Source organism: Kribbella speibonae (genome assembly GCF_004331375.1).
In the GTDB taxonomy this organism is placed as follows: Bacteria; Actinomycetota; Actinomycetes; order Propionibacteriales; family Kribbellaceae; genus Kribbella; species Kribbella sindirgiensis.
The window spans coordinates 973,132-1,087,152 of record NZ_SJKC01000002.1 but is presented as its reverse complement, the minus strand read 5'-3'; the positions used below and the strand labels follow the sequence as shown (position 1 = coordinate 1,087,152).

Below are 114,021 nucleotides of genomic sequence, written 5' to 3'. Positions count from 1 at the left end.
CAGCCACCACAGCAACATCAGCGCGGACGTCACGACGTAGAAGCCGTGCAGGATCCAGATCGGTCCCGGCGGCAGGTGCACCACGTAGATGCAGTGGACGGCGTTGCCGACGTTGGCCAGGACCAGGTTGGCCGGGCTGTACGACGCGAGGTCGCGGGTCCGGATCGCCCGGACCACCATCGGCAGGGCGCTCGACGCGAAGAGGATGGTGGACATCGTCCCCGCGAGAAGAGCAACGCTTGCGCCAGTCATGTCACTGACGCTAGGTCTCCCGGCCCGCCGCCCGCGTCGGACGGAATGCGCAACTCGCCAAGCCTGCGGCTACGACGTTTCTCGTACGTCGGTATGCCGCCGGATCCACGGCGCCAGCGCGAAGACGGCGAACGCGACCACGATCGTCACGACCGCGAGGCCGCCGAAGTACGCCGTGTCGGACGCGTCCTCGGTCGCCTGCACGAGCTGGGCGGTGATCGCCTGACCCGCGGCCGGAGCGAGGAACCACAGCGCCATCATCTGGCTCAGGAACGCCCGCGGCGCCAGGACCGTCGTCGCGGCCAGGCCGACGGGGGAGAGGAACAGCTCGCCGAGCGTCTGGATCACGTACACGCCGACCAGCCAGAGCGGTGACGCGAGGTTGTCCCCGGCAACCGACGAGGCGAGCGCCATCACCGCGAACGAGATACCGGCCAGCAGCAGACCGGTCGCGAACTTCTGCCCGATCGACGGCCCGCGGTCGCCGAGCCGGATCCAGATCACCGCGAACACCGGCGCCAGCACGACGATCGAGAACGGGTTGACGGACTGGAAGAACTCCGGCGAGATCTCGATCCCGAACAGGTCCAGCTGCGTCCGGCTCGCCGCGAACGTCGTCAGCGTGGTCGCGGCCTGCTCGAACAGCATGAAGAACAGCATCGCCGCGACGAACAACGGGATGTACGCCCGGACCCGCTGCCGTTCGGCCGGCGTGACCAGCGGGCTCCGCAGCAGCATCACGAAGTACGCGATCGGCGCCAGGAAGCACACGTACGAGATCGCGTCCACGACCGGCCGCGGGCCGACGCCGCCGGATCGCCAGGCCGACCAGGCGAACACCACCGCGAGCAGCGCGAAGACCGCGGCCGAGACCTTGATCATCGTCGGCCGGTCGGCGGCGGTCAGTGGGTTCGGCGGGGTGTCGCCGCGGCCGTGCAGGGTCCGCCGGCCCAGCAGGTACGCCACCAGTGCCAGCGTCATACCGACCGCGGCTGCCGCGAACGCGACGTGGAACCCGAACTCGCGGCGCAGGAACCCGACCACGAACGGCGCCGAGAACGACCCGATGTTGATCCCCATGTAGAAGATCGAGAACGCCGAGTCCCGCCGCGTGTCACCCGGCTCGTAGAGCGTGCCGACCATCGTCGACACGTTCGGCTTCAGCAGCCCGGTGCCGAGGGCAACCAGCGCGATCCCGGCGTACGCCGGACCGTTCGACGGCAGCGCGAGACACAGGTGGCCGGCGACGATCACGCTCCCGCCGTACAGGACGGTGCGACGGGCGCCGAACACGCGGTCCGCGAACCAGCCGCCGAGCACGGAGAGCAGGTACACCGAGGCGCCGTAGATCGACACCACGGCCTGCCCGAGCGACTCACCCAGCCCGAGCCCGTGCGCCTGGTCGGTCAGGTACAGCAACAGGATCGCGCGCATCCCGTAGTAGCTGAACCGCTCCCACAACTCGGTCGTGAACAGCGTCATCAACCCACGCGGATGCCCGAAGAAGGTCTTCTCAGCCTGTTGCAGTTCCGACACGCTCGACTACTCCCCGTCGTCGACAGCACTCAGCGCCGACCGTAGCAAACCGGGATCAAAGCAACGGGCCGCCCACCCCGGTGGGGTGAGCGGCCCGTGGGGACCGGATCAGGCTCCGGCGCCCTCCTGCTTCACGCCGGCGACCGCGGTCGGGTCGTCGATGCGGTACTTGCGGGCCGCCTCGGCGGCGACCTCCGGCTTCACGTCGCCGCGCTTGGCCAGGATCTCCAGCGTGGCGACGACGATCGACTCGGCGTCCACCTGGAAGTGCCGCCGCGCCGCGGCCCGGGTGTCGGCCAGACCCCAGCCGTCGGTCCCGAGCGACGTGTAGTCGTTCGGCACCCAGCGGGAGATCTGGTCCTGCACCGCGCGCATGAAGTCGCTGACGGCAACGACCGGGCCCTTCGTGTCCTTCAGCTGCTCAGTCACGAACGGCACCTGCTCCGGCTCCTCCGGGTGCAGCAGGTTGTGCTGCTCGGCGGCGACGGCGTCGCGGCGCAGTTCGTTCCACGAGGTCACGGACCAGATGTCCGCGGCCACCGAGTACTCCTCGGCGAGGATCTGCTGGGCCTTCCGCACCCACGGCAGCGCGACACCGGACCCGAGCAGCTGCACCCGCGGTACGTCGTCACCCTCGGCGGTCTGGTACTCGTCGAAGCGGTACATGCCCTTGAGCAGCCCCGCGACGTCGAGGTTCTCCGGCTCGGCGGGCTGCGCCACCGGCTCGTTGTACACCGTGAGGTAGTAGAAGACGTCCTCGCCGAACGGCTTGTCCTTGTCCAGGCCGTAGCCGTACATCCGGCGCAGACCGTCCTTCACGATGTACGCGACCTCGTAGGCGAAGCCCGGGTCGTAGTGCACCGCCGCCGGGTTGGTGGAGGCGAGCAGCGGCGAGTGACCGTCCGCGTGCTGCAGTCCTTCACCGGTCAGCGTCGTACGGCCGGCCGTCGCACCGACCAGGAAGCCCCGGCCGAGCTGGTCGCCGAACGCCCAGAGCGAGTCACCGGTCCGCTGGAACCCGAACATCGAGTAGAAGATGTAGAACGGGATCATCGGCTCGCCGTGCGTCGCGTACGCCGTACCGGCCGCGATCATCGAACCCATCGCGCCGGCCTCGCTGATGCCCTCGTGCAGCAGCTGACCCTGCTGGGACTCCTTCCACGACAGCAGCAGTGCGCGGTCGACGGCCTCGTAGTTCTGCCCGTGCGGGTTGTAGATCTTGGCCGTCGGGAACATCGAGTCCATACCGAACGTGCGGTACTCGTCCGGGGCGATCGGGACGATCCGGTCGCCGATCTCCGGGTCCTTCATCAGGTCGCGGAACAGCCGGACCAGCGCCATCGTGGTCGCGACCGGGGAGTTGTTGCCCTTGGCCAGCGGCTTGTAGACGTCGTCACCAGGCAGCTTGAGCGAGGTCTTCGGCGCCACCCGCCGCTGCGGCAGCGAACCGCCGAGCTGCGTGCGCCGCTCCATCATGTACTGGTACTCCGGCGAGTCGGTGCCGGGGTGGAAGTACGGCGGGTTGTAGGCGTCCTCGAGCGCGGAGTCGTCGATCGGCAGGTACAGCCGATCCCGGAACGCCTTCAGGTCGTCCGAGGTCAGCTTCTTCATCTGGTGGGTCGCGTTCCGGCCCTCCAGCGCCTCGATCGTCCAGCCCTTGATCGTCTGGGCCAGGATCACGGTCGGCTGCCCGACGTGCTCGGTCGCGCTCTTGAACGCGGCGTACACCTTGCGGTAGTCGTGACCGCCGCGGGGCAGCTTGCGCAGGTCCTCGTCGGACAGGTTGCTGACCATCTGCTGCAGCCGCTGGTCGCCGCCGAAGAAGTTGTTCCGGATGTACTCACCGGACTCGACCGAGAAGGTCTGGAACTGACCGTCCGGCGTGGTGTTCATCTTGTTCACCAGCGCGCCGTCGTGGTCCTGGGCCAGCAGGTTGTCCCACTCGCGGCCCCAGATCACCTTGATCACGTTCCAGCCGGCGCCGCGGAAGAACGCCTCCAGCTCCTGGATGACCTTGCCGTTGCCGCGGACCGGTCCGTCCAGCTGCTGCAGGTTGCAGTTGATCACGAAGGTGAGGTTGTCCAGCTCCTCGCGCGCGGCCAGGCCGATCGCGCCGAGCGACTCCGGCTCACCCATCTCGCCGTCACCGAGGAACGCCCAGACGTGCTGCTGGCTGGTGTCCTTGATACCGCGGTGGTGCAGGTACCGGTTGAAGCGCGCCTGGTAGATCGAGTTCAGCGCGGCCAGACCCATCGAGACGGTCGGGAACTCCCAGAAGTCCGGCATCAGCCGCGGGTGCGGGTACGACGACAGGCCCTTGTGCGGGCCGCGCGAGACCTCCTGGCGGAAGCCGTCCAGGTCGTCCGTCGTCAGCCGGCCCTCGAGGAAGGCGCGTGCGTACATCCCGGGGGAGGCGTGACCCTGGATGAAGATCTGGTCGCCGCCGCCGGGGTGGTCCTTCCCGCGGAAGAAGTGGTTGAAGCCGACCTCGTACAGGCTGGCGGCCGACTGGTAGGTGGCGATGTGACCGCCGACCTCCAGGCCCTTGCGGTTGGCCTTGCTCACCATCACCGCGGCGTTCCACCGGATGAAGGCCCGGATCCGCCGCTCGATGTGCTCGTCACCGGGGAACCAGGGCTCACGCTCGGGCGGGATCGAGTTGATGTAGTCGGTGCTCCGCAGCGCGGGCACCCCGACCTGTCGCTCCCGGGCGCGCTCGATCAGCTTGAGCATCAGGTAGCGCGCTCGCGCCTTGCCCCGTTCGTCCAGGACCGCGTCGAGCGATTCGACCCACTCCCGTGTCTCGTCGGGGTCGATGTCGGGGAGCTGGGTGGGCATCCCCTCGGTGATGATGGCTGGTGGTTCGTGTCCGGAAGCCACGTTGTCCTGCCGTTCTCTCTGGTTGTCTTCACCGCAATCCTGTCACCTGTTCGGTATGCGTTCTACTTCGCCTTCCCTTCCGGCCCGATTCCGGCTGCCCGGACCAGATCTGAGCGGACACGCCTCGTACCCGCCACGCGCATACCGGACACGTCACGGACCCCTGGTGCATACTTGCGCGACGCGGTACGACACGATGGACTATCGCTGAGCAGCAGGCTACTGACACCTACCCCCGGGTAAGCGGGGACCACGGAGGAGGACACGTGAGCGCGACCGCGGACCACGCGGACGGCAAGAGCGGAGTGCCGAACATGGCCTCCCGGCTCGGCCTGGAGGCCGGCTGGGTCGTCCAGGAGATCGGGTACGACGATGACTGCGACGACGAGTTCCGCGATGCGATCCGGGAAGTCACCGGCGAAGCCTTCGTCGACGAGGACACCGACGAAGTCGTCGACGTCGTCCTGCTCTGGTTCCGTGAGGACGACGGCGACCTGGTCGACGCGTTCTTCGACATCCTGACCGACCTCAAGGCCGGTGGCGTGGTGTGGCTGCTGACCCCGAAGGTCGGCCGCGACGGCTACGTCGAGACCAGTGACATCACCGAGGCCGCGCCGGTCGCGGGCCTGGCGACGACCAGCACCCTGAGCGTGACCGACGACTGGTCGGCCACCAAGTTGGTGGTTCCCAAGTCCGGCCGCCGGGGGTGAGCCTCCCGGCTGTCGGCAGCCGGGCCCCCGACTTCGAGACCCAGAACCAGTACGGCGAACCGGTCCGGCTGAGCGACTTCGCCGGCCGGCGGGACGTCGTACTGGTCTTCTATCCGTACGCCTTCAGCCAGGTCTGCACCAGCGAACTGACCGAGCTGCGGGACCGCCCGGCGCTGCTGGCCGCCGCCGAGTTCCTGGCGATCTCCTGCGACCCGATGTTCACCCTCCGCGCCTACGCCGACGCGCGGGAGCTGAACTTCGGCCTGCTGACCGATTTCTGGCCGCACGGCGCCATCGCCTCGTCGTACGGCGTCTTCGACGCGGACCGCGGCTGCGCCCTCCGCGGCACCTTCGTGATCGACCGCACCGGGATCGTGCGCTGGTCCGTCGTGAACCCGATCCCGACCGCCCGGAACCCCGACGACTACGCCGAGGCCCTGGCAAGTCTGGGCACAGATCTCAGGTAGACTCCTCCGGTCGTTTGATCCGGGCGAATAGCTCAGCGGTAGAGCGCTTCCCTTACAAGGAAGATGTCGGGGGTTCGATCCCCTCTTCGCCCACCTCAGTTGAAGACCGCGTCGACCAGTCGCTGCAAAGCAGGCGGGAAGACCTGGAGCAGGTCGATCTCGGCGTCGCCCATGGTGATCGCGGCGGTCAGCGTCTTGCTGCCGTCGGCCGAGCTGTACATCAGGGCGCCGTACCCGCCCGGGGCGCTGCCGTTGTGGTGGTAGATGGTCTCGGTGCCGGTGTCCTGCGCGAACAGGCCGAGGGCGTAGTTGAGCGGTCCGCTCAACGGTTGCGGCGTACGCATCTCGGTCAGTAGCTCGGCAGGCAGCAGCTTGCCGCTCTGCAGCGCGGACATGAACTTGTGCAGGTCCTCGGTGGTCGACAGCATGCTGCCCGCGGCGAACAGCAGGGATGGGTTCTGCTCTGTGACGTCGACGACCTTCCACTCCTCGCCGTCCTGGTAGCGGAAGTACCCGTGCGAGTGCGGTCCCGGGATGTCGGTGCGGTCGCCGGGCTCGACGGTGCCCGTCAGGCCGAGCGGCTTCACGATCCGGCTGTCCAGTTCCTCGACGAGCGTCCGGCCGGTGATCGCCTCGATCAGCAGCGCGGCGACCGTGTAGTTGGTGTTCGCGTAGCTCCACTCGGCGCCCGGCTCGAAGCGCGCCGGCTTGGCCAGCGCGAACGCGACCAGCTCGTCCGGCGTATAGCCCTGCAGCCGGTGGTCCGCCCAGTCCTTACCGGTCGCCGGGAGCCCTGCGACCACGGTGCCGTCTGGGAAGTATTCGCCGGTGTAGTTGAACAGGCCGCTGGTGTGGTCGAGCAGCATCCGCACCGTGATCCGCGGGTCCAGTTCGAACCGCGGCAGGTGGCCGGCCACCGCGCCGTCCAGCTCCAGCTTGCCCTCGGCCACCAGTTGCAGGACGACGGTCGAGACGAACGTCTTGGTGACGCTTCCGACCCGGAACTGGCCGCCCGCCGGCGGCTGCTCGGTGCTGCCGAGTTCGCGGATGCCGGCGGTGCCGACCCACTCGCCATGCTCGTCGTGCACCCGCAGTTCGAGACCGCCGAACCCGGCGTCGACGAACTCCTGGGTGGCCTTCTGCAGTTCCGGACGATCCTGGATCGACATGCTTCGTGCTCCTCGTTCGAGTGCTGTGGTTGATGTCCACCACGCTCTACGGGAGCCCTGACACGGCACCGCCATCGCGCTGACGCGCTGTGGTCGTGACCGGCTTTCGTACGGGGCGTATCGGAACCCGCGGTCACTCGTTGGAACCATGTCGGTGGTCAGTGGTTTCGCACGGGAATTCTTAACCATCGGCTGGTGAGAACGGACTCCTCCAGGGCGGGTCGCGGCTGGTAGGGTTCACGGCTGTCGGTCGGCGTGATGACGCACCGGGTGTACCCGGTCACGGCATCGTTCCGGCAGGCGGAGAACGGGGCTGCTGTCGGTGTGAAGTGAGGCGGGTCTGCCCAGAACCCGCCCCGTCGAGTTGGGGAGGCACGTGTCCGTGGGTCGCCAACCGGCCGAGCGCCCCGTCGTACCCGCGACCGTGGACGGCACCCCTGGGCGATCGGCGGCTCCGCTGGTGGTGGCATCGGCGTGAGAAGTGGTGCGGACCGGCCGGCGATCTCCACCGGGCCGGCGTTGATGATTCCCGCCGGGTACCCCCGCGACCTGCCGAGCGCGCTGCTCCGCGCCGCTCGCGACTTCGGCGGCGCCGGTGTCGTCGAGATCGGGGCGGACGGCCGCGAGACCAAACTCGACTTCCCGACGCTGCTCGAGCTCGCCGCCCGGATCCTGGCCGGCCTGCGCGCCAACGGCGTACGGGCCGGAGACCCCGCGGTCGTGCACTGCACCGAGCCGGTCGGCTTCTTCGCCGCGTTCTGGGCCTGCACCCTCGGCGGCATCCGCCCGCTGCTGGTCGCGCCGAACCCGGGCGGCGACCGCACCGAGGAAGGCCGCGAACGGCTCCGCCGGATCACCGACCTGCTCGGCTGGACCGTCCTCATCGGCCGCCCCTCCGACCTGCCGAACGATCTCGGCCTCCCGGTCCTCGACCCGGACGCGATGGCCGGCCACGAGCCCACCTCCGACTTCCACCGGCCCGCCGCGGACGACGTCGCCGTACTGATGATGTCCTCGGGCTCCACCGGTACGCCGAAGATCGTGCAGCTCACGCACCGCGGGCTGGTCGAGTTCGCCGCGGGTACGCCGGCGATGCTGCCCGTACGACCGGGGCAGACCACGCTGAACTGGCTGCCGCTGGACCGCAGCGGCGCGTTCCTGCTCTACCACCTGCTGCCCGTGTTCACCGGCTGCACGAACATCCACGTGAACACGGACTGGGTCCTGGCCAACCCGCTGCGCTGGCTCGACCTGATGGAACAACACCGGGTGAACCACTCGTGGTCGCCGAACTTCGGGTACCGGCTCGCGACCGCCGCCGTGGCCGGCGAACCGGACCGGCACTGGGACCTGTCCGCACTGCGCAGCCTGGTCAGCGGCGGTGAGCAGATCACCGTGCCCGTGATGTCGGAGTTCCTGCGGGTGACGAACCGGTTCGGCGTGGTGCCGGAGACGTTCGTGGCGGCGTGGGGGATGACCGAGACGGTCACCGGCATCACGTTCGCGCGTCCCGGTCTGACACCGAACGTGCATCGCGTCCGGATCCCACCGACCGGCGTCGTCGAATGGGTCGACCAGCGGCCGTCGTCCGGGAAGGTCGCGGTCGCGCGCCCCGGGAAGCCGCGGACCGAAGTACCAGGTGTGCTGTCGCTGGTGTCGGTGGGAGCGCCCGCCCCCGGTACGACGGTGCGCATCGTCGCCCCGAACGGCGCCGTACTGCCGGAAGGCCGCATCGGTCAGCTGCAGGTCGCGTCGGCCCGGGTGACGCCCGGGTACCTCGGCAACCTCGACGCGGACCGGTCCGCGTTCCCGATCGGGAACTGGCCCGCGCGCAAGTGGCTCGCGACCGGCGACCAGGGCTTCATCACCGGCGGGCAGGTCGTCATCACCGGCCGGGACAGCGAACGCATCATCATGTCCGGCAAGCTCCACTACGCCCACGACATCGAGTCCGTCGCCACCACCGTCGTCGGTGCCGAACACGGCCTCGTCGCCGCCTGCGGCATCGCCGACGAAGCTACCGGCACCGATCGCCTGGTCGTTTTCTACGCGCTTACCGCGGACTCCGTTCCCGGCATGGACCAAGCGATCCGCAGCCTGATCCAGACCCGCCTAGGTCTGTCGGCGCAGGTCGTCGGCGTCCCGCGCCGCGACTTCCCGACCACCCCCGGCGGCAAGATCCTCCGCCCGTTGCTCAAACAGCGCTGGATCGACGGCACCCTCCTGGAACCCGCAACCACCCACGTAGAACCCGCCGGCGCCACCCCCGCCTCCGGCCCCACCGGCCAAGGCCCCTCCAGCACCCCCGAATCCACCCCGTTCGCCGACGAAGAAGCCGCCGAACGCACCACCGAACTCCCAGTAGTCCGCCTGGCCTGGAAACGAGAACTCCAACAATCCATCCCCACCCCACCCCAACGCCCCACCCTAGGCACCCCACCACCCCCCACCCCCGAGCGCGCGTCCACGGCACCAACTCCTGAACCCACCGCGACTGCAGCCGAGCCCGCGCCGACCGCGCCAACCTCTGAGCGTGCGTCCACCACGACCGCACCCGAGCCCACCGGGACAGCACCCGAGGCCCGCACCGCACCGGCATCAGAGCAAGCCACGGCCGCAACGGCACCCATGCCGCCTGCCTCCGCGACAGCACCTGCGCTTGGTCCCACAGCCCCGCCCCCGCCAGGTCCCACGGCCTACTCGCCACCCGCCACGGCACCCACGGCACCCACGGCACCCACGGCACCCACGGCACCCACGGCACCCACGGCACCCACGGCACCCACGGCACCAAGCGTCGAACAGAAGCCCGCCAATGCGCAGTCCGACCCCACGGACCAGCAGCACGACGCCGCGACCACCGACGTACCGCCCGCCGACGAGGCCCAGCACACGACCGACGAGTCCGAAGCCGACGAACAGTCGAACGAGGCTGCGACTGCGGACGCCCAGGTACCGGATGAAGACCAGCCCCCGTCCGCGGAGGAGGTGCCCACCGAACTGGAGGACACCGCCAACCGCTCCGAGCCCGACCAGTCGAGCGAGGCTGCGGACGCCGACGTACTGGACGATGCAGCCGACCGGTCTGAGGCGGAGCAGTCCGACGACGTGCACGAAGAGCAGACGCCGTCCGCGGCCGAGGTGTCCGGTGAACTGAAGGATGCGGCTGACGGCTCCGAGGCGGAGCAGTCGAACGACGCCGCGGGCACCGACGTACTGGACGAGGACCAAACGCCGTCCGCGGACGAGGTGTCCGGTGAGCTGGAGGATGCGGCTGACGGCTCCGAGGCGGAGCAGTCGAACGAGACTGCGGATGCCGACGTACTGGCCGAAGAGCAGACCTCGTCCGCGGACGAGGATTTCGGTGAGCTGGAGGATGCAGCCGACCAGTCTGAGTCGGAGCAGTCGGACGACGCCGAGGCGGTCGGCGCCGACGTACTGGACGAAGAGCAGGCGCCGTCCGCGGCGGAGGTGTCCGCAGAACTAGAGGACACCGCCGAGCGGTTCGGGGCCGTTGAGGAGTCGTACGACGGTACGACCGGCGCTGAGGTGCCGGTCGAGAATCAGACGCCTTCCACGGCCGAGGACTCGGCTGAGCAGGAGGATGCGGCCGACCGATCCGAGGCGGAGCAGTCCGACGACGCTGAGGCTGTCGGTGCCGACGTACCGGTCGAAGAGCAGGCGCCGTCCGCGGAGGAAGTGTCCGCCGAGCTGGAGCACACCGCCGACCGCTCCGAGGACGAGCTGTCGGACGACGCTGAGGCCGCCGTCGTCGAGGAGTCGGCCGACGACCAGACGCCGTCTGCGGACGAGGACGCCGGCGAACTGGAGGATGCTGCCGACCGGTCTGAGTCGGAGCAGTCGGACGAGGCTGCGGTTGCTGATGCCGACGTACTGGAGGAAGAGCAGACGCCGTCTGTTGCCGAGCTCGAGAACACCGCCGAGCAGTCCGGGGCCGTCGAGGAGTCGTACGACGGTGCGACCGGCGACGACGTACTGGAAGAGGACCAGGCCACGTCTGCGGAGGACTCCGGCGAACGGGAGGAGACCGTCGGCGAGTCTGAGGCCGCTCAGTCCGATGACGCTGAGACTGCCGGTGCCGACGTACCGGTTGAAGACCAGACGCCGTCCGCTGACGAGGACTCTGCTGAGCTGGAGGATGCTGCCGAACGGTCTGAGGCAGAGCAGTCGGACGAGGCTGCGGTTGCTGACGCCGACGTATTGGACGAAGAGCAGCCGCCGTCTGTTGCCGAGGTGTCTGCCGAGGACACCACCGAGCTGGCCGGGGCCGTCGAGGAGTCGTACGACGCTGCGACCGGTGCCGACGTACCGGACGAGGACGAGGCGCCGTCCGCGGAGGAGTCGGGCGAGCGGGAGGATGCCGCCGATCGGTCTGAGGCGGAGCAGGCTGGCGACGTTGCGGTCGTGAGTGCCGAGGTGCAGGTCGAAGAGCCGTCCGCGGATGGCGCGGTGGACGCGCGGGGCGCGGTCTTCGTGGTGGACGCGAGTGGGGCTGCGGAGGCGGTGGGCCTTGCGCAGATGGTTGGTGCGGGTGCGGGTGCGGGTGCGGGTGCGGGTGCGTCGGGCGATGGGGCCGGCGAGGGCGCGGCGGATGAGGTTGCGGCGCACTCGGAGGATGCGGACGTTGAAACCGCGGACGTAGATGCGGACGTAGATGCTGCGGACGAGGACGACGTTGCCGCGGACGAGGAGGCGGGAGCTGACGTCTCGACGGTGGGGGAGGTTGACGAGGTCGAGGCGGATGCCGAACGGGTGTCTGCGGAGGCCGGCGACGAGGCTGCTATCGCCGTAGACGGGTCGGGTTCCGTCGGGGGCGGTGGGGTTGTTCGTGTAGAGGGTTCGGCTTCAGGGGTTGCCTCGGTTGTGGGTCGGGTTGTGGAGCCGGTGGCTGTTGTGGGGGTGGCTGGGCGGTTTCCGGGGGCTGAGGGGGTTGAGCAGTTCTGGGAGAATTTGGTGGGGGGTGTGGAGAGCCTTCGGCGGGAGGCGGGGGACGGGGTTGTCGCGGTCAGTGGTGTGTTGGAGCATGTCGAGTCGTTCGATGCGAAGTTCTTCGGGTTGAGCGATCGTGAAGCCGAGTTGATGGATCCGGCGCAGCGGTTGTTCCTCGAGGTTTGTCATCAGGCGCTGGAGCACGGCGGGTACGCCGGTACGACGAACCGGGTCGGTGTGTTCGCGGGCTCGGGCATGAACCTGTACAACCGTCAGCACCAGTCCCGCGACTCGATCGCCACCCGGGTCGCGTACCGCCTCGGCCTGACGGGCCCCGCGATCGGCGTGCAGTCGGCCTCCTCGTCGTCGCTCGTCGCGGTGCATCTGGCCTGCCAGGCGCTCCGGTCCGGTGACGCGGACCTCGCGCTGGCCGGCGCCGCCGCCGTACAGGTGCCGCAGGCAACGACCTACCACCCGACGCCGAACTCGATCCTGTCGCCGAGCGGTCAGATCCGCGCGTTCGCGTCCGACGCCGACGGCACGGTCGGCGGGAACGGTGTCGCCGCCGTACTCCTGAAGCGGCTCGACCAGGCGCTGACCGACGGCGACACGGTGTACGCCGTGATTCGCGGTACGGCGGTCAGCAACGAGGACGTGCCGGCCGGGAACCAGGCCGAGTTGATCGAGCGCGCGCTCGACCGTGCCGGGTTCGACGCCGACTCGCTGAGCTACATCGAGGCGCATGGGATCGGCAGCCCGGCCGCGGATGCCGCCGAGGTGAAGGCGCTGACAACCGCGCTGCGCCGGCACACCGACAAGGTCGGGTTCTGCACGCTCGGATCGGTGAAGCCGAACATCGGCCACCTGGACAGCGCGGCCGGGATGGCCGGGCTGATCAAGACGATCCTGATGCTGCAGCACCGGATGCTGGTGCCGACCATCAACGTCACCGAGCCGAACCCGGAGCTCGCTCTCGACGGCAGCCCCTTCGTGATCGGCACCGAGGTGCGCGAGTGGACTGTGCCGCTGCTGTCCGGCGGTACGACGCTCCGCGCCGGCGTCAGCGCCCTCGACCCGGCCGGCACGAACGCGCACGTGATCCTCGAGGAGGCGCCGCGTCAGATCCGCCGCGGTGACGACGGCCCCGTCGTACTGCCTGTGTCCGCGCCGGACCCGGACGCCCTCGCCGACCTCGTGGAGATGTACCGCTCCGACCTGGGCCACGGCACCGGCCACCGCCTCATCGACCTCGCCGGTACGGCGGCGCTCGGCCGGCCGGCGCACCGGCACCGGATCGCGGTCGCCGGCAGTACTGAGGGCGAACTCGTCACCGCTCTGGGTGCCGCCCAGCCGACCGAGGTACCGCGCGGCGGACCCGGCCCGCTCGGCTACGCGTTCACCGGACAGGGCGCCGCTCGGCGCGGAATGGCCGCCGGCCTGGCCGCTCGCTTCCCGGTGTTCCGCTCGGTCCTGGACGAGTGCGACCGCGTCTATCACGAAGAGACCGGCGGCAGCCTCCTCGAACTGCTCCTCACTCCGGCCGGTACGGCGGAAGGTGTGTGGCCGACTGAGACCGCGCAGCCCGCACTGTTCGCGTTCGAGCTCGCACTGGCCCGCCTCTGGCAGTCGTTCGGTGTTCAGCCCGCGCTGGTCGTCGGGCACAGCGTCGGTGAGTACGCCGCTCTGTGTGTCGCGGGCGCTCTCTCGCTGGCGGACGGCGTACGCCTCACCGCGAAGCGTGGCGAACTCATGCAGCGGGGCACGGTTCCCGGCGCGATGGTCGCGGTCCGCGCCGACGCCGACCGGGTCCGCGAGATCGCCCGGAGCGCCGGCGTGGAGGTTGCTGCAGGCAACGGTCCGCAGTCGTTCGTGCTGACCGGGTCCGAGGTGATCGTCGGGCAGCTGGCCGCGCAACTCGATCAGCTGCAGGTTGCGTGGCAGCGGCTGGACGTGGACCGCGCGTTCCACAGTTCGTTGGTGGATCCAATACTGGCTGACTTCGCGGAGATCGTCCGCGAGATCACGCTGAAGCCGCTGCGGACGCCGATGGTGTCGAGCTGGTCGGGTGATCTGCTCGAGTCCGGGACCGTGCTCGACAGCGACTACCTGGTCGGTCAGTTGCGGCAGCCGGTGCTGTTCGGTGACGCGGTCGAGGCGGTGACGGCGGCCGGTTGCCGCCGGTTCCTGGAGCTCGGGCCGGACGCCGTACTGAGTCCCGCGGGTCGCCGGATCGCGCCGAACAGCACGTGGATCCCGGCGCAGCGCCTCGGTCAGGACCCGGTGCTCGCGACGATGAACGGCCTGGCCGAGCTGTACGAGCAGGGCACCGAGATCGCGTGGGCGAAGGTGTACGCGGACGGCGGGCGGGTCCCGTTGCCGACGTACCCGTTCCGCCGGGTGCACCACCCGGTCGACCCGTCGGTGACAGTGCTGGCGGGTCCGGGTACGGCGGTTGCCGGGGACAACAATGCGCCGCGGCTGAACGCGTTCGAGCGGGCCGCGCGCGCACAGGCCGTGGTGTTCGAGCCTCCGTCGAGCGCCGCGGTGAAGCGGATCCCGCTGGATCCGCCGGAACCGGTGCCGAGCGCGCAGGTCGAGCCGGTGGACGAGCAGGCGGAGGAGTCCGAGCGGTCCCCGTTCGCGTTGCCGGACGAGACGCATCAGATCGACGCGGACTACCTGGCCCAGGCCGGGTCGCTGTCCGGTGACGAGATGTCCGCGGAACGGTACCGCGAGTCGCTGGACGTCGTACTCGACCTGACCTGCGAGGTGCACAACCTCGACCCGTACGACCTGACCGTCGACCACACGTTCGCCGAGCTCGGGGCGACGCCGGCGTCGATGGCGCCGGTGATCGACGAGCTCAAGAGCCGGTTCGAGGCCGAACTGGCGCCGGACGACCTGTTCCTGACGTACAACACACCGCACAAGGTCGCGACCGCGGTGGCGATGCAGACGGTTGAGCCGGTTGAGCCTGTCGAGCCGCAGGTCGTCGAGTCTGTCGCCGAGGAGGTGGCGGCGGAGGAGCCGGCGCCGGATGCGCGGACGGCGTTGGCCGTTCTCGGATCGGGGCTTGCGGAACTGGCGGCGAAGGTCGACGAGGCGGCGGCCGCGACCAGCGAGGCGGAACTGCCCGGGAGCGGGATGGCGGCGCTGATGTCGCAGCAGCTCCGCGTCGCCGGGCAGCTCGTCGACGGCGTCACCAAGCTCATGCGCGAACAACTCGCCCTCCTCGGCGAACCGACCGCGCAAACACCCGAGCCGACAGCCGAGGCCGAACAGACAGACGAGCCGGTAGCAGAAGAACAGGTAGTCGAAGAGCAGACCGTCCCAGTCCGCGTGCTGACCGCGGAGTCCCGTCGTACGGCGGAGTCGCCGGCCGACCGGCAACGCCGTGACTTCACCTACTGGACCGAGGTCCTCGCCGGCGCCGAACCGTTGGTCCTCCCCGCGGATCGGGCCCGCGCAGCCGGCGACGACGCGGTGGCGTCGGTCGAGCACGAACTGGGCAAGGACCTCAGCGAAGCGGTGCTCACCTACAGCCGGGACCGCAAGCTCAGCCCGGTAATGACGATGCTCGCCGCCACCGCGACCGTGCTCGGCCGGTTCGCCGCGCAGGACGACGTGACCATCGGCTCGGCGCTGCTCCGCTCGAAGAAGAGCCGCCCGCTCCCGCTGCGGATCGACCTCTCCGGCGAACCCGATCTCGGCGAGCTGACGGAACGGATCCGCGACATCACCGCGGGCGCGTCCGACCACGCCGGCACCGACCTGAAGATCCTCGAACGCGACCCGCTGTTCCAGATCCAGGTCGAGTTCGAGGAGGCGGACGACGACGACCTGCCGCCGAGCGTCGACCTGCGGTTCCGCCTGATCCAGCACCCGACCGGCGTCACCTGTACGGCGGACTACCGCTCCGGCCTGTTCGAGCAGCCGACGATCGAGCGCCTGCTCGACTACCTGGCCGAGGTGTTGCGCAGGGCAACGACCACGCCGGAGCTCCGCCTGCCCGAGCTGGTCCTCCCGATCGAGTCCGACCTCGAGGCGCTCCGGGCACTCGAGTCCGACGCCGGCGCGAACGGGCCGATCGGCCGGGTACGCCGGGACGCGGTCGTCGCCGGTGAACTCAGCGGACTGCACACCCTGTTCGAGCAACAGGTCGCGCGGACGCCGGACGCGATCGCGCTGATCCAGGAAGGCCGCGAGCTGACGTACGCCGAACTCGACCGCCGCTCGAACGCGGTCGCGTGGCAACTCGCCGATCTCGGCGTGAAGCCGGGCCAGCTGGTCGCCGTCCGCGTTGCCCGCGGCACCGAGATGGTCGTCGCGGTGCTGGCGGTCCTCAAGTCCGGTGCGGCGTACCTGCCGCTGGACCCCGGCGTGCCGGAGTCCCGGTGGGCGTTCATGGTGCAGGACGCGGCGGCGGTCGCGCTCGTCGGTGACGACGCGGCGCTGGCCGATCGCCTCAACCTTCGACTCGTTCCGGTGGCAGGCGGCGACGGCGATACGCGGGCGAAGCAGGCGCCGCCGGTGCGGGCCGCGGCCGATGACGTTGCGTACTGCATCTACACGTCCGGCTCTAGCGGCAACCCGAAGGGCGTCGTGGTCCCGCACCGCGGTCCGGTGAACCTGGTCCGGCACTACCTGCGGACCCGGAGATCGCTGCGGACGCTGCAGTGGACGTCGTTCGGCTTCGACGTCCACGTCCAGGAGATGTTCACGACGCTGGCGTCGGGCGCGGCGCTGGTGCTGATCGGCGAGGACGACCGGTACGACCCGGACGCGGTCGTGGCGGCGCTGCGTGACCACGGCGTGCAGCGCTTGTTCATGGCGTTCAGCCCGCTGACCGCGCTGCTGGCGACGATGCGCCGGCTGCCGGAGCTGCCCGAGTTGCGGGAGATCGTCGCGGGCGGCGAGGCGATGGTGCTGACGCACAAGGTGCGGGACTTCCTCGACGCGCATCCGCAGTGCCGGCTGTTCAACGAGTACGGTCCGACCGAGGCGTCGATCGTGACCACGATCCACGCGGTCGACCCGGCCGAGGACCGGCCGTCGATCGGGCGGCCCATCGACGGTGTCGCCGTACGGCTGCTGGACGCCGCGCTGCGGCCCGTGCCGGTCGGTGCGGTCGGCGAGATCCACCTCGGCGGCGCCGCGGTTGCCCAGGGCTACATCGGGCGGCCGGAGGAGACCGAGCGCGCGTTCGTCGCGGATCCGGGACACCCGGGCGCGCGGCTGTACCGCAGCCGGGACCTCGGCCGCTGGCGCGCCGACGGCACCTTGGAGTACCTCGGCCGCGCGGACGACCAGGTGAAGATCCGGGGCCATCGGGTCGAGCCCGGCGAGACGGAGCACGTGCTGGCGGACCAGCCTGGCGTCGTCGACGCGGTCGTGGTGGCCTGTTCGGACCCGGGCGGTGACACCTGCCTGATCGGGTACGTCGTGCTCGAGGACAGCGATCCCGCCGTACTGGCACGGCTGATGCTTGACCTGGGCAAGGAACTGCCGATCTACCTGGTGCCGGCGGACCTGATCCCGATCGAGGAGCTGCCGCTCGACGACAACGGCCGGCTGGACCGCTCCCGGCTGCCCGAGCCGGAGTGGCTGAAACCCTAGGTACGCCCTAGCGGGGTCCGGGCCAGGGCATCGGCTCTGCAACGAGGACGGTGGGCAAGTCGGTGGCAGCCCTCCCAAACAGCCACCGTCCGCCGTACGCGATGCAGAACCCGCGTTCGATCCCATCCCTCCACAGGATCGATCACGGTGAAGCAGTCGGACGCTGCCGTTGGCAGACTGGTTCCCGACCCTGAGGTTCACACGGTTGCGGCGGGAGAGTGCCCTCACCCGCCGCTCACGTGTTCCGGTTGACCAAAGCCCCCTCGATCTCCCGGTGGACGCCCGGCCTGAGCCCCCCTCGACCGGTCGTGGATGACGGTGCCCCCACCCCATCCATCCGTTGCATCGCGTGACGAAGGTCCCTCGTTACACGGATCGCGGAGATTCGTAAAAATTGCGCAAAGTTGCGCGGGAGAGGCCTTACCCAACGCGCAAAAGTGTGTGTTCTAGGCGATTACGGGTCAGGCCAGTGCAGCCCAGGCCTGGTGCGCGGCACCGAGCAGGCCCGCATTGTCCAGTTGGGCGGGCACCACGGTGAGGTCCGTGACGAACGGCAGCTGCGCCAGTCGCTTCACCCACGCCTGCACCGGGTCGAACAGCACCGGCCCCGCCTTCGCCACCCCGCCGCCGATCACGACCGCGGTCAGGTCGACGGTCACGGCCGTCGCGACGATTCCCGCGGCCAGCGCCTGCGCTCCGTCGTCGAACGCGGCCAGCGCGAGCTCGTCCCCGGCAGCGGCATCGGCGGCCAGTACTTCGGCATCCACGGTCTCGCCCGTCCGCCAGCCGCCCCGCTGCGCGCGGGCCACCATCCGCGGGCCGCTCGCGTACGCCTCGACACAGCCGAACGAGCCGCACACGCAGGCCTCGCCATCCTGGTCGATCACCACGTGGCCGATGTGCGCCGCATTGCCGGACTGGCCGATCAGCGGCTTGCCGTCGACGACGAGGCCACCGCCGACTCCGGTCGAGACGACGATCCCGAGCAGGGTGTGGGCGTCGCGGCCGGCGCCGCCCCAGAACTCACCGAGCGCGAAACAGTGCCCGTCGAGCCCGAGCGCGACGGGGATGTCGCCGGTCATCGCGCGGACCCGGTCGACGATCGGGAAGTTGCGCCAGCCGGCGATGTTCACCGGGGAGACCAGGCCGTGCTGCTGATCGACCGGTCCGGCCGAGCCGATGCCGACGGCCAGCGGGGCGGCGTCGCCGCTCACCCGCTCGATCAGCTCACCGAGCGCGGCGAACACCTGGTCGGCGTCACCGGACGGGGTAGCGATCCGGTCGCCGGTGAGAATCGTGCCGTCCGCGGACACCAAAGCGGCGGCCATCTTCGTGCCGCCGATGTCGATTCCCAGCACGGTTCCCCGCGCCTTCGCTGTGTCGTCGCTCATCGTCCCCCCGGTCAGGGCGGTCAGGTCGAGAGACAACGTTATCTGTAGTCGGCCCGAACAGACAGGGGTGATCTGTGGTAATCACGGAAAACCCGCAGGAAGGAGCCGGATAACTGCCATGACAACGCTTGACAACGATGCCCCTCAAGCCCTCCCGCAACCTTCCCCGACACCTCCACAACCCACCGCCCCACCACCTCCCGCGCACTCCCACCCACCTCCCCACCCACCTCCCCACCCACCTCCCCACCCACCTCCTCACCCACCGCCCGCCCCACGTCCCACTCGCCGCCGGTCCGGGCGGCTTTGAGCCCCCACCAACCATTTCGCGGCGTTCGAAATGGTTGGTGGGGGCCCAAAGTGCGGAGGTTGGTGGCGCGGTAGGTGCCTGAGAGAGGGGGCGGGGTGGCGGGGTGGGCCGGGTGGGGGAGAGGGTTGGGGGATGAGTGATCAACTGGATCGTGACGCGGCCGGCTCGTTGGTGGTCGGTTTTGCTGGGACTTCGGCGCCGGACGAGCTGCGGCGCGCCGTGGCGGGCGGGCTCGGGGCCGTCATCCTGTTCACCCGCAACGTGGCCGACGCCGAGCAGGTGGCGGCGCTGACGGCGGCCTTGCGGGCCGAGCGTCCGGATCTGATCGTGGCGATCGACCACGAGGGCGGCGAGTTCAGCCACCTCGCGCCGGCGAATCCGTGGCCCCTTGCCTCCCCGCGCCTGCTGGGCGACCTGGACGACGTCGACCTGACCCGCGACGCGGCCCGGGACGCGGCCGCTACCCTGGCCGCGCTCGGGATCGACCTGATGCTGGCCCCGTCGGTCGACGTGAACAGCAACCCGGCGAACCCGATCATCTCCACGCGCTCCTTCGGCCGTACCGCGGACGTCGTCGCGCGGCACGGCGTCGCGTTCGTCGAGGGCGTCCACGCCGCCGGGATCGCGGCCTGCCCGAAGCACTTCCCGGGCCACGGCGACGTCGCGGTCGACTCGCACACCGACCTCCCACGGGTCGACCGCGCCATCGACGAGGTCGCGGCCGTCGAGCTCGCACCGTTCCGAGCGACCATCGCCGCCGGCGCCGACGTCGTGATGAGCGCGCACATCATCTTCTCGGCGTACGACGACCAGCCGGCCACGCTCTCGCACCGGGTACTGACCGGACTGCTGCGCGAGGAGCTCGGCTTCACCGGCGTCATCACCACTGACGCGCTGGAGATGCAGGCGATCACCAAGAACCGCTCGATCGAGGACGCCGCGGTCGCGTCGATCGGCGCCGGCGCGGACCTCGCGATGATCGCGGTCGGTACGGCGGACCCGCAGGCGCTGACCGCCCGTGTGGTCGACGCCGTCCGCACCGGGACGCTCCCCGCCGAGCGGGTCGCGGACGCCGCGGCGCGGGTCCGGGCTCTCGCCACCTCACTCGGTCAGCGCAGCCGGCAGCCGGGTCTCGACGGCGCTCCGATCCGCGACGTCGCCGCGCGGGTGGTGGCTGGGCAGACGTTCCCGGCGTTCGGCGCGACGCCGTACGTCGTCGATCTGACGCAGGGCCTGCACCCGGCCTGGAATCCCTACTTCTCCGGGCTGCCCGAGATCTTCACGCGGGTCGCTCCCGGTGCCGAGGGCGTCGTACTCCGCGGCGAGCACCACCTCACCGACAACGGCGAGCCGCAGGACGACGCGATCGCGAAGGCAGCCAAGGCCGCGCAGGGCCGGCCGCTCGTGATCGCCGTCCAGGACGCCGGTCGCACGCCGTGGATGCGCGAGGCCCTCAACCACCTGGTCCAGGGCCACCCCGACAACGTCTTCGTCCTCTGCACCGGCATCCCCGAGGACCAGTCCCTCGTCCCCGCCGGCACCCCTTCCGCCACCACCTCAGGCCGCAACGTCATCGTCCTGGAAACCATCGCCAAGGCGCTGACCCGCGAAGGCTAGGCCGACGGCAGGTCGACAGGAGGTGTCCGGCCGGACCGGCCGGACGCACGCTCAGCGGGACGGTCGATCCGGCCCAGTGGGCGTATACGTACTGTCGAGCTGCCGGTGACCTCAGTCGGAGCGGCACCCCAGTTCGAGGTCCAGCGCATGCTCCTCGACGTGGTTGAGGGCGTGGCGGACGGCGCCGACCGAGACGATCGCGTCGCCGAGTGAGGAGACGGCGACGCGTGGGGGAGTGCTGGTGTAGTGAGCCAGGTTGGCCTCTAGGTCGGGGAGGAGAGCGGCGGCGGCCTCGGCGACGGCGCCGCCCAGGACCACCAGTTCGGGATTGAACAGGGCGCCGAGCGTCGCGACCACCCGCGCGGTCCGGCCGGCGATGTCCTGAAGGATGCTGAGCGCCACCTTGTCGCCGTCGGCGGCGGCACGGAACACCTGCTCAGCAGTCACCACTCCGTCGGTCGCGAGGCCCCGCAGTGACGTTTCCACGGCCGCGTCCGCGACCGCCGCCGTACCGTTCTCGCGGGCGATCCGCGCGATCCCGTGGGTGTCGCCGACCCCCTCGACCAGCTTGAGGAACACCATCTCGCCGGCGCCGCCGCGGCTGCCGTGCAGCAACCGGCCGGAGTCCATCAGACCCGACCCGAACCGTTCGCCGGCGAGCAGTACGACGAGGTCGTCGACGTTGCGCGCCTCGCCCCGCCAGTGCTCCCCGAGCGTCGCGAGGTTCGCGTCGTTCTCCAGCAGGACCGGCCACCCGTGCAGTTCGGTCAGCCGCTGCGCGAGCCCGGTGTCGAAGCGCCGCCAGAACTCGTCGTCGACGAGGATGTTCCCGTCGCGGTCGACAGGCGCCGCGACCCCCGCGCCGGCGGCGAGGACCTGAGCGTCCGTCACGCCCGCGGACGCGAGCGCCTCGACCACGGTCTCGTGCACGATCTCGGTCCGCTCGCTCGGCGTCGTCACATCGGCGGCCGACCGCCCGGCCTTGGCCACCGTCTCGCCGCGCAGGTCGGAGACCAGCACCGTCGTCTTGGCCGCGCCGATGTCGATGCCGAGCACGTACCCCGCGTGGCTGTTGAACTCGAACCGCCGCGACGGCCGCCCGACCGACGTCCGGCCGGGGTCGAGCTCGACCACCCAGCCCATCGAGATCAGGTCGTTGCAGACCGCGTGCACGGTCGCGCGGGTGAGACCGGTGGCCTCGATCAGGCCGGTTCCTGTCATCACCCGGGCGCGGGTGAGTACGCCGAGTACTTTGCCCGCGTTCACCCGCCGCAGCATCGTCGGCGTGGCCGTGGGCGGCGTTGTCGGTGGTTTCGCCATGAAAAGCCCCTTGACCTCGTCGTCGTACCGACCGCAGAATACATGCAGATTCTAAATTTAGAGCCTATATATAAACGCCGGGTTACCAACAGACTTCCGTGTGAGGCATCAGTGACCACTCCGCAGTCCACCGACCCCGACTGGTGGCGGCAGGCCGTCGTCTACCAGATCTATCCGCGCAGCTTCGCCGATGCCAACGGCGACGGTGTCGGCGACCTGCCCGGCATCATCAGTCGAGTCCCGTACCTGGTGGCGCTGGGCATCGACGCGGTCTGGCTGAGTCCCTTCTACCCGTCCGCGCTGGCCGACGGCGGGTACGACGTGGACGACTACCGCAACGTCGACCCGCGGCTCGGGACCCTGGAGGACTTCGACGAGCTGATCGCGGCGCTGCACGCGGAGAACATCAAGCTGATCGTCGACATCGTCCCGAACCACACGTCCGACCGGCACGAGTGGTTCGTCGAGGCGCTCGAGGCCGCAAAGGGTCACCCGGCCCGGGACCGGTACATCTTCCGCGACGGGGAAGGCAACCAGCCGCCGTCGGATTGGGACTCGGTGTTCGGCGGCTCCGCCTGGGCGCAGACCGACGACGGCCAGTGGTACCTGCACATGTTCGCGGCCGAGCAGCCGGACCTGAACTGGCAGCACCCAGAGGTCCGCGCGGACTTCCTGGACACCCTGAAGTTCTGGTCGGACCGTGGCGTCGACGGCTTCCGCGTCGATGTCGCGCACGCGCTCGTGAAGGACCTGTCCGAGCCGTTCCCGGCGAAGGCCACACTGCCCCGGCAGTCGGAGTCGAACGGTCAGCACCCGCTCTGGGACCAGGATGGCGTGCACGAGATCTACAAGGACTGGCGCAAGCTGCTGAACACCTACGACCCGCCCCGGTCGGCGGTCGCCGAGGCGTTCGTACCGGCTGCTCGCCGGGCCCGGTACGCGAGTGCCGACGGCCTCGGGCAGGCGTTCAACTTCGACCTGCTGCAGGCCGACTTCGAGTACGAGAAGTTCCGCCAGGTGATCGAGGAGAACCTCGCGCTGGCGGCGGAGAACGGCTCGTCGTCGACGTGGGTGTTCTCGAACCACGACGTCGTCCGGCACGCCACCCGCTACGGCCTGCCGAAGAACCCGAAGGGCGGCTGGCAGGACGGTAAGGACTGGCTGCTGAGCAACGGCACCGAGCCGACCGTCGACGTCGCGCTCGGTCTGCGCCGGGCTCGCGCCGCGACCCTGCTGATGCTGGCGTTGCCGGGTTCGGCGTACCTGTACCAGGGCGAAGAGCTCGGTCTGCAGGAGGTCGGCGAGCTGCCGGCCGCGAACCTGCAGGATCCGGCGTACTTCCGCTCGAAGGGTGCGGAGAAGGGCCGTGACGGCTGCCGCGTGCCGCTGCCGTGGACTGTCGGCGGCCTGTCGTTCGGCTTCGGTACGGGCGGGTCGCACCTGCTGCAGCCGAAGTGGTTCGGTGCGTACTCCGTCGAGGCGCAGCAGGACGACGTCGAGTCGACGCTGAGCCTGTACCGCAAGGCTCTCGCCGTACGGCGTGGGCTGCGCACCGGCAGCTCGCTCACCTGGATCGACAACACCGACGACGTTCTGCACTTCGTCCGCTCGGGCGGCTGGCAGAGCGTCACGAACTTCGGTGCGGCACCGGTCGAACTGCCCGACGCGGCGGTCGTGCTGTCCAGCGGCCCACTCGAAGGCGACAAGCTCCCCAGCGCCACGACTGCCTGGCTGATCTAGTACTACCCAAGACCCGCTCCGGTCTAGCCGTCTGCAGACGGCCCTCCCCCCTGTGGCCGGGGCGTTGATGGACGTGGCGGGGGCACCGGGCGGTTGCCCCCGTCACGATCCGTCCCACCTGCGGGCCAAACTGCGGGAATGTCAGGATAAGCGCGTGACGACGCTTGCGGACGTGATCGCGGTTCTCGACCGGCTCTACGACCCGGCCTGGGCGGAATCCTGGGACGCGGTCGGTCTGGTGACCGGCGATCCGGAGCAGGAGGTACGGCGGGTCCTGTTCGCCGTCGATCCGATGCGGGGCGTGATCGACGAGGCGATCGACGGCGGGTTCGATCTGCTCGTCACGCATCACCCGTTGCTGCTGCGCGGCGTGAACAGCGTGGCCGCGAGTACGCCGAAGGGCCGCGTGATCCACGATCTGATCCGCGCCGGTGTCGCGTTGCACGTCTGCCACACCAACGCCGACAACGCGAACCCGGGCGTCAGCGACGCGCTCGCCGCCGCGATCGGGCTGCGCGACACCCGGCCGCTGAAGGCGATGCCGGCCGAGCCGATGGACAAGGTCGTCGTGTTCGTCCCGGTCGCGGAGACCCAGCCGATGCTTGACGCGCTGGCGAAGGCCGGTGCCGGACAGATCGGCGACTACGAGCGGGCCGCGTGGAGCGGCGCCGGCGAGGGAACCTTCCGGCCGCTCGCCGGCGCGAACCCCACGATCGGGTCCGTCGGGGACATCGAGGTCGTGCCGGAGAACCGGATCGAGATGCTGCTGCCGCGCCGCAAGCGCCGCGCGGTCGTCGAGGCTTTGGTCGCGGCGCATTCGTACGAGGAACCGGCGTACGACATCTATGAGGTGGCCGCCCTGCCGAGTGAGCGCGGCGGCGGGCGGGTCGGCGTACTCGCGGAGCCGCTGCCGCTGGCCGAATTCGCGCGGCTCGTCGCGGAGCGCCTGCCGCGGACCGAGCACGGTGTCCGGGTGTCCGGGGATCTCGACCGGACGATCGAGACCGTCGCGGTGGTCGGCGGAGCGGGGGACTCGGAGTTCGACCGGGTCCGCGCGGCCGGCGTCGACGCCTATCTGACCGCCGACCTGCGGCACCATCCCGCTACCGAGGCCCGTGCGTACGGCGATCCGGCGCTGGTCGACGTGGCGCACTGGGCCAGCGAGTGGCCGTGGCTGTCCGATGCCGGTCGCCTCCTGCAGGAAGGACTGGCGGCCCGAGGCAGTACCGTAGACACTCACATCTCAACGCTCTGCACGGACGCATGGACCCTGCGAATCTGAGCGCGCCGCCACGAATTTGAAGGAGCCGACTCTGAACGCCGAGCCCGCCGTCCAACGCCGATTGCTGGACCTGCAGGATCTCGACCTGCAGCTGGATCAGGTCGCGCACAAGCGCGCGTCGTTGCCCGAGCATCAGGCGCTCAAGGAGCTGACCGCCGAGAAGTCCGTGGTCGACCGCGAACTGGTCACCGCCGACACCGAGGTCAGCGACCTGCAGCGTGAGCAGAAGAAGGCCGACAGCGATGTCGAGCAGGTCCGGCAGCGCAAGGCGCGCAACCAGCAGCGGATCGACTCCGGTCAGGTCACGTCGCCGCGCGACCTGGAGAACCTGCAGCACGAGATCGGTTCGCTCGACCGGCGGATCTCCGACCTCGAGGACGCCGAGCTCGAGGTGATGGAGAAGCTCGAGGCCGCGGAGGCGGTGCAGACCGATCTGCGCACCCGGGCCGAGGCGTTCGCCGGCCGGCAGTCGGAGCTGGAGACCACCCGTGACGCCGCGCTCAAGGAGCTCGACGAGCAGCGCGCCGAGCTCGGTGACAAGCGCTCCACGGTCGCGGCCGAGCTGCCGGAGCAGCTGCTCGCGCAGTACCAGCGGCTGCGGGAGCACAACGGCGGGATCGGCGCCGCACCGCTCGTCGGCAAGCGCTGCATGGGCTGCCGGATGGAGCTCGCACCGTCGGACCTGAACACGATCAAGGCTGCCGCACCGGACGCCGTACTGCGCTGTGAAGAGTGCGGACGGATCCTGGTACGGACGTCGGAGAGCGCCGCATGACCTACGACCACGTCATCGTCGAGGCTGATGGTGGATCGCGCGGTAATCCTGGACCGGCGGCGTACGGCGCTTTGGTGCGCGACCCGGTGACGCGGAAGGTGATCGCGCAGCAGGGCCGCACGCTCGGGATCGCGACGAACAACGTCGCGGAGTACTCCGGTCTCGTCGCGGGGCTCGAGCTCGCCGCGGAGTACGCACCGAATGCGTCGATCGAGGTCCGGATGGACTCCAAGCTGGTCATCGAGCAGATGGCCGGCCGCTGGAAGATCAAGCACCCGGACCTGCAGCCGCTGGCGATCAAGGCGCAGGGGCTGGCGCCGTTCGGGACCGAGTGGACCTGGGTGCCGCGGGCGCAGAACTCGGCCGCCGACGCGCTCGCGAACAATGCGCTCGACGGCGTGGACATCCCGCTGACGCCAGGTGACCCGGTGGCGGCACCGGCTCTGGCGAAGGACCCGTCGGATCTCGCGAAGGCGTTGCAGGGCTGGGGTCCGCAGGCCGAGCCGCCGACGCAGCTGATCTTCCTGCGGCACGGCGAGACGCCGCACACCGTGGAGAAGCGGTTCTCCGGATCCGGTGGCGACAACCCGGGGCTGAGCGACACCGGCCGCGCGCAGGCGTTGGCGGCCGCCGAGTATCTGTCGCGGATCGGCGGAGTCGACGCCCTGGTCGTGTCGCCGATGCGCCGTACCCAGGAGACCGCGGCGGCGGTTGCGGACAAGCTCGGGCTCGACCCGATCGTGGACGAGAACTGGCGAGAGGTCGCGTTCGGCGACTGGGACGGGCACACGTTCGCGGAGATCCAGCAGAAGTGGCCGGACGCGATGAACGCCTGGCTGGAGTCGACCGCGGTCGCACCTCCCGGCGGTGAATCGTTCGACACGTGCGCCCGGCGAGCCCGCTCGGCGCGCGACGGTCTGCTGACGCGGTACCCGGGCAAGACGGTCGTCGTGGTCACCCACGTGACGCCGATCAAGCTGATGGTCCGGTCGGTGCTCCAGGCCCCGATGTCCGCGCTGTTCCGGATGGAGTTGCGCCCGGCAACCCTGACCGAGATCCACTGGTATGCCGACGGTCTCGCGTCCTTGCGCTCCTTCAACGTGCAGCCATCGTGAGGGCATGCCTCCCACTCTCACGCCTACTGCGGGGCACTCGGCACGGCACCTCGCCGCACGGGTGCAAAGGCCACGATGCTCCGCATCGAGACCTTCGCCCCCGCACGCCGATGCACCGCACCGAGCACCTCCTCGCGACGGCGTGAGAGTGGGAGGCATGCCCTAGTCTGACCCCATGCCGCTGCAGAGGGTTCGTTTCGCCGAGGCCGTTCCGGAGGTCTTCCGGGCATCGTTGCAGGACATCCGCCGGGAGCAGGAGGTGCCCGCGGAGTTCCCGCCCGAGGTGACGGCCGCGGCGCTGACGGCTGCCCAGAACGCGCGGTTACCGGAACTCGATCGGACCGACCTCGAGTTCGTGACGATCGACCCGCCGGACTCGATGGACCTGGACCAGGCGTTGCACATCGAGCGGACCGGCGACGGGTTCACTGTGTATTACGCGATCGCCGACGTGGCCGCGTTCGTCCAGTCCGGCGATCCGATCGACGCCGAGGCCCGGCGCCGGGGCGAGACGCTGTACGCCCCGGACAAGCGCACCCCGCTGCACCCGCCGGAGCTGTCCGAGGGCGCGGCGTCGTTGCTGCCCGACCAGGTACGTCCCGCCCTGCTGTGGACGATCACCGTCGACGCGACCGGCGAAATGACGGGCGTCACGTGCGAGCGGGCCTTGGTGAAGTCGCGCGCTAAGCTCAACTATGCCGGCGTACAGAAGGATCTGGACGCGGGTACGGCGTCGGAGTCGTTGCAGCTGCTGCGCGAGGTCGGGAAGCTCCGCGAGCAGCGTGAACTGGAACGCGGCGGCGTCAACCTCCCGATCCCGGATCAGGAGATCGTCACCTCCAACCACGGCTGGGGCCTGGAGTTCCGGGCGCCGCTGCCGGTCGAGGGCTGGAACGCGCAGATCTCGCTGCTCACGGGGATGGCGGCCGCGCAGCTGATGACGAAGGGCAAGATCGGCATCCTGCGCACCCTGCCCGAGTCGCACGACGACCTGCGGCGCAAACTCGGCAACACGGCCAAGGCGCTGGGGATCGTCTGGGCCGACGAGGCGACGTACGCCGAATTCATCCACGGGCTCGACCCGAAGGTGCCGGCGCACGCGGCGATGCTCGCGGCGTGCACGGTGCTGTTCCGCGGCGCCGGATACACGGCGTTCGACGGGACGGTGCCTTCATCGCCGCAGCATGCCGCGATGAAGGCGGAGTACGCGCATGTCACCGCGCCGCTGCGCCGGCTGGTGGACCGCTGGGCGGGGGAGATCTGCGTCGCGCTGTCGGCGGGCGTCGACGTGCCGGCCTGGGTACGCGAATCGATGGACGAGATCCCGAAGATCATGGACGACGCCGACCGGCGGGCGCACGCGTACGAGCGGTCGATCGTCAGCATGGTCGAGGCGGGCCTGGTCGCGGACCAGGTCGGTGCCGAGTTCGACGGCGTGATCACCGACGTCGACGACAAGGAGAACACCCGCGGCATCGTCGCGCTGACCAAGTTCGCGATCGAGGGCCGAGTCACCGGTGCCGCGCTCCCACTCGGTCAGCAGGTCCGGGTGAAGCTCGTCGAGGCCGACATCGCCAAGCGCACGGTCGCCTTCGAACTAGTCGGCTAAGTAGTCCTCGACCGCGGCGGTGGTTCGCTTCAGGTCGCCGGTCGCGAGCAGGTCGAGCAGGGCACCGCGGAGCATCGCCAGTACGGCGGTACGTCGTGCCTCGGTCTCTTCGGGTCCGCTGGTCTTGAGTAGTTCGAGCCAGTCGTCGACGGTCGAGCGGGCGAAATCCGACCACGGGCCCTCCGGCGCGACGAGCGAGCGCCCGTACGCCTCGACCCAGAACGTCATCAGCGGCCGGCGTTCCGGGGCGGCGAGCCAGGTCCACAGTTCCCGGGCGATCACGGTCAGGCCGGGCGGTTCGTCGTACCGCTGCTCGGTCTGACGGAGGAGTTCGAGCTGGTCGGCGCGGCCGCGGGCGAGCAGGGCGCGGATCAGGCCGTCCTTGCTGCCGAACAGGAACAGCAGCACGCGCGGGCTCGAGCCGATCGCGGTCGCCAGCGGGCGCAGCGAGAGGTCGGCGAGCCCGTGGGTGAGCGAGTAGGCGTACGCGCGCTCGAGCAGTTCTTGTTCGCGGGCGGACGGGGCTTCCTTGGTGGTCGGCACCCGGCTAGTATGGCTTACTGAAACGGTCGTGTCAGTAGATCGGGTAGGTTGATGGAGAAACTGATCAGGAAGCTGGGACAGCCTGGAGACCTCGGCTGGGTCGTGCAGTCGCACGCGGAGATCTATGCGGCGGAGTACGGCTGGGGGCCGGCGTACGAGACGTTGATCGCGCAGATCGTGTCGGCGTACGCGTCCGACCATGACGACGAGCGCGAGGCCGCGTGGATCGCCGAGGTGGACGGGGAACGGGCCGGCAGCATCTTCTGCGTGCGCGGGCCGGACGAGACCACCGCCCAGCTGCGGCTGCTGCTCGTCACGCCGGCTGCTCGCGGTCTACGGCTCGGCGGCGAGCTGGTCGACACGTGTCTGGCGTTCGCCCGGACCGTCGGCTACAAGCGGATGGTGCTGTGGACGAACGATCCGCTGGTCGCGGCGCGGCACATCTACCTGGCGCGCGGGTTCCGTCTCACCGGTTCCGAAGTCCACGAGATGTGGGGCGACAACCTCGTCGGTCAGACGTACGAGCTGGATCTCTAGGACTTGCAGACCGGTGCGCCGGGGGCCGCGGTCTTGTAGATCGCGTGTGAGAGGAACGCGTTGACGTAGCCGTTCGTGACGGTCAGCGCGTGTCGCGGGGCGACGCTGCCGAGTGGCAGGAACGTGCGCAGCGGGTACGCCAGGTAGTAGGTGCCGTAGTCGGTGAAGTTGAAGTGCCGCGTGCCCGGGACCGTGGCGCACCACGACGCGCCAGTGCTTGCCTTGAGCAACGAGAGGGCGCGGTCCCGGTCGTGGTCGTTCTTCGCGTCCGGGCCGCAGACGCTGGTGATACAGGAGTCGTCGGCGCCGAGCAACATGATCGGCGCCTTCACGCCCTTCGTCACGACGTCACCGAACTGGATCCCGTCGAGGTCGACCGCGGCCGCACACCGTGCGTCCAGCCGGCAGGCCTCGAGAGACGCCGCGCCGCCGAACGAATGGCCGACGTACGACGCGCCGACCGTGGACTCGACCGAGTTCGGGAGTTCCTTGACGACCATGCCGGCCGCGAACCGCGCGTCGGCGGCCCAGGTCCCGACCAGATGATCGCCGACCTGCCGCGAGCCCTCGGTGCTGTCGCCGAGGTTCGGCGGGTTCGCGTCGGGTTTGCTCTCGACGGTCTGCCCGCCGAGAACGGTGAGGTTCGCGCTGTACGTCGGCGTGACGCCCGCGACCAGGTATCCGTGACTGGCGAGATCCTCCGCGAGGGCGGCGTACATCGGCGCCGACAGGCCCATGCCGGGCATCAGTACGACGACCGGGAACCGCCCGGGCGCGACGGCGACGCGGTCCAGCGCACGGTCCTGGAGAGTGTCGAACGGTCCTTGGAACACGGAGATCGGGGCCTTGAGGTGCAGCCCGTTCCACTCACCCGGCGCGTACTGCACACGCCGGCCGGTGGTCTCCTTGGCCACCGGATACCAGAGCCAGACAGCAAGCCGCCGCGGACCGTCGACGAACGGGTCACGGCGCGGCGTATCGGTCCATTCGTACGTCCGCCGCCCCACCTGAAAACTCCCCGTCGTCTCCGGCAACGACACCGGCTCCGACCGCTGCACCAACACCCACCCCACATACCCAGCCCCACCCACAAGCACAACCAGAAGCACAAACACGACCCCAGTCCGCACTCGCCGCCTCATGCCCCCACTTTCTCACCCCGCCCGTCCAACACCCCGCCCTACAACCGCCGAGTCGTGAGAATCGGCCCTGAAACCCGACCACTCTCCACGACTCGCGAACCAGCCACCCAACCAATCACCACGACTCGGCGGACGGGCGGGCCCAGGTCGGAAGTCCCCGGGTGCCGGCGATCGCGAACACGCGCGTACGGCCGGTCCGCGAGGTGACGTGCGCGGCCTCGGGCGACACGTGCCCGCCGCCCAGCACCACGTTGTCGCCAAGCCGGCCAACCAACTCCCCGTTCGGATCGAGCACAGCAGGTACGCCGTCGCGCACACCCATCGCGCACCCCGGCGGCCAGGCGATCTCGATCATGCGGTTGTTGTCGAGGAGGACGACGCAGTTGGTCGTCTCGTCCACGGCGAGAAGTCCTTCACGCCGTGCCGCCATGTTCTTCGCCGGGCGTTGCTGGACGGTCAGGTGCGGCAGGTGCAGCGAGTCGGCAGCCACGTTCTCGATGGTACGGCGTTCTTGGTCGGGCGATGTCGAAGTCCGGAGGGTGGCTCCGACGTTTCGGGTGATTTGTTGGTTGAGGGAGGAGTGGTTATGGGTTTGCCGGATGTGGTGTCGCGGGTGGAGTGGGAGCGGGCGCGGCGGGAGTTGCTGGAGGCGGAGAAGGCGTTCACCAAGGAGCGGGATGCGCTGAACACTCGGCGGCGGGAGTTGCCGATGGTGCTGGTTGACAAGGCGTACTCGTTCGAGGGCGCCGGGGGTCGCGCGGGGTTGCTGGAGCTCTTCGAAGGGCGGGATCAGCTGGTCGTGTACCACTTCATGTTCCAGCCGGAGTGGGACGCCGGCTGCCCGAACTGCACGGGTTTCGTCGACGACATCGGGTCGACGCGGCTGCTCAACGCGGCGAACACCACGTTCGCGCTGGTCTCGCGAGCGCCGTACGAGAAGCTCACGGCGTACCAGGCGGCCCGCGGCTGGGAGTACCCGTGGTACTCGTCGTACGGGAGCGACTTCAACTACGACTACCACGTGACGCTGGACGAGTCCGTCGTACCGTTCGAGTACAACTACCGCACCAAGCCCGAGTGGGACGCGCGGCCGAACAACGAGCACACCCAGACGCAGCAACCCTTCGACCTCCACGGCCTGAGCTGCTTCCTGCGCGTCGACGAGCAGATCTACCACACCTACTCGACGTACGGCCGAGGCCCGGACGCGATGACCTTCACCGTCACCGCCCTGGACCTCACCGCCCTCGGCCGCCAAGAACCCTGGGAGAAACCCGCCGACCGCGCGGTCCCGTCCCATCAGGACCACTGCCACTGAGCCGGAGGGGCAGCAGTCCTGTGACTGCTGCCCCTCACGTCAGCGAGCGAAGTCGCTGATCAGCCCCGGAACCGCGCTGTCGAAACCGGACACGTCCAGCATCCCCGGATCCGACGGATCGGCGATCGTGCTGCCGTTCGCGGTCATCGCGACCACGACGAGACGAGCCTCGATCCCCGTTTCCCGACGGTACTGCTGGAGGGCCTGGTGCGGGTGGATGTCCCCGTGCCAGGTCTCGTTGTCGGTGTAAACGAGGAACGTGTCGACCGACAGCTTCCGTCGCCGCGCGTACTGCATCGGCAGCGAGCAGTCCGTCCCACCGAACGGCAGCTCCGACACCGCCCGGATCGCACTGTCCAGCCGCTGCCGCGGCGAGATCGGCAGTCGGGTCAGCGCCGTGTTCCGAAAGCCGCCCTTGCTCGTGAAGCCGACGATCTCGTACGACGACTCCGTCGCGGCCGTGACGAGTGCGAGCGCTGCCGACGCCTCGCGGCACGTGATCGGCAGCCCTGACACCGGCGACGTCATCGACCCGGACACGTCCAGCGCGAGCAGCAGCCGCTTCCCGGTTGGCTCGACCGCGTCGTACGCCAGGTAGAACGCGGCGTCGAGCGCGTCCACGATCGGCTGCGACGGCGTCCACTCACTCGCGCCCCGGGCGCCGCGGCCCGCGGAATAGGTGCGCTGGGCAACGAGTACGTTGACCGGGTGCACCCGGGCCTTCCGCAGGCGGGCGGCGTCGGTGAGCTGGTCCGCGACGATCCGCGTCCAGGAACCGAGCGGCTCGAGCAGCCCCAGCCGAGTCAGGCGGGGGAGCTGCCGCAGCAGCGCGGTCTGCGGAAGACCGTTCGCGAGCAGGGCCTCCCAGACGTTCGGCTCGGTCAGGAACCGGTCGGGAATCATCTCCCACGACAGTCCCCGGTTGAGCGCGATGACATCGGCGACCTCGGTCACGTCGGTCGCGCCTTGGATCCGCTCGAACGCACCCAGCAGCGGCAGTCCGGACAGGTCCGCCGGCCGTCCGTGGATCCAGTCGAACAGCTCCCGCCGTACCGGCTCCGTCGTCTTCGGGTGCGACAGCCGCAGCAGGTCGGCGTGCGACCAGCCGTTGCGCTGACGGTACTTGAGCACCTGGTACGCGACCGAGTCGGCGCTGCGGTCGGGGTCGACGTACCAGTTGCCGATCGCCCGTCGCGTACCGCGGCCCCAGCCGCCGAACTGCTCCAGGTAGCCGGCGAAGCGGAACAGGTGGGTACCTGTACGCGCCACGAGCGGTACGGCGGCCAGCGCGGCGCGGCGACCGTCCTCGTCGCCGAGCTTGGCTGCGGCCGCGAGAGCGAACAGAGCAGGGTCCTGCTTCGGTGCGCGTCCGGCAAGGGAGATGTCCAGTACGGCGGCCACGACGTCGGCTGCCTGCGTCCGCGCGAGCTCTACGACCAGTCCGGCGTTCTCCTGCGTCAGGTCGCGTTCGGAGGCGTAGTACGTGCCGCCGGTCGTGCCGAGCGTCAGGAACCGGTGCAGCCGGGCGACATCGTCCTGGACGAACGTGTAGCCGCCGGCGCGGTTCTTCCGCTGCCGCGGGTCGGCCTGCTCGTCCTGTCGCGTCTGCCGGGTGCTGATCAGAGCCAGCGGATCTGTGGACATGTCCTTTCTCTCCTGTCGTTTTCGGGCATGACAAACAGGCCTGGGCGGACGTGGTGCGCCGACCGGAAGATGCTCTAGCCATCTGAGCTACGCCGGGCTCACACCCAACGGCAGGACTCGAACCTGCGACACTCCACTGAAAAGGTGATAACCGATCAACTCCGGCCCACCCAGGCCTGTCTCTCATCAACTGTACGGCCCAAGACGCCCGCCCTGCCAAGCATTTAACAACTCGTAGCCCCAGGCAACTATCCGCCAGGCGCCCGAGCGATCAGAGCGTGGCGATGGTGGCGGCGTTGGAGCTCGCGTGCCTCGATCACCTGGAGTGGAGCCTGCAAGGCGACCCACCGTACGTCGTACCCGGCGAGGGCTTTCCGCCATGCGGTCATGATCGTGTCGTCGACCGGCATCTCGTCGAGGATGACGTTGTTGCCGGCGTCGAGCAGCGCCACCACGGCCGCCCGCATCCCACTCAGCAACCGCTCCCCGGCCGCGCGGTGCTCGACTTTCCGGCGCTCGAGGTGCCTATCAGGCCGATCAGGCGTCCGGGCATGTTCGTACCTCTCGGGTCGGGCGGGGGAACGGGTCGGTCTGTAAGCCGGATTCTGTGGTGGCGATCATCCATCTACGGTGGCCGTTGCCGGACACCTCTAGCGGCCTACCCGCGAGCTCGGGCGGGCCGCCCTCGGACGCTCGCGCGGGTGGTGGTTTCCCACCGCCCTTCTTGGCCTTGCTCCACGTGGGGTTTACCTAGCCTCCGCAGTCACCTGCGGAGCTGGTGGTCTCTTACACCACCGTTTCACCCTCACCCGCACTCCTATGAACCACGGGGTTCATCGGAGCCGCTGGCGGTCTGTTCTCTGTGGCACTGTCCCGCGGGTTACCCCGGGTGGGCGTTACCCACCACGCTGCCCTGTGGAGTCCGGACTTTCCTCGGCGCCCTCTGCAAAGGACGACGCGATCGCCCGACCGACCCGTTCCGTACGATCAGGATACGGCCTCGGCGGTCACCTCGGGCCACAGGCCGTCGGGACCCCGGTCGTACGGGCGTACGTCGACCACCGCGTCCAGGTTCAGCGGCCCGTAGATGTGCGGGAAACTCATCCCAGCCCCGTCCAGGTCCTCGTCGCACAGCGCGGACACCAGGCGCGCGGTGTCGATCACCAGCAGGCACAGTGGCTCGGTCACGTCGTCGTACGCGAAGTTCGCGACCATCGCGACCTGGTCGGGGCGGGATGCGTGGATGAACGTCGCGCCGTCGTCGAGGCTCTTGCCGCGGGTCGACCACCGGTAGCTCCCGGCTCCCCGCGCGGCCTCCCACTGGTCCACGAACGCGATGTGCAAAATCGTCGCCATAACCCAACGCTAGCCGTTGCGGCCGTGGATTAAGGTGCTCGACATGGCCAACGAGGAGCGCACCGACCCCGAGACCGAGACCAAGCCGGAGTCGAAGTCGGAGAGCAAGCCCGCGACGCCGGTCGACGACCTGGTGACGACGCAGCACACGCTGACGGTCGACGGGCAGGAGCTGCGGTACACGGCGACCACCGGACGGATCGTGCTCCGCGAGGAGGTGTTCACCGACGGCAAGTTCGACGGTCTGAAGCCGAAGGCCGAGGTGTTCCTCACCGCGTACACGCTGGACGACGCGGATGCTGGGGAGCGGCCGGTCACGTTCGCGTTCAACGGCGGCCCGGGATCGTCGAGTATCTGGCTGCACCTCGGTCTGCTCGGCCCGCGGCGCGTGGTCTCCGGGGACGTGGGTGAGCTCGCGCCCCCGCCGTACTCGATCGTCGACAACGCCGAGACGTTGCTGAAGTACAGCGACGTGGTGTTCATCGACCCGGTGTCGACCGGGTTCTCGCGGGCCGCGGAGGGCGAGAAGCCGGGGGAGTACCACGGGTTCACGCGCGACCTGGAGTCGGTTGGTGAGGTGATCCGGCTGTGGACGTCGCGCAACGGGCGCTGGATGTCACCGAAGTTCCTGGCCGGCGAGTCGTACGGTACGACGCGCGCCGCCGGGCTCGCCGCGCATCTGCAGCAGCGGTACGGGATGTACCTAAACGGCGTCATGCTGATCTCGGTGGTGCTGGAGTTCGGGACCCTCGACTTCACACCGGGCAACGACCTGCCGTACACGTTGTTCCTCCCGTCGTACGCCGCCATCGCGCACTATCACGGGATGATTCCGGACCGGTCGCTCGAGGAGGTGCTCGCGGACGCGGAGCGGTTCGCGGCCGGCCGGTATCCGAATGCGCTTGCCCAGGGCAACCGAATCCCGGCGGACTACCGCGCCGAGGTGGTCAGCCGGCTGGCGGCGCTGACGGGTCTCAGCGAGGACTACATCGATCGCGTGAACCTGCGGATCGAGCACATGCGGTTCTTCGGTGAGCTGTTGCGGTCCCGCCGTCAGACGGTCGGTCGTCTCGACGGTCGCTTCACCGGATGGAACCCGGACTACGGCTCAGAGACTCCGGATCGCGACCCGTCGATGAACGCGATCACCGGGCCGTACTCCGCGGCGCTCAACCACTACGTGCGGGTCGAGCTCGGCTACGAGAACGACCTGCCGTACGAGGTCATCAACATGGACGCCGCGAAGAACTGGTCGTTCAAGGAGTTCGAGGGCGAGCAGATCTCGGTCGCGTCGAAGCTCGCCGAGGCGATGCGCGTCAACCCGCACCTGAAGGTCCACGTCGCCTCCGGCCACTACGACGGCGCGACCCCGTACTTCGCCACCGAACACACCCTCGCCCGCCTCCAGATCCCCGCCGAACTAACCACCAACATCGAAACCAAGTACTACCCAGCCGGCCACATGATGTACATCCACAACGACTCCCGAATCCAACAATCCACCGACCTAGGCGCGTTCATCGCCGCATCCTCCAACCGATGATCCTCATCCGCCAGGCAGACGCAGTACAGACACCGGCAGTCCCAGGCGTCGTACTGCGCCCGCCTGCGGTCGAGGACGCGGTGGCACTCGGCAAGCTGTACTTCGAGGCGTACGACGCGGGCGTCGCCGCCGCAACTGAACGCGAAGCACTCGAGGACATCGAACTCACGTTCGCAGGCGGGTACGGCGTACTCGCGCCGCACCTGAGCCGCCTCGCCTGGAACGGCGACCAACTCGTCGGCGCCCTCCTCGTGGTGGAGCGCGCACCCTGGCCGGACACCCCGGACTGCCCGTTCATCATCGAGCTGTTCACCGCCCGATCCCATCGCCGCCAAGGCATCGCCAAGCTCCTCCTGAGCGAGTGCGCAAACACCGCCATCGCCCTCCGCGCCGACGAGAAGAACACCCCCGCCGTCACGCTCTACCGATCGCTCGGCTTTCAGGAAGGGTAGATGCGGAAGCCGTTGAACGTGCGGTGTTCGAAGGCCCGGTAGAAGTCCTCGGCGGTGTCGGTGACCAGGTCTACGCGTTGGGCGCCGGTCAGAGGGGCGGCGTACTCGAGGAGGGCGCGGCCGATGCCCTTGCGGCGGTACGACCGGTGGACGGCCATTTGTGACAGGTGCGCCTGGATGTGGCCGTCGCTCTGCAGGTAGGCGAAGCCGACGACCTGTTCGCCGTCGAGTGCGACGACCGTTGTCACACCGGGGGCGGTGAAGACGGCGTGCGCGCGCGACGGGTCGGCTGGCAGGCTCGGCCAGTTCTCGGCTTCGCAGATCGCGAGGATGCCCGGTAGGTGGGTTTCCTCGTACTGCGTGAGGGTCACGGGAGGGTTAGTACTTCGGCGCCGGTGTTGGTGACTACCAGGGTGTGTTCGAACTGGGCGGTGCGGGACTTGTCTTTGGTGGTGGCGGTCCAGCCGTCGTCCCAGAGGTCGTACTCGTAGGTGCCGAGGGTCAGCATCGGCTCGATCGTGAAGGTCATGCCGGGCTCGATCACGTCGTCGAAGCGTTCGTCGTCGTAGTGCGGGATGATCAGGCCGGAGTGGAACGACGTCGAGATGCCATGGCCGGTGAAGTCGCGGACCACGCCGTACCCGAACCGCTTCGCGTACGACTCGATCACGCGGCCGATGATGCTCACCTGACGACCGGGCTTGACCGCCTTGATGCCGCGGTTCAGCGCCTCGAGGGTGCGCTCGACGAGCAGCCGGCTCTCCTCGTCGACGTCGCCGACCAGGAACGTCGCGTTGGTGTCGCCGTGCACGCCGTCCAGGTACGCCGTGATGTCGACGTTGACGATGTCGCCGTTCTCGAGCGGACGGTCGTCGGGGATGCCGTGGCAGATCACCTCGTTCACCGAGGTGCACAGCGACTTCGGGTAACCGCGGTAGCCGAGCGTCGACGGGTACGCACCGCGCTCCACCAGGTACTCGTGGCCGACCGCGTCCAGCTCGTCCGTGGTCACCCCCGGCTTCGCCGCAGCGCCGACCGCCTGTAACGCCTGCGCGGCGAGTTTGCTCGCGACCCGCATCTTGGCGACCAGCTCGGGCGACGTCACATAGGACCCGTCGTACGGCGTCGGCGCCGGCTTGTCGACGTACTCCGGACGCGGAATGGAAGCGGGTACGTCGCGGCGCGGCGAAATGACGCCAGAGGTAAGGATCGACATGGTGAGATCATTCTAGAGAGAGCTGCAACAAGACTCCCAGGAGGTGGTCATCCAGATGAGCGACGATCACAGCAACGAGTGGTACTACAACACCAAGACCGGGAAGGTCGAGCCGTACCAGGGTGCGAAGTCGGGCGACCGGCTGGGGCCGTACAGCTCACCCGAGGAGGCCGCCCGCGCCCTGGAGAAGGCCCAGGAACGCAACGAGGACTGGGACAACGACCCGAAGTGGAACGACGACTGAGGTCGACTTCCAGATGACGTGCCGAGGGGCACCACCGATCCGGTGGTGCCCCTCGACATGTACTGACTACTGGTGCTGACCGAGGTCAGCGGGCTACTCGCTTGGCCGCGGTCTTCCGGGCCGGTGCCTTGCGCGCCGGTGCCTTCTTCGCAGCCGTCTTCTTCACCGCGGACTTCTTCGCGGCGGTGCGGGCCGGCGCCTTCTTCGCGGCGACGCGCTTCGCGGGAGCCTTCTTGGCGGCGACCTTGCGGGCCGGCGCCTTCTTGGCGGCGACCTTCTTGGCCGGAGCCTTCTTCGCCGCGACCTTCTTCGCCGGCGCCTTCTTGGCGACGGTCTTCTTCGCGACCGTCTTCTTGGCCGTCGTCTTCCGCGCTGCCGTCGTCTTCTTGGCGGCGGTCGCGCGCTTCGCCGGCGCCTTCTTCGCGACGGTCTTCCGGGCCGTGACCTTCTTCGCCGGAGCCTTCTTGGCCGCGACCTTCTTCGCGGGGGCCTTCTTGGCGGTGGTCTTCCGGGCCGGCGCCTTCTTCGCCACCGTCTTCTTGGCGGCGGTCTTCTTGGCCGCACTCACCTTCTTCGTCGCTGTCTTCTTTGCTGCGCTGACCTTGCGCGCGGTGGTCGTCTTCGCGGCGCTGGTCTTCTTCGCGACAGTCTTCTTGGCGGGAGAAGCCTTTTTGGCTGTCGCCTTCCCTGCGGCTGCCTTCTTGGCTGGCACTCTGCCTCCTTGGTGCGGCTGAGGAAAACCACGGTGGATTCCTCGTCGTCATGATGATGACAACACTTGTGCGCTACGTAAAGCACCGGAAACGTCCGCAGGTTAAGGAGAACTGGCGGCGTGTGTGCGCGTAAATGCCGAAAATCCTTGTGCAGAAGGGATTCCGCCGCGCCCCGAGCATGCCGGATTGGCAGAATATTTTCTTGGCGACACGCGCACAATCCGGCCGTCAAACGTCCCGATCGGCGAGTGTTGTCCTCGGCAACGTCCTGCGAACGTGAGGTGCAGCGAGCAGATGAACAGTGCGTACGACGACCTGCGCAACGTCGTCGAACTACCCGCCGAGGTGCGTCGCGTGGTGAGCATCGTGCCGTCGTTGACGGAGTCGATCGCGGTCACGCATCCGGCCGAAATCGTTGGTGCGACCGACTGGTGCACGCATCCCGCGGACCTCGACGTCGTCCGTCTTCGCGGCACCAAGAATCCCGATCTCGAGCGCATCCGCGAACTCGCACCTGACGTCGTCGTCGCGAACGCCGAAGAGAATCGCGCGGCCGATCTCGACGCGTTGCGGTCGAGTGGAATCGCGGTCTGGGTGACGGCGCCGACGACGGTGCCCGAATCACTCGACTCACTCGGTCGCATGCTGTCCGCGATCATCGGCGGCGAACCGCAGTGGTTGCGCGATGCGCGAGACGTGTGGAGTACGCCGTACGACGGAATGCGCCGGCGGGCCGTGATACCGATCTGGCGACGGCCGTGGATGGCACTCGGGCGGGACACGTTCGCGGGTGATCTGTTGTCGAGGATCGGCATCGACAACGTTCTGGTCGATTCCAGTGAACGTTATCCGCGGATCGATCCGGACGCGTTACCCAACTACGACCTCGTGGTGCTGCCCGACGAGCCTTATCCGTTTTCTCCCGGCGACGGCCCGGAGGCGTTCACGCAACCCGCGCGCTGTGTGTCAGGACGGCATCTGACCTGGTACGGACCGTCACTCGTGGAAGCCCGCGAACTGCTGAGCGGACAGCTTTCGTGACCTCCGCCACGATCACCGCCTGACGTCTAGACGGGTTAGGTATGCCTCACCTACGCTCACCGCGTGCCGTCGATGACCGCGAAGAAAAAGTGCTGCAAGGACAAGCCGAGGTGCAAGAAGTGCCCGGTTGTCCTGCTGCGCCTGTCCAAGGCAGGCTGCGCCGAGCGGCTCGATCGTCGGCACTACGACGTGGACAAGAAGGTCCCGAAGAAGGTCCTCAAAGAAGCCCGCCAGCGCTGACCTCAGGAGGCGCGGCGCAATGTGATCACGTCCGCCGCGCGCCGGAGCATTCCGGGGATGGTGGCGTGCGCGGCCTGACCGGTCGCCTCGAGATCGTCGCCGTACCACCAGCCGTGCGCGCTGATGGTCTGCAGCTCCAGCTCCTCCTGGTTCGCGAACGTCACGTCGACCCTGTCGACCGCGACCGCGAAGAACGTCTGGTGCTGGACGATCCGGCAGCCGCCCCACTCGAACTCGATCGTGTTCGTCGCGACCGGTGTGCCGAGCGCGTCGATCGGCAGCACGATGCCGACCTCCTCGCGCAGTTCGCGGCCGGCCGCTTCCGCGACCGTCTCACCGGATTCGACGCCGCCGCCGATCGTGAACCAGTACGGCGTCTGCGGTTTCAGCGGATCCCAGCCGTGCAGCAGCAGCACCTTGCCGTCCGGACGCACCGGCAGCACGCGGGCCGTCGTACGGTGCCGGACCGTTCCTGGTGGTGGCAACTGGGATTCGCTCACACCACAAAACGCTAGAGGACAGTGCGTGTTCCGCGTCGGGTGCTGCGGCGCGTCTCACATGGTTGCTGTGGACATCTACGATCGAAACATGGCAAGCATCGGTCTCGGTCTCGCAGCCCTCGGGCGTCCCGGCTACATCAATCTCGGGCACGACGAGGACCTGCCGCCGCGACGTGCGGTCGAGGACCTGCGGGTGCGGACACATGAGCTGCTGGAGCAGGCCTGGCAGGCAGGTGTTCGGTACTTCGACGCCGCGCGTTCGTACGGTCTTGCCGAACAGTTCCTCGGAGAGTGGATCACACCAGAACGCCGTACCGCGATGACCGTCGGGTCGAAGTGGGGTTACACGTACGTCGCCGACTGGCGGCACGACGTGGCGACGCACGAGGTGAAGGACCACAGCCTCGCGACGTTCGAACGCCAATGGCCGGAGACCCTGCAAGCGCTTGGTGGGCCTCCGGACTTCTACCTCGTCCACAGCCTGACGTCCGACAGCCCCGCCCTCGAGGACAAGCGCTTGCTCGATCGGCTGCGCGAACTCGCCGACTCCGGTGTCCGCGTGGGGCTGTCCACCAGCGGTCCACGACAGGCCGAGACGCTGCGCAAGGCGTTGTCCTCCGGTACGCCGTTCTCCGCCGTACAGGCCACGTGGAACGTTCTGGAGACGTCAGCAGGACCGGCGCTCGCGGAGGCGCACGATGCGGGCTGGTTCGTCGTCGTGAAGGAGGCTGTCGCCAACGGCCGTTTGACGTCCCGCGCCGGCGAGACGCCGTTCAACGAGTTCGCCCACCAGCATGGTGTCGCACCTGATGCGCTGGCCGTCGGCGCAGCGGTCGCTCAGCCGTGGGCCGACGTGGTCCTCAGCGGAGCAACCACGACGGCCCAACTGGCCAGCAACCTCGCGTACCGCACGGACGGCCCGCTCGCCGAGTTCGTCCAGCAACCCGAGGAGTACTGGACCGAACGCTCGTCCCTGCCCTGGATCTAGAAAGTGTGTTCGTCTCCTGGGAAGGCGCCGGAGGCGACCTCGGAGGCGTAGGTCGTGGCCGCGCTGGTGAGGATGCCGCGGAGGTCGGCGTACTGCTTGACGAAGCGCGGCATGGTGCCCGAGCGCAGGCCGGCCATGTCCTGCCACACCAGCACCTGCGCGTCGGTGTCGCGGCCGGCGCCGATGCCGATCGTCGGAATCGGGATGCGTTTGGTGATCTCCGCGGCGACGTCGCCCGGGACCATCTCCAGCACCACCGAGAACGCTCCGGCCTCGGCGAGCGCCACGGCGTCGTCGATCAGACCGGCTGCCTGATCGCCGCGGCCCTGCACGCGGTACCCGCCGATGCTGTGCTCGCTCTGCGGGGTGAACCCGATATGCGCCATCACCGGGATGCCGGACTGCGTGAGCTTCTCGACCATCGGTACGACGGTCCGCCCGCCTTCGAGCTTCACCGCGTGGACGCCCGCTTCCTTCATGAAGCGCACTGCGGTGTGGAACGCCTGCTCCGGTGATGCCTGGTACGAACCGAACGGCAGGTCCGCGACGACGAGGCAGTGCTCGACTGCTCCGGACACCGCACGCGCCAACGGGATGAGTTCGTCGACCGTCACCCGGAGGGTGGTGTCGTAGCCGTACACGTTGTTCGCGGCGGAGTCACCGACCAGCAGCACCGGGATGCCGGCCTGGTCGAAGATCTCGGCGGTGTACTGGTCGTACGCCGTCAGCATCGCCCACTTCTCACCACGGCTCTTGAAGTCCCGCAGATGATGAATCCGATACCGCCGCGGCCGCTTCACACCGTCACTAGCAGCCGCACCTTGGCCGGCCTGCTTTCCAGCACCACCACCGTACGGCGAAACCTCACCCTCACCACCCGCTGCCGCAACCGGAGCAGCAGCCGCACCTGCTCCGGTTGCGGCTGCAGACGGGCTGGCGACGGTTGCACTAGCTGGGGTCGCACCTGCCTGGGTGGTGCTGCCGGCGGATGCGTTGGTGGTCTGTGGAGTGGTTGCATTCGGGGCCGGTGCTTCGCCTGCGGTTGCAGCTGGTGGGCCTGCGATGGGGGTGGGTTGGGTTGGTTGGGCGCGGCGGCCGGCTCGGTGGGAGGTTGCTTGTTCTGACGAGATTTGGCTGGGGGCGTCCTGCTGGACGCCTGCGCGCCGGCGGGCGCCGATCGGGCGTGCTGCGCCTGGTACGTGCGGCTGGTCGCCGGCCGGCGTACCAACAGGTTCGTCGCTGACCGGTGCGTTGCTTTCGTACTCGGCACTCGGGTCCGACAGATACCCGTTGTCGCGCACACCAGCCGCGTCCGGCCGAAGCCGAATCTCCTGAGGCCGAGTCTCCTCACCCTGCCCCCGCTCAACCGAACCCCGCCGCTGAGCTTCTTCCCGCCGCTGAGCTTCTTCGCGGCGCTGTGCCTCTTCCCGCCGTTGGGCCTCTTCGCGTCGCTGGGCTTCCTCGCGTCGCTGGACCTCTTCGCGCCGCTGAGCTTCCTCGCGCCGTTGGGCGTCTTCGGTGTTGCGGGTGTCTTCCTGCTGGCGGGGTGGTTCGGGGACGCGGTCGTGGCTCCAGATGGGTTCTGGGCCTGGGCCCGGCTCGTACCGACGCGGTGGTTCCTGGCCCCGACCGGCCTCCTGGGCACGTGGTGCGTCCGGCGGCTGGAGACGCTGCGGGGGCCGCGGCGGCTGCTGCGGACTCAACCCATTGCTGCTGAGCCCGTTACTCGACCCGTGCCCGTTGCTCGAGCTGTGGTTCAACCCATTGCTCGCCGCCGGAGGCTGCGGAGCGAACGGGTTCTGCGGCGCCGGGCTGCCCCAGTTGGTGCTGCCGTTGGACGCCTGCGGCGGGCGCTGCGGCGTACCGCTTCCACCCGAAGCCGAAGCCGGAGGCGCCGGCGGCTGAGCCGGCCGCGGCTGCCCTGCACCCGCCGCGCCATTGGACCCAGATCCAGGCCCGAACGGACTAGGCCGCCCGTGCGGCGGTGCCTGCGGAGGCTGTTGCGCCGGCGGCTGCGGCCGGAACGGGTTCTGCTCCTGGTACTCCCGCCCGTACGACTCCTCCCGCGACTCCCCGTAGTACTCCCGCCGCTCCGGCTGCTCAGCCCGCTCAGATCGCTCGGCCCTTTCGACCCGCGGCGGCTGCTGCGAAGGAGGCGGCGCACTGGGCAGGTACGGCGGTTTCGGTACGTACGGCTGCTGCGGGACCGGCCCGCGCTCGTACGTCCGCGGTGCGTTCGGCAGCGACGGTGACGGGTCAAGACCCCACGAGGACCTGGCAGCGTCGTAGTCCGAGCGCCAGGTGTCGTCGTCGTCCGAGCGGCGGTGTTCCTCGGTTGCCCGGTTCGCCGGTCCGGTCCCGTACGGCGAGGGCAACTCCTCGTCGTCACCCTGGGTACCGGCCGACAGGAAGTTGTCAACCATGCCTTCATCGTCCCACCGATGCGGAGGGTGAGCGCCACCGCCTGTGGGTGAGCGATCGCTCACATCGTCGCGGTAACGCTCTTTGGGCAGGCCGGACCGGTCGTGGGTCTCCTCGCTGGAGCCCCACGACTGATCCTGCACACCGTTGTCAGGCTGGGATGGGCGGTACCGCCAGGAGTCGCTCAGTGCTCGGCCGCCTTTCGTGCGTCCTCACGCCATGCATTCGTGATCGGCAGCCGGCGGTCCCGGCCGAACGCCTTGTGGGTGATCTTCGGGCCTGGCGGGTACTGCCGGCGCTTGTACTCAGCCCGGTCGACGAGCTGGATCACCTGGGTGACGAGCCCGGTCTCGAACCCGGCTGCGACGAGCTCCGCACTGCCGCGGTCCTGCTCGACGTAGTCGTCCAGCATGTCGTCGAGCAGGTCGTACGGCGGCAGCGAGTCGGTGTCCTGCTGTCCGGGGCGGAGCTCGGCGGACGGCGGCTTCGCGATCGAGTTCGCCGGGATGGGCGGCTGCTGCCCGCGGGCCTTCGCGTCGGCGTTCCGCCATTTCGCGAGCCGCCAGACGAGGGTCTTCGGGACGTCCTTCAGCGGCGCGTACCCGCCGACCGCGTCGCCGTAGATCGTCGAGTAGCCCACGGACAGTTCAGACTTGTTGCCGCAGGCAAGTACCAGGTGGCCGTCGGCGTTCGACAACCCCATCCAGATCACCGCGCGGACCCGGGCCTGCAGGTTCTCCTCGGCGAGCCCGGTCAGGCCGAGCGTGTCCAGGAACGGCTGCACCATCGGCTGGATCGGTACGACGCGGTAGTTCAGGCCGGTGCGGGCGGCGAGGTCCGCGGCATCGTCCTTGGAGTGGTCGCTGGAGTACACGCTCGGGTTCGAGATCCCGAACACGTGCTCGGCGCCGATCGCGTCGCAGGCGATCGCGGCGACCAGCGAGGAGTCGATACCGCCGGACAGCCCGAGCAGCACCGACTTGAAGCCGTTCTTCTGCACGTAGTCGCGCAGCCCGGTGACGATCGCGCCGTACATCTCGGCCTCGTCGGACAGCCGCGGCGCGATGTTCGACTCGATCGCGTCGTACGCCGGGAGCTCGTCCTCGTGCAGGACTGTGTGCACGATCTCGATACCTTCGTGGGTGCCGGACGGCGTCCCCGAAGCGGCCGGGAGGTCGAGGTCGACGACCATGCTGCCCTGCTCGAACTGCGGTGCGCGGGCGAAGATCGCCCCGTCGGCATCGGCGATCAGCGAGTCGCCGTCGAAGACCAGTTCGTCCTGGCCGCCGACGAGGTTCACGTACGCGAGCGCGCAGCCGGCCTCGCGGGCGCGGCGCCGTACGAGATCACCGCGGGCGTCGTCCTTGTTGGCTTCGTACGGCGAACTGTTGACGACGAGCAGGAGCCCGGCACCGGCTTCGCGGGTGACGGCGACGGGGCCGCCGTCCTGCCAGAGGTCCTCGCAGATGACCAGGGCGACGTCGACGCCGTGGATGCGGACGACCTGCAGCGTGTTGCCGGGAACGAAGTGCCGGAACTCGTCGAAGACGCCGTAGTTCGGCAGGTGGTGCTTGACGGCGCTCGTGACGACGCGGCCTTGGTGGATGACGGCGGCGGCGTTGGTGGGGGACCCCTTCGGACGGCCGAGGCGGTCGATGCCCATCGCCGTACCGCCGGCCCGGTCGAGGTATCCGCAGATCACCACGATGTCGCCGAGTCCTTCGTCGGCGAGCCGCTGCGCGAGCGTGTGGATCCGATGCTGCGAGGCGTCCACGAACGACGCGCGCAGGGCGAGATCCTCCACCGGGTACCCGGTCAGCCCGAGCTCCGGGAACGCGACCACGTGCGCGCCGCGCTCGACCGCGTTCCGGGTCCACGCGACGATCTTGTCGCTGTTCCCGTCGATGTCACCCACGGTCACATTGAGCTGAGCGAGCGCTACCCGAAGCTGAGGCACGAGAGCACATTACTGGGTCGCCGGGCCCGGCCCCACGCCCATCACCGACCTCTTACGAATGCCTTAGGAAAGTCCGCACCAGTCCGAGGTTGCGTTCGACCGTCTCCATCGCGTCCACGGTCAGCCGCGCACTCTCCAACTGGGGGTACTCACTCCGCATCCGCAGCACGTGATCCCACCCCACCTCGTGCCACCCGGGGATACCGCGCCGCCGCCCTTCGAGTCGCCGGCGGTGCTCGCCTTCGTCGCTGCAGACACACTCCACGATCCGCAACTGTCCGTCGTACCGCGCGGCCAGTTCGCCCCACCGTTCCGCGATCTCCTCGTTGACGAGACAGTCGAGGATCGCCGACTGCCCGAGCATGAGCTGCCGTTCGGCGAGGGTCCCCAGGAGGTCGTAGTACATCGCCAGGAAGGCCGGACGGTCGAGACCGCCGAGGACGCCGTGCGGTCTGAGGGCTCCGAGCAACCAGTCGCCGGCGAAAGCCGGGACTCCGGTTTCGGTAGCCAGTTGTTCGGCCAGCGTCGACTTTCCGGTTCCCGGGAGTCCGGTGAACGCGATGATCTGCTTCACCGTGACGACGTTAGCGAGGTGCGGGCGACGACGAGGGGCGTGAGCGTGGTCCAGCCGAGCGACTTGTAGAGACGGCGGCCTTCGGCGGAGGCGGCCAGGTAAGCGGTCGTGGCGGAGCGGCGTCGGGCGGCGTGCGCGAGGGCGGTCATGACGGCCCGCGCGAGACCGCGGCGGCGATGGGCGGGATCGGTCTGGATCATGTCGGCGACGGCGCCGGTGTGCAGCACGGCCATCCGTCCGCCGGCTGCGATCTCGCCGTACCCGAAGGCCTGTGCCTCGACCACGGACGGCGTGGCGGAGAGTTCGAGCGAGTACGGCGGGGGAACGGGGTACGACACCTGGTCGGCGAGCCTGACGGTCATCAGCCAATCGGTGCGGACGATCTCGAGCGGCGCCAGGTCCGCGGCGACGCGATCCGCGGGGCCGGTGATCGCGAGCCACGACGTACCGGGTGGATTGCAATCGGTCAGCGCGAGATGCGCCGCCGCGGTGGCGTGCTGCTCGGTCGCGACGTACTCGACCCGCCGCTGCGGTTCACCGATCCGGACGACGGTGACGTCGTCGATGCGCTGGACGTCGGTCCACCCGCGGGAGGCCGACCACCCGCGCTGCCAACGAGTCAGGGCCTCCATGGATCTATGGAACAGCGACGAAGGTTCACCTGGCAGGGACTTTCGTCGGATGTACCGCCGGCGCCGCGCGGATTCACTGGGAACCATGAGCACCCAGGGCGGACCGACCGGACTGAGCGAACGCGCGCTGGGCCCGGACCTCGCGCGCGGCTTCATGCTGCTGTTCATCGCCTTGGCGAACTCGCACTACTTCGTCGCGGGCCGCGAGTACTTCGGCGGATTCCCGACGGATGGATCGCCCGTCGACCGTGGGATCGGTCTGCTGATCTCGACGCTCGTCGACGGTCGCGCGTTCCCGATGTTCGGTGTCCTCTTCGGGTACGGCGTCGCGCAGATCGTTCGCCGGCAACGCGAGACCGGTAAGGAATGGTGGCCGATCCGCAAGCTGCTGTGGCGCCGCAGCCTCGTCCTGGTCGTACTCGGTTTCCTGCATGCGATGCTGCTCTACATCGGCGACATCCTCGCCGCGTACGGCGTACTGCTGTTCCTCGGCGTCTGGGCCCTGCGCTGGAAGGACCGCTGGCTGTTCCTCGTCGCCGCGCTCGTCCTCGTCCTCACCGCTCTGCCCAGTGGCGACTCGCTCGCGGGCTCTGCCGACGGACCCGATCCTTCGATGCTTCCGGCAACCTTCTTCAGCCAGTTCCCCGACCGGCTGGTCGTGCAGCCGTTCATCGCCGGCCTCGGCTGGATCGGTTTCGTCACGCCGTTCCTGATCGGTCTGTGGGCGGGCCGCCGCCGGATCCTGGAACGCCCGGCCGAGCACCTCACCTTGCTGCGTACGACGGCCCTGCTCGGTCTCACGATCGCGATCCTCGGCGCCCTCCCGATGTCACTCGTCGTCGGCGGCGTACTCACCCGGCCGAGCGACCACGCGGTGACGATCCTCGGACCGTTGCACGACGCAACCGGCGTCTTCGGCGGATTCGGGTACGCCGCGCTCATCGTCCTGATCGCGCATCGATTGGGCGACCGCCAAGGCCCCGTGACCGTGGCGATCGCCGCCGTCGGACAACGATCGTTGACGTGCTACCTGGCCCAGTCCGTCGTCTGGGCGGCCGTGTTCACGCCGTACCTGCTCGACCTGTCGGACACCCTCACCACGACCACGACAGCTCTGCTCGCCGTCGCGACCTGGCTGGCGACCGTACTGCTCACCGACCGGATGCGAAGGGCGAACCACCGCGGGCCGTTCGAGTTGCTGATCCGCAGGATCACCTATCAGCCGAAGAGGACCGCCGCGACGCGATCCCGCAACTCCGGGAGCCGCGCGTAGAACACGTCGCCCGGGCACTGCGTCGTGTTGTAGTCCCGGTGCCCGACGATCGCCGCGTGCGGATCCAGGCCGTACTTCGTGCACAACCACGCGCACGTCAGCACAGACATGTCGAACAGCGCGACCGTCACGTCCTGACTCACGTAGATACCTTCGTGCTCGATGCCGATCGTGTGGCTGTTGTGGTTCGCGGTCTGCGCGCCGAGCACGTTCTGCCCGTTGTTGATCGCCGACAACGACTTGCTCCGGCCCTCCATCAGGAACCCGCCGCGGCTGATCGTGAGCTGGTTGCCCATGTCGATCCAGCCGTTGGTGTCCATGTGCAGGTCCTGGATCCAGTGCTGGACCTTGTACGCCGCGGCGAGCGAGTAGTCGGTGACGTTCGGGCTCGCGGTGTGGTGGATGACGATGTGGTCGGGTTTGCCGATCACCTGCGTCGCGGACTTCGGTGGGCGCGCCGACCATTCGGTGCGCGTGTAGCAGCGCGGCGCGGGGGCGGCGTGCGCTGCGGTCGGGACGGTGAGGCCTCCGAGCAGTACGCCGCCGGCGGTCGCGCCGAGGATCGTACGCCGGGACACCCGGGCATGTTGGAAATTTTCTGGGGCGGTCATGTTATAGAAAATCCCCTACCGACGAGCCCTCCAAACCGGAATGATCTAATGACGTGGTGACAGAGGGTCAGGCACCGGACGTGGTGCGGGTGGGGCGGGTCGGCAAGGGACTACGGGTACTCGTAGCGGTCGCCGGCATCGGTCTGCTGATCAACGGTTCGGTGCGCGCCAGCGACGACGCCTGGCCGTTCGGGCCGATGTCCCAGTACGCGATGTCGGTGCCGGACGACGCCAAGATCGACTACACCAGGGTCAGCGCGGTCACGGACGCCGGCACCACGGTCGACGTACCGCTGAACATCGAGGGCGCCGGGGTGGCCCGGGCCGAGATCGAGGCGCGGGCCGGGGAGATCGTGAAGGACCCGTCGTTGCTGCAGCAGGTCGCGGACGGGTGGGCGCGCAAACATCCCGACCAGCCGAAGTACGTGAAGCTCGAACTGATCCGCGACACGACCCAGCTGGTGAAGGGCCGGGTCGAAGGACCGCCGACGTCCCAGGTGCTCGCGACCTGGGAGGTACGCCGATGAGAATCGCGAACTGGTTCACCCCGATGATCGCGCTGGCGCGGATCGCCTGGCTGCGGACGATCCTGTACCTGTTCGTCATCCTCGACATGCACGCCTTCGTCCGCGACACCCGCGACAAGGGCGAGCACCCCGGGCTGTACCAGCCGTTGCTGCTGGCCCGGCTCCTCGACCTCCCGAAGCCCTCGGTCGCGAACACGACCGTCCTGTACGTCGTCCTCATCGTCGCGTGCCTGATCGGGGCGACGAACTACTTCCCGCGCATGGCCGGCTGGATCGTCGCGCCGGCGTTCACGTGGTGGGTGCTGATCGGGATGAGCGACGGCAAGGTCGACCACGACCACCTCGCGCTGGTGATCGCGCTGTGGGTCCTCCCGACCGTGAAGGCGGGCCGCCGGGGCATCGCGTCGTACGGCGACCAGACCCGGTCGGAGGCGGCCGGGTGGGCGATCCGGTGCGTGCAGATCAGCGTGATCGCGACGTACTTCCTGTCCGCGGTCGCGAAACTGCGCAGTGCCGGATGGGCGCTGAGCTGGCCCGGCAGCGCCGTACTGACCTGGGCGATCGTGCGGCGGCCGCATCCGGTCGGGGAGTGGCTGCTGCACTACCCGTGGGTGCTGCACGTGATGCAGTGGGTCGGCATCATCGGGGAGTTCTGCTCGCCGGTGATCCTGTGGCTCAAGGGGCGCTGGCAGCTGTTCGGGGCGCTGTTCTTCATCGGGTTCCACGCGGCGAACACGGCGATCCTGCTGATCCACTTCCTGCCGACGGTCGTCTGCTGGCTGGCGTTCGCGCCGCTGGAGCGCGTCGTCCCGTGGTACCGGGCCCGCGCAGCCCGCTCAGACGGCTCAGACCGCGATGCCCGAGAGGCCGAAGACCAGGCCGAACACGGCCGGCAGGCCGAGCAGCAGGCCGGCGCGTAGCTTGAACCGGCGTCCGCCGGGTCCTGGGGTCCGGACGACCCGGGACAGCACGGCGCCGGCGTACCCGAAGACCAGGGCGGCGAGCAGGATCTGACGGGTCGGCAGGTTGTCGGCGTTGTGCTGCGTCAGCCCGAGCGTGACCAGACCCGGGCAGCAGAACGCGCACATCCCGAACCCGAGCTCCGGGATCGGCAGCCAGCGGCGCCCGAGCACGTCCCGCTCGGCCGGTCGCTTCCGCCGCAGCGACTGCGCGAACCGGGCAGTGCTGACGATCAGGTCGCTGAGGCAGAGGACCGCCGCCACGATCAGGGCGGCGTGGAAGATCGTCTGCACGGGGACACGCTAGGCCCTGGACGCGGTCATGTCCGCTGTGCCACGTAACGTCTGCTTAACAAGCGCGGGGCACACTGTGAGAGACGCCGAGTTTGAGCTCGTGAGAGGTGGACTGATGGACAAGCAGCAGGAGTTCGTACTGCGCGCGCTGGAGGAGCGCGACGTACGTTTCGTGCGGCTCTGGTTCACCGACGTGCTCGGGTTCCTGAAGTCGGTGGCCGTGGCGCCCGCGGAGCTGGAGAGCGCGTTCGCGGAAGGACTCGGGTTCGACGGGTCCGCGATCGAGGGCTTCGCCCGGGTGACCGAGGCCGACATGCTGGCCAAACCGGACCCGTCGACGTTCCAGATCCTGCCCTGGCGCGGCGAGACCATGGGCACCGCGCGGATGTTCTGCGACATCAACATGCCCGACGGCTCGGCCTCGTTCGCCGACCCGCGGCACGTGCTGAAGCGCACCCTGTCCAAGGCGGCCGATCTCGGGTTCACGTTCTACACGCATCCTGAGATCGAGTTCTATCTCTTCAAGTCGCTGCACGGCCCGGTCGGTACGACGCCGGAGCCGGTCGACTCCTCCGGGTACTTCGATCACACACCACAGGGCATCGGCAACGACTTCCGCCGCGAGGCGATCACGATGCTCGAGTCGATGGGCATCTCGGTCGAGTTCAGCCACCACGAGGGCGGTCCGGGGCAGCAGGAGATCGACCTGCGGTACGCCGACGCGCTGTCGACCGCCGACAACATCATGACGTTCCGCGTCGTGGTGAAGGAGGTCGCGCTCTCGCAAGGGATCTACGCGTCCTTCATGCCGAAGCCGCTGTCGGACCAGCCCGGATCCGGGATGCACACCCACATGTCGCTGTTCGAGGGCGACCGCAACGCGTTCTTCGAAGGCGGCGCGCAGTACCAGCTCTCGAAGACCGGGCGCGCGTTCATCGCCGGCCTGCTGCACCACGCGGCCGAGATCACCGCGGTCACCAACCAGTGGGTGAACTCGTACAAGCGGCTCGCGGTCGGGGACGAGGCGCCGTCGTTCGTCTCCTGGGGTCACAACAACCGCTCCGCGCTCGTCCGCGTGCCGATGTACAAGCCGCACAAGGGCCAGTCCTCGCGGGTCGAGTTCCGCTCACTGGACTCGGCCGCGAACCCGTACCTCGCCTTCGCGCTGATGCTCGCCGCCGGCCTCAAGGGGATCGAGGAAGGCTACGAACTGCCGGTCGAGGTCGAGGAAGACATCTGGTCCCTGACCCCCCGCGAACGCAAGGCCCTCGGCATCAAGCCCCTCCCCGGCAGCCTCGCCGAAGCCATCAGCGCAATGGAAGACAGCGAACTCGTCGCCGAAACCCTCGGCGAACACGTCTTCGACTTCTTCCTCCGCAACAAACGCGCCGAATGGCAGGACTACCGCCGCCAAGTAACCCCCTTCGAACTCAACAAACTCCTCCCAGTCCTCTAAACCCCCGCCGGCCGCAGGTGAAACGCACGCGTCAGGCGGCTGGTTTGAAGGGGTCGTGTTCGGTGAGGAGTTTGTCGAGGCGGGCCTGGTCTACTCGGTTGGTGACCTCGGAGATTTCCTGGCGGTCGCGGACGACCTTGCACAGGACGACTGTTGACGTCACGACGTACAACAGGCCTAGGGCGAGGAACGCTCGTACCCAGGGCTGGGCGGGGAGATAGGCCACGGCGAGGGTCATGGCCGAGACCGAGATCCCGAAGGACGCTATCGCCTGGACGTAGAACGCTGCGGTCTGTTGCGGCTGGATCTTCTTCGTCATGACGGAATCGTCCACCGGCGGCGGGCCCGGGGCATGAGCAGAATCACTCAGTTGACCGATCAGAACCGGTGTGTTGCTTCGGGCAACGGCGCAGGGGGCTCGGCGCGGGCGGTCCAGCCTTCGATGGCCAGTGCCGCGGCGGCGATCAGGACAATTGCGACGACCCGTTTCCAGAGACGCATACTCCTGAAGGTAACACTGAGTACCCGTTGAGCAACAGAGTGTGTTCAGACTCCGGCGGGCTGGGACGGGCTGTCGTCGGAGGCGTGTTGCGAGGCCCAGCGGGCGGCAGCAGTCGAGTGCCGGTACGGCGGCTCGGCGGCGGGCGGTGTGGCCTCGACGGTTGCTTCGCGCGACGGGGAGGCGAGCACGATCGGCGTACCGTCGGGGGCCAGGGCGTGCACTTCCTCGACAGTCAGCAAGCCGACGGGGCGGACGCCTTCGGTGATGATGACGATGCAGCCGGGGACCACCTGCTGGGCGCGGTTTCCCTTGGCAGGAACGAGAATTCCGTCCGCCGGGGTCCGCCAGGCGCCGGGCGAGAAGTGCCGCAGCGCGAGGCCGGCCTGGCCGTCGTCGGGGGTGCGGGGCGGGAGATACGCGGTCGCCGTGTAGTCGTAGTCGTAGTCCGGTTCCGGCGGGCCGGAGACCCGTCCGCCCTGCTGGGGCGTCAACCACACCACCGTGCCGCGCACGGCGAGCGACCCCGTCATCATCACCATGGACAGTCATCATGCCCGACTACTGACCGCGTCCGCTACACGACACCGTGTATTCACCGCAATCCCGCCGCAACTCAGCCGCGACCTTGTGCACCGGATCCGTGCCCTGAGCGCCGCGGGACGCGGATCCGGTGCACAAAGTGGGGTTGGGTAGCCTGCGGGGGTGGCTGACGGGCGTCGGGGGTCGTGGGAGGGCCGGCTGGTTCGGCTGGGGTTCGAGGACCCGCGGCGGGCGGCCGGCATGCTCGAGGACCTGGACGCGCTGGATTCGCACAGTCCGCTGGCCACCGAGCAGCTGATCACGACGCTCTCCGAATCGGCCGATCCCGATCTCGCGCTGCAGAGTCTGTGCGGGATGGCCGAGGCGCTGCACCGCAACCAGCACGACCTCGCCGCGTTCGCCCGCACCCTCGAGATGGACGACGGGTTCCGCCGCCGGCTCGTGTACGTGCTCGGCGCGAGCGAGGCGCTCGGGAGGCATCTCGGCGTACACCCACGGCACTGGTACGACCTCGCCGACCCCGCGCTCGCGGGTGCGCGGCCGTCGCTGGAGGATGTCGCCGCCAAGCTCGCGACGGCCGTCGACGCGGAGAACCCGGTTGACGCGCTGCGGGTCGAGTACCGCCGCTTGCTGCTCCGGCTCGCGGCCCGGGATCTCGCCGAGGGGCTGCTCGTCGACGAGGTCGCCGCCGTCCTCGCGGATCTCGCCGGGGGAGCGCTCGAGACCGCGTTGCACATCGCCCGCAACGAGTACTTCGCCGCGCATCCGAGCGCCGCCGATTGCCGGCTCGCGATCATTGCCATGGGCAAGTGTGGCGGCCGGGAACTCAACTACGTGAGCGATGTCGACGTGCTGTTCGTCGCCGAGCCGCTCGAGGACGAACCGGAGCTGCCGGCGCTCAAGACCGCGACCCAGCTCGCCGCGGCCGCGATGCGGATCTGCTCCGCTCACACCGGCGAGGGCACGCTCTGGCCGGTGGACGCCGCGCTTCGGCCGGAGGGTAAGTCCGGTCCGCTCGTCCGCACGCTCGACAGCCACTTCGCGTACTACCAGCGCTGGGCGAAGACCTGGGAGTTCCAGGCCCTGCTGAAGGCTCGCCCGGTCGCGGGCGATCAGGAGCTCGGTCGTGAGTACTCCGAGAAGATCGGCCGGCTCACGTGGTCCGCCGCCGACCGCGAAGGTTTCGTCGCCGACGTCCAGGCGATGCGCCGGCGCGTCATCGACCACATTCCTGCGGCGGACGTCGACCGCCAGCTGAAGCTCGGTCCCGGTGGATTGCGCGATGTCGAGTTCGCCGTACAGCTTCTGCAGCTCGTGCACGGTCGCAGTGACGACTCGGTGCGCAGCGGTACGACGCTGGTCGCGCTGGAAGCCCTGACGGCCAGCGGGTACGTCGGCCGCACGGACGGCGCCGTACTCGCGGACGCGTACCGCTTCCTGCGGTCGATGGAGCACCGCATCCAGCTGTTCCGCCTGCGCCGTACGCATCAGGTCCCGGAGGACGAGGCCGATCTGCGGCGCCTCGGCCGCTCGCTCGGCTTCACCAAGAACCCGATCACCGATCTGACCGCGGCGTGGAAGAAGCACGCGCTCGAGGTACGGCGCCTGCACGAGAAGCTGTTCTACCGCCCGCTGCTCGCGGCCGTCGCGCGGATCCCGGGCGACGAAGTACGCCTGACGCCCGAGGCGGCGAAGCAGCGGCTGACCGCCCTCGGGTACGCCGATCCGGCGTCTGCGCTGCGGCACATCGAGGCCCTGTCCGAAGGGGTCTCGCGGCGTTCGTCGATCCAGAAGGCGTTGCTGCCCGCGATGCTGGGCTGGTTCGCCGAATCACCCGATCCGGACGCCGGTCTGCTTGCGTTCCGCACGATCTCCGACGCCCTCGGCTCGACGCCCTGGTACCTGCGCCAGTTGCGCGACGAGGGCGCGTCGGCCGAGCGGCTGGCGCACCTGCTGGCCAGCGGCCGGTACGCCGTCGACCTGTTGCAGCGCGCCCCGGAAGCGACCGCGATGTTCGCCGACGAGCGGGAGTTGACGCCGCGCACTCAGGAGGCCCTGCTCGCCGAGATGTCCGCGGCCGCCAGGCGCCAGGACACGCCGGAGGCCGCGGTCGCCGCGATCCGCGCCGTACGGCGTCGTGAACTGTTCCGGACCGCCGCGGCGGATCTGTCCGGGCTGCTGGACGTCGAGACCGTCGGCGACGGGCTGACCGATATCTCCGTCGGCACGCTGACGGCAGCGCTCGAAGTAGCAAAGAAGGCGGTCGCCAAGGGTGAGCCGGAACCGACCCGGATGTCGATCGTCGCGATGGGCCGGTTCGGCGGTCACGAGCTCGGATACGGCAGCGACGCGGACGTGATGTTCGTGCACGACCCGCTGCCGGGCGCGGACGAGAAGAAGGCGACGGACTTCGCGACCCAGGCGGCGACCGAGCTGCGCCGGATGCTGTCGCTGCCCGGCGCCGATCCGGCCGTCGCGATCGATGCGGACCTGCGCCCCGAGGGCCGGCAAGGACCGTTGGTCCGGACGCTGGCGTCGTACGCCTCCTACTACGCCCGCTGGTCGGCCGTGTGGGAAGCGCAGGCGCTGCTCCGCGCGGATCCGTTGTGCGGTGACGCCGATCTGTGCGCGTCGTTCCGTGAGCTGATCGACCCGCTGCGCTACCCGGTGAACGGGGTGAGCGAGCGGGACGTGATGGAGATCCGCCGGATCAAGGCGCGCGTCGACGCCGAGCGGCTGCCGCGCGGCGCCGACCGGAGTACGCACACCAAGCTGGGCCGGGGCGGTCTCGCCGACATCGAGTGGACCGTTCAGCTCCTCCAGCTCCGCGAGGCGCATCGCGTTCCTGAGCTGCGTACGACGCGCACGCTGGCCGCGCTCCGGGCCGGGGTCGAGGCCAACCTCGTCGACCCCTCCGAGGCCGACACGCTGCAAGCGGCGTGGGTGCTGGCCACCCGGATCCGCAACGCGATCATGCTGGTCCGCGGGCGCCCCGGCGACTCCCTGCCGCGCGATCCGCGTGACCTGGCCGCGGTGGCCCAGATCTGCGGCTACCCGCCGGGCGAGTCCGGCCGCTTCTCCGACGACTACCTCCGCACCACCCGCCGCGCCCACAACACCGTCGCCCGCCTCTTCTGGGACGACTAGGTTGACAGGCAACTTTTTGGTTGCCTATTGTCGGAGGCGTGGAGCTGGTGTTCAAGGCGTTGGCCGATGACGGCCGGCGGCGGTTGCTGGACGCGTTGCGGGAGCGCAACGGGCAGAGTCTTCAGGAGCTGTGCGAGCTGCTGCCGGACCTGACCCGGCAAGGCGTGACCAAGCATCTGCGGATCCTCGAGGACGCGAACCTCGTGGTCACGGTCAAACGCGGACGCCACAAACTCCACTACCTGAACCCGGTTCCGATCAACGAGATCGCCGAGCGGTGGCTGAGCAACTACGAACGCGACAAGTTGCGTGCGCTCAGCGCGTTGAAGGCGGCGTTAGAGGAGGAGACATGAGCAAACCCGCGATGATTCACGTGACCTACATCGAGACCACCCCGGAGAAGTTGTGGGAGGCGCTCACCTCGGCGGCCTTCACCGAGCAGTACTGGTTCGGCCGCCGGATCGAGTCGGACTGGACCATCGGCTCGCCGGTCCGGTTCTTCGACAGCGCGGACGACAGCCTGACCGACTCCGGCGAGGTTCTCGTGTACGACGAGCCGAAGACGCTCGCGTACACCTTCAAGAACGAGACGCAGACGGACGCACCGGGCCGGGTGACGTTCACGATCGAGCCGGCCGGGAAGAACGTGGTGAAACTGCAGGTCGTGCACGACGGGATCACCGAGGACACCGTCGAGGGCTGGCGGAACGGCTGGGCCCCGATCCTCGCCAACCTGAAGACCTACCTGGAGACCTCCCGAACCCTGGAGATCACCTTCTCCTAGAATTCACCTGGTGGGACCAACGGATCAGATCAGGCAGCCAGGTGTGTACAGCACCGTCCGCCGCAGTGTGCGGATGACGGTTGGGCAGAAGCGCGTCTGGCAGTCCCATTGGTCCGGCCTGGGGCGGACCCAGGAGGATCTGCCGCCCGGCACACTCGATCTGGCCGATTGGTTCGGACGGGAAGCGCCGACCGTGCTGGAGATCGGCTCTGGGATGGGCGAGGCGACCGCACAGCTCGCGGTCGCGGCGCCCGAGGTCAATCACGTGGCCGCGGAGGTCTACCCGGCCGGTCTCGGGCAGCTGATGCTGTGGGTGGAGAAGTACGACCTCGGCAACGTCCGTCTGCTGCAGGGCGACGCGCTGGACTTCCTGCGTGATCACGTCGCTCCCGGCACGCTGGCCGGCGTACGGATCTACTTCCCGGACCCGTGGCCGAAGAAGCGGCACCACAAACGCAGGCTGGTCACGGCGCCGTTCGTCGCGCTGATCGCGGATCGCCTGCAGCCGGGCGGGACGTTGCACCTGGCAACGGACTGGGCGGACTACGCCGACCGCATGCTCGAGGTGTGCGCGGCCGAGCCGTCGTTGCGCAACGAGTACGACGGCTGGGCCCCGCGCCCCGAGTGGCGGCCGGTCACCAAGTTCGAGTCCCGCGCGCAGGCCGAGGGCCGCGAGGTCTGCGACCTCATCTTCACGAAGCGGAGCGGCTCGTGAAGGACCACTGCCCGGCGCCGACGGTGTAAACGGTGTAGCCCTCGCCGTACGTCGGCGTGCCCGCGAACGCCCGCGGCACCGCGTCGACGTCCGCGGCGCGCTCCGACGGCACCTGTACCTCGGCCGTCGTACCGACCGGCACCTGCACGTCCAGCGACAGCACCCGTCCCGTCTTCTTCCACGAGACCGCCACCCGTCCGCGGATCGTCTCGGTGCGGATGCTCACCGAGTCCACCTCGTCGCGGGCATCCGGCCGTACGACGATCCGCTCGCTGCCGGCGTCGACGACGCGCAGCCCGGCGACGTTCTCGAAGATCCACTGCACGACGGTGCCCTGGAAGTAGTGGTTGCGCGACCGCGAGTCGTCCTCCCACTTCTCCCACATGGTGTCCGCGCCGAGGTCGAACCAGTAGCCCCAGCTCGGATAGCTCCGCTGCAGCGCGACCTTCGTCGCCACGTCGCCGTACCCGCGGGCGGTCAGTACCGGCAGCAGTACGCCGACGCCCAGGCAGCCGGTGTTGAGATGGAAACCACGCGCCTCGACGTCGGCGGCCAGCCCGGCCGCGACCCGCTCGACGAACTCGTCCGGCACGATCCCGAAGGCCAGCGGCACCGCGTTCGACGTCTGCCGGTAGTCCGGATCGTCCGCGGACCGGTAGCGAGCGGCATCCCGATCGAGAAAGGCCCGGTTCAGCCCGTCGGCGAGCCCTTCCGCCGCCTTCCGGTACTCATTGGCCTGCCCAATCAGCTCACCGATCTCCGCCGCGACCACGAGCGCCCGGTAGAGGTACGCAGTACCCGTCAGCCGCCGGTCCTCGGGCGCCGGACCGCTCCCGAACCCGGGCGGCAGCCAGTCGCCGAGAACGCTCACCGACAACCCGTCCTCGACCCGGTCCAGCTCCCACGCGAGATACCGCGTGAGCGAGTCCCAGTGCTCGCGGAGCAGCCGCTCGTCGCCGTACCAGCGGTACATCTCGCGCAGCAGGAACGGATAGACGGTCGGCCATTCGGTCGCGGGGGAGAGGTCGGTGAAACCCCAGCCGCTGCTCGGCACGATCACCGGGAGCTGCCCGGACTCGGCCTGGCTGTCCCGGATGTCGCCGAGCCATTTGGTGAAGAACCGCGCCAGATCGAGGGTCGCGAGCATCGTCGGCGCGCCGACCTGGGCGTCGCCGGTCCACCCGTTCTTCTCGAAGTACGGCGTATCGGTCGGGATCCCGTGCAGGTTGCTCAGGATCGTCCGCCGCATCGCCTGCTCGAACTGCTCGTACGGCGCCTGCGTCGACGCGAACCGGGTGACCGACGAGACATCCGAGTTCACCACCCGCAGCTGGACGTCGGCCGCGGCGCCCTCGACCTGCACGTACCGGAACCCCTTGTAGGAGAACCGTGGTTCCCAGCTCTCCACCCCGGTACCGGCCGCGATGTACTCGTCGCGCTGGATCCGGTCGCCGTCCACGTGCACGTTCCACGCCGCCACGTTGCCATCGGCAACCGTCTCGCCGTGCGTGAGGCTGATCGTCGTCCCGGCCGGCGCGGTGGTCGTCAGCCTGGTCCAGCCGGCCACGGTCCGTCCGAAGTCCACGATCCACACGCCCGGGCGGACCTCGGTGACCTCGACCGGGTCGACGGTCTCGATCACGCGGATCGGCTCGTGGGCCTGCGCGGTCAGCTTCCCCGCGGGCGCCTCGACGACCGTCGCCGCGGGCCAGGCGGAGTCGTCGAACCCGGGCGCGTCCCAGCCGGGCAGCGCGCGTCGCGCGTCGTACGTCTCACCGGTGTACAGCGAGTCCGAGAGCGTCGGACCGCCCGTGATGCGCCACGTCCCGTCCGTGACCAGCTCGTCCATGCGGCCGTCGTCGTACTCGACGACCAGCCGGGCGATCAGCCGCGGGTCGGCGGTCCACGGCGCGTCGTGCCAGCGCCAGACGTTCACCGAGGTCAGTCCGAAGAAGCCCCGCCCGAGTTCGGCGCCGACCACGTTGTCGCCGGCTCGCACGAGCGAGGTCACGTCATGCGTCACATAAAGCACGGTGCGGTCGTACGCCGTGAACCCGGGATCGAGGACCGCGTCACTGACCGCGTGACCGTTCAGCCGCAGGTCCGCGTAGCCGAGACCGCTCGCGTAGAGCCGGGCGCGCTTCACGGTCCCATCGACTGTGAACCCACGCCGGAGCAGCGGTGCGCTGTCGGTCGTGCCGCCGATCCACTGCGCGGCGCCGAACCCTTCGTCGAGCAGTCCGGTCTCGAACCACGACGGCTCGGCCCACTCGCCGACCTCGTCCGGGGACCACAGCCGGACGGTCCAGTGGTAGCGCGTCCGCGCCGCCGCCGGGCCGCCGTACTCGATCCCGAAGGTCCGCGCCGACTCGACCTGGCCCGAGTCCCACACGTCGGCACTCTCTGGCGTCAGCAGCTCCGGCGCGGAGGCGACCAGAATCTGGTACGCCGTCTGCGTCGCGCCGTACCCGGGTGCGACGGCGACCCAACTGAACCGTGGCCGGGGGACGTCGACGCCGAGCGGCTGGGCGGCGTACTCGGTCTTGAGAGATCGAGGAGTCAGCACGCTGAGGACCGTAGGCAGCCGCGCGCCCTGCTTTCAACCGTCTGACCAGATCCGGCCGATGATCACCTGTGATCGGTTGTCTCGGTAACTGATTGACAGGTCCAAATGCTGAAACCTGAGCATCTTGCTCGACTTTGTCCGCTTTCATAGTCCTATGCAGCTGATCACGAACGCGCCCGGAGACGCCCTGACACGGCGCCGGCACGTCGATCTGCTGCGCGTGAACTCCTCGGGTTGTCGGGCGACGGCGTAGTTCTCTCCGCCCGTCTCCTTCCCGATCCGTAGGAGTACTTCTGTGCGTCGTCTCATCCTGATCGCCTTGCTCGGCTCGATCGCCCAGCTCGTCGACGGCACCCTCGGTATGGCCTATGGCGTCACCGCCAGTACCGCGCTGCTGATCACCGGGATCACCCCGGCGATCGCGTCCGCCTCGGTCCACCTGGCCGAGGTCGGCACCACGCTCGCCTCGGGCCTGTCGCACTGGCGGTTCGGCAACGTGGACTGGCGCGTGGTCGCGCTGATCGGGGCCCCCGGCGCGGTCGGGGCGTTCGCCGGCGCGACGTTCCTGTCCAGCCTCTCGACCGAGTCGGCGTCCCTGTGGGTGGCCGGTCTGCTGCTCCTGCTCGGCGTCTACATCCTGGTCCGGTTCGGTACCGGGAAGGTCCGCGCGGTGATCGAGGGCCGTCCGGCCGGGAGGTTCCTCGGCCCGCTCGGTCTGGTGGCGGGCTTCATCGACGCCACCGGTGGCGGCGGCTGGGGTCCGGTCGCGAACTCCGCGCTGCTGTCCAGCGGCAAGCTGGCGCCACGCCGGGCCGTCGGTTCGGTGAACGCCGCCGAGTTCCTGGTCTCGGTCGCCGCGAGCATCGGGTTCCTGTTCGGGCTGGGTGGGAAGCACCTGCCGTTCGACATCGTCGCCGCGCTCCTGATCGGCGGCGTGATCGCAGCCCCGCTGGCCGCCTGGCTGGTGTCCCGGCTGGCCACCCGCTGGCTCGGGGTCGGCGTCGGCCTGGTGCTGATCCTGACCAACGCCCGCACCGTGCTGAACGGCCTCGACGTGACTACCGGTCCCCGGTACGCCGTCTACGCGGCCCTCGTCCTGGGCTGGGCCGCGATCGTCACGTACGGCGTCCGCGTCCAAGCCCGCCGTACCGCCAGTGCCGTACACGAGGCCGAGCGTCTCCTCGACGAGAACGAGCTCGAGCCCGTTTCCTGAACTTCACCTCCCTTCAAGTCAGAGGTCCCTGTGAGCATCTCCGCCTTCCGTCCGTTCCGCCTGCTCGCTGCCGCCTTGGCGCTGACCGTTGCCGCTGCCGGCTGCTCGCGCGCCGAGGGCAACGAGTCGTCCGCCGCCGCGTCGGCCGACAAGGGCCCCGCCACCGAGTTGCGGCTCGGTTATTTCCCGAACGTCACCCACGCCGCCGCACTGGTCGGTCTCGGCAAGGGCCTGTTCACCAAGGAACTCGGCAGCACGAAGCTGGTGCCGACCAAGTTCAACGCGGGTCCCGAGGCCGTCGGTGCGCTGCTCGGCGGCTCGCTGGACGCGTCCTTCATCGGCTCTGGCCCCGCGATCAACGCCTACGCGAAGTCGAACGGCGAGGCGGTCCGGCTGATCGCCGGAGCCACGTCCGGCGGCGCGCAACTCGTGGTCAAGCCGACGATCACCAAGCCTGCCGACCTGGTCGGCAAGACCGTCGTCACGCCGCAGCTCGGCAACACCCAGGACGTCTCACTGAAGAAGTGGCTGGCCGGGAATCAGCTGACCGGCAAGGTCAAGGTGACGAACCTGGAGAACGCGCAGACGCTGGACGCGTTCAAGAAGGGCGACGTGGACGCTGCCTGGCTGCCCGAGCCCTGGTCGTCCCGGCTGGTCCTGGACGCGGGCGCGAAGGTGCTGCTCGACGAGGCCTCGCTGTGGCCCGACGGGCAGTTCCCGACGACCGTCCTGATCGTCCGGACGCAGTTCCTGAAGGAGCACCCGGCGACGGTGACGGCGCTGCTGAAGGGCCTGAATGCGGCGATCGACTTCAGTACGTCGGACGCCGCGCAGGCGAAGACCGTGGTGAACGACCAGCTCAAGGAAGCGACCGGTAAGGCGCTGAAGCCCGCGGTCATCGACCGGGCATGGGAGCACATCAAGATCACCGCGGACCCGATCGCCGCGACGTTCCCGCAGCTCGCGAAGGATCAGGTGACCGCGGGGATCGCGAAGGAAGCGCCGAACGTCGCCGGCTTCGCGGACCTCGGCCCGCTGAACGAGGTCCTCAGCCAAGCAGGCAAGCCGGCGGTCGACGCCGCCGGCCTCGACGCTAAGTAAGTAGAGGAGAGCGCGATGACCGCGACTGTCGACGCACCGCCGAGTCAGCTCAGCCCAGTGCGGTTTCATCAAGTAGGGAAGGCGTTCGGCAGCGGCCGGAAGGCGGTCGTCGCGCTGGACGGCGTCGATCTCGAGGTCGGGGCCGGCGAGTTCGTCTGCCTGCTCGGCGCTTCCGGGTGCGGCAAGACCACGCTGCTCAACCTGGTCGCCGGTCTGGACCGGCCGACGAGCGGCCGGATCGAACTGAACTCGTCACGCCCCGCGGTCGTCTTCCAGGAAGCCGCGCTGATGCCGTGGCTGACGGCGGCCGGGAACGTCGAGCTTCCGCTGCGGATGGCCGGTGTGCCGAAGGCGCAGCGGCGGGCCAAGGCCGCGGAGCTGCTGGAGCTGGTGCGGCTCGCCGGTCTCGGCGACAAGCGGCCGCACGAGCTGTCCGGCGGCATGCGGCAGCGCGTCGCTCTGGCCCGAGCGCTCGCCTCCACGACGGACAGTGCTGCTGCAGGCAGGCCGTCGTTGCTGCTGATGGACGAGCCGTTCTCGGCGCTCGACGCGATCACCCGTGACGTTCTGCAGGGTGAGCTGCTGCGGATCTGGCGCGCCACCGGTACGGCGATCCTGTTCGTCACGCACGACGTCCGTGAAGCGGTGCGGCTCGGGCAACGCGTCGTACTGCTGTCGTCGCGTCCCGGGCGCGTCGTACGGCAGTGGGATGTCGAGGACACGACCGACGCGGTGGACGAGATCAACACCGCTCTGCGCAAGGTGATCAGCAGTCATGCCGCAGCTTGAGGTTCAGGACGAGGGTGCCGTCGAGGCCGGTCTGGACGCCCTCGACACCCCGGTCGTCGCGACCGAGGGCTCCCGGGTACGCCGGATCGCGGGCCGGGTGCTGCCACCGGTCGGGGCGATCGTCGTGTTCGTCGCGATCTGGCAGGCGTTGTGGGCGGCCGCGTTCTGGCCCGAGTTCAAGCTGCCCGCGCCGGCCGCCGTGTGGGGACAGATCTGGCAGCTCGTGACCAGCGGTGACATCGTCGGGCTGTTCTGGGTGTCGGTGCACCGGGCCGTCATCGGGTTCGCGATCTCGCTGCTGATCGCCGTACCGCTGGGGCTCGCGATCGCAAACATCCGCGTCGTACGGCGCGGCGTCGGGCCGCTCGTGTCGGGGCTGCAGAGCCTGCCGTCGGTGGCGTGGGTGCCGGCGGCGATCCTGTGGTTCGGGCTGAACGACCGCGCGATCTACTGGGTGGTCCTGCTCGGCGCGGTGCCGTCGATCGCGAACGGGCTGGTGTCCGGTCTCGACCAGGTGCCGCCGATCCTGCCGCGGGTCGGCAAGGCGCTCGGCGCGGGCCGGTTCGGCGGGATCCGGTACATCCTGCTGCCGGCCGCGCTGCCCGGCTTCCTCGGCGGGCTCAAACAGGGCTGGGCGTTCTCGTGGCGGTCGCTGATGGCGGCCGAACTGATCGCGACGTCGCCGGAGCTCGGCGAGGGCCTCGGGCAGTTCCTGCACAACGGGATGTCGCTGTCGGACATCTCGATGGTGTTCGCCGGGATCGTGCTGATCTTCGTGGTCGGCGTCGGCATCGAACTGCTGGTGTTCCGGCCGCTGGAGAACTCGGTACTCCGCGCCCGGGGACTCACCGCCTCCGCCCGCTGAGACGACCTGTGCCCGTAGTGGCCGTACTGTTGGAACGTGGTCCGATTTCTGCCGTTCCTGATCAGCCTGGTGCTGACTGTCTACGCGCTGTTCTCGTGCATCCAGACACCTGACGAAGACGTGCCGCATCTGCCGAAGCTGTTGTGGATCGTGCTGATCGTGTTCGTCCCGTTCGCCGGGCCGATCGTCTGGCTGCTGATGTCGCGCGCGTACGCCAACCGCAAGGAGAGCGTCGTACGGCGTGAACCGTCGAAGCCTGCCGCGCGGCCGCCGGCGCCCGACGACGATCCGGACTTCCTCAAGTCACTGGACCGCTACCGGGACCCGCGCACGACCGTGCGGCCGCCGGAGCCCGAGGAACCGGCGGACGAACCGAAACCACCCAAGGCACAGAAGGAACCGAAGGAACCCAAGGACACGAAGGGGTCTGAGGACTCCCCGTCCGAGACCGACGACGGTAAGGCCTGAGTTTTCAACCCCAGGCCTTACGACGACGACTGCGTGGACTAGGCGGACTTCCGGTGCTCGGGCAGCAGGGTGTTGTCGCGCTCGGACTCCGTGGTGCCGCCCCAGACGCCGTACGGCTCGCCGACGGCGAGGGCGTGCTGGCGGCACTCGGGCTGGACCGGGCAGGTGCCGCAGAGCGACTTGGCCACCATCTCGCGGGCGCGTTTGCGAACGCCACGCTCCGATTCGGGTGAGAAGAAGAGTTCCGGGTTGACGTCCCGGCATGCGGCTTGCGACTGCCAGTCCCACAGATCCATGAGCGGGCGGGGCAGGCGAGGCATCCCTCTCGACATGGCAACCTCCTATGACTCACCGTAAGCGCGGACGGGCGCTCGGTGAAAACTATGCTCATCTCAGAGCGAGTTCAACCCTTGTTGTCTCGAAGTTCGGGCCATTCGTTATCGCAGAAGTTGTGAAGAGTGCCGTAGCGGGCCGTGATCGGCGGATTTCAGGCGGCGGGTGTGTTCACGTCATCACCTGATGTGACATGAGTCACTTTAACGGTGCAAAGTCGTCTGCACGTGCAGATGCCTCAGGCACCGATTTCGGGGTCGAACCGGTGGTACTCGTGGCCTCCGTGCGGGGTGTCCCGTTCGCCGGTCAGGGCGCGGATCACGGTCGCGTGCGTGATCGCCAATACCGGTCCGTCGGTGCCGGCGGTGTGCCGGGCGAGGGCGGCGCGGGCGCGTTCGCGGACCCGGGACAGCGGCTCCCAAGGTCGCTGGATCCCGTCCGGCCACTCTCCGTCGTACGCCTCGAACTCGGCCTGCGCCGCGCGGACGTCGGCGGCGCTGCGCCACAGACCGGTGCGGTCCGGCAACCAGTCGCGCAGGTCGTAGTCGACCTTGACGCCGAGCGCGAGCCGGTGGCCGATGATCGCGGCGCTGTGCAGCGACCGGGTGAACGGGGAGCTGACCAGGTACGTCGCGCGGATCCCGGCGAGCAGGTCGGCGAGCTCCTCGGCCTGCTTCATCCCGAGAGCGGTCAGCGGAGCGGAGTCGGCCGCCATCCCCGGCCAGCCCCGGGAGTCGACCGGCTCGTAGTCCGGCTCACCATGCCGGACGAGATAGACCTGCGTCACGGGCATGGGCGTTGCCTGGAGTGGATCTGCGTCACGGGCATGTTCTACCTGAGGTGGCGGGCCCCCGCCCATCCACGAGTGTGGCCGGGCGGCGGCGAGTCGGAAAGGGACGTCGGCGGCCGCACCTGGTGCAGCTCGTCGAAGAGGTTGTCGAGACCGGCCCGTGGCGCCGCCGGCGAGGTCTGTGCAGCCTGGGCGTCGATCCAGCGGATCTCGGTCGCGCCCTGGTGGCCGTGCACGGCCAGGATCGCGTCGACGTTCGGCCAGACGGCCGTCGCCGGGTTGTCGCCGCGCCAGCGCAGGGCCACCGAGCCGTCGGTGAACTCACACCCTTCCGCCACCACGCCGGTCCCGGACACGCCACTGGGATCCCGGTACCGAACCAACTCGAAGGTCCGCGGCCTCACCACCTTGCTGCACTCCCCGATGTCTCGATCCGGTCTTGCAGGCATCAACGAAGAGGCACCGCAGCTGGTTACTCCCGAGCAACTTTCCGCAGCATGAAGATCCGTTCGGCCGGGTCCAGTCCGAACGCGGTCTCGGCCGCCGAGATCTCGCGCAGACCGGGCGTCAACTCGTTCTGCGGGATCTCCGTGAACCCGAGCCGCGCGTAGTACGGCGCGTTCCACGGCACGCTCCGGAACGTGCTCAACGTCAGCACCTTCCAACCTTGCCCAGCAGCCCACCCGTCGACGTACTCGATCAGCTGCCGCCCGATCCCGCGCCGCTGCTGGTCCGGGTGCACGCTGACCTGCTCGATGTGTACGCCGCCGTCCACGAGCTTCACGAACACGAACCCGGTCGGCTTGTCGGCGTCGTCCACCGACACCCACAGCTGCCCGGCCGCGCGGTACTCCTCGAACACCTCCACTGCGGGCGGCGGATGCTCCGCGACGTCCGTCATCCCGATCTCGCGAAAGAGCACTCCGGCGGCGAGTTCGAGGTCCTGGAGAGCGGGCAGCTCGTCTCGATGGGCGGTACGGATGTTCATGGGTGCTATTGTCGTCCTCGTGAAGCGCAGCTATTGGCGATTTTTTGAGTGGCCGGCCCTGGTGCCGGGCGACTCAGCCGATTGCTGACGCCCTACCGCAGACACCAGAGCCGGCACGAAGGCAAGGACGACCGTCCTTGCCTTTTCTCGTTCCCAGCCGGCTGACTGCGTCGCACGCATGCGGACCGGCGGAAAGGTCCCCAGAATGAACACCCTCCCCAAGCCGAGCGAGCAGTCCCGCGTCGTCGACCGACGGATCGAGAAGACCGTCCCGTTGGTCACTCCGCTCGCGCTGCACGACGAGTTCCCGCTCAGCGACGACCTCGCCCGAACCGTGGCCGACGGCCGCCAGGCGGTGACCGACGTACTGAACGGCGTCGACGACCGGCTGATGGTTGTCGTCGGCCCGTGCTCGGTCCACGACGCCGACGCTGCCCTCGAGTACGCCGAACGCCTTCGCCCGGTCGCGGAGCGGCTGTCCGACGGTCTCCTCGTCGTGATGCGGGTGTACTTCGAGAAGCCGCGCTCGACGCTGGGCTGGAAGGGCCTGATCAACGATCCGGGCCTGGACGGCTCCGGTGACGTGAACCGCGGTCTGCGGATCGCCCGGCGCCTGCTCGTTCAGGTCAGCGAGCTCGGGCTGCCGGTCGGCTGCGAGTTCCTCGACCCGATCACCCCGCAGTACATCGCGGACACCGTCGGCTGGGGTGCGATCGGCGCCCGGACCGTGGAGAGCCAGGTCCACCGGCAGTTGTCGTCCGGTCTGTCGATGCCGATCGGGATGAAGAACCGTCCGGACGGATCGATCGCCACCGCCGTCGACGCGATCAAGGCGGCCGCCGTACCGCATGTCTTCACCGGTATCGACCACGACGGGGCCCCCGCAATCCTGCACACCCGCGGCAACCCGGACTGCCACCTGGTACTGCGCGGTTCGGACGGCGGCCCGAACTACGACGCGGAGTCCGTGGCCGGTGCTGTCGAGCTCCTGCAGAAGGGGGGCCTGGCCGAGCGCGTGGTCATCGACGCCAGCCACGGCAACAGCCGCAAGGACCACCGCCGGCAGCCGGTCGTGGCCGAGGAGATCGGTGCGCAGGTCGCCGCGGGCAACAAGGCGATCGTCGGCGTGATGCTGGAGTCGTTCCTGCAGGAGGGCCGCCAGGACCTCGACCCGACCCGGGAGCTGGTCTACGGCCAGTCGATCACCGACGCCTGCATGGGCTGGGAGACGACGGAGGAAACCCTTCAGAAGCTGCGGGATGCAGCAATCGCTCGACGCGGATAGCTGTTCATCTCGAGGTCTCGCTTCGGCTACGGACCACCCCTAAGGTCCGGACCATGACTGAGATCTCCCGGCGTCTGGTGCTCGGTTCGGTGGCGGGTGGGGCAGCGGTGTCGCTGCTCCCACCGTCACTGCACACCGCGATGGCGCAACCTGTGAGGCGTGGTGGTCTGCGCGCGGTCGAGCACGTGATCGTGCTGATGCAGGAGAACCGCTCGTTCGACCACTACTACGGTGCGCTGCGCGGAATCCGCGGGTACGGCGACCGGCAGCCGCTGCGGCTGCGCAACGGCAAGAGCATCTTCCACCAGCCGAAGACGGGTGGCGGCGAGGTACTGCCGTTCTCGCTCCGGAAGGCCGCCGCCGACGCGGGCCGCAACCCGGACGACATCCAGTACCTCGGCGCCCTGGCGCACGGGTACGGCGACGCCACGCAGGCCTGGGCGGGCGGCTGGAACGACGACTGGGTGCAGGCCAAGACGGCCGCCACGATGACCCACTACGACCGCCGCGACATCCCGCTGCAGTACGAGCTCGCCGAGACGTTCACGATCTGCGACGCGTACCACTGCTCGGTCAACGGTTCGACCAACCCGAACCGCAACTACCTGTGGTCCGGAACGGTCGGCTACGAGCCCGGTACGACGCAGCGCGCGGTGACGAACGCGGCGTACTCCTACGACCACAAGGGCTACGACTGGACCGCCTACCCGGAACGGCTGGAGCAGGCCGGTGTCTCCTGGCAGATCTACCAGGAGTGGGACAACTTCACCGACAACGCGGTCGAGTACTTCAAGACCTTCAAGGAGATCGGGCACCGGATCCTCGAGAACGTGCCGGGCGGCTACCGGACGACCGAGGAGTTCTACGACAAGCTGTTCGCGAAGACCGACGCCGAGCGGGCCGTCGCGCTGCAGCAGCTCGACGCGGCCGTGGGGAAGCTCTCGGACGCCGACCGGAAGCTGTTCTACAAGGCGATGTACCGGTCCGAGCCGGAGTCGCTGGTGCCGCGGCTGCGCGCCGACATCAAGGCCGGAACGCTGCCGAAGGTGAGCTGGCTGGTTCCGTCCGCGGTCGATTCCGAGCACCCCGGCTCGTCCACCCCGGTCGGCAGCGCGAACCTGATCTACGACGTGCTCGACGCGATCGCCTCCGACCCGGAGACCTGGTCGAAGACCGTGCTGCTGATCAACTTCGACGAGAACGACGGGTACTTCGACCACGTCCCGCCGCCGGTCGCGCCGCGGCCGGAGTCGGGCGAGGGCGACGACTGGTACGCCGGGAAGCCGATCGGGCTCGGCCCGCGCGTCCCGATGACCGTCGTGTCACCGTGGTCGGTCGGCGGTCACGTGAACTCGCAGGTCTTCGACCACACCTCGGTCCTGCGCTTCCTCGAACTCTGGACCGGTGTCCGGGAGCCGAACATCAGCTCCTGGCGGCGGGCGGCCTGCGGCGACCTGACCTCGGCGTTCGACTTCGACCGCGGCTACCGGCAGCCGTCGGTCGACAAGCCCGGACCGGTCCCGGCGCCGATCAACCGCTGGCACCCGGCGCCGCCGACCGACCAGGCGGTTCCGGTCCAGGAGCCCGGCCGGCGCCCGGCCCGCGCACTCCCTTACGGGCCGGCGGTTTCGGGATCGGTGGCCGATGGCAAGCTGATGCTTGCCCTCAGCAACCACGGGTCGCAGTCGGCGCACTTCGCGATCTATCCGTACGGCGGTGAGCTCCCGGCGCCGGCGCACTTCGACGTCCACCACAAGCACACCCCGACTGTGGTCGCGATGCCCGTCAACGGCCCGTTCGAACTCGCGGTCCAGGGCCCGAACCGGTTCTGGGCGGAAGTCGCCGGTTCGACCGACGGCGCGGCGGCGGCCCTCGACGTACGGATCGAGAACCGCGCCGGCGCGCTGCAGCTGCACCTCGTCAACGGCTCGCGGAAGCCGCTGACGATCAAGCTGAAGGCCCGCGGGTACGGCAGCAAGACCACGACGATCGAGCTCCGCGGCAAGCAGTCCCGCCCGCTCTTCTGGCCGACCGACAGCGGCTGGTACGACGTCGAGGTCACGACCCCCGACGACCCGACGTACCGCCGCCGGCTCTCCGGCCACCTGGAAACGGGAAAGCCCAGTATCACTGGCTAAGGCAGTACAGCTAGGGCGTACATCCGCATGACTCGCGGTGCATGATCTCCGCAGGCAGTCTGACTGCCTGCGGAGGTGCACCGGGATCGTTCATCCGCCGCAGCAGCAACTGCACCGCGCGGGCGCCGATCGCGGCCGACGGCTGGGCGACGGTGGTGAGGCCCGGGCTGAACAGGTCCGCCCACGCGAAGTCGTCGAACGCCGCGACGGCGAGGTCGCGCGGGACCTTCACCCCGGCCGCACGGAAGGCGGCGAGGGCGCCGATCGTCATGTTGTTGTTTGCGGCGAACACGGCGGTCGGCGGCCGGTCCAGTTCGAGCAGTTCCCACGCCGCCCGGCGGCCGCCGTCACTTGTCGACAATCCGTCGACCAGCAAGGCCCGATCGACGGGCAGCCCGGCCCGCTGGTGCGCGGCGTGGTACCCGCGGAGCCGCTCGCTGCTTGTCGACAATCCTTCGATCCCGAGCAGCATGCCGATCCGGGTGTGTCCGAGGGAGATCAGATGGTCGATCACGGCCGCGGTCGCCGCCTCGTTCTCGACGCCGACCTGGTCGACCCGGAGGTCGGGGTCGATCCGGTCCACGACGACGTACGGGATCGGATGGTCGCGGAGCAGCGGGAGGGTGACGTCGCGCCAGCCGACCGCGGGGGCGATCACCAGGCCCTCGATGTGGTGGGCGATCAGGTTCGCGACCGCGGCCGCCTCGTGCCGGGCGTCGTCGCGGGTGTCGACGATGATCAGGTTCAGGCCGGCCCGGGTGGCCTCGCCGTCGATGCCCTGGATGAGCTCGACCCAGTACGGGTTCGAGGCCGCGGTGATCGCGAGGCCGATGGTCTGGTTCGATCCGGCCGCCAGTGACCGCGCGGTGGGGTGGTGCTCGTAGCCGAGGACCCGCATCGCGTGCTGGACCCGTTCCCGGGTCTTCGGCGCGACCAGGCGGGTGCCGTTGACGACGTGCGAGACCGTACTCACCGACACACCGGCGGCGCGGGCGACCTCGGTCATCGTGACCATCCGTCGTATGGTCGTCGCGCTGTGTGGCTTTGCGCAAGGCTTTGCGCAAAGCCAGCGGGGATCGCGCGGTGCGGTCTAGCTTCGCTCCTCAGACCTTCGCCCGGGTCTGCGCAGTGCGGCAGCGCCCGGGCCTACCCCCATCCGGGAGGGCAGCCCCGTGAGAAGAACCGTCCCCGTGATCCTGCTGGCCGTAGCGCTCGCCGGTACGACGGCGTGTACGAAGACCAAGTCCGGCGGCGACGCCGGCGACAGCAGCGGACCCGTGAAGATCGGGCTGGTCACGAAGACCGACACCAACCCGTACTTCGTGAAGCTCCGCGAGTCCGCCAAGGCGCACGCGCAGGAGAACGGCGCCGAGCTGATCGCGGTCGCCGGGAAGTTCGACGGCGACAACGAGGGGCAGGTCGCCGCGATCGAGAACCTCGTCCAGCAGGGCGTGAAGGGGATCATGATCACGCCGAGCAACTCGACCGGCATCCTCGGCGCGCTCAAACAGGCCAAGGAGAAGGGTGTTCTGGTGATCGCCCTGGACACCGAGACGGACCCGAAGGACGCGGTCGACGCGACGTACGCGACGAACAACGTGACCGCGGGCGAGCTGCAGGGCAAGTACGTGAAGGCCACGCTCGGGTCGACGGCGCCGAAGCTGCTGATGATGGACGGTACGCCGGGCGGCACCGTCGACGAGCAGCGGCACCGCGGATTCCTGCAGGGGATGGGGCTGAAGGACGGCGACCCGGCGATCCTCGGGACGGCGCCGACGAACGGCGACCAGAACAAGGCCCAGGCCGCGATGGAGAACCTGCTGCAGCGGGACTCGTCGGTGAACGCCGTCTACACCCTGAACGAACCGGCCGCGCGGGGCGCGGTCGCGGCGCTCACGGCGAAGGGCCTGGCCGGGAAGGTTGCCGTGGGCTCCATCGACGGCGGGTGTCAGGGGGTCGCCGACGTCAAGGCCGGTAAGTACCTGGCCACAGTCATGCAGTTCCCGAAGAAGATGGCCGAGCAAGGCGTGGACGCGGTCGTCTCCTTCGCGAAGGACGGTAAGAAGCCGACCGGTTTCATCGACACCGGCGCCCAGCTGATCACCGACAAGCCCCTGGCGGGCCTGGACTCCAAGGACACCACCTGGGGCGCCCAGAACTGCTGGGGCTGACAGATGCAGACAATCACTCTGCGGAACCGCTCCGCGGAAGCCTTTGTCCACAATCCTGCACTCGGGCCGCTCGCCGCGCTGGTCCTTGCGGTGGTCGTGTTCTCGGCGACCACCAGCACCTTTCTGACTGTCGACAACATTTCACTGGTGATGCAGCAGTCGTTGGTGGTGGCGACGCTGGCCCTCGGGCAGACGTTGATCGTGCTGACGGGCGGCATCGACCTGGCGAACGCGGCGGTGATGGTGCTCGGGACGATGGTCCTGGCGCGTTTGGTGACGGACGGGAATCCGTCCGGAGTCGCGTTGCTGGTCGCGTTCGTGGTGTGCGCGGGGCTGGGCGCGGTGTCCGGTGCGCTGGTGACCCTGCTCAACCTTCCGCCGTTCATCGTGACGCTGGGCATGCTGACTGTCGTACTCGCGGCCGGCCGTCTGTACTCCGAAGGAAACTCCTACCCCGTCACCAACGACGCCCTCGGTGTTCTCGGCGAGGGCGGTTATTTGTTCGGCCAACTCAAGGTCACGCACGGCATGACACTGGCCGTGGTGATGTTCGCCGTCGCCTGGTACGCGCTCACCCGGACCGCCTGGGGCCGCCATGTGTATGCCCTGGGCAACGATCCCGAGGCGGCCCGGCTGACCGGTATCCACGTCGGCCGGACCCGGTTCAGCGTGTACCTGATCGCCGGCGTGATCTACGCGTTCGCCGCCTGGCAGGCGCTCGGGCGGATCCCGAACGCGGACCCGAACGCCTTCCAGACCGGCAACCTGGACAGCATCACCGCGGTCGTCATCGGCGGCACCAGCCTGTTCGGCGGTCGTGGCAGCGTCCTCGGCACGGTGGTCGGGGCGCTGATCGTCGCCGTACTGCGCAGCGGTCTGACGCAGGCCGGTATCGACAGCCTGTACCAGGACGTCGCGACCGGTGTCCTGGTGATCGCCGCCGTCGCGTTCGACCAGATCGTCCGACGGAGGTCGCGATGACCGAACCCGCTCTCAAGAGTCCAGCGCTGCAGGCCCGTGGTCTCGTCAAGCGGTACGGCCGGGTGACCGCGATCGACGGCGCCGACTTCGACCTGTACGCCGGTGAGGTGCTGGCCGTCGTCGGCGACAACGGTGCAGGCAAGTCCAGCCTGATCAAGGCGCTGTCCGGCGCGCTGATCCCGGACGCCGGCACCATCCTGCTCGACGGCCAGGTGACTCATTTCCACTCACCCCTCGACGCCCGCCACAAGGGCATCGAGACGGTGCACCAGACCCTCGCGCTGGCTCCGGCGATGGACATCGCGACCAACCTGTTCCTCGGTCGCGAGATCCGCCGTACCGGACCGCTCGGGTCGATGTTCCGGTTGCTCGACCGGTCCGCGATGCGAGCGCGGGCCCAGGAACAACTGGATGCCTTGGGCATCGAAACCGTGCAGCACATCGGCCAGTTGGTCGAGACGCTGTCGGGCGGTCAGCGGCAGGCGGTCGCGGTCGCGCGGGCGGCGATGTTCGGCAGCCGGCTGGTGATCATGGACGAGCCGACCGCGGCGCTCGGCGTGAAAGAGTCGCGCCAGGTCCTCGACCTCATTCGCCGGATCCGCGACCGCGGCCTGCCGGTGGTGCTGATCAGTCACGACATGCCGCAGGTGTTCGAGATCGCCGACCGCATCCATGTGCACCGGCTCGGCCGGCGCGCCGCGGTGGTCAGCCCGGACGACGCGTCGATGAGCCAGGTGGTCTCGCTGATGACCGGCGCGCTACGACCCGGCGACGCGGACGCGCCTCGTGATTTGGTGGACCAATGACGCCCGACGATTTCCCGTATCCGGACACGAACTACCAGGAGGACAACCGCGGGCAGTTCCACTTCAGCACCCGCGCCGGCTGGATGAACGACGTGAACGCGCCGCTGTACTACCGCGGTGTGTATCACCTCTACTACCAGCACAATCCGTTCAGCCTGGTCTGGGACACGATGCACTGGGGCCACGCGACCAGCCCCGACCTCGTGCACTGGACGCAACGACCGATCGCGCTAGACCCGCACGTCCATCCCGGCGATCTGTGGTCCGGCGGCGGCGTGGTCGACACCGCGAACTCGAGCGGCCTGAAGGGCGGTGACGACGACCCGATCATCGTCTACTCCGGCACGAACGGCGTCACGGTCTTCTACAGCCTGGACGGCGGCGCCACGTTCACGACGTACGCCGACGGGAAGAAGGTCGTGACGCCCGGTGGCACGAGCCGCGACCCGAAGGTGTTCTGGGATCCGGTGTCGAAGCAGTGGGGCATGGTCGTGTGGTCGGACGAGGGCGGTAACGGCGTCGACTTCTCCACGTCCGCGAACCTGCTCGACTGGACGTTCGCGTCGCGGTACCGGGCGGACTGGCTGTTCGAGTGCCCGAACCTGATCCGGATGCCGATCGACGGCGGGTACCGCTGGCTCCTGCACAGCGGCAGCGGCGAGTACCAGGTCGGCGACTGGGACGGTACGGCGTTCCGCACCGACTGGACCGGACCGCAGAAGATCAACCAGACCGCCACGCACGCCGGGAGCGGGTACTACGCGGCGCTCAACTTCGAGAACCTGCCGAACGACCGGGTCGTGTCGATGGCCTGGCAGGGCGAGAACAAGGGCTCGATCTGGACTGGCAACGCGTCCTTCCCGGTCGACCTCGCCCTGCAACACACCGCCGACGGCCTCCGGGTGTTCAGTACGCCGATCCCGGAGCTCGCAACGCTCCGCGAAAGCACGCAGTCCTGGGAGAACCTGACGGTCGAGGACGGTGTTCAGCAGATCCCGGCCGGCAGCACCTACGAGCTGGAGGCAACGATCGACGTCAGCCGAGCCACGCGCTTCACGCTGAAGGTCGGGCGCGAGGTGACGTACCAGGATCAAAGGCTCGACGGCGCCGAACTCCTACCGGTCAACGGGAAGATCAAGCTCCACCTGCTGGTCGACCGCGATCAACTGGACGTGTTCGGGAACGAGGGTGCGGTCTACCAGAGCTACAACGTCCCTCCGGCGGAGCTCGAGCTGGTGGCCGAGGGGCGGGCGGTCGTCGAGCAGCTGACGATCCACCAGCTCAAGTCGATCTGGCGATAGCTGCCGTACGCGCCCTGGTCACGGTGATGAGGTCGGCGGGGGACAGGCCGATGTCGAGTCCGCGCCGGCCGCCCGATACGTAGACGGTCGGGTGGTCGGCGGCGGTGCTGTCGACGACCGTGGGGAGGGCGCGCTTCTGGCCGATCGGGCTGATTCCGCCGACGACGTACCCGGTGGTGCGCTCGGCGGCGGCCGGGTCGGCCATCACCGCCTTCTTGCCGCCGGCCGCGGCCGCGATCGCCTTCAGATCGAGCTGCTTGTCGACCGGTACGACGCCGACCGTGAGCTTCCCGTCGACCTCGACGAGCAGGGTCTTGAACACCTGCTCCGGCGCCAGCCCGAGCGCTTCGGCGGCCTCGAGCCCGAACGACTTGGCCGACGGGTCGTGCTCGTAGGCATGCGTCGTGAACTCGACCTTCGCCTTCATCAGCGCAACGGTCGCGGGTGTTCCCTGACTCTGCTTCTTCGCCACGGGCTGAGCTTAGTGACTCCCGGTGATCCGGACGCAGCAGTGGCCGGGTGTGGGGGTGAGTTCGGCCTGGAGTGGGGCGTCGAGGCTGGTCAGGAGGCCGGCGACCAGGTGCAGGTTCATGCCGCAGACCAGTTGCGCATGGTCCTTCGCGAGTCGCCGGAACGGGCAGTTCGCCAGGGCGATCCCGTCGTCCTCCGGGCGCGGCTCGAAACCGTGCGCCTCGAGCACCTGCACCAGCACATCCCCGTCAGCGCGATCGCGGGCGGCGCGACCGAGCGCTTCGCCATACTCGTGGGCTCGGCGGTTGACCGCCTCGCGGGGCGTGAGGCCGGTGGTTTCGGCGTCCTGGATGGCAGCGGCGAGGAGGTGGCCGGCGATCGCGTACTGGCGTTCGGGGAGGGTGATCTCGATCTCGCGGTCGGAGCGGTGGTACAGCTTCGCGGGGCGTCCCGCACCCGGGCCGGTGCGACCGGTACGGCGCTCGTAGCAGGTGTCGAGCAAACCTTCTTCGGTGAGCTTGTCGAGATGGAACGCGGCCGTCGTCCGCGGGATCCCGAGCGCACTGGCGGCGTCGTCCCGGCTCACGGGCTCGGGACGGCCGACGACGTACTCGTAGAGCCGGCGACGGGTCGGCTCCTCCAGTACGGCGACCGCCTGAACAGCGGCGTCCCAGGACAGGTCCACGGAATGATTCTATCGACAACATCAGTTGGTCAAACAGTATGATGTCAGTTCGTTGATCTCTCAGGGAGTGTGCAGATGGCGATCTCGGCCGACCTCGAGTCCGTCCCCCTCCATATCGTCGCGCGCCGGGCGGAGATCGACCTGCCCGCCGCGCAGCGGGCGGTCGCGGACCTGCTGACCGCGCTCGGGCGGGACCCGCACAGCGCGCACCTGGCGGACACCCCGCGCCGGGTCGCGAACGCGTACGCGGAGATGCTGACGCCGCGGGAGTTCGAGCTGACCACGTTCCCGAACGACGAGGGGTACGACGAACTCGTCCTGGCCAAGGACATCCCGGTGCAGTCGCTCTGCGAGCATCATCTGCTGCCGTTCCAGGGCGTCGCCCACGTCGGGTACCTGCCCGGCGACCGGATCCTCGGGCTGTCGAAGCTGGCCCGGGTGGTGGAGTTGTTCGCGCGCGACTTCCAGGTACAGGAGCGGCTGACCAAGCAGGTCGCCGACTGGCTGCAGGACCACCTCGCCCCGAAGGGCGTCGGTGTGGTGATCGAGGCCGAGCATCAGTGCATGTCGTTGCGCGGCGTCCGTGCCGCGGGCTCCCGCACAGTCACGTCCTCGCTGCACGGGATCCTGCGCGAAAGCCCCAGTTCGCGGCAGGAGTTCTTCGCGCTGACCGGCCTCACCCCGTAAGGGCAGCCAGACGAAGTTCCGTGTCAGGCCGACGCGGCGGCCGGCGGGTGGTGGCTGCGGCGGCCGGTGGCCAGGATGTGCGTGAGCTCGCCCGGTAGCAGGTCGGTGCCCGGCACCGGCTCCATCTCGGAGACGTCCAGCCACCGTACGACGGTGGCGCCGCAGTGGCCGTGGACGGCGAGGATGGAGTCCAGGTCCGGCCAGACGGCCGTCGAGGGGTTCGCGCCGTGCCAGCGCAGGGCGACCGAGCCGTCGGTGAACACACAGCCTTCGGCGACGACGCCGGTGCCGGAAACCCCGCTGATGTCGGTGTAGCGGACGAGTTCGAACGTCTGGGGTTTCACCGGCGACACCCCGGGTGGCGACAAGTTGGTGCCATGATCCTTTCCCCGTAGTCGCGTGCTTGGGCTCTCGCCACAAACCGGGGACATGTACCTAGTGTCAGCGGGGAAGGACGGTCTGTAGCGACTCATCTTCTCAAGACAAGCTAGAACCATTCCCCCAAACACGCCAGACCTGAATCCGCGTGTCTCAATCCTCGACCCGTGATCGAATACCACGGTGTTCCTGACGATTGGCACCGATCTGGCCGGAGTGGGCGCGCCCGCGAGTGATTTCGGGTTCCTGTTGCACAAGAACCCGGCCCGTCCGCAGGCGATCGATGTCACCGGGGGATCGGCCCATGTGTTCTACCCGGAGGCGACCGGCGAGCGCTGTACGGCGGCCGTGCTGCTCGAGATCGACCCGATCGGTCTGGTGAAGGCCGGCCGCGGCAAGGCGGCCGAGGGCTTCACGCTCGGGCAGTACGTCAACGACCGCCCGTACGCCGCCTCCAGCCTGCTCGCCGTCGCGCTCGGAAAACTCTTCCGGACCGCGATGAACGGCCGCTGCGACGCCCGCCCGGACCTCGCCGCCCGCCCGATCCCGCTCGAGGTCCACGTCCCGGCGCTCCCGTGCAACGGCGGCGCGGACCTCGCGGAGCGGTTGTTCGCCCCACTCGGCTGGACCGTCGACGCCCGCCCGGTGCCGCTCGACCCGGAGATCCCGGCTTGGGGTGATTCGCGGTACGTCGATCTGCGGCTGACCGGCGTACTGCGGCTGGCCGACGCGCTCAAACACCTGTACGTGATGCTCCCGGTCCTCGACGACGCCAAGCACTACTGGGTCGGATCGGACGAGGTGGACAAACTCGTCCGCGCCGGCGAGAACTGGCTGGCGGCCCATCCCGAGAAGGACCTGATCTCGCACCGCTACCTCGCGCACCGGCGCTACCTGGCCGACGCCGCTCTCGAACGGCTGGCCGAGGTGGACGGGGTCGAACTGCCCGAGGAGGACGGCGACGACGAGGGGCCGGTATCGCTGGCCGTCGAGCGGCGTACGACGGTGGCCGACGTACTGCGGGAGCTCGGTGCGCGGCGGATCGCGGACGTCGGATGTGGTGAGGGCGCGCTGGTCGGTGAGCTGCTCAAGGACCCCATGATCGGTGAGCTGATCGGGACCGATGTGTCGGTGCGGGCGCTGATCGCGGCCAAGCGGCGGCTGCACTACGACGACCTGCCGGATCGCCAACGGGACCGGCTGAAGTTCCTGCAGTCGTCGGTCACCTACGCCGATGAGCGGCTCGCCGGGCTCGATGCTGTCGTACTGATGGAGGTCGTCGAGCACGTCGATCCGCCGCGGCTGCCTGCGCTGGCGGACTCCGTCTTCCGCGCGGCACGGCCTGCCGCGGTCGTCGTCACCACTCCGAACAGCGAGTACAACGTGCGCTTCCCGTCGCTCCCGGCCGGCAAGTTCCGCCACCCGGACCACCGCTTCGAGTGGACCCGTGAGGAGTTCCGGACCTGGTCGCAGCAGGTCGCGGATCGCTTCGGGTACAGCGTGCAGTTCAGGCCGGTCGGCGGCGAGGACCCTGAGGTAGGACCGCCGACCCAGTTGGCGCTGTTCCGCCGGGAGGAGGCCCGATGAAGATCGACGTACCAGCGCTCTGCCTGGTCGTACTGGTCGGCGCGAGCGGTTCCGGCAAGTCGACGTTCGCGCGCAAGCACTTCCTCGGTACCGAGGTGATCTCGAGCGACTTCTGCCGCGGGCTCGTGTCGGACGACGAGAACGACCAGAGCGCTTCGAAGGACGCCTTCGAGGTGCTCAACTTCATCGCCGGGAAGCGGCTCGCCGCCGGGCGGCTGACGGTCATCGACGCCACCAACGTGCAGCCGGACGCACGCAAGGAGCTCGTGAACCTGGCCCGCGAGTACGACGTACTCCCGGTCGCGATCGTGCTTGACCCGTCGGAGCGGGTGTGTGTCGAGCGGAACGAGCAGCGGGCCGACCGGCAGTTCGGGGCGAAGGTGGTCACCCGGCAGCGCTCGCAGCTGAAGCGCGGCCTGCGCAGCCTGAAACGGGAAGGCTTCCGGACGGTACACGTCCTGGACAGCGTCGATGAGATCGATGCCGTCAGCATCGAACGGACGCGGCTGTACAACGACCTGAATGACCAGAACGGCCCGTTCGACATCATCGGCGACGTGCACGGGTGCCGTCCCGAACTCGAGCGGCTGCTCACGGATCTCGGGTACACGCTGACCCGCGACGACGCCGGCCGGCCGATCGACGCCGTACACCCGGAGCGGCGGGCGATCTTCGTCGGCGACCTCGTCGACCGTGGCCCCGATTCTCCCGGCGTACTTCGGCTCGTGATGGGGATGGTTGCGGGTGGCAACGCCTATTGCGTGCCCGGAAACCACGAGGACAAGCTGCTGCGCGCGCTGCGGGGCAAGAACGTGAAGGTCAGCCACGGCCTCGAGACCACGCTGGAGCAGCTGGCTGCTGAGCCGCCCGAGTTCCGTGATCAGGTCGCGGCGTTCATCGACGGGCTGATCTCGCACTACGTGTTCGACGACGGCCAACTCGTCGTGTCGCACGCCGGCCTCGTCGAGCGGATGCACGGCCGTACGTCGGGACGCGTCCGCTCGTTCTGCCTGTACGGCGAGACGACGGGGGAGACCGACGAGTTCGGGCTGCCGGTGCGCTATCCGTGGGCGAACGACTACCGGGGCCGCGCGATGGTCGTCTACGGGCACACCCCGACGCCTGAGCCGGAGTGGATCAACAACACGATCTGCCTGGACACCGGCTGCGTGTTCGGCGGATCGCTGACCGCGCTGCGCTACCCGGAGCGGGAGCTGGTCGCGGTACAAGCGGCCGAGGAGTACTACGCGCCGGCGAAACCGTTGCATGTGGCAACGGCGCCGGCGCGCGAGCCCGACGTACTCGAACTGACCGACGTGACCGGTCGCCGGGTGATCGAGACCGCCTCTCACGGACGGCTGAGCATCCGGGCCGAGCAGGCCGGCGCGGCGCTGGAGGTGATGAGCCGGTTCGCGATCGACCCGCGGTTCCTGCTGTACCTGCCGCCGACGATGAGTCCGGTCGCGACGTCGCCGGAGCCGGGGTTGCTGGAGGACCCGCGGCAGGCGTTCGAGACGTACCGGGGCCAGGGCGTCACCGAGTTGGTGTGCGAGGAGAAGCACATGGGTTCGCGGGCGGTCGTGCTGCTGACGCGGGACGACGATGTGGCCGAGAAGCGGTTCGGTCTGGCCGGGCGCGGCGCGATCCACACGCGCACCGGCCGGTCGTTCTTCGACGCGGAACTGACCGACGAACTGCTGCTCCGGCTGCGCGCGGTCGCTTCTGCCGCCGGTGTCTTCGACGAGCTCGACACGTCCTGGCTGCTGCTCGACGCCGAGCTGCTGCCGTGGAGCGCGAAGGCCGAGGACCTGCTCCGGAACCAGTACGCCGCTGTTGGCGCGGCCGCCCGTACGTCGTTGCCAGCAGCAACCGCTGCGCTTCGATCGGCTACCGCGTCCGGGCTGGACGTGGGTGATCTGCTGTCGTCGGCCGAGCGTCGTACGGCGAACGCGGAGCGGTTCACGGCGGCGTACCGACGGTACTGCTGGCCGACCGAGGGGCTCGACGGGGTCCGTGTCGCGCCGTTCCAGGTGCTTGCGTCCGAAGGGGCGACGTACCAGGAACGACCGCATGCTTGGCATCTCGGCGTCGCGGACCGGATGGTTGCCGCGGGCCCGGAGTTGATCACGCCGACGCGGCGGCTGTTCGTGGACGCGGACAACTGGGACGCCGGGATCGCGTGGTGGGAGGAGCTGACCGGGGCCGGGGGAGAGGGCATGGTGGTGAAGCCTGCCGCGAACCTGACCCGCACGGCGAAGGGTCTCGCCCAGCCGGGGCTGAAGGTGCGCGGGCAGGAATACCTGCGGCTCATTTACGGACCCGACTACACCGAGCCGGCGAACTTCACCCGCCTCCGCGACCGGAACCTGGGACACAAACGCTCCCTCGCCCTCCGCGAGTACGCCCTCGGCCTGGAGTCCCTCGACCGCGCCGCCCGAGGCGAACCCCTGTGGCGCATCCACGAATGCGTCTTCGCCGTACTGGCCCTCGAATCCGAACCGATCGACCCGCGCCTCTAACCCCACGCGCAGGCGGGTGGGTCGGCACCTGGTATCACCTGTTCCCAGCCATCAGCACCTGTTCAAGGGGAGAACCCACCACAGCAGGGGAAAACCGTCGCTGGTGTTGGATGTACAGGCGGTGTTGGGGCTCGGACGGGTGCCGGGGGAAGAGACACCTTCTGGGTGCTGCGGACAGGGAATACCAGGTGCGAGCCCACCACGACCTGTCTCACGACCCCGGAGTCCACCGCACGCGTTCGCGTCGGCGCACGGCGACGAGGGCAAGGACGCTGATGGCGAGCATGGTCGCGGGGAGCGCCATGAGCGGGACGAGTGGGTCGTTGTTGATCAGGAGTGCGTTGCCGACGGCGGTCGGGGCGAGGCCGATCACGACGGGTACTACGGCCTGCCGATCGGCACGATGCACGACGTACAGGATCAGGGGCGTGAACAGCCAGGCGACGAGCAGGAGCAAGAAGGCGACTTCCGCGGCGTCGAAGCTGCGGCCGGCGCCGTTGTCCAGCAGCCAGCCGAAACTGCCGACGGCGAGCGCCACGACGGCGACCGCCGCGGGTGACCACCGCAGAGCGGTGCGCAGATCGAGCGACCGGCGCGCGGCGGCGATGGCGAGATAAGAGGCGATCAATACGAGCTCGGCGATTGCCGCCGCGATGACGGCGTCCAGCGGCTCGGCGGTCCCTCTCACCACATCGGCCGACGGCGGGCAAGCATGGTCCTGGCACGGGACGTGATCAGGCGGGACGACCAGGTAGGCGACCCAGAGCAGCGGAACGCTGAGGAAGCTCACCGCGGCAGTGACACGGAACAGGTTGCCGACGGGCCTCGTCGGCGAGCGGCGGAGGTCGAGGCGCGGTGCGGTCACGACACCACGACGGCGTTCTGACGCCGACGCAGGAGCAGGACGGTGGTCAGGGCGATGACGAGCATCGCGGTCGGGAATGCAGCGAGCGGGCTGTCCTCGAGTGCGAACAGGCTGCAGACGGCGGTGGGAGCCAGACCGATGAACACCGGTATCACCGCACGTCGGTCACCTCGGCCGACGATGTAGAGCACCAGCGGGGTGAACAGCCACAAGCCGAACAGGAGTTGATAGCCGAAGCCCTCGGAGCCTAGGTCGCCCAGATCGACCTGACTCTCGTTGAGCAGCCAGCTGAAGCCGCCGGTCGCCAGCGCTACGACGGCGACGGCGGCCGGTGACCAACGCAGGCCGGTGCGGAGGTCGAGCGTCCGCCGTACCGCGGCGCGTGCGAGGTAGGCGGCGATCGCGAGGAGGCCGACGGCGGCCGTGATGACGAGGACGGTCATGTCGTCGACCCCTCGGCTCATCGACTGGGGACAGGGCTGCACGACGCAGTTGACCCGCACGGAATTCGGCAGCACCACATGGAGCGCCCAGAACAAGGGAAGCGTCAGCAGACCCACCGCGGCGGTGACGCGGAACAGGTTGCCGGCGGGCCTGACAGGCCGACGGTCGAGGTCGAGGCGCGGGACGGTCACAGGAACCACGATGACGTGCCAAGGGTCCATCCATGACTCAATGACGCCGACGCACGAGGAGGGCGGTCAGGACGCCGACCACGAGCATGATCGCGGGCAGCGGGTTGAGGAGGTGCTCAGAAATCAGCAGCACGCCGCAGACCGCAGTTGGCGCGAGGCCGATCACGACAGGAACCACCGCGCGCCGGTCGCCGCGACGTACCCCGTACAGGATCACCGGAGTGAGCAGCCACAGGAACAGCAGCAGCGCGAAGGCGGACTCCGTGGAGGAACTGCCCTCTCTGAGGTCGAGATCCTCGTCGAGCCGAGAGTTGCTGTTCATCAGCCAGCCGAAGAAGCCGACGGCGAGCGCCACCACGGCGGCCGCCACCGGGAGCCAGCGCAGGCCGGTGCGGAGATCGAGCGTGCTGCGAGTCGAGGCCAGCGCGAGGTAGCAGCCGATCACCACGAACTCGGCGACTGCAGCCGCGACGACGAGGCCGAGCGGATCGGTTGATCCCAGGACCTCGGCGGGACAGTAAGCGCCTCGTGGGCACGGGCCCTGCCCGAGTGGCGGCAGTATGACCTTGGCCGCCCAGAGCAAAGGGAGGCTCAGGAAGCTCACCGCGGCGGTGACGCGGAACAGGTTGCCTGCGGGTCTGGGTGGTGGGCGGCGGAGGTTGAGGCGGGGCCGGTCACGGGGACACGATGGCGTGCCGAGGGGTTCATCGGGCGGTCGGCCGATGAGTTACTCACGTCGACGTACGACCAGCACGGTGAGGACTGCGACGACGAGCATAACGGCCGGTAGTGCGGCGAGTGGGGAGTCTGTTGCTACGAAGGCGGCACCGGCGCCGGTGGGGGCGAGGGCCAGTACGACCGGGATCACGGCTCGTCGGTCGCCGCGATGTACGCCGTACAGGACCAGCGGGGTGAGGAGCCAGACCGCGAACAGGAGCAGCAGGGCGAGTTCCAGGGAATCGAGGCGGCGCAGGTCGTCCCCCTCGATCAGCCAGCCGAAGCCGCCAACGGCCAGGGCCACGATCGTGACCGCGATCGGTGACCACCGCAGACCGGACCTCAGGTCGAGACTCCGGCGGGCCGCGGCGAACGCCAGATAGCCGCCGATCACCAGGAGTTCCACGCACGCCACTACCAGGAGGACTGCCAGTTCGTTGACGGGCTCGCTGAGCGTTGGGGGACACACCTCTTGAGCGTCTTCGGGGCATGGGTCGACCCCGCTGCGTGGGTACAGCTCGTAGACCGCCCAGAACAAGGGCAGGCTCAGGAAACTCACCGCGGCCGTGACGCGGAACAGGTTGCCGGCGGGTTTGGCCGGCCGGCGGCGGAGGTCGAGGTGTGGGGCGGTCACGGAAACACGATGCCGCTGCGGAGGGCCACTGGCTGGTGACGGGGTGGATCGTTTCCGGCGTGTAAACGTCTTTCGTCGGGGGTTGGCAAGGTGTGACATTGCACTTAAGGTCTGTGCAATGTCACACGGTACAGAGTTCAGCGTCGAGCTGACCGGAGGGTTGCTGCACGACTGGCAGCAGCGGAACCGGCGAGCGACGATCCCGCACGCGATCGCCGAGTTGCGCAAGGCCGGGAACCTGGAGAACCTCCGGCGGCTGGCCGACCCGTCGGTCGGGCCGTACCGCGGGCGGTACCCGTTCCTGGACACCGACCTCTACAAGACGCTCGAGGGCCTCGCCTATGAGGTGGATCGCGAGGACGGGGCGCCGGCCGGCGCGCGGGAGTTCTTCGACGAGGTCGTCGAACTCCTCGAGCAGGCGCAGGCCGACGACGGCTACCTGAACTCGTACTTCCAGGACCGGGACCAGCCGAAGCAGCCCTGGTCGGACCTCGGCTGGGGCCACGAGCTCTACAACCTCGGCCATCTGATCCAGGCGGCCGTCGCGGCGCAGCGTCGATTGTCGGACGGCCGATTGTTGACAATCGCCAGGCGGTTCGCGGACCTCGTCGTCCGGAAGTACGGCGTCGACGGTGCCGAGATTGTCGACGGTCATCCCGAGGTCGAGATGGCGCTGGTCGAGCTTTATCGTGAAACCGGCGACGAGGACTACCTCACGCAGGCCCGCCTGTTCGTCGACCGGCGTGGTCAGGGGAAGCTCAAGCACACGATCTTCCCGGGGGAGTACTTCCAGGACCACGTGCCGTTCCGCGAGCTGCCGTCCGTCACCGGTCACGCAGTACGGATGGCGTACCTCGCGGCGGGCGCGGCCGACGTACACCTGGAGACCGGGGACCCGACGCTGCTGGCAGCGCTCGAGCGGCTGTGGGACGACATGGTCGCGACGAAGCTGTACCTCACCGGCGGGCTCGGCAGTCGGCACTCCGACGAGGCGATCGGCGACCGCTACGAGCTGCCGTCCGAGCGGGCGTACGCCGAGACGTGCGCGGCGATCGCGACGATGCAGTGGGCCTGGCGGATGTTCCGCGCCACGGGCAAGGCGTCGTACCTCGATGTGTACGAGACGGTGCTCTACAACGCTTATGCCGTTGGGCTTTCGGCCGATGGTACGGCGTTCTTCTACGACAATCCGCTGCAGCGGCGGCCGGATCATGAGCAGCGCTCCGGTGCCGAGGACGGTGGCGAGTTGCTGCGGCGCTCGTGGTTCGGCTGCCCGTGCTGCCCGCCGAACATCATCCGCTGGATGTCCGAACTCCAGGACCACGTAGCAGTTGCCCGCGACAACGTTCTGTACGTCGGGATGTACGCCGGCGCCCGCATCACCGCGGACGGTCTCACCGTCAACGTCTCCACCAACTACCCGTGGGACGGCGAGATCACGCTGACCGTCGAGGACGCACCGGCCGAGGAGCGAGCAATCGCCCTCCGCATTCCGCGCTGGGCTTCGGAGGCGCAGCTCGACGGACAGCCCGTAGACATCGGCTGGGCAGTAACCAAGAGAAACTTCAAGCCTGGTGACGTGCTGCGGTTGACGTTGCCGATGGGGCCCCGGGCGCATGGGTCGCATCCGTATCTCGATGCGACCCGGGGTGCGATCGCCGTGGCGCGAGGTCCGCTGGTCTATTGCGTCGAGCAACAAGATGTCGAGGCGCCGGTGGACGACCTGTTGCTGACACCGGCCGCTGTGCACCGAGCGGTCGCGCGAGAGCGGGACGGCCATCTCGTCCTCGAGCTGACGGCCGGTGTCGCGCCGGCTCCGGCGCCCGAGCTCTACCCCGTACTCACCGACCAACCCCAGGATTCCGCCTCTCATGAAGTGCCGGTGACGTTCACGCCGTACTTCCTCTGGGGAAACCGTCAGGCCCTGGCCATGCGTGTGTGGCTGCGAACCGAAAGAGACGACTGATGAAGAGAACTTCCATGCTCGTGGGGCTCGTGGCATCGGCGGCGCTCGCGCTGACCGCGTGCGGCGGCAACGCCTCCGGCGGTGCGAGCGGTGAGTCCGCCGGCCCCGGCGCCAAGGCCGCGCAGGGCGGCACGCTCCAGGTGCTCGCGAACGCCGCGTTCTCGCACCTCGATCCGGCCCGCGGATTCGACGGCGGCGTCAACAACTTCTACCGGCTGATCTACCGCACACTCACCACCCAGGGCGCCGCACCGGGGGCCGACGGCACCAAGATCGTGCCGGATCTCGCCACCGACACGGGCAAGCCGTCCGACGGCGGCAAGACCTGGACGTTCACGCTCAAGGACGGCCTGTTCTTCGAGACCGGTGCGCCGATCACCAGCGCCGACGTGAAGTGGGGTGTCTCGCGGGCGTGGGATCCGGAGATCGGCATCGGTTCGCCGTACGCGAAGCAGCTGATCGACGCGCCGGCGTCGTACCAGGGCCCGTACAAGTCCGGTGAATTGCCGACAATCCTCACACCGGACGCGAAGACGATCGTGTTCCACCTGAAGAAGCCGTACGCCGACTTCGGCAGCGTGGTCGCGCAGAACACGTTCACGCCGGTGCCGAAGGGGCAGGGCGCGGGCAACGCGCTGGACAGCAAGCCGATCGCGTCGGGACCGTACAAGGTCTCCGAGTACAAGCCGGGCGCGGCGCTCAAGCTGGTCCGCAACGACAAGTGGGACAAGAAGACCGACGACGTACGACAGGCGAACCCGGACGCGTTCCAGTGGACGTTCGGCCTCGACCCCGCGACGATCGACGAGCGGATGATCGCCGGCCAGGGCACCGATGCCGACGCGATCGCCGGCACCATCCAGGCCGCCACGGTGGCCCGGGTCCAGACCGCGCAGCTCAAGCAGCGCACGATGAGCGGTCTCGGCGGCTGTACGACGTACATGGGGCTGAACTCCACGAAGAAACCGCTGGACAACGTGAAGGTGCGGCAGGCGATCAACCTCGCGGTCAACAAGCAGACGGTCCGCGACGCGGTCGGCGGGTCGACCCTCGCCGAGATCGCCACCAGCATCCAGCCGCCGACCATCGCCGGCCGGGTGGACTACGACCCGTACCCGAGCCCGGACCACAAGGGTGACGTCGACGGCGCCCGCAAGCTCCTCACCGAGGCCGGTTTCGCCGACGGCTTCACGATGACGCTCGACACCCGCGCGCAACCGAAGATGCAGGCGATGGCGGTCGCGATCCAGCAGGCGCTCGAGCCGCTGAAGATCACCGTGAAGATCAACACCATCGACACCGCGACGTACTACGAGGTGATCGGTACGACGTCGCAGCAGCACGACGCGGCGATCACCGGCTGGTGCCCGGACTGGCCGTCCGGTGCGACGTTCCTGCCGCCGCTGTTCGACGGCCGCAACATCACCCCGAAGGGCAACAGCAACCTGTCGCAGCTGAACGACCCGGGCGTGAACGCGAAGATCGACGAGATCGCCAAGCTGACCGACGTCCAGGCCGCGAACAAGGCGTACGGCGAACTGGACAAGCAGATCATGGCGCTGGCGCCGGTCGTTCCGCTGCTCTACGAGAAGGTCCTGATGCTGGTCGGCAGCAACATCGGCGGCGCCTACCTGCACGACGGTTTCTCGGGCGGCATCGACCTGGTGTCCGTGGGTCTGAAGGACGCCGGGAAGTGACAGCAACCCCGACACTCGTCGAGGTCGAGGAGGCGGCGCCGTCGTCGGCGCCGCCCACCTCGGGCAAGCGGGTTCTCACCAGGATCACGCGGGACAAGGGCGCGCTGGCGTGCCTGGTGTTCCTGGCGATCGTGGTCCTGATGGCGGTGGCCGCGCCGCTGATCACCAGGCTCAGCGGCTGGGGGCCGTACCAGTTCGACTCGGCGGCGATCAACTCCGACCTCGGCGGCGTCCCGCACGGCGCGCTCGGTGGGATCAGCGGCTCGCACTGGTTCGGCGTCGAGCCGCAGAACGGCCGCGACCTGTTCGCCCGGATCGTGTACGGCGCCCGCGTATCGATCACCATCTCATTGTCTGCAACCGTGCTGACCGGGGTTCTCGGCGTCGTGCTGGGCATGCTGGCCGGGTTCTACCGCGGCTGGGTCGACCAGGTGATCTCGCGGCTGATGGACTTCCTGATGGCGTTCCCGGCGCTGATCTTCATGATCGCGATCCTGTCGTCGCTGCCGTCCGGGAACCGGCCGGTGCTGCTGGTCGTGGTGATCAGCGCGTTCGGCTGGCCGTACCTCGCGCGGGTGATCCGCGGTCAGACGATGACGCTGGCGAACCGTGAGTTCGTCGAGGCGGCGCGCGCGTCCGGGGCGAAGGATTCCCAGGTGGTGTTCCGCGAGATCCTGCCGAACCTGCGCGGCTCGATCGTCGTGATGACGACCCTCGCCATCCCGGGCTACATCGGGACCGAGGCGGGCCTGTCCTTCCTCGGCGTCGGTGTCTCGCCGCCGACCGCGTCCTGGGGCCAGATGATCTCGAGCTCGGTGAGCTGGTACTCGGTGGACCCGATGTTCTTCGCGATCCCCGGCCTGTTCCTGTTCCTCACCGTGCTTTCGCTGACCGTCCTCGGCGACAAGATCCGCACCCTCATCGACCAGGGAGAAGCCGCATGACTGTGCTTTTGGCCGGGCCTTCGGCGCCGGCGTGGTCATGGGGCTGTGACTCCCGGTCTTCCCTCGTCGCTCCGGTCGCTTCGCTCCCTCCGCTCCTCAGTCCAGACCGGGAGGCCCCATGACCCGCTATGTTCTCGGCCGGCTTGGGGGTGTCGTACTGATCCTGCTGGCCGTGTGCCTGTTCACGTACCTGATCTTCTTCAAGCTCTCGCCGGATCCCGCGGTGATGATCTGCGGCAAGACGTGTACGCCGGAGCGCATCGACTCGATCCGTGACGTGCTCGGGCTCAACCAGCCGCTGCTCACGCAGTTCTGGGAGTTCCTGAGCGGGATCTTCGTGGGTCGCGACTACGGCTCGGTGCACTGTTCGGCGCCGTGTCTCGGGTACAGCTTCCAGACCAACGAGTCGGTGTGGAGCATGATCACCGCGCGGCTTCCGGTGAGCATCACGGTCGCGGTCGGTGCCGCCGTACTGTGGCTGCTCGTCGGCGTGATCGGTGGTCTGGTGAGCGCGGTCAAGCAGGGCACGTGGTGGGACCGGTCCGCGATGGGTCTCGCGCTCGGCGGTGTGAGCGTGCCGAACTACGTGCTCGCACTGGTGCTGCAGTACGTGCTGGTTGTGAAGTTGCAGGTGCTGCCGTTCCCGTCGGCGGTGTCGTTCGTTGACAATCCGGCGGTCTGGTTCGAGTCGTACCTGATGCCGTGGGTCGTGCTCGCCGTCGGCTATGCCTGTCTGTACGCGCGGTTGACCCGGAGCAATGTCATCGACACGTTGGCCGAGAACTACTACCGGACCGCGCGGGCCAAGGGACTGAGTGGCGCGCTGATCATGCGCCGGCACGCGTTACGTCCCGCGCTGACACCGATCACCACGATCTTCGGGATGGACTTCGCCGGCCTGCTCGGCGGCGCACTGATCACCGAGACCGTGTTCGGGCTGAACGGGATCGGGAAGATGGCCGCCGACTCGATCGCCAAGAACGACCAGCCGGTGATCATGGCGGTCACGCTGCTCGCCGCCTTCTTCGTTGTCATCGGCAACGTCGTGGTGGACCTCCTGTACACGGCCCTCGATCCACGGGTCCGGGTGGTGTCGGCATGAGCGAGCGCAGCGAGCGAACAGAGAGCAGAGCCGACGCATTGTTCGTTGTCGACAATCTGACTGTCACTTTGCCGACCAGCCGTGGGCCGGTGGACGTGGTGAAGGACGTGTCGTTCACGGTCGGCCGGGACGAGACGGTCGGGATCGTCGGCGAGTCCGGGTCGGGCAAGTCGATGACCGCCCTCGCCGTCCTCGGGCTGCTGCCGCGCGGGGCCCGGACGTCGGGCAGCGTCCGGCTGGACGGCGCCGAGTTGCTCGGGCGCTCGGACCGCGACCTCAGATCCGTGCGGGGCAACGCGATCTCGATGGTGTTCCAGGACCCGCTGTCGTCGCTGAATCCCTACTACACCGTGGGCCTGCAGATCTCCGAGATGTACCGAACTCACCGCGGTGGGTCACGGGCCGCGGCGCGGAAGGTCGCGATCGAGGCGCTGGAGCGGGTGCACATCCCGGACGCGGCGCGCCGGGTCGACCACTACCCGCACCAGTTCTCCGGTGGGATGCGGCAGCGCGTGATGATCGCGATGGCGCTGTGCTGTTCGCCGTCGCTGCTGATCGCGGACGAGCCGACGACCGCGCTCGATGTGACCGTCCAGGCACAGATCCTGGAGCTGCTCGCCGAGCTGCAGTCGACGACCGGGACCGGGATGATGTTCATCACCCACGACCTCGCGGTGATCAGCTCGATCGCCCAGCGGGTGCTGGTGATGCAGTCGGGTGATCCGGTCGAGTACGGGACCGCGGAGCAGGTGTTCTCGGATCCGCGGCACGAGTACACGCGGATGCTGCTGGACGCTGTACCGCGAATCGATGACGAGGTGCTCTAGTGACGTTGTTGAAGGTGCAGGGCGTGACGAAGGAGTTCGTCACCCGCGGCGAGGGCGCGATGGCCCGCAAGTCGACGTTCACCGCGGTCGACGACGTGAGCTTCGAGGTCGAACTCGGGGAGACGCTCGCGATCGTCGGCGAGTCGGGCAGTGGGAAGTCCACGACGGCACGGATCGCCGCGCGGCTGCTGGAGCCGACCAAGGGCAGCGTCGTGTTCGACGGTCAGGACGTGACGCGGGCCAGCGGCAAGGAGTTGGCGACGTTCCGGAACAACGTGCAGGTGGTGTTCCAGGACCCGTTCTCGTCGCTGAACCCGCGGTACACGGTCGAGCGGATCATCACCGCCCCGCTCACCTACCAGGGGATCACACCGTCGAAATCAAGGCGGGCGTTCACGCAGGAGCTGATGGAGCGGGTCGGTCTGAACCCGGACCACTGCCGGCGGTACCCGGCGCAGTTCTCCGGCGGGCAGGCGCAGCGGATCGGGATCGCCCGGGCGCTCGCGGTCAACCCGAAGCTGGTGATCTGCGACGAGGCGGTGTCGGCGCTGGACGTGTCGATCCAGGCACAGGTGCTGGACCTGCTGATGCGGCTGCAGCGGGAGAGCGGGTTCAGCTACGTCTTCATCGCGCACGACCTGGCCGTCGTACGGCAGATCGCGCAGCGCGTCGCGGTGATGAACCGAGGCAGAATCGTCGAGGTGGGGACACGGGACCAGGTGTTCGGGGATCCTCAGGACGAGTACACGAAGACGTTGCTGGCCGCCGTACCGCGGATCAACCCTGAATGGGACGCCAGACGCAGGGGGAAGAAGGCTTCATGACCAGCTACACGATTCCGGGGATGCACGTTCGGGAGCACGAGATCGCGGTGCCGCTGGACTGGGCGAACCCGGGCGAGTCGATCACCGTGTTCGCGCGGGAGCTGATCGATCCGGTGCGGAAGGACGAGGACCTGCCCTGCCTGCTGTTCCTGCAGGGCGGTCCCGGCGGGAAGGGACCAAGGCCGACCGGCGTGTCGGGGTGGATCGAGCACGCGTTGAAGAAGTACCGGGTCGTCCTGATGGACCAGCGCGGTACCGGCCGGAGTACGCCGGTCAGCGGCCGGCGGATGGCGTCGATGTCGGCCGAGGAAGGCGCCGACTACCTGGCGTGCTTCCGGGCGGACTCGATCATCTCGGACGCCGAGCAGCTGCGGAACAAGGTCTTCGGCGGCCGCCGGTGGTCGACACTCGGCCAGAGCTACGGCGGTTTCCTCACGCTCACCTACTTGTCCAACGCACCCGACGCCCTGACCGCGTGCTACGTCACCGGCGGGCTCGCGTCGATCGACCCGTCGGCGGCCGAGGTGTACCGGCGGACCTATCCGCGGGTGGCGGCCAAGAACCGGGAGTTCTACCGGCGGTACCCGCACAACGTGGAGCGGGTCGGCCGGATCGCGGACCGGCTGGCGGAGTCCGACGTACGGCTGCCGGACGGCGATCGGCTGACGGTACGGCGGCTGCAGTCGCTCGGGATCGACTTCGGGATGAAACCCGGCTACGAGCGCATCCACTGGCTGATCGACGAGGCCTTCGACGGCGACGAACTGTCCGACGGCTTTCTCGGCGAGGTGCTGGGAGCGTCGTCGTACCTCGGTGGACCGCTGTTCGCCGCGCTGCAGGAAAGCATCTACGGATCCGGTGAGGGGGCGACCGGCTGGGCGGCCGAGGCGGAGCGGGCACGGCACCCGGAGTTCGCCGAGGACGCGCGGCCGCTGCTGTTCACCGGCGAGATGATGTACCCCTGGATGTTCGAGGAGATCCGCGGGCTGCGGCCGTTCCAGGGTGCGGTCGAGCTGCTGGCGCAGCGCCCGCGGTGGTCCGAGCTGTACGACCTCGAGCGGCTGGCCGCGAACGACGTACCGGTGGCGGCCGCGGTGTACTTCGACGACATGTACGTCGACTCCGGGCTGCAACTGGACACCGCGCACCGGGTCGGCAACGTGCAGGCATGGGTGACGAACGAGTACGAGCACGACGGGCTGGGCACGCAGCGGGTCTTCGAGCGGCTCACCGAGCTGGTCGCCGCCATCGGGGGTGGCATCCCTGACCAGTGACGACCGGTGCTTCACAATAGGCCACGAAATCTTGCCGGGCCCCAGGAGGTGAACCATGGCTGCCGATTCGATCGGGCCGCTGCCGAGCGTACGGCGGCTGGCGCACCGCGAGAACCTGCGCGACAGCGTGGCCAACGCGCTGCGGGCGGCGGTGATCTCCGGCGAGCTGAAGCCGGGGGAGGTGTACTCGGCGCCGACGCTCGGCGCGCGGTTCGGGGTCTCCGCGACGCCGGTCCGCGAGGCGATGCTGGACCTGGTCCGCGAGGGCCTGGTGATCTCGCTGCGGAACAAGGGCTTCCGGGTCACCGACGTGTCCGACGAGGACCTCGACAACCTGGCCGCGCTGCGCCAGCTGATCGAGCCGCCGACGATCCGGGACGTGGTCCCGGCGATCCCGGCGCAGGACTACCCGCGGCTGCGGCAGCTCGCCGAGGACATCGTGACGGCGGCGGAGGCCGGCGACCTGATCGCGTACATCGAAGCGGACCGGGTCTTCCACGTCACGCTGCTCGCGTACTCCGGCAACCAGAAGCTGGTCGACGTCGTGTCGGACCTGCGCTCCCAGACGCGCCTCCTCGGCCTCACACCGCTCGTCGAGAGCGGCCGGCTGGTGCCGTCCGCCACCGAACACCACGAGCTCCTCGATCTCGTGGAGGCCGGTGACGGCGAAGGAGCCGAGCAGTTGATGCGGCGGCACATCGGCCACGTCCGGGGGCTGTGGGCTCGGTCGTCGTGACAGGTTGCGGCCATTCGGGTCGCTGACCTCTGGGGTGTTGGGACGCTGGCGGCATGGGTGAGCTGCGGTGGGCCGGTGCGGTAGGTGCGGTAGGCGTGGTGGGTGCGGCGTTGGTGCTGGCGGGATGTGGCGGTGGCGGGTCCGGGACCTGGTCGGATGCCGGGTCGGCGCCGGACAGCAGTACGCCGACGTCCGTCGTCACGCCGCCGCCCGCACCCACGCCGTCTCCCACACCGACCGTCAAGCCCACGCCGACTGTGAAGCCCAAGCCGGTGGTGCCCGAGGCGGACTGCACCGGGACGCTCAAGGGCGGCCGGTTCGACTTCTCGGGCACCAACATCTTCATCTCCGACCAGGGCTTCACCTGCAACGGCGGGCAGATGGTCGGGTACGAGCGGCACAAGACCGCCGTCACCTTCTACGTCGGCAACAAGCACGTCACGCTCGGGCCGAAGAAGTCCGCGGCGATCGGCGGCTACCGGATCCGGGTCAGCATCGCGAACAGCAAACAGGCCACGTTCACGGTCGACCGAATCACATCCACCTAGGCGATGACCCCCAGCGCCTGCTTCGCGGTGGCGGCAGCGTCGGCGCCGTACGTGCCGGTGAGCCGGTCGAGGAAGCTCGGGTGGTCCAGGCTGTACTCCTGGGTGCCGACCGTCTCCAGCACCGTGGTCGCCAGCGTGCAGCCGAGGTGGGCGGCCGCTTCGTGGTCGAGGCCCCCGGCGCGACCGGTGAGGTAGCCGGCCCGGAAGGCGTCGCCGCCGCCGGTCGGGTCGACCAGGTTCGGCGCGGGCACCGCCGGGACCTTCGCGAGGATGCCTGTCGTGTCCTCGATGACGACGCCGTCGCCGCCGTGGGTCGTGACGCGTACGCCGACTCGCTCGAGGATCTCGGCGTGGCTCCAGCCGGTCTTCTGCACCATCAGCCCGGCCTCGTACTCGTTGCTGAACAGGTACGCCGCACCGTCGACGAGCTTGCGGATGTCGTCACCGTCCATCCGCGCCATCTGCTGCGACGGGTCGGCCGCGACCGCGATCCCGTGCTGCTTGGCCAGCTCGGTGTGCTTGAGCATCGCGGCCGGGTCGTCGGCGCCGATCAGCACCAGGTCGACACCGCCCGCGGCCTGATGGATCGCGCCCAGGTCGAGTTCGCGCGCCTCGGCCATCGCGCCGGTGTAGAACGAGGCGATCTGGTTGGCGTCCAGGTCTGTCGTGCAGGTGAACCGGGCGGTGTGTACGTTCTCGCAGACGCGGACGTGCGAGATGTCGACGCCGGCCTCCGTCAGCGCCGCGCCGTACTCGGCGAAGTCGGCGCCGACCGAGCCGACCAGCAGCGACGGGAACCCGAGCTGGGACATGCCGTAGCAGATGTTCGCGGCGACGCCGCCGCGGTGGACGACCAGCTCGTCGACCAGGAACGAGAGGGAGACCTTGTGCATCTGCTCCTCGAGGAACTGGTCCTTGAACCGGCCCGGGAACGTCATCAGGATGTCGGTCGCGATCGAGCCGGCGACGGCGATGCGCATGCGGGGTGCTCCCTCGAGGTGGGGTGGGTGTCAGGCCAACGAACAACCCATAGAGACTACAGGCGACCGATCTAATACACGGAGGGGCGAATTTCATGGGCCATCAGGTACCGGTGACCGAGGAACTGCACGACTACATGCTCGCCCACGGCATGCCGCTGGACGAGATCGCGACCGAGCTGCGCGCCGAGACCGAGAAACTCGGCAGCCCCGCGGGGATGCTGACCACCGCGGACCAGGCCGGTCTGCTGACCACCCTGACCCGCCTGATCGGCGCTCGCCGGGCCGTCGAGATCGGCACCTTCACCGGGTTCTCCGCGCTCGCGATCTCTCGTGGGCTGCCGGACGACGGCGAGCTGATCTGCCTGGACGTGAGCGACGAGTGGACCTCCATCGGCCGCCCGTACTGGGAGCGGGCCGGGGTCGCGAACAAGATCGACCTGCGGATCGGCGACGCGCACGAGTCGGCGGCGAAGCTCGACGGCGAGTTCGACCTGGCCTTCGTCGACGCCGACAAGGACTGGTACATCCGGTACTTCGAGACCGTCCTGCCGCTGATCCGGCCGAACGGGCTGCTGCTGTTCGACAACACGCTGGCCGGCGGCCGGGTGGTGGACGCGGACGGTCCGGCGGACCGCAAGGAGTTCAACGCGCACGTCGCCAACGACGATCGCGTCGACGTGATCATGCTCGGGATCGGCGACGGGCTGACGCTGGTCCGGAAGAAGTGAGCCGCGCCCGATGAGCAAGAAGGCGGCGCCCCGGCTGGCGGTGACGGATCTGCAGCACAAGTACGGCGACCGTCCGGTGATCGAGGGCCTCACGTTCACGTTGCGGGCCGGCCAGGCGATCGCCCTGGTCGGCCCGAACGGCGCGGGTAAGACGACCGTGCTGAAGTGCATCGTCGGCGCGGCCGAACCGGCGGCCGGGAAGATCCTGCTCGACGGTCAGCCGATCGACGAGCGCGCCGAGGCGGTCCGCCGGGACGTCGCCACCCTGCTCGACGACCTGGACTTCTTCCCGGACCTGACCGCGGCCGAGCATCTCGACCTGCTCGCCCGCGCGCACGGCAACTCGTCGCCCGAGGACCTGGTCGACACGACGCTGCACGACATCGGTCTGCTGCCGGCCGCCGACCAGTTGCCCGGTTCGCTGTCGTCCGGCCAGCGCCGCCGGCTCGCGCTGGCCACGGCGCTGGTCCGCCCGCGCAAGCTGATGGTCCTCGACGAACCCGAGGCCCGCCTCGACACCGGCGGCGTGCAGTGGCTGTCCGACCGGCTCGTCGAGGAGAAGAAGGCCGGTACGGCGATCCTCTTCGCCAGCCACGACCCGGCCCTGGTCGAGACGGTCGCGGACTCCGTCGTCACCCTCACTCCGCTTCCATGAGCGCTGCCGACGGGCCGGTGCGGTTCGACCCTACGGACTTCGGGACGATCCCGTCCTCGCGGGCGCTGCGGTCGTGGATGCGGACCACGCGACGCCAGCACGCGGACCGTTCGTTCTGGGAGATCTTCGAGGACGTGTACCTGGTCCTGTTCACCCTCGCGATGGTCGGCGCGACCGGCGGCAACGTCGTACGGCACCTGAACTCGAATGCCGCCGGCTGTACGTCGTGGACGTGCGGACAGGTGACGTCGTGGTTGCCGTGGATCGTCATACCGTTGCTACTGGCAACCACGATCCGGGTGCTGCTCGCGGTCGGCCCGGTGTCGGCGTCACGGGCGACCGGGTTCTGGTTGCTGGCGACGCCGGTGAGCCGGGCCTCCTTGCTGCGACCGGCGTACCGGTTGGTGATCGCCTCGGTCGCGGTGATCGGGCTGGTGGTCGGCGCGGTCATCTGGGCCTTGCTCGGGGAGCCGTGGTTCGACGTGATCGCGACGGCCGTGCTGATCGGCGCGGTGCTCGTGTGCGCCGCGCTCGCCACCGTCTGGGCGCAACAGACCGTACGGCGGGCGCAGTGGACGCTGCGGGTCGCGGACCTGCTGCTGCTCGCCGCCGTCGTCCCGGCGGTGGCGCTCGCCCTGCGCCCGCGACCGAACATCACCGGCGCCAACGTGATCGTCTCGACCTTCACCGGTGAGGACCGCGGTCCGACGCTCGGTCTCCGGGCACTCGATGACTCCGACGCGGTCACCTCCGGGCAGCTGACTTTTCTGCTGGTGTGCGCAGTGCTGGTCGTGGTGTGCGTCGTGCTGACGTTCCTTGTCTCGCGGACTTTGGATCGGCTGGGGCGGATCAGTGTGATCGCCGGGGGCGAACTGCTGGCTGGGCTTGCGGGGGCGGCGAGCAGCTTGGACATCAGCATGCTGGGTGATGTGATCGCCAGTCGGCACTGGCGGTTGAAGGGGCGGGTGCGCTCCCGCCGCGGTCGGGGTGCGGACGGCGCCGCAATCGTGCAGCGCGAGTTCCATCGGATCCTGCGCTGGCCGCGGCGGATCGCGGTCGCGTTCGGGCTGCTCGTCGTCCCGTACGCGGTGCACGGCGCCGGCTTCCACGTCCTGGTACCGATCGCGGCCGCGATCGCCGGCTTCATCGCCGTACGGCCGATGCTCGACGGCCTCCGCACCGCGTGCCGCTCGACCGGCCTGGTGCGCGCACTCGGCTGGGATCTCCGCGAGTTGCGCGTGGTGATGGCCGTCGTACCAGGCCTGTTCACGATCGTCTGGGCGGCCTGCGCCTATCCCGCGATCGGCAGCGCGACCTCCTGTTTCGCCGTGGCTGCCGCAGTCATTTCCGGGACCGTCCGGCAGGCCTCCGCCCGGCCGCCGTCGTACGCCGGACCGCTGGTGACGTCCCCGATGGGCGCGATCCCGCCCGGCCTGTTCTCCCAGCCGGCCCGGGGGTTCGACCTCCTGGTGTTGTGCCTGGCCCCGGTCCTGTTCAACCTCAGCAGCCTCTGGGTCATCGTGATCCCGACCGTCGTTCTGATGCTGATGTTCGCGGTCCGCCCCAAAACTGACTGACTGGTCAGTGGTGGTTGCAGGTTCTTGGTGCGGACAGGTACCTTGTGTCGCATGGTAGCGGAGAAGGTCTTCACCCAGCTGCGCCGCGGGACGCTGGAGTTCTGCGTCCTCGCGCTGTTGCAGGGAGAGCCCCGTTACGGTTTCGAGTTGGTGAAGGCGCTGGGCGAGGTCGACGGTCTGGTGACCACCGAGGGGACGATCTACCCACTGCTGGCCCGGCTGCGACGGGAAGGTCTGGTCGAGACGAGCTGGCGCGAGTCCGAGTCCGGGCCGCCGCGGCGGTACTACACATCGACGGCCGAAGGCAGCCAGGCGCTGGCTGCGTTCACCGCGGACTGGCAACGGTTCTGCGCCTCGGTCGACGCGATCCTGGAAAGAGGGAGACGGGGATGAACGTGGAGCAGGACAACGACCGGCTGGTCGACGCGTACCTGAAAGAGCTCGCGAAGGCTGCCGAGGCGTTGCCGGCAGCGCGCCGGACCGAGCTGGTCGACGACATGAAGGCGCACATCGCCGAGGAGCGCGCTGCCGGCGCCTCCTCGGAGAGCGAGATCCGGCAGATCCTGCAGCGCCTCGGCGACCCGCAGGAGATCGTTGCTGCGGCCACCGAGGGTCTTGTCCTGGTCGAGGTCCCACCGAAGCTGCGCCCGAGTGACATGGTCGCCCTCGCGCTGGTGTTCCTCGGTCCCTTCCTGCCGGGCATCTGGGTGCCGGTGTTCGCCTACGTGATCGGCATCGGGATGCTGTGGTCGTCGAACCGCTGGACCGTCGCGTGGAAGCTCCTCGGCACGCTCAGCTGGCCGCTCGCGTACGCGGTCCTGCTCGGGATGGAGGTCACCATCCAGCCGCCGTTGGCGCTGACCATGACTGTTGACATCCTGATCGGAGTCGCCCTGCTGGTCGGCATGGTGCTGGCGGCGAAGGCGCCCGCCAAGGTGCAGCCGGCCGGTCAGGCCTCGTAGACCAGCCACTTCCGTTCGATCTCCTGCGAGAGATCGACGTCGTGCTGGTGCGCGAAGAGAAGCAGTTGGCAGAGTACGTCGGCGAACTCCTGGTGGAACGTACTGCGGATGTCGTCCGGAGTCGCGCCCTTGGCCCGCGCGCGGCCGGTGTGCTGGAGATAGGCCTGCGTGAGCTCGCCGACCTCCTCCTGCAGCTTCAGCAGGAACCAGTCCGGATCACGGTCGAACCCCAGCCGCTCGCCGTACCCAACCGAAATCTTCTCCAACCGCTGCGTCAACTCCACAAGATCCACGGCCCTACCCAATCAGCTCCCACCGACAACCGTGCGCGGACAAGCGCGCGTACAAGAAGTGGACCGGCGCGCACTTGCGGATCGTTTCGCTGGCGGAGCTAGAGGTTCCGGCCGCTGGGCGGCAACCGTACGCCGGAAGTCGTCGACTGGGGGCGCAGTGGGCCGAACGAGATGATCACGCTCAACGCCCTGCGGGTCCTGAAGGCCGCAGGGCGTTGACCGCGCGTCAGGATCAGGCCGTCGGCTGATCGCCGTTCGGGGCTGCCTCCTCGGCGGCGGGCGTGTCCGGGAACGGGTCGAGGTCCGGGAGGCTGAGATCCGGGTCGACGTTCGGGTCCGGCGCGGTGGGCTGTTCCGGAGCCGGGGTGCCGTCGACCTGCAGGCTCGGCGGAGCGGTCGCCCAGACCGCGGCGGCAGCGCGGGCAGCGTCGGCGGCGTCGGTCTGGCGCTCGTAGTTCTTGATGTCGAGTGCGTACGCCTTCACCACCGCCGACAGGTCCTTGCGCAACTGCCGGTGGGTCCAGAGCGCGTAGGCCTGCGTCCTGGCCTCGATGAAGTTCTTCAGTTCCTGCATCTGGGCCGGGGTCATGTCGTCGTCCTCCGAGTGGCCAGGGGTGAATTCGCCGCGGGCGATCGCGGCGCGGGCGGGGTCTCCGGGGCAGTCGGTCGGCTCCGGGCGGACCGCGGAGTGCGGCCGGATCGCCGTACCGCGGGGATAGATTCTGCGGAAGTCGGCGATCACTCCGCGGGTGGTCGCCTTCATCGCGGCCGTCGGCTGCTCCCCGGTGACGAGGATCAGCAGAACCGCGCCGTACCGCTCGTTGACGTCGGTGCCGCCGTTCGCGCCGGACTGGGTCCGCAGGCCGCGCAACGTCCAGGCGCGACCGGCCTGGTCGACCGCGACCTGGTACGCGATGTCGGACCAGCCGCGGGTGTCCATGTGGTAGTCCTGCCAGCCACGCAACGCGGACGCGACGGCCGCCTTGGAGTGGATGACACTCGTCGATCCGGTACCCGGCCAGTGTATGACCGCGCCTTCGACCCGCGACACGGTCAGGTTGCCCGGTCCGCCGTTCGGCGGGCGCGCGTTCCACGCGGACCGGGGCAGATATTCGACCATCAGTGCTCCTCACATGCCTCACAGCGCCACATACCCACCGTTGGCGCTCGGTAATCAACCGATCACACTCGGCATGCGTCCGTCAAGCGATGACCACATCCAATCAGTCCGAGGGGTTCGAGCGCTCGAGCAAGCTCACCATCGCCCGGTGGAATTCGGTACGCCGCCGCTCGCTCCAGCCCTCGGTGAGCCGCGTGAACATCTCCTCCTGCCAGGCGTGTGCCTGATCGAGCAGCTCGAGTCCGGCGTCCGTCACCAGCACCTCCCGCCGCCGCGCATCGCTGTCCGCGGCCCGCAGGTCGAGATAGCCGGCGCTCGTCGCATCCCTCACCAATCGGGACGCGCCGCTCTGGTCGATCCCGATCTCGTGCGCGACGGCGTTGATCGTCGCGACCTCGCGCCGACTCACGGCGTACGCGGCCTCGGTCACCATCACCAGCCGCCCCTGCTCGGCAACATCGGGCGCGGTACGCCGTGACCAGTGGCGCACGAACTCGAACAGCACCTGCCCCGGACCGATGCTCACTCGGTGGCTGCCAGCTCGCGACAGATGTACGCCAACTCCAGCGCCTGCTTCAGATCCGGCAACCGGAGTGCGGCGGACACCTTGTCCCCGGTCACCCGGAACAGCGTCGCCACCCGCGTCGGCGCCGGACTCTCAGGCCAGCTCGCGTCCTCTTCAACCACCATCAGCCGCTCACTCACCGGATGCCAGGACCGCGGCACCAGCCGGATCCCCGAGCGCTCCACCCAGTCCGCGAACCCGGCCGGCGTGATCGGCCCGGCGCCCTTGGGGCCCAGCACCACGACCGGATCACTGACCACTCCGACGACCGCCTCCAGGTCGCCCGCGTTCACCTGCTGATGCCAGCGATTGATCGCTCCTTCGAGATCCATGACGCCAATTGTATGCGATGCGCATAGATCTCAGGCGAGGAGGGGGAGGAGCTGGTCGCCGATGCGGATGATCTCCTCGCGGTACGGCGTGTCGGAGAGGATGAAGTGGGTGATGCCTAGGTCGCGGTACTTGGCGAGGGACTTGGCGACCTCGTCGGGGGAACCGACGAGCCACGTGGTGCCGGCACCGCCACCGCCGTACTTGCCGGGGGCGGTGTAGAGGTTGTCGTCGAGGACCTCGCCGCGTTCGGCCAGTTCGAGGAGGCGTTGCTGGCCGACGGCCTTGAACCAGCGCTTGTCCCGCGAGCCCTGCGTTTCGGCCATCTTCGCGACCTTCGCCTCGGCATCGGCCCAGGCCTCTTCGCTGGTGTCGCGGACGAGTGTGGTGATCCGCAGCCCGAACTCCAGCGGTGGATGTTCACGACCGAGCTCGTTCTCCAGGTCCCGCAGCCGAGCGATCCGCGCCGCGACACCGTCGAGCGGTTCACCCCAGAACAGCTGAACGTCGGCATCCGTCGCGGCGACCCGTTGCGCCGCATCCGACGCGCCGCCGAAGTACAACCGCGGGTGCGGGCGGCCTTCCCGTACGACGGGACGTGTCGCGACCGTGGAGCCGGTGACGGAGAAGTACTCGCCGGCGAACGTCACGTCCTCTTCGGTCCACAAGCGCCGTACCAGTTGGAGAAACTCCTTGGTGCGCGCGTACCGCTGCGGCTGATCGCCCTCGCTGTCGCCGTACGCCGCGAGGTTGTCCTGGCCGGAGACGATGTTGACCAGCAGGCGTCCGCTGGTGAGCTGGTCGAGCGTGCTCGCCGCGGACGCGAAGTGGGCGGGATGCCAGTACCCGGGCCGGATCGCGGCCAGCGGCTGGAACGTCGTCGTCCGCGCGGCCAGCGCCGTCGCGACCGTGAACGTGTCCGGCCGGCCCCACCCGGTGCCGAGCAGTGCGCCGGACCATCCGTGGTCCTCGGTGAGTCGCGCCAGCTCGGTCAGCCGCTCGATGCTGTTGTGTCCCTGGACGGCGTCGTCCCCGCGATGACCGGGGTCGACCTGGTTCGGGATGTACCAGAGAAAGGTCATGCACAGTAGTTTAAGTTTACTTGTTTAGTCGACTTTGGCCATCTCGCGAGCTGGTCAAGACCGGGGGTACGGCGCGACGCTGGGTGCATGCAGCTGACAGCGGATGAACGGGCGGCGCACGGGAAGGCTGTGCGGAAAGCGGTGCCGCTCGAGTCGCACGCCGAGGTTCGGCCGGCCGTCGGTCGCGATCCCGTCGGGCTGCTGATCGGCCAGGCCGCGGGGCGGGTGCCGGCGCTGGTGCCGATCCGGCACGGACGCATGCTGGTCTCGCCGTTCACGTTCTATCGCGGAGCCGCGCTGATCATGGCGGCAGACCTCGCGCAGGCGCCGTCGACCGGGCTGGCGGTGCAGCTGTGCGGCGACGCGCATCTGTCGAACTTCGGCGCGTATGCCTCACCGGAGCGGCGGCTGGTGTTCGACATCAACGACTTCGACGAAACGCTGCCGGGTTCGTTCGAGTGGGACGTGAAGCGGCTCGCCACGAGCTTCGTCGTGGCGGGGCGCGACAACGAGTTCAGCTCGAAGCGGTGCCGCGAGGTGACGCTTGCCGCCGTACGGCATTATCGCGAAGCGATCCGGGAGTTCGCCGGTCAACCGATCCTCGACGTCTGGTACGCGCGGCTCGACATCGAAGAGCTGGTCGGGCGGTACAAGGCGACGTTGTCGTCGGGGAAGCGGAAGGGGTTGAAGGCGGCCGAGGGGCGGCTCGCGAAGGCGTACACCCGCAACAGCATGCAGGCGATCGGGAAGCTCACCGCGGTCGTCGACGGCCGGCGCCGGATCGTGTCGAACCCGCCGCTCGTGGTGCCGATGGACGAGCTGACCGACATCGACGGATCGCGCGTACTCGCCCAGTTGCAGGACATGGTGGCCGGGTACCGCGAGACTCTGCAGCAGGACCGCCGGCATTTGCTCGACCACTTCCGGCTCACCGATGTCGCGCACAAGGTCGTCGGCGTCGGCAGTGTCGGGACCCGCGCGTGGATCATGCTGCTGGAGTCGACGGTCGCCGACGAGGCGCTGCTGCTCCAGGCCAAGCAGGCCGGGCCGTCCGCGTTGTCGACGTACGCCGATGCGTCGGAACACTCGAACCAGGGCGAGCGCGTGGTCGTCGGGCAGCGGCTGATGCAGGCGGCGAGCGATATCTTCCTCGGCTGGTTGCGCGCCGACACGGCCGACGGTGAGCAGGACTACTACGTCCGCCAGTTGCGCGACTGGAAGCTCTCCGCCGACATCGAAACGCTCAATCCCGAAGCCATGACGCTGTACGCCCGTCTCTGCGGCTGGACCCTGGCCCGGGCCCACGCCCGCTCCGGCGATCGCTTCGCGCTCTCCGCCTACCTCGGCAAGTCCGATCGCTTCGACAATGCGGTCGCCGACTTCGCCACGGCGTACGCCGACCAGAACGACCGCGACCACCGGGCCCTCGCCGCCGCGGCCGCCGGCGGCCGGATCGAGGCGCACACCGGAGTGTGATCGTCGGCGATGGGCCATTGACATCGTTGTCTGGTACGACGACGATACCGTCTCGAAACGTTTCCAGCCTCCCCCGTTTTTCCACCCCTCGGTGAGCCGAGCCGCCATGAAGCATCTCGAGGAGATCGTGTGAATCGTCGTGCGCAGATTCTGAAGGTTCTGACAGCCGGGGCGATCCTGCTCGCCGCGGCCCTGGTGCCACAAGCCGCCGGCGCCGCGGGCGCGTCCGGGTCCGCCGGTGCGACGGCGACCGCGCGGGCGCGGGTCGCGGCCGATGTGCTGATGGGCTCGTACGAGCCGAACAAGGCCTGGTTCCCGTCCAGCTGGTGGAACTCGGCTGTCGCATTGCAGACAATCGGCGACTACATGCAGCGCACCGGCGACCGGCGCTACCTCGGGCAGCTGGACAACACGTTCGAGAAGGACAAGGGCAAGTTCCCGGCCGGCTACCTGTCCGGTGACGAGCTGCTCGGCAACTTCACCAGCCGCGCCATCGACGACTCCGAGTGGTGGGGCCTGACCTGGATCCAGGCGTACGACCTGACCAAGAACCGCAAGTACCTCGACATGGCGGTCACGATCGCGGAGTACGTCGAGGGCTACTGGGACCCGAGCTCGTGCGGCGGGGGAGTGTGGTGGGACGGTGAACGCACCTACAAGAACGCCGTCACCAACGGGCTCTGGATCCGCCTGACCGCCGAACTGCACAACCGCCTGCCGCACGACACGCGCTGGCTCGGTCGTGCGCAGGAAGGCTGGAACTGGTTCACCGGCAGCGGCATGATCAACTCCGCCGGCCTCGTCAACGACGGCCTGAAGAGCAACTGCGAGAGCAACGGCGACACGGTCTGGAGCTACAACCAGGGCCTCGCGATCGGCGCCGGCCTCGAGCTCTGGCGCGCGACCCGCGACCCGAAGCTGTTGACCACGGTACGGCGCTTGGCGGACGCGGCGATCGCACCCGGCGGACTGGTGACCGACGGCGTGCTGACCGAGGCCTGCGATGCGCCGGGCCGCACGTGTGACGACAACGGCAAGCAGTTCAAGGGCATCTTCATGCGCTATTGGATGGATCTCGCCGACACCACGCACGACCGTCGCTACACCGACTTCGTCGCGCAACAGGCCGCGACGATCTGGGACAACAATCACGACGCGGCCGACCGGCTCGGCGTGCGGTGGTCCGGCGCGACCCCGAACGTGTTCGACTGGCGTACCCAGGCCAGCGCGTTGAGCGCCCTGATCGCCGCCGTACCGCAGACACCGCCGGTGCGATCGTTGTCCGCGACAACTGATCCGGCACTGCCTGTGGTGATGCCCGCGACCGGCAGCACCACCCACGTGAAGGTGAACGTCGGCGTACAGGCCACCGGCCCGGTCGGCGACGTGATCCAGGCCGTGGTCAAGGCCTCCGCCCCGTCCGGCTGGACCGTCACGCCGAGCCGGACGACCGTGACCCTCCGGACGCGTGGAAACGCCGTACCTGTGGAGAAAACGGTGCAGCTCGACGTGACGATTCCGGCTGGTACGCCGGACGGTCTGCATTCGGTGACCGCGTCGGCGACGTCCGGATCGCAGCTGTCGTTCACGACCCGGTCCGACATCCTCGTCGCGCACACCGCCGACTTCGACACCGGTACGGCGGCCGAGACGCCGTGGCTGTGGGACGCGGACGGGTCGCAGAGCAACGGCGTACAGAACCGGTTCGCCGACGGGCACTCGTACTTCGTCTACCGCTTCCCGTTCCCGTCCGACACCACGTCGGCCTCCGTATCGTTGACAATCGACAATCAGTTTGTCGTCCAGGTCAGCGGCGACGGCCAGAACTGGACCACGGTCGCGACCGAGACGACGCCGTACCACGACGGCGAGAACAAGGCGGTCCGGACGTTCGACCTGACGCCGCACCTAGGCACCGCCAAGACCGGCTACGTCCGCATCTCCGACTCGTTCCCGGACGACGGCTGGGGCGGCAGGGTCTACCACGTAACCGCTACGTACAACTAGGCAGCAGCACGATCGTCCACCGGGCGGCGGCGCAGGGCCGGGTTGAGAACGGCCGGGGTGTCGTAGTCCATGTCGAGCCGGCCGACGTCGGTGCCCGGTGGGACGATCTTGTCGATCTGATCGAGAACGTCGTCGCCGAGGACGACGTCGGCGCCGGCGAGCGCGTCGTCCAGGTGGTCCATCGTGCGCGGACCGATGATCGCGGACGTGACCGCCGGGTGCGCGATCGCGAACGCCATCGCCAGATGGGTCAGCTTGAGCCCGGCCGCGTCGGCGACCGGGATCAGCTGCTCGACGACCTCGAGCCGCCGCTCGTCGGACATGTGCCGGAACATCGCCGTCCGCCGAAGGTCCGCCGGCGCCCGTCCGGTCAGCTGCCCCTGGGCGAGCGGGCTCCAGACGAGCGCACCCATCCCGTACTTCTGCACCACCGGAAGCACCTCGCGCTCGATCCCGCGATTGAGGATCGAGTACGGCGGCTGCTCGGTCCGGAACCGCTCAAGGCCGCGCCGCTCCGAGACCCAGTGCGCCTCGACGAGTTCACTGGCCGGCATCGTCGACGTACCGATCGCGCGGACCTTCCCGCTGCGGATCAGGTCGGTCAGCACGGACAGGGTCTCCTCGATATCGGTGTCCGGATCCGGGCGGTGCATCTGGAAGAGGTCGAGGTAGTCGGTCTGCAGCCGGCGCAGCGAGTCCTCGACCGCGGTCATGATCCAGCGCCGGGAGTTGCCGCGCTGATTCGGGTCGTCGCCCATCGGCAGGTGCGACTTGGTGGCCAGCACGACGTGGTCCCGGCGGCCCTTCAGCGCCGCGCCGACGATCTCCTCGGAGCCGCCGTGCGAGTAGAAGTCGGCGGTGTCGACGAAGTTGATCCCGGCATCGAGGGCCTTGTGGATGATCCGGATCGACTCCTCGCGGTCGTTGTTGCCGACGGCACCGAACATCATCGCGCCGAGGGCATACGGGCTGACCTTGATACCGGTCCGGCCGAGCGTGCGGTAGTGCATGGTATTTCCTCCTTGGTGTTGCCTCCACCTTGGAGCGGCCGGCAGCGGGGGAGAAGGCCCACTTCATCCACGGACAGGTTGTCCCTGGATAGCGTGCGGGGCGTCACGCATGATGGAACGTGTGATCGATCGTGACGGCCTGGCCGACTTCCTCCGCCGGCGCCGCGAGCTGCTCCGGCCGGCGGACGTCGGCCTTCCGGACGGCGCGCGCCGCCGTACGCCGGGACTGCGCCGGGAAGAGGTTGCGCAGCTGGCCGGCATGTCGACCGACTACTACTCGCGGCTGGAGCAGTCCCGCGGCGCGAACCCGTCGGAGCCGATCGTCGCCAGCCTCGCCCGCGCGCTGCGCTGCGATCTGGACGAGCGCGACCACCTGTACCACCTGGCCGGCCTCGCGCCGCCGCTCCGCCTCGCCGGACGCCACCTCGGTCCGGGACTGATCGGTCTGGTCGAGCGACTCGACGACATCCCGGTGTTCGTCGCCACCGACCTCGACGAGGTGCTCTGGCAGAACGCGCTGGCCGACGTACTCATCGGCCACCGCTCCGGCGCCGGCCGCGCGCGGAACCTGACCTGGCTGTGGTTCACCGATCCGGCGATCCGGCAGCTGTTCCCCGAGGAGGACTGGGATGCCCACTCGGCCGCCCACGTCTCCGACCTGCGCGGTACCTACGGGCGCCGGATGGGCGACCAGGACGTCACCAGCCTGGTCGAGGACCTTGTCGCCCAGAGCGAGGAGTTCCGCGCGTTGTGGGACCTCCACGAAGTCGGCGTACGCCGCCTGCCGCGCAAACGGTTCCTGAACTCGGAGGTCGGCGAGCTCGACCTCACCTGCGAAACGCTCCTGACGCCCGCGGCCGACGTACGAGTCCGTGCCTTCCTCCCGATCGAGGGCACCGACGCCCGCGACAAGCTGGCGCTGTTGAAAGTCATCGGCACGCAGACCTTCGCCTAACGAGCGCGCAGACCTTCGACCAGCAGTGCGAGGAGGCGCTCGGTCTGCTCCCGCTGCTGGTCCGGGTCGGCGGCGACCACGGCTCCGGCCATCGCGGCGACGACGTCTCCCGGAGGTACGTCGTTCCGAAGTACACCCGAAGCCGCCCCGGCGTCGAGGAAGTGCGCGATCGCCGCGGTCAGCCGGGCCCGGGTGTCCGACTGCGTGACAGCGCCCGAGGCAACCATGGCCCGGAGGCTGATTCCCATCGCGCGCTTGGAGTCGACGAAGTCGATGTACCGGTGCATCCAGGCGAGCAGCGCCGCGTCCGCAGGAGCCGCCCCGGCCATCTCCGGCGCGGCCTCGCACAACCGAGCGAGTTCCTGGTGATAGACGGCCTCGAGAAGTGCCTCCCGCGTGGGGAAGTGCCGGTAGAGCGTGGCGATGCCGACGCCGGCGCGGGTGGCCACCCGGTCGAGCGAGAGGCGGGCCGGCTCGCCGTCGCGCGCGGCCAGGGCGAGGTCCGCCAGCTCCTCGCCGGCCGCTGCCACCACCTGCGCCCGTTTCCGCGCCGCGTCGGCCCGCAGCGGTCGCGTCTGCCCACCCATAAGTGGAGAAACCTCCAGTTAGTGCTACGGTCGAGTTAAACGGAGAAAACTCCAGTTAGCCTACCGGAGGACACAGCTGATGACATCCGAACGACCGGGCGGCCCCGGTGGCATGGTCAAGCTCGGGCAGTACGAGATCGCGCGGATCGGGTACGGCGCGATGCAACTCGAACACGTCGACGCCGCCGCGGCCGGCGCGGTCCTGCACCGGGCCCTGGAACTCGGCATCAACCACCTCGACACCGCGTCGTTCTACGGCCACACCACGGTCAACCGGCACATCCGGGCCGCCCTGCACCCGTACCCCGACGACCTGGTGATCGTGAGCAAGGTCGGCGCCCGCCGCGTGGACGCACCCGTGCCACTGGCCCTGGCACAGCGCCCGGAGCAACTACGCGAACAGGTCCATCTAGACCTAACGTCGCTCGGCCTGGAGCAGGTCCCCGTAGTCAACCTCCGCCGAGCCGACCAGGGCCCCGGCCTCATCGCGTCCGGCGACGACGTCGTACCGCTGGATGACCAGCTGGCCGAACTAATTGCCCTACGCAACGAAGGCCTGATCGGCGCAATCGGCCTCAGCAACATCAGCACCGAGCAACTCGAGCAGGCGCTACCAGCCGGAATCGTCTGCGTCCAAAACGCCTACAGCCTCCTGGACCGCTCCTCCGAGCAACAACTCCAACTCTGCGCAGCCAACGACATCACCTGGATCCCGTACTTCCCCCTCGGCTCAGCCTTCGACCAAAACCCGTCCCCCACGGAGCACCCCGTCGTACAGCAAATCGCCGCCCAACTCGGCACCACCCCCGCCACGATCTGCCTAGCCTGGATCCTCGCCCACAACAACCACACCGCCCTCATCCCAGGCACCCGCAGCATCAACCACCTCGAAGACAACCTCCGCGCCGCCGACGCCCACCTCGACACCGAGACACTCGCGACCCTCGACACCCTGTCCTGAAAACGAAGCAGCCCACCCGGACGAACCGGGTGGGCTGCTTGTGTTCGGCTACGAACTCAGACGTCGTAGTACAGCTCGAACTCGTGCGGGTGGGGGCGGAGCTGGATCGGGGCGATTTCGTTGTCGCGCTTGAGGTCGATCCAGGTTTCGATCAGGTCCTCGGTGAAGACGTCGCCCTCGAGGAGGAAGGCGTGGTCGGCCTCGAGGGCGTCGATCACGGCCGGCAGCGAGGTCGGGACCTGCGCGATCCCCGCGTGCTCCTCCGGCGGCAGCTCGTAGAGGTCCTTGTCGACCGGGTCGGCCGGCTCGATCTTGTTGCGGATACCGTCCAGGCCGGCCAGCAGCTGCGCCGCGAACGCCAGGTACGGGTTCGCCGACGGGTCGGGGCAGCGGAACTCGATCCGCTTCGCCTTCGGGTTCGAGCCGGTGATCGGGATCCGGATGCAGGCCGAGCGGTTCCGGGACGAGTAGACCAGGTTGACCGGCGCCTCGAAGCCCGGCACCAGGCGGTGGTACGAGTTCACGGTCGGGTTCGTGAAGGCCAGCAGCGACGGGGCGTGCTTGAGCAGGCCGCCGATGTACCAGCGGGCGGTGTCGGACAGGCCGCCGTACCCGGACTCGTCGTAGAACAGCGGGTCGCCGTTGCTCCACAGCGACTGGTGGCAGTGCATGCCGGAGCCGTTGTCACCGAAGATCGGCTTCGGCATGAAGGTCGCGGTCTTGCCGGCCTTCCAGGCGGTGTTCTTGACGATGTACTTGAACTTCATCACGTCGTCGGCGGCCTTGAGCAGCTCGTCGAAGCGGAAGTTGATCTCGGCCTGACCCGCCGTGCCGACCTCGTGGTGGGCGCGCTCGACGATCAGGCCGGACCGCTCCAGCGCCAGCGTGATGTCGTCGCGCAGCTCGCCGAAGTGGTCGGTCGGCGCGACCGGGAAGTAGCCACCCTTGTAGCGGACCTTGTAGCCGCGGTTGCCGCCGTCCTCGACCCGGCCGGTGTTCCAGGCGCCGGCGATGGAGTCGATCGAGTAGTGCGAGGAGTTCGCCTTGGTCTCGAACCGGACGTCGTCGAAGACGTAGAACTCGGCCTCCGGCGCGAAGAACGCGGTGTCCGCGATGCCGGTCGACTTCAGGTACTCCTGCGCCTTGCGGGCGATGTTGCGCGGGTCACGCGAGTACGCCTCGCCGGTCAGCGGGTCGTGCACGAAGAAGTTGACCACCAGCGTCTTGGCGCTGCGGAACTCGTCGACGTACGCGCTGGTCGGGTCCGGCAGCAGCTTCATGTCGGACTCGTGGATCTGCTGGAAACCGCGGACCGACGAACCGTCGAAGGCGAGGCCGTCCTCGAAGACCTCGGGACCGAACGACGACACCGGGACGGTGAAGTGCTGCATGATGCCCGGCAGGTCACAGAACCGGACATCGACGATCTCGACGCCCTCGTTCTTGACGTAGGCGAGCAGCTCCTCAGCGCTGGAAAACATACGTACTCCTAGGGTGGCTCAGAGATTGCATCTGAACGTAGGGCCCGCCGGTTTCTCCGTCGTGACCCTGATGTTTCGCGGATGTTACGCCCAGCGTGTCCGCGCTGACCCACTGGTGTACGGCGGTGACGCCCTGAGATATCGCGGTCCGCGTAAGACCGTCCCGAGGCGTGTCCGTAGGCTAGACATCATGGCATCATCCTCGGCAGCCGCAACCGGACCCTCCGAAGAATTCCGTTACCCGGGCAATCGGCTGGGCCTTCCCGAGGACGGTGCGGGCTCGGTCGCGACCTGGGGCCGCCGCCTGCTCGCGCTGCTGATCGACTGGCTGATCGCGGGACTGATCGCGTCCGTGGTGATGGGCCGCCCGATGTGGGCGGGCGGCAGTGACTTCGGGGTGATGCACTCGGCCCTCTTCGCCGTGACGACCGGGATCCTGACCGGTTTGGCGGGCGGCAGCATCGGCCACCGGATCTGCGATCTGCGGGTGCTTCCGGTCCGCGACGGCAAGACGTTCACCGCGCCGCCCGGTCTGCTGGCGGGCATCCTCCGCGCGCTGCTTGTCAGCCTGCTGATCCCCGCGGTGATCTTCGACCGCGACCGGCGCGGGCTGCACGACCTGGCCGCGCGGACGATCGTCGTACGCCGCTAGCGCCGCGTGAGGAGCAGCTGTACGTCGTCCAGGTACCCGGTCCGGAAGCCCGCCTCGGAGTACGCGAGGTAGAACTCCCACATCCGCCGGAACGTGTCGTCGAACCCGAGTGCCCCGATCGCCGGCCAGTGCTCGATGAACCGGTTCCGCCAGACCCGCAGGGTCCGCGCGTAGTCCCCGCCGAGGTGCCGGATCACCTCCGCGCGCAGTCCGGTGTGCTGCGCGGTGACGTCCTCGATCACCTTGATCGACGGGATCAGCCCGCCGGGGAAGATGTACTTCTGCACCCAGGTGAACGTGTTCCGGGTCGCGAGCATCCGCTCGTGCGGCATCACGATCGCCTGCACGACGCCGACGCCGCCGGGCGCGAGCCGCCGCTCGATCGCGTCGAAGTAGACCGGCCAGTACTTCTCGCCGACCGCCTCGATCATCTCCACACTCAGGACGGCGTCGAACTCGCCGATCTGGTCGCGGTAGTCGCGCAACGCGACCTGCACCCGGTCGCCGACACCGGCCTCGGCGATCTTGCGCTGTGCCAGCAACGCCTGCTGCGAGGCGATCGTGATCGCGGTGACCCACGCGCCGCGCTGCGCGGCGCGGATCGCCAGGCTGGCCCAGCCGCAGCCGATGTCGAGCACGCGGGACCCGGACCGTACTCCGGCCGCGTCGAGGATCGAGTCGAGCTTGCGCAGCTGGGCGGCGGTGAGTTCGTCGTACGACGCGGTCGCGAGATCGGCCGTCGGGTCGCCGCCGAAGTACGCGGCGGAGTAGGTCAGCGTCGGATCGAGGAACTCGGAGAACATCGGGTTGCTCAGGTCGTAGTGCCGGCTGATGTTCTCGCGGGCGCCGGCCCGGTCGTTCTCCTGCTCGCCGGGCTGCGACCGGGTGACCAGCCAGCGCAGCGACTGCGCCCACTTCGGCAGCAGGTGCCGGGTCTCCTCGTTGCTGAAGCGCTCGGCGAACGGAACCAGCAGGTCGGCCAGGTCGGTGCCCGGCTCCGGATCCCAGTCGCCGGCCAGGTACGCCTCGCCGAACCCGGAGCCGGCGTCCTGCCCGAGCCGGTCCAGGAACGCCGACGTACGGTGCACCCGCATGGCG

Annotated in this window: 106 protein-coding genes, 1 tRNA gene, 1 other RNA gene and 1 pseudogene (2 of these 109 cut by a window edge); 60 read left to right on the top strand and 49 right to left on the bottom strand. The window is 68.9% G+C overall.

Annotated features, from left to right (window positions below; translation table 11 throughout):
* The 3 genes from E0H92_RS18425 to aceE all read right to left on the bottom strand — a co-directional run.
* Positions 1 to 252, bottom strand: partial view of a hypothetical protein gene (locus tag E0H92_RS18425; RefSeq protein WP_131462432.1) — the 5' portion only. It extends 57 nt beyond the left edge of the window; 252 of the gene's 309 nt are visible here — the first part of the coding sequence; the start codon lies at positions 250 to 252; the stop codon falls past the left edge of the window.
* Between the two features lie 69 nt (positions 253 to 321).
* Entirely contained in the window at positions 322 to 1,788 is a 1,467-nt protein-coding gene (locus tag E0H92_RS18420; protein ID WP_238152734.1) for a peptide MFS transporter, read from the bottom strand.
* A gap of 108 nt (positions 1,789 to 1,896) precedes the next feature.
* Positions 1,897 to 4,626, bottom strand: coding sequence for a pyruvate dehydrogenase (acetyl-transferring), homodimeric type (aceE, locus tag E0H92_RS18415; RefSeq protein WP_238173526.1), 2,730 nt, complete (start codon positions 4,624 to 4,626; stop codon positions 1,897 to 1,899).
* Positions 4,627 to 4,934: 308 nt separating this feature from the next.
* Between aceE and E0H92_RS18410 the strand changes: the two genes are divergently transcribed.
* The 3 genes from E0H92_RS18410 to E0H92_RS18400 all read left to right on the top strand — a co-directional run bounded on the left by E0H92_RS18410 (position 4,935) and on the right by E0H92_RS18400 (position 5,938).
* Positions 4,935 to 5,378: a DUF3052 domain-containing protein gene (locus E0H92_RS18410; RefSeq protein ID WP_131289344.1), complete on the top strand. Its 444-nt coding sequence runs from the start codon at positions 4,935 to 4,937 to the stop codon at positions 5,376 to 5,378.
* Positions 5,375 to 5,845, top strand: coding sequence for a peroxiredoxin (locus E0H92_RS18405; RefSeq protein WP_131462434.1), 471 nt, complete (start codon positions 5,375 to 5,377; stop codon positions 5,843 to 5,845). The genes E0H92_RS18410 and E0H92_RS18405 overlap by 4 nt, the downstream gene beginning before the upstream one ends.
* A 21-nt stretch (positions 5,846 to 5,866) precedes the next feature.
* Positions 5,867 to 5,938: transfer RNA gene (locus E0H92_RS18400), tRNA-Val, on the top strand.
* 2 nt (positions 5,939 to 5,940) lie between these two features.
* On the opposite strand, the gene E0H92_RS18395 is transcribed toward E0H92_RS18400, so the two are convergent.
* Positions 5,941 to 7,014, bottom strand: coding sequence for a serine hydrolase domain-containing protein (locus E0H92_RS18395; protein ID WP_131462435.1), 1,074 nt, complete (start codon positions 7,012 to 7,014; stop codon positions 5,941 to 5,943).
* 474 nt (positions 7,015 to 7,488) lie between these two features.
* Between E0H92_RS18395 and E0H92_RS18390 the strand changes: the two genes are divergently transcribed.
* Positions 7,489 to 17,580 carry a non-ribosomal peptide synthetase/type I polyketide synthase gene (locus E0H92_RS18390; protein WP_131497048.1) on the top strand — a complete coding sequence of 3,364 codons (10,092 nt, stop codon included), beginning with the start codon at positions 7,489 to 7,491 and terminating at the stop codon, positions 17,578 to 17,580.
* Between the two features lie 461 nt (positions 17,581 to 18,041).
* Here the strand turns inward: E0H92_RS18390 and E0H92_RS18385 are convergent, their stop codons facing one another.
* Positions 18,042 to 18,971, bottom strand: coding sequence for an ROK family protein (locus E0H92_RS18385; RefSeq protein WP_131462437.1), 930 nt, complete (start codon positions 18,969 to 18,971; stop codon positions 18,042 to 18,044).
* A 442-nt stretch (positions 18,972 to 19,413) separates the two neighbouring features.
* Between E0H92_RS18385 and nagZ the strand changes: the two genes are divergently transcribed.
* Entirely contained in the window at positions 19,414 to 20,898 is a 1,485-nt protein-coding gene (gene nagZ / locus E0H92_RS18375; RefSeq protein ID WP_131497046.1) for a beta-N-acetylhexosaminidase, read from the top strand.
* A gap of 111 nt (positions 20,899 to 21,009) precedes the next feature.
* Here nagZ and E0H92_RS18370 read toward each other — a convergent pair whose 3' ends face one another.
* Positions 21,010 to 22,218: an ROK family transcriptional regulator gene (locus tag E0H92_RS18370; RefSeq protein WP_131497045.1), complete on the bottom strand. Its 1,209-nt coding sequence runs from the start codon at positions 22,216 to 22,218 to the stop codon at positions 21,010 to 21,012.
* A gap of 111 nt (positions 22,219 to 22,329) precedes the next feature.
* On the opposite strand from E0H92_RS18370, the gene E0H92_RS18365 reads away from it, so the two are divergent.
* From E0H92_RS18365 to E0H92_RS18345, 5 genes are all read left to right on the top strand, one after another.
* Complete coding sequence (locus tag E0H92_RS18365) at positions 22,330 to 23,958, top strand: glycoside hydrolase family 13 protein (protein WP_238152735.1); 1,629 nt, start codon at positions 22,330 to 22,332, stop codon at positions 23,956 to 23,958.
* Between the two features lie 154 nt (positions 23,959 to 24,112).
* Positions 24,113 to 25,240, top strand: coding sequence for a Nif3-like dinuclear metal center hexameric protein (locus E0H92_RS18360; RefSeq protein ID WP_238152736.1), 1,128 nt, complete (start codon positions 24,113 to 24,115; stop codon positions 25,238 to 25,240).
* A gap of 16 nt (positions 25,241 to 25,256) precedes the next feature.
* On the top strand, positions 25,257 to 26,015 hold the full coding sequence (locus tag E0H92_RS18355) for a zinc ribbon domain-containing protein (protein WP_238173482.1): 759 nt from the start codon (positions 25,257 to 25,259) through the stop codon (positions 26,013 to 26,015).
* A complete protein-coding gene (locus tag E0H92_RS18350) occupies positions 26,012 to 27,130 on the top strand; it encodes a bifunctional RNase H/acid phosphatase (RefSeq protein ID WP_131497044.1) in 1,119 nt (372 codons plus the stop codon). The genes E0H92_RS18355 and E0H92_RS18350 overlap by 4 nt, the downstream gene beginning before the upstream one ends.
* A gap of 175 nt (positions 27,131 to 27,305) precedes the next feature.
* On the top strand, positions 27,306 to 28,739 hold the full coding sequence (locus E0H92_RS18345; protein ID WP_131462443.1) for an RNB domain-containing ribonuclease: 1,434 nt from the start codon (positions 27,306 to 27,308) through the stop codon (positions 28,737 to 28,739).
* On the opposite strand, the gene E0H92_RS18340 is transcribed toward E0H92_RS18345, so the two are convergent.
* Positions 28,728 to 29,282 (bottom strand): TetR/AcrR family transcriptional regulator, encoded by a 555-nt coding sequence (locus E0H92_RS18340; RefSeq protein ID WP_131497043.1) that lies wholly within the window; start codon positions 29,280 to 29,282, stop codon positions 28,728 to 28,730. The two genes, E0H92_RS18345 and E0H92_RS18340, sit on opposite strands and share 12 nt — an antisense overlap.
* Before the next feature lie 51 nt (positions 29,283 to 29,333).
* On the opposite strand from E0H92_RS18340, the gene E0H92_RS18335 reads away from it, so the two are divergent.
* Entirely contained in the window at positions 29,334 to 29,819 is a 486-nt protein-coding gene (locus E0H92_RS18335; RefSeq protein WP_131497042.1) for a GNAT family N-acetyltransferase, read from the top strand.
* Here E0H92_RS18335 and E0H92_RS18330 read toward each other — a convergent pair.
* Both E0H92_RS18330 and E0H92_RS18325 read right to left on the bottom strand, forming a co-directional pair.
* Positions 29,816 to 30,877, bottom strand: a complete 1,062-nt coding sequence (locus tag E0H92_RS18330) for an alpha/beta hydrolase (protein WP_165549825.1) — start codon at positions 30,875 to 30,877, stop codon at positions 29,816 to 29,818. The two genes, E0H92_RS18335 and E0H92_RS18330, sit on opposite strands and share 4 nt — an antisense overlap.
* A gap of 199 nt (positions 30,878 to 31,076) precedes the next feature.
* Positions 31,077 to 31,451: a hypothetical protein gene (locus E0H92_RS18325; RefSeq protein ID WP_131497040.1), complete on the bottom strand. Its 375-nt coding sequence runs from the start codon at positions 31,449 to 31,451 to the stop codon at positions 31,077 to 31,079.
* A gap of 96 nt (positions 31,452 to 31,547) precedes the next feature.
* Here E0H92_RS18325 and E0H92_RS18320 point away from each other — a divergent pair, with 96 nt between their 5' ends.
* On the top strand, positions 31,548 to 32,279 hold the full coding sequence (locus E0H92_RS18320; protein WP_131497039.1) for a DUF899 domain-containing protein: 732 nt from the start codon (positions 31,548 to 31,550) through the stop codon (positions 32,277 to 32,279).
* Between the two features lie 39 nt (positions 32,280 to 32,318).
* Here the strand turns inward: E0H92_RS18320 and E0H92_RS18315 are convergent, their stop codons facing one another.
* The 4 genes and pseudogenes from E0H92_RS18315 to E0H92_RS18300 form a co-directional block, all read right to left on the bottom strand.
* Positions 32,319 to 33,923, bottom strand: a complete 1,605-nt coding sequence (locus E0H92_RS18315) for a TROVE domain-containing protein (protein WP_131497038.1) — start codon at positions 33,921 to 33,923, stop codon at positions 32,319 to 32,321.
* Positions 33,924 to 34,171: 248 nt separating this feature from the next.
* A pseudogene (locus tag E0H92_RS18310) lies at positions 34,172 to 34,444 on the bottom strand (phosphotransferase-like protein); the annotation flags it as partial.
* A 57-nt stretch (positions 34,445 to 34,501) separates the two neighbouring features.
* Positions 34,502 to 34,900: RNase P RNA component class A (rnpB, locus tag E0H92_RS18305), an RNA gene on the bottom strand.
* Between the two features lie 10 nt (positions 34,901 to 34,910).
* Positions 34,911 to 35,279: a DUF952 domain-containing protein gene (locus E0H92_RS18300; RefSeq protein WP_131497036.1), complete on the bottom strand. Its 369-nt coding sequence runs from the start codon at positions 35,277 to 35,279 to the stop codon at positions 34,911 to 34,913.
* 43 nt (positions 35,280 to 35,322) lie between these two features.
* Between E0H92_RS18300 and E0H92_RS18295 the strand changes: the two genes are divergently transcribed.
* Together E0H92_RS18295 and E0H92_RS18290 are read left to right on the top strand one after the other, a co-directional pair.
* Positions 35,323 to 36,822: a S10 family peptidase gene (locus E0H92_RS18295; protein ID WP_131497035.1), complete on the top strand. Its 1,500-nt coding sequence runs from the start codon at positions 35,323 to 35,325 to the stop codon at positions 36,820 to 36,822.
* Positions 36,819 to 37,274, top strand: a complete 456-nt coding sequence (locus tag E0H92_RS18290) for a GNAT family N-acetyltransferase (RefSeq protein ID WP_131462452.1) — start codon at positions 36,819 to 36,821, stop codon at positions 37,272 to 37,274. The genes E0H92_RS18295 and E0H92_RS18290 overlap by 4 nt, the downstream gene beginning before the upstream one ends.
* On the opposite strand, the gene E0H92_RS18285 is transcribed toward E0H92_RS18290, so the two are convergent.
* Together E0H92_RS18285 and map are read right to left on the bottom strand one after the other, a co-directional pair.
* The gene (locus E0H92_RS18285; protein ID WP_131497034.1) at positions 37,262 to 37,645 is read right to left on the bottom strand and encodes a GNAT family N-acetyltransferase; all 384 of its coding nucleotides are present in this window, start codon (positions 37,643 to 37,645) and stop codon (positions 37,262 to 37,264) included. The two genes, E0H92_RS18290 and E0H92_RS18285, sit on opposite strands and share 13 nt — an antisense overlap.
* The gene (map, locus tag E0H92_RS18280) at positions 37,642 to 38,490 is read right to left on the bottom strand and encodes a type I methionyl aminopeptidase (protein ID WP_131497033.1); all 849 of its coding nucleotides are present in this window, start codon (positions 38,488 to 38,490) and stop codon (positions 37,642 to 37,644) included. Before map ends, E0H92_RS18285 begins: the two co-directional genes overlap by 4 nt.
* A gap of 55 nt (positions 38,491 to 38,545) precedes the next feature.
* On the opposite strand from map, the gene E0H92_RS18275 reads away from it, so the two are divergent.
* Positions 38,546 to 38,734 carry a hypothetical protein gene (locus tag E0H92_RS18275; protein ID WP_131289296.1) on the top strand — a complete coding sequence of 63 codons (189 nt, stop codon included), beginning with the start codon at positions 38,546 to 38,548 and terminating at the stop codon, positions 38,732 to 38,734.
* Positions 38,735 to 38,819: 85 nt separating this feature from the next.
* Here E0H92_RS18275 and E0H92_RS18270 read toward each other — a convergent pair whose 3' ends face one another.
* On the bottom strand, positions 38,820 to 39,446 hold the full coding sequence (locus E0H92_RS18270; protein WP_131497032.1) for a histone H1-like repetitive region-containing protein: 627 nt from the start codon (positions 39,444 to 39,446) through the stop codon (positions 38,820 to 38,822).
* Positions 39,447 to 39,741: 295 nt separating this feature from the next.
* On the opposite strand from E0H92_RS18270, the gene E0H92_RS18265 reads away from it, so the two are divergent.
* A complete protein-coding gene (locus tag E0H92_RS18265; protein WP_131497031.1) occupies positions 39,742 to 40,488 on the top strand; it encodes a helical backbone metal receptor in 747 nt (248 codons plus the stop codon).
* A 63-nt stretch (positions 40,489 to 40,551) separates the two neighbouring features.
* Positions 40,552 to 40,728 (top strand): hypothetical protein, encoded by a 177-nt coding sequence (locus E0H92_RS44185; RefSeq protein WP_165547150.1) that lies wholly within the window; start codon positions 40,552 to 40,554, stop codon positions 40,726 to 40,728.
* Between the two features lie 2 nt (positions 40,729 to 40,730).
* Here the strand turns inward: E0H92_RS44185 and E0H92_RS18260 are convergent, their stop codons facing one another.
* Complete coding sequence (locus tag E0H92_RS18260) at positions 40,731 to 41,228, bottom strand: NUDIX hydrolase (protein ID WP_131497030.1); 498 nt, start codon at positions 41,226 to 41,228, stop codon at positions 40,731 to 40,733.
* A gap of 88 nt (positions 41,229 to 41,316) precedes the next feature.
* On the opposite strand from E0H92_RS18260, the gene E0H92_RS18255 reads away from it, so the two are divergent.
* Positions 41,317 to 42,216: an aldo/keto reductase gene (locus tag E0H92_RS18255; protein WP_131497029.1), complete on the top strand. Its 900-nt coding sequence runs from the start codon at positions 41,317 to 41,319 to the stop codon at positions 42,214 to 42,216.
* Here E0H92_RS18255 and panB read toward each other — a convergent pair.
* The 4 genes from panB to E0H92_RS18235 all read right to left on the bottom strand — a co-directional run bounded on the left by panB (position 42,213) and on the right by E0H92_RS18235 (position 47,800).
* The gene (gene panB / locus E0H92_RS45645) at positions 42,213 to 44,639 is read right to left on the bottom strand and encodes a 3-methyl-2-oxobutanoate hydroxymethyltransferase (protein ID WP_338068866.1); all 2,427 of its coding nucleotides are present in this window, start codon (positions 44,637 to 44,639) and stop codon (positions 42,213 to 42,215) included. The two genes, E0H92_RS18255 and panB, sit on opposite strands and share 4 nt — an antisense overlap.
* 182 nt (positions 44,640 to 44,821) lie before the next feature.
* Positions 44,822 to 46,594 carry an NAD+ synthase gene (locus E0H92_RS18245; protein WP_131497028.1) on the bottom strand — a complete coding sequence of 591 codons (1,773 nt, stop codon included), beginning with the start codon at positions 46,592 to 46,594 and terminating at the stop codon, positions 44,822 to 44,824.
* Positions 46,595 to 46,646: 52 nt separating this feature from the next.
* Positions 46,647 to 47,168 (bottom strand): P-loop nucleotide/nucleoside kinase family protein, encoded by a 522-nt coding sequence (locus tag E0H92_RS44180; protein WP_165549824.1) that lies wholly within the window; start codon positions 47,166 to 47,168, stop codon positions 46,647 to 46,649.
* Positions 47,165 to 47,800, bottom strand: coding sequence for a GNAT family N-acetyltransferase (locus tag E0H92_RS18235; RefSeq protein WP_165549823.1), 636 nt, complete (start codon positions 47,798 to 47,800; stop codon positions 47,165 to 47,167). The genes E0H92_RS44180 and E0H92_RS18235 overlap by 4 nt, the downstream gene beginning before the upstream one ends.
* Positions 47,801 to 47,885: 85 nt before the next feature.
* On the opposite strand from E0H92_RS18235, the gene E0H92_RS18230 reads away from it, so the two are divergent.
* Positions 47,886 to 49,073: a DUF418 domain-containing protein gene (locus E0H92_RS18230; RefSeq protein WP_131497025.1), complete on the top strand. Its 1,188-nt coding sequence runs from the start codon at positions 47,886 to 47,888 to the stop codon at positions 49,071 to 49,073.
* Here E0H92_RS18230 and E0H92_RS18225 read toward each other — a convergent pair.
* Entirely contained in the window at positions 49,019 to 49,651 is a 633-nt protein-coding gene (locus tag E0H92_RS18225) for a peptidoglycan recognition protein family protein (protein WP_202873679.1), read from the bottom strand. The genes E0H92_RS18230 and E0H92_RS18225 overlap by 55 nt on opposite strands.
* A gap of 89 nt (positions 49,652 to 49,740) precedes the next feature.
* Between E0H92_RS18225 and E0H92_RS18220 the strand changes: the two genes are divergently transcribed.
* Positions 49,741 to 50,211: a hypothetical protein gene (locus E0H92_RS18220; RefSeq protein WP_131462463.1), complete on the top strand. Its 471-nt coding sequence runs from the start codon at positions 49,741 to 49,743 to the stop codon at positions 50,209 to 50,211.
* Positions 50,208 to 51,131: an HTTM domain-containing protein gene (locus E0H92_RS18215; protein ID WP_131497023.1), complete on the top strand. Its 924-nt coding sequence runs from the start codon at positions 50,208 to 50,210 to the stop codon at positions 51,129 to 51,131. Before E0H92_RS18220 ends, E0H92_RS18215 begins: the two co-directional genes overlap by 4 nt.
* On the opposite strand, the gene E0H92_RS18210 is transcribed toward E0H92_RS18215, so the two are convergent.
* On the bottom strand, positions 51,057 to 51,464 hold the full coding sequence (locus tag E0H92_RS18210; RefSeq protein ID WP_131462465.1) for a hypothetical protein: 408 nt from the start codon (positions 51,462 to 51,464) through the stop codon (positions 51,057 to 51,059). The genes E0H92_RS18215 and E0H92_RS18210 overlap by 75 nt on opposite strands.
* Positions 51,465 to 51,579: 115 nt before the next feature.
* Here E0H92_RS18210 and glnA (E0H92_RS18205) point away from each other — a divergent pair, with 115 nt between their 5' ends.
* Positions 51,580 to 52,920: a type I glutamate--ammonia ligase gene (glnA, locus tag E0H92_RS18205; RefSeq protein ID WP_131462466.1), complete on the top strand. Its 1,341-nt coding sequence runs from the start codon at positions 51,580 to 51,582 to the stop codon at positions 52,918 to 52,920.
* A 31-nt stretch (positions 52,921 to 52,951) separates the two neighbouring features.
* On the opposite strand, the gene E0H92_RS18200 is transcribed toward glnA (E0H92_RS18205), so the two are convergent.
* From E0H92_RS18200 to E0H92_RS18195, 3 genes are read right to left on the bottom strand one after another with little or no spacing between them, the layout of a single operon-like run.
* Positions 52,952 to 53,239, bottom strand: coding sequence for a YiaA/YiaB family inner membrane protein (locus tag E0H92_RS18200; protein ID WP_131462467.1), 288 nt, complete (start codon positions 53,237 to 53,239; stop codon positions 52,952 to 52,954).
* Positions 53,240 to 53,298: 59 nt separating this feature from the next.
* Positions 53,299 to 53,421, bottom strand: coding sequence for a hypothetical protein (locus tag E0H92_RS45510; RefSeq protein WP_272948809.1), 123 nt, complete (start codon positions 53,419 to 53,421; stop codon positions 53,299 to 53,301).
* Positions 53,422 to 53,466: 45 nt separating this feature from the next.
* Positions 53,467 to 53,961: a hypothetical protein gene (locus tag E0H92_RS18195; protein WP_131462468.1), complete on the bottom strand. Its 495-nt coding sequence runs from the start codon at positions 53,959 to 53,961 to the stop codon at positions 53,467 to 53,469.
* A 163-nt stretch (positions 53,962 to 54,124) separates the two neighbouring features.
* Between E0H92_RS18195 and E0H92_RS18190 the strand changes: the two genes are divergently transcribed.
* The 4 genes from E0H92_RS18190 to trmB are packed head-to-tail and all read left to right on the top strand — an operon-like array spanning position 54,125 to position 58,608.
* Positions 54,125 to 57,109 (top strand): bifunctional [glutamine synthetase] adenylyltransferase/[glutamine synthetase]-adenylyl-L-tyrosine phosphorylase, encoded by a 2,985-nt coding sequence (locus E0H92_RS18190; protein WP_131497022.1) that lies wholly within the window; start codon positions 54,125 to 54,127, stop codon positions 57,107 to 57,109.
* Positions 57,110 to 57,147: 38 nt separating this feature from the next.
* Positions 57,148 to 57,462: an ArsR/SmtB family transcription factor gene (locus E0H92_RS45085; protein WP_131462470.1), complete on the top strand. Its 315-nt coding sequence runs from the start codon at positions 57,148 to 57,150 to the stop codon at positions 57,460 to 57,462.
* Positions 57,459 to 57,893, top strand: a complete 435-nt coding sequence (locus E0H92_RS45080) for an SRPBCC family protein (protein ID WP_131497021.1) — start codon at positions 57,459 to 57,461, stop codon at positions 57,891 to 57,893. Before E0H92_RS45085 ends, E0H92_RS45080 begins: the two co-directional genes overlap by 4 nt.
* Positions 57,894 to 57,903: 10 nt before the next feature.
* Positions 57,904 to 58,608, top strand: a complete 705-nt coding sequence (trmB, locus tag E0H92_RS18175; protein ID WP_131497020.1) for a tRNA (guanosine(46)-N7)-methyltransferase TrmB — start codon at positions 57,904 to 57,906, stop codon at positions 58,606 to 58,608.
* Here the strand turns inward: trmB and E0H92_RS18170 are convergent.
* Positions 58,586 to 61,174, bottom strand: a complete 2,589-nt coding sequence (locus E0H92_RS18170; protein ID WP_238152740.1) for a family 78 glycoside hydrolase catalytic domain — start codon at positions 61,172 to 61,174, stop codon at positions 58,586 to 58,588. The two genes, trmB and E0H92_RS18170, sit on opposite strands and share 23 nt — an antisense overlap.
* Before the next feature lie 154 nt (positions 61,175 to 61,328).
* Here E0H92_RS18170 and E0H92_RS45760 point away from each other — a divergent pair, with 154 nt between their 5' ends.
* Genes E0H92_RS45760 through E0H92_RS18145 form a run of 6 tightly spaced genes read left to right on the top strand, consistent with a single transcriptional unit; the run spans position 61,329 to position 65,610 of the window.
* The gene (locus E0H92_RS45760; protein WP_420323483.1) at positions 61,329 to 61,427 is read left to right on the top strand and encodes a putative leader peptide; all 99 of its coding nucleotides are present in this window, start codon (positions 61,329 to 61,331) and stop codon (positions 61,425 to 61,427) included.
* A gap of 42 nt (positions 61,428 to 61,469) precedes the next feature.
* Positions 61,470 to 62,387, top strand: a complete 918-nt coding sequence (locus E0H92_RS18165; protein WP_131462474.1) for a sulfite exporter TauE/SafE family protein — start codon at positions 61,470 to 61,472, stop codon at positions 62,385 to 62,387.
* Between the two features lie 30 nt (positions 62,388 to 62,417).
* A complete protein-coding gene (locus tag E0H92_RS18160; RefSeq protein ID WP_131462475.1) occupies positions 62,418 to 63,488 on the top strand; it encodes an ABC transporter substrate-binding protein in 1,071 nt (356 codons plus the stop codon).
* Positions 63,489 to 63,503: 15 nt separating this feature from the next.
* Entirely contained in the window at positions 63,504 to 64,277 is a 774-nt protein-coding gene (locus tag E0H92_RS18155; protein WP_131462476.1) for an ABC transporter ATP-binding protein, read from the top strand.
* Positions 64,264 to 65,142 (top strand): ABC transporter permease, encoded by an 879-nt coding sequence (locus E0H92_RS18150; RefSeq protein ID WP_131497019.1) that lies wholly within the window; start codon positions 64,264 to 64,266, stop codon positions 65,140 to 65,142. Before E0H92_RS18155 ends, E0H92_RS18150 begins: the two co-directional genes overlap by 14 nt.
* 36 nt (positions 65,143 to 65,178) lie before the next feature.
* Positions 65,179 to 65,610, top strand: coding sequence for a PLD nuclease N-terminal domain-containing protein (locus E0H92_RS18145; protein WP_131497018.1), 432 nt, complete (start codon positions 65,179 to 65,181; stop codon positions 65,608 to 65,610).
* Between the two features lie 38 nt (positions 65,611 to 65,648).
* Here the strand turns inward: E0H92_RS18145 and E0H92_RS18140 are convergent, their stop codons facing one another.
* The 4 genes from E0H92_RS18140 to E0H92_RS18125 form a co-directional block, all read right to left on the bottom strand.
* On the bottom strand, positions 65,649 to 65,942 hold the full coding sequence (locus E0H92_RS18140; RefSeq protein WP_130380423.1) for a WhiB family transcriptional regulator: 294 nt from the start codon (positions 65,940 to 65,942) through the stop codon (positions 65,649 to 65,651).
* 239 nt (positions 65,943 to 66,181) lie between these two features.
* Positions 66,182 to 66,736 carry a histidine phosphatase family protein gene (locus tag E0H92_RS18135; RefSeq protein ID WP_238173480.1) on the bottom strand — a complete coding sequence of 185 codons (555 nt, stop codon included), beginning with the start codon at positions 66,734 to 66,736 and terminating at the stop codon, positions 66,182 to 66,184.
* 38 nt (positions 66,737 to 66,774) lie between these two features.
* The gene (locus tag E0H92_RS18130) at positions 66,775 to 67,137 is read right to left on the bottom strand and encodes a hypothetical protein (RefSeq protein WP_131462479.1); all 363 of its coding nucleotides are present in this window, start codon (positions 67,135 to 67,137) and stop codon (positions 66,775 to 66,777) included.
* A gap of 68 nt (positions 67,138 to 67,205) precedes the next feature.
* Complete coding sequence (locus E0H92_RS18125) at positions 67,206 to 67,721, bottom strand: GNAT family N-acetyltransferase (protein ID WP_131497017.1); 516 nt, start codon at positions 67,719 to 67,721, stop codon at positions 67,206 to 67,208.
* Between the two features lie 205 nt (positions 67,722 to 67,926).
* On the opposite strand from E0H92_RS18125, the gene E0H92_RS18120 reads away from it, so the two are divergent.
* Positions 67,927 to 69,006, top strand: coding sequence for a 3-deoxy-7-phosphoheptulonate synthase (locus E0H92_RS18120; RefSeq protein ID WP_131497016.1), 1,080 nt, complete (start codon positions 67,927 to 67,929; stop codon positions 69,004 to 69,006).
* 53 nt (positions 69,007 to 69,059) lie between these two features.
* Positions 69,060 to 71,144 carry a phosphocholine-specific phospholipase C gene (locus tag E0H92_RS18115; protein WP_131497015.1) on the top strand — a complete coding sequence of 695 codons (2,085 nt, stop codon included), beginning with the start codon at positions 69,060 to 69,062 and terminating at the stop codon, positions 71,142 to 71,144.
* Positions 71,145 to 71,154: 10 nt separating this feature from the next.
* Here the strand turns inward: E0H92_RS18115 and E0H92_RS18110 are convergent, their stop codons facing one another.
* The gene (locus E0H92_RS18110; RefSeq protein WP_131462484.1) at positions 71,155 to 72,159 is read right to left on the bottom strand and encodes a LacI family DNA-binding transcriptional regulator; all 1,005 of its coding nucleotides are present in this window, start codon (positions 72,157 to 72,159) and stop codon (positions 71,155 to 71,157) included.
* Positions 72,160 to 72,316: 157 nt separating this feature from the next.
* Here E0H92_RS18110 and E0H92_RS18105 point away from each other — a divergent pair, with 157 nt between their 5' ends.
* Genes E0H92_RS18105 through E0H92_RS18090 form a run of 4 tightly spaced genes read left to right on the top strand, consistent with a single transcriptional unit; the run spans position 72,317 to position 76,403 of the window.
* Complete coding sequence (locus tag E0H92_RS18105) at positions 72,317 to 73,315, top strand: substrate-binding domain-containing protein (RefSeq protein ID WP_131497014.1); 999 nt, start codon at positions 72,317 to 72,319, stop codon at positions 73,313 to 73,315.
* A 3-nt stretch (positions 73,316 to 73,318) separates the two neighbouring features.
* Positions 73,319 to 74,296 carry an ABC transporter permease gene (locus E0H92_RS18100; RefSeq protein WP_131497013.1) on the top strand — a complete coding sequence of 326 codons (978 nt, stop codon included), beginning with the start codon at positions 73,319 to 73,321 and terminating at the stop codon, positions 74,294 to 74,296.
* On the top strand, positions 74,293 to 75,102 hold the full coding sequence (locus E0H92_RS18095; RefSeq protein ID WP_131462487.1) for an ATP-binding cassette domain-containing protein: 810 nt from the start codon (positions 74,293 to 74,295) through the stop codon (positions 75,100 to 75,102). Before E0H92_RS18100 ends, E0H92_RS18095 begins: the two co-directional genes overlap by 4 nt.
* Complete coding sequence (locus tag E0H92_RS18090; RefSeq protein WP_131497012.1) at positions 75,099 to 76,403, top strand: glycoside hydrolase family 32 protein; 1,305 nt, start codon at positions 75,099 to 75,101, stop codon at positions 76,401 to 76,403. Before E0H92_RS18095 ends, E0H92_RS18090 begins: the two co-directional genes overlap by 4 nt.
* Here the strand turns inward: E0H92_RS18090 and ybaK are convergent.
* Positions 76,384 to 76,830, bottom strand: coding sequence for a Cys-tRNA(Pro) deacylase (gene ybaK, locus E0H92_RS18085; protein WP_238173523.1), 447 nt, complete (start codon positions 76,828 to 76,830; stop codon positions 76,384 to 76,386). The two genes, E0H92_RS18090 and ybaK, sit on opposite strands and share 20 nt — an antisense overlap.
* Before the next feature lie 54 nt (positions 76,831 to 76,884).
* Positions 76,885 to 77,559: a helix-turn-helix transcriptional regulator gene (locus tag E0H92_RS18080; RefSeq protein ID WP_131497010.1), complete on the bottom strand. Its 675-nt coding sequence runs from the start codon at positions 77,557 to 77,559 to the stop codon at positions 76,885 to 76,887.
* 75 nt (positions 77,560 to 77,634) lie between these two features.
* Between E0H92_RS18080 and folE the strand changes: the two genes are divergently transcribed.
* A complete protein-coding gene (folE, locus tag E0H92_RS18075) occupies positions 77,635 to 78,246 on the top strand; it encodes a GTP cyclohydrolase I FolE (RefSeq protein ID WP_131289238.1) in 612 nt (203 codons plus the stop codon).
* A gap of 23 nt (positions 78,247 to 78,269) precedes the next feature.
* Here the strand turns inward: folE and E0H92_RS18070 are convergent, their stop codons facing one another.
* Entirely contained in the window at positions 78,270 to 78,590 is a 321-nt protein-coding gene (locus E0H92_RS18070) for a hypothetical protein (RefSeq protein ID WP_131497009.1), read from the bottom strand.
* A gap of 217 nt (positions 78,591 to 78,807) precedes the next feature.
* Between E0H92_RS18070 and E0H92_RS18065 the strand changes: the two genes are divergently transcribed.
* Positions 78,808 to 80,211 carry a 3' terminal RNA ribose 2'-O-methyltransferase Hen1 gene (locus E0H92_RS18065; RefSeq protein WP_131462492.1) on the top strand — a complete coding sequence of 468 codons (1,404 nt, stop codon included), beginning with the start codon at positions 78,808 to 78,810 and terminating at the stop codon, positions 80,209 to 80,211.
* Positions 80,208 to 82,730 carry a polynucleotide kinase-phosphatase gene (locus E0H92_RS18060; protein ID WP_131497008.1) on the top strand — a complete coding sequence of 841 codons (2,523 nt, stop codon included), beginning with the start codon at positions 80,208 to 80,210 and terminating at the stop codon, positions 82,728 to 82,730. Before E0H92_RS18065 ends, E0H92_RS18060 begins: the two co-directional genes overlap by 4 nt.
* Before the next feature lie 211 nt (positions 82,731 to 82,941).
* Here the strand turns inward: E0H92_RS18060 and E0H92_RS18055 are convergent, their stop codons facing one another.
* From E0H92_RS18055 to E0H92_RS18040, 4 genes are all read right to left on the bottom strand, one after another.
* A complete protein-coding gene (locus E0H92_RS18055; RefSeq protein ID WP_131497007.1) occupies positions 82,942 to 83,595 on the bottom strand; it encodes a hypothetical protein in 654 nt (217 codons plus the stop codon).
* Entirely contained in the window at positions 83,592 to 84,230 is a 639-nt protein-coding gene (locus tag E0H92_RS18050) for a hypothetical protein (protein ID WP_131497006.1), read from the bottom strand. Before E0H92_RS18050 ends, E0H92_RS18055 begins: the two co-directional genes overlap by 4 nt.
* A 37-nt stretch (positions 84,231 to 84,267) precedes the next feature.
* The gene (locus tag E0H92_RS18045) at positions 84,268 to 84,834 is read right to left on the bottom strand and encodes a hypothetical protein (RefSeq protein ID WP_131497005.1); all 567 of its coding nucleotides are present in this window, start codon (positions 84,832 to 84,834) and stop codon (positions 84,268 to 84,270) included.
* Between the two features lie 123 nt (positions 84,835 to 84,957).
* Positions 84,958 to 85,581, bottom strand: coding sequence for a hypothetical protein (locus E0H92_RS18040; protein ID WP_131497004.1), 624 nt, complete (start codon positions 85,579 to 85,581; stop codon positions 84,958 to 84,960).
* Between the two features lie 118 nt (positions 85,582 to 85,699).
* Between E0H92_RS18040 and E0H92_RS18035 the strand changes: the two genes are divergently transcribed.
* The 9 genes from E0H92_RS18035 to E0H92_RS44695 all read left to right on the top strand — a co-directional run bounded on the left by E0H92_RS18035 (position 85,700) and on the right by E0H92_RS44695 (position 95,499).
* Positions 85,700 to 87,547, top strand: coding sequence for a glycoside hydrolase family 127 protein (locus tag E0H92_RS18035; RefSeq protein WP_131497003.1), 1,848 nt, complete (start codon positions 85,700 to 85,702; stop codon positions 87,545 to 87,547).
* Positions 87,547 to 89,244 (top strand): ABC transporter substrate-binding protein, encoded by a 1,698-nt coding sequence (locus tag E0H92_RS18030; RefSeq protein WP_238173479.1) that lies wholly within the window; start codon positions 87,547 to 87,549, stop codon positions 89,242 to 89,244. The genes E0H92_RS18035 and E0H92_RS18030 overlap by 1 nt, the downstream gene beginning before the upstream one ends.
* On the top strand, positions 89,241 to 90,188 hold the full coding sequence (locus E0H92_RS18025) for an ABC transporter permease (protein WP_131497002.1): 948 nt from the start codon (positions 89,241 to 89,243) through the stop codon (positions 90,186 to 90,188). The genes E0H92_RS18030 and E0H92_RS18025 overlap by 4 nt, the downstream gene beginning before the upstream one ends.
* A gap of 118 nt (positions 90,189 to 90,306) precedes the next feature.
* Positions 90,307 to 91,290, top strand: coding sequence for an ABC transporter permease (locus tag E0H92_RS18020; RefSeq protein WP_131462500.1), 984 nt, complete (start codon positions 90,307 to 90,309; stop codon positions 91,288 to 91,290).
* On the top strand, positions 91,287 to 92,117 hold the full coding sequence (locus tag E0H92_RS18015) for an ABC transporter ATP-binding protein (protein ID WP_131497001.1): 831 nt from the start codon (positions 91,287 to 91,289) through the stop codon (positions 92,115 to 92,117). The genes E0H92_RS18020 and E0H92_RS18015 overlap by 4 nt, the downstream gene beginning before the upstream one ends.
* Positions 92,117 to 92,941, top strand: a complete 825-nt coding sequence (locus E0H92_RS18010; RefSeq protein ID WP_202873678.1) for an ATP-binding cassette domain-containing protein — start codon at positions 92,117 to 92,119, stop codon at positions 92,939 to 92,941. The genes E0H92_RS18015 and E0H92_RS18010 overlap by 1 nt, the downstream gene beginning before the upstream one ends.
* A complete protein-coding gene (locus tag E0H92_RS18005; protein ID WP_131497000.1) occupies positions 92,938 to 94,215 on the top strand; it encodes an alpha/beta fold hydrolase in 1,278 nt (425 codons plus the stop codon). Before E0H92_RS18010 ends, E0H92_RS18005 begins: the two co-directional genes overlap by 4 nt.
* 55 nt (positions 94,216 to 94,270) lie before the next feature.
* On the top strand, positions 94,271 to 94,951 hold the full coding sequence (locus E0H92_RS18000) for a GntR family transcriptional regulator (RefSeq protein WP_131462503.1): 681 nt from the start codon (positions 94,271 to 94,273) through the stop codon (positions 94,949 to 94,951).
* Between the two features lie 53 nt (positions 94,952 to 95,004).
* Positions 95,005 to 95,499, top strand: coding sequence for a hypothetical protein (locus E0H92_RS44695; protein ID WP_202873677.1), 495 nt, complete (start codon positions 95,005 to 95,007; stop codon positions 95,497 to 95,499).
* Here the strand turns inward: E0H92_RS44695 and E0H92_RS17990 are convergent.
* Positions 95,496 to 96,479, bottom strand: coding sequence for a carbohydrate kinase family protein (locus E0H92_RS17990; RefSeq protein WP_131496999.1), 984 nt, complete (start codon positions 96,477 to 96,479; stop codon positions 95,496 to 95,498). The genes E0H92_RS44695 and E0H92_RS17990 overlap by 4 nt on opposite strands.
* 95 nt (positions 96,480 to 96,574) lie before the next feature.
* On the opposite strand from E0H92_RS17990, the gene E0H92_RS17985 reads away from it, so the two are divergent.
* Genes E0H92_RS17985 through E0H92_RS17965 form a run of 5 tightly spaced genes read left to right on the top strand, consistent with a single transcriptional unit; the run spans position 96,575 to position 100,404 of the window.
* Positions 96,575 to 97,210: an O-methyltransferase gene (locus tag E0H92_RS17985; protein ID WP_131462505.1), complete on the top strand. Its 636-nt coding sequence runs from the start codon at positions 96,575 to 96,577 to the stop codon at positions 97,208 to 97,210.
* A 10-nt stretch (positions 97,211 to 97,220) separates the two neighbouring features.
* A complete protein-coding gene (locus tag E0H92_RS17980; protein ID WP_131289209.1) occupies positions 97,221 to 97,865 on the top strand; it encodes an ABC transporter ATP-binding protein in 645 nt (214 codons plus the stop codon).
* On the top strand, positions 97,862 to 99,442 hold the full coding sequence (locus tag E0H92_RS17975) for a DUF6297 family protein (protein ID WP_131496998.1): 1,581 nt from the start codon (positions 97,862 to 97,864) through the stop codon (positions 99,440 to 99,442). Before E0H92_RS17980 ends, E0H92_RS17975 begins: the two co-directional genes overlap by 4 nt.
* A 51-nt stretch (positions 99,443 to 99,493) precedes the next feature.
* The gene (locus tag E0H92_RS17970; RefSeq protein ID WP_131289205.1) at positions 99,494 to 99,835 is read left to right on the top strand and encodes a PadR family transcriptional regulator; all 342 of its coding nucleotides are present in this window, start codon (positions 99,494 to 99,496) and stop codon (positions 99,833 to 99,835) included.
* The gene (locus tag E0H92_RS17965) at positions 99,832 to 100,404 is read left to right on the top strand and encodes an HAAS signaling domain-containing protein (RefSeq protein ID WP_131462507.1); all 573 of its coding nucleotides are present in this window, start codon (positions 99,832 to 99,834) and stop codon (positions 100,402 to 100,404) included. Before E0H92_RS17970 ends, E0H92_RS17965 begins: the two co-directional genes overlap by 4 nt.
* On the opposite strand, the gene E0H92_RS17960 is transcribed toward E0H92_RS17965, so the two are convergent.
* The 5 genes from E0H92_RS17960 to E0H92_RS17940 all read right to left on the bottom strand — a co-directional run bounded on the left by E0H92_RS17960 (position 100,392) and on the right by E0H92_RS17940 (position 103,794).
* Positions 100,392 to 100,697, bottom strand: coding sequence for a nucleoside triphosphate pyrophosphohydrolase family protein (locus E0H92_RS17960; protein WP_202873676.1), 306 nt, complete (start codon positions 100,695 to 100,697; stop codon positions 100,392 to 100,394). The two genes, E0H92_RS17965 and E0H92_RS17960, sit on opposite strands and share 13 nt — an antisense overlap.
* A 232-nt stretch (positions 100,698 to 100,929) precedes the next feature.
* Positions 100,930 to 101,817, bottom strand: coding sequence for a peptidoglycan recognition protein family protein (locus E0H92_RS17955; protein WP_131496997.1), 888 nt, complete (start codon positions 101,815 to 101,817; stop codon positions 100,930 to 100,932).
* A gap of 103 nt (positions 101,818 to 101,920) precedes the next feature.
* Complete coding sequence (locus E0H92_RS17950) at positions 101,921 to 102,343, bottom strand: MarR family winged helix-turn-helix transcriptional regulator (protein ID WP_165549822.1); 423 nt, start codon at positions 102,341 to 102,343, stop codon at positions 101,921 to 101,923.
* A complete protein-coding gene (locus E0H92_RS17945; RefSeq protein ID WP_131496996.1) occupies positions 102,340 to 102,714 on the bottom strand; it encodes a hypothetical protein in 375 nt (124 codons plus the stop codon). The genes E0H92_RS17950 and E0H92_RS17945 overlap by 4 nt, the downstream gene beginning before the upstream one ends.
* Before the next feature lie 30 nt (positions 102,715 to 102,744).
* A complete protein-coding gene (locus tag E0H92_RS17940; protein WP_131496995.1) occupies positions 102,745 to 103,794 on the bottom strand; it encodes an LLM class flavin-dependent oxidoreductase in 1,050 nt (349 codons plus the stop codon).
* 87 nt (positions 103,795 to 103,881) lie between these two features.
* Here E0H92_RS17940 and E0H92_RS17935 point away from each other — a divergent pair, with 87 nt between their 5' ends.
* Entirely contained in the window at positions 103,882 to 105,270 is a 1,389-nt protein-coding gene (locus E0H92_RS17935) for a DUF2252 domain-containing protein (protein ID WP_131496994.1), read from the top strand.
* Between the two features lie 129 nt (positions 105,271 to 105,399).
* Entirely contained in the window at positions 105,400 to 107,277 is a 1,878-nt protein-coding gene (locus E0H92_RS17930; protein WP_131496993.1) for a glycoside hydrolase family 76 protein, read from the top strand.
* On the opposite strand, the gene E0H92_RS17925 is transcribed toward E0H92_RS17930, so the two are convergent.
* Positions 107,274 to 108,287 carry an aldo/keto reductase gene (locus E0H92_RS17925; protein WP_131496992.1) on the bottom strand — a complete coding sequence of 338 codons (1,014 nt, stop codon included), beginning with the start codon at positions 108,285 to 108,287 and terminating at the stop codon, positions 107,274 to 107,276. The two genes, E0H92_RS17930 and E0H92_RS17925, sit on opposite strands and share 4 nt — an antisense overlap.
* Before the next feature lie 109 nt (positions 108,288 to 108,396).
* Here E0H92_RS17925 and E0H92_RS17920 point away from each other — a divergent pair, with 109 nt between their 5' ends.
* Positions 108,397 to 109,242 (top strand): helix-turn-helix transcriptional regulator, encoded by an 846-nt coding sequence (locus E0H92_RS17920; RefSeq protein ID WP_238173478.1) that lies wholly within the window; start codon positions 108,397 to 108,399, stop codon positions 109,240 to 109,242.
* Here E0H92_RS17920 and E0H92_RS17915 read toward each other — a convergent pair.
* Positions 109,239 to 109,829 (bottom strand): TetR/AcrR family transcriptional regulator, encoded by a 591-nt coding sequence (locus E0H92_RS17915; protein WP_131496990.1) that lies wholly within the window; start codon positions 109,827 to 109,829, stop codon positions 109,239 to 109,241. The two genes, E0H92_RS17920 and E0H92_RS17915, sit on opposite strands and share 4 nt — an antisense overlap.
* 79 nt (positions 109,830 to 109,908) lie before the next feature.
* Between E0H92_RS17915 and E0H92_RS17910 the strand changes: the two genes are divergently transcribed.
* Positions 109,909 to 110,790 carry an aldo/keto reductase gene (locus E0H92_RS17910; protein ID WP_131496989.1) on the top strand — a complete coding sequence of 294 codons (882 nt, stop codon included), beginning with the start codon at positions 109,909 to 109,911 and terminating at the stop codon, positions 110,788 to 110,790.
* A 56-nt stretch (positions 110,791 to 110,846) separates the two neighbouring features.
* Here the strand turns inward: E0H92_RS17910 and glnA (E0H92_RS17905) are convergent, their stop codons facing one another.
* A complete protein-coding gene (gene glnA / locus E0H92_RS17905) occupies positions 110,847 to 112,271 on the bottom strand; it encodes a type I glutamate--ammonia ligase (protein ID WP_131342456.1) in 1,425 nt (474 codons plus the stop codon).
* Positions 112,272 to 112,461: 190 nt separating this feature from the next.
* Here glnA (E0H92_RS17905) and E0H92_RS17900 point away from each other — a divergent pair, with 190 nt between their 5' ends.
* A complete protein-coding gene (locus E0H92_RS17900; RefSeq protein ID WP_131496988.1) occupies positions 112,462 to 112,923 on the top strand; it encodes an RDD family protein in 462 nt (153 codons plus the stop codon).
* Here E0H92_RS17900 and E0H92_RS17895 read toward each other — a convergent pair.
* Positions 112,920 to 114,021, bottom strand: the 3' portion of a protein-coding gene (locus tag E0H92_RS17895) for an SAM-dependent methyltransferase (RefSeq protein ID WP_131496987.1). It continues 182 nt past the right edge of the window; 1,102 of the gene's 1,284 nt are visible here — the last part of the coding sequence; the start codon falls outside the window, past its right edge; its stop codon occupies positions 112,920 to 112,922. The genes E0H92_RS17900 and E0H92_RS17895 overlap by 4 nt on opposite strands.

Coding starts and splice junctions, on each gene's coding strand:
- E0H92_RS17920 (WP_238173478.1), top strand. CDS start 108,397: ATGATGGAACGTGTGATCGATCGTGACGGCCTGGCCGACTTCCTCCGC.
- E0H92_RS18195 (WP_131462468.1), bottom strand. CDS start 53,961: ATGGTGATGATGACGGGGTCGCTCGCCGTGCGCGGCACGGTGGTGTGG.
- glnA (WP_131462466.1), top strand. CDS start 51,580: ATGGACAAGCAGCAGGAGTTCGTACTGCGCGCGCTGGAGGAGCGCGAC.
- E0H92_RS17925 (WP_131496992.1), bottom strand. CDS start 108,287: ATGCACTACCGCACGCTCGGCCGGACCGGTATCAAGGTCAGCCCGTAT.
- E0H92_RS44695 (WP_202873677.1), top strand. CDS start 95,005: ATGGGTGAGCTGCGGTGGGCCGGTGCGGTAGGTGCGGTAGGCGTGGTG.
- E0H92_RS18215 (WP_131497023.1), top strand. CDS start 50,208: ATGAGAATCGCGAACTGGTTCACCCCGATGATCGCGCTGGCGCGGATC.
- E0H92_RS45760 (WP_420323483.1), top strand. CDS start 61,329: ATGCAGCTGATCACGAACGCGCCCGGAGACGCCCTGACACGGCGCCGG.
- E0H92_RS18095 (WP_131462487.1), top strand. CDS start 74,293: ATGACCGAACCCGCTCTCAAGAGTCCAGCGCTGCAGGCCCGTGGTCTC.
- E0H92_RS18350 (WP_131497044.1), top strand. CDS start 26,012: ATGACCTACGACCACGTCATCGTCGAGGCTGATGGTGGATCGCGCGGT.
- E0H92_RS45510 (WP_272948809.1), bottom strand. CDS start 53,421: ATGCGTCTCTGGAAACGGGTCGTCGCAATTGTCCTGATCGCCGCCGCG.
- E0H92_RS18035 (WP_131497003.1), top strand. CDS start 85,700: ATGTCACACGGTACAGAGTTCAGCGTCGAGCTGACCGGAGGGTTGCTG.
- E0H92_RS18385 (WP_131462437.1), bottom strand. CDS start 18,971: ATGAGCGACGACACAGCGAAGGCGCGGGGAACCGTGCTGGGAATCGAC.
- E0H92_RS45080 (WP_131497021.1), top strand. CDS start 57,459: ATGAGCAAACCCGCGATGATTCACGTGACCTACATCGAGACCACCCCG.
- E0H92_RS18320 (WP_131497039.1), top strand. CDS start 31,548: ATGGGTTTGCCGGATGTGGTGTCGCGGGTGGAGTGGGAGCGGGCGCGG.
- E0H92_RS17990 (WP_131496999.1), bottom strand. CDS start 96,479: ATGCGCATCGCCGTCGCCGGCTCGATCGCGACCGACATCCTGATGACG.
- E0H92_RS17945 (WP_131496996.1), bottom strand. CDS start 102,714: ATGGATCTCGAAGGAGCGATCAATCGCTGGCATCAGCAGGTGAACGCG.
- E0H92_RS18300 (WP_131497036.1), bottom strand. CDS start 35,279: ATGGCGACGATTTTGCACATCGCGTTCGTGGACCAGTGGGAGGCCGCG.
- E0H92_RS18110 (WP_131462484.1), bottom strand. CDS start 72,159: ATGGTCACGATGACCGAGGTCGCCCGCGCCGCCGGTGTGTCGGTGAGT.
- E0H92_RS18115 (WP_131497015.1), top strand. CDS start 69,060: ATGACTGAGATCTCCCGGCGTCTGGTGCTCGGTTCGGTGGCGGGTGGG.
- map (WP_131497033.1), bottom strand. CDS start 38,490: ATGTCGATCCTTACCTCTGGCGTCATTTCGCCGCGCCGCGACGTACCC.
- E0H92_RS18235 (WP_165549823.1), bottom strand. CDS start 47,800: ATGGAGGCCCTGACTCGTTGGCAGCGCGGGTGGTCGGCCTCCCGCGGG.
- E0H92_RS18100 (WP_131497013.1), top strand. CDS start 73,319: ATGCAGACAATCACTCTGCGGAACCGCTCCGCGGAAGCCTTTGTCCAC.
- E0H92_RS18090 (WP_131497012.1), top strand. CDS start 75,099: ATGACGCCCGACGATTTCCCGTATCCGGACACGAACTACCAGGAGGAC.
- E0H92_RS18265 (WP_131497031.1), top strand. CDS start 39,742: ATGAACAGTGCGTACGACGACCTGCGCAACGTCGTCGAACTACCCGCC.
- E0H92_RS17935 (WP_131496994.1), top strand. CDS start 103,882: ATGCAGCTGACAGCGGATGAACGGGCGGCGCACGGGAAGGCTGTGCGG.
- E0H92_RS18315 (WP_131497038.1), bottom strand. CDS start 33,923: ATGTCCACAGATCCGCTGGCTCTGATCAGCACCCGGCAGACGCGACAG.
- ybaK (WP_238173523.1), bottom strand. CDS start 76,830: ATGAAGGCGAAGGTCGAGTTCACGACGCATGCCTACGAGCACGACCCG.
- E0H92_RS18230 (WP_131497025.1), top strand. CDS start 47,886: ATGAGCACCCAGGGCGGACCGACCGGACTGAGCGAACGCGCGCTGGGC.
- E0H92_RS18060 (WP_131497008.1), top strand. CDS start 80,208: ATGAAGATCGACGTACCAGCGCTCTGCCTGGTCGTACTGGTCGGCGCG.
- E0H92_RS17965 (WP_131462507.1), top strand. CDS start 99,832: ATGAACGTGGAGCAGGACAACGACCGGCTGGTCGACGCGTACCTGAAA.
- E0H92_RS17910 (WP_131496989.1), top strand. CDS start 109,909: ATGACATCCGAACGACCGGGCGGCCCCGGTGGCATGGTCAAGCTCGGG.
- E0H92_RS18030 (WP_238173479.1), top strand. CDS start 87,547: ATGAAGAGAACTTCCATGCTCGTGGGGCTCGTGGCATCGGCGGCGCTC.
- E0H92_RS18335 (WP_131497042.1), top strand. CDS start 29,334: ATGGAGAAACTGATCAGGAAGCTGGGACAGCCTGGAGACCTCGGCTGG.
- nagZ (WP_131497046.1), top strand. CDS start 19,414: ATGAGTGATCAACTGGATCGTGACGCGGCCGGCTCGTTGGTGGTCGGT.
- E0H92_RS18005 (WP_131497000.1), top strand. CDS start 92,938: ATGACCAGCTACACGATTCCGGGGATGCACGTTCGGGAGCACGAGATC.
- folE (WP_131289238.1), top strand. CDS start 77,635: ATGGCGATCTCGGCCGACCTCGAGTCCGTCCCCCTCCATATCGTCGCG.
- E0H92_RS17985 (WP_131462505.1), top strand. CDS start 96,575: ATGGGCCATCAGGTACCGGTGACCGAGGAACTGCACGACTACATGCTC.
- E0H92_RS17975 (WP_131496998.1), top strand. CDS start 97,862: ATGAGCGCTGCCGACGGGCCGGTGCGGTTCGACCCTACGGACTTCGGG.
- E0H92_RS18150 (WP_131497019.1), top strand. CDS start 64,264: ATGCCGCAGCTTGAGGTTCAGGACGAGGGTGCCGTCGAGGCCGGTCTG.
- E0H92_RS18255 (WP_131497029.1), top strand. CDS start 41,317: ATGGCAAGCATCGGTCTCGGTCTCGCAGCCCTCGGGCGTCCCGGCTAC.
- E0H92_RS17955 (WP_131496997.1), bottom strand. CDS start 101,817: ATGGTCGAATATCTGCCCCGGTCCGCGTGGAACGCGCGCCCGCCGAAC.
- E0H92_RS18020 (WP_131462500.1), top strand. CDS start 90,307: ATGACCCGCTATGTTCTCGGCCGGCTTGGGGGTGTCGTACTGATCCTG.
- E0H92_RS18125 (WP_131497017.1), bottom strand. CDS start 67,721: ATGAACATCCGTACCGCCCATCGAGACGAGCTGCCCGCTCTCCAGGAC.
- E0H92_RS18155 (WP_131462476.1), top strand. CDS start 63,504: ATGACCGCGACTGTCGACGCACCGCCGAGTCAGCTCAGCCCAGTGCGG.
- aceE (WP_238173526.1), bottom strand. CDS start 4,626: ATGCCCACCCAGCTCCCCGACATCGACCCCGACGAGACACGGGAGTGG.
- E0H92_RS18275 (WP_131289296.1), top strand. CDS start 38,546: ATGAGCGACGATCACAGCAACGAGTGGTACTACAACACCAAGACCGGG.
- E0H92_RS18200 (WP_131462467.1), bottom strand. CDS start 53,239: ATGACGAAGAAGATCCAGCCGCAACAGACCGCAGCGTTCTACGTCCAG.
- E0H92_RS17915 (WP_131496990.1), bottom strand. CDS start 109,829: ATGGGTGGGCAGACGCGACCGCTGCGGGCCGACGCGGCGCGGAAACGG.
- E0H92_RS18120 (WP_131497016.1), top strand. CDS start 67,927: ATGAACACCCTCCCCAAGCCGAGCGAGCAGTCCCGCGTCGTCGACCGA.
- E0H92_RS18140 (WP_130380423.1), bottom strand. CDS start 65,942: ATGTCGAGAGGGATGCCTCGCCTGCCCCGCCCGCTCATGGATCTGTGG.
- panB (WP_338068866.1), bottom strand. CDS start 44,639: ATGGTTGACAACTTCCTGTCGGCCGGTACCCAGGGTGACGACGAGGAG.
- E0H92_RS17900 (WP_131496988.1), top strand. CDS start 112,462: ATGGCATCATCCTCGGCAGCCGCAACCGGACCCTCCGAAGAATTCCGT.
- E0H92_RS18345 (WP_131462443.1), top strand. CDS start 27,306: ATGCCGCTGCAGAGGGTTCGTTTCGCCGAGGCCGTTCCGGAGGTCTTC.
- E0H92_RS18135 (WP_238173480.1), bottom strand. CDS start 66,736: ATGCCCGTGACGCAGGTCTATCTCGTCCGGCATGGTGAGCCGGACTAC.
- glnA (WP_131342456.1), bottom strand. CDS start 112,271: ATGTTTTCCAGCGCTGAGGAGCTGCTCGCCTACGTCAAGAACGAGGGC.
- E0H92_RS17980 (WP_131289209.1), top strand. CDS start 97,221: ATGAGCAAGAAGGCGGCGCCCCGGCTGGCGGTGACGGATCTGCAGCAC.
- E0H92_RS18295 (WP_131497035.1), top strand. CDS start 35,323: ATGGCCAACGAGGAGCGCACCGACCCCGAGACCGAGACCAAGCCGGAG.
- E0H92_RS18370 (WP_131497045.1), bottom strand. CDS start 22,218: ATGGCGAAACCACCGACAACGCCGCCCACGGCCACGCCGACGATGCTG.
- E0H92_RS18015 (WP_131497001.1), top strand. CDS start 91,287: ATGAGCGAGCGCAGCGAGCGAACAGAGAGCAGAGCCGACGCATTGTTC.
- E0H92_RS18395 (WP_131462435.1), bottom strand. CDS start 7,014: ATGTCGATCCAGGATCGTCCGGAACTGCAGAAGGCCACCCAGGAGTTC.
- E0H92_RS17970 (WP_131289205.1), top strand. CDS start 99,494: ATGGTAGCGGAGAAGGTCTTCACCCAGCTGCGCCGCGGGACGCTGGAG.
- E0H92_RS18000 (WP_131462503.1), top strand. CDS start 94,271: ATGGCTGCCGATTCGATCGGGCCGCTGCCGAGCGTACGGCGGCTGGCG.
- E0H92_RS17940 (WP_131496995.1), bottom strand. CDS start 103,794: ATGACCTTTCTCTGGTACATCCCGAACCAGGTCGACCCCGGTCATCGC.
- E0H92_RS18290 (WP_131462452.1), top strand. CDS start 36,819: ATGATCCTCATCCGCCAGGCAGACGCAGTACAGACACCGGCAGTCCCA.